Raw genomic sequence first — 111,118 nt, forward strand, 5'->3', positions numbered from 1 at the left:
CCGAGGGCTTCGGCCTGTTCGCGGTGGAGCTGCGGGCGAGCGGTGAACTCGTCGGGTTCACGGGCCTGGCCGTTCCGTCCTTCCTTCCCGAGGTGCTGCCCGCCGTCGAGATCGGCTGGCGGCTCGGCCGACCGTTCTGGGGTCGGGGCATTGCCACCGAGGCGGCGACGGCGGTGCTGCGATTCGGGTTCGAAGGGCGCGGCCTGGAGCGGATCATCAGCATCGCCCAGGTCGGCAACTCCGCCTCCGAGCGCGTCATGGCCAAACTCGGCCTGCGGCCCGAACGCGAGACGACCGTCCCGGGTAACGGCCGCGTCGTGCGGGTCCACGAACTGACCCGGGTGGGGTACCTGTCCCGCCGTCAGGGATGAGCGGGAAAACCGTTCGCCGCGGGTAGCGGCTCGGCCCTACGCTCGGCGCGCTGAAGGACCGAGCATGGGGGAGCGCATGAGCAGGGCCGAGGCCGTACGGGCAGCCAACGGGTTGGGTGAGCGCTGGCTGGAGCAGGTCGACCTGCGGGGCGGGACGGTGCTGATGCCGGCCGGGGTGTGGCCGCTGCTCGGATTGCTGGCGCCGGCCGGGAGTGTTCCCGTCCAGGGTGAGATGGTGGAGGCGCTCGGGTTGCCGCCGATGGCCGCCGCGGAGCGTGCCCGTGAGATGTTGGACCTGCTGCGGGGGATTCCGGCGGTCCGGACCGCGCTGGGGCTCTGGACCCATGACCGGCTGCGGTTGCACCCGGAGTGGCGGGCGGGGCTGCCGGCGAACGTGGTCGGGCGACTGACCGGCGATGCCGAGCAGGACCGCAAGGTGCTGGACGCCTGGGCGATGCGGGAGACCGACGGCCTGATCGACGAGATGCCGGTCGAGTTGGACCCGGCCACCCACCTGGTGCTGGCTGCCGCGCTCACCGTTCGGACCGACTGGATCCGGCCGTTCAGGGACTTCGGCGGGCCGCGCGGGGGTGAGCAGGAAGGCTGGGGGGAGCCTGTCCACTACCTGTCCCGCGCAACGTCGATGCTGGACCGGGCCGCCGTCCTGGAGACCCCGACCGGTCCGGTCACCGAGCTACAGGTGCACGGGTACGGGGACATCAGCGTTCACCTGCTGCTGGGCGAGCCCGACGCCGCGCCCGGCCGGGTGCTGGCTGCCGGGATCGGGGCGCTGTCGCAGCGGCACCGCCGGACCACCGTGAACCGGATGCCCGTCGGTACCCCCGGCCCGGGGTTAACGGTCGAATGGCTGCGGCGCCAAGAGCCGCGGGACGTCCTGGCCGTGAACGTCCCGAAGTTCACCGTCGAGGCGGACCACGATCTGCTGGCGCACCGTCGGCTCTTCGGCCTGAGGACGATGGCCACCGGCTCCGACACCGAGGACCGGTTGCCCGGGCTCTCGGACGGAGAGGACGGCGAACCGCTGTTCCTGAACAGCGCCCGGCAGCGGGCCGCCGCGACCTTCGGCCGCCGCGGGTTCCGGGCTTCCTCGGTGACGGCCTTGAGTGTCGCGGCCGGGAGTGCCGCAGGTGCCTACCGGCAGCCGCCGTACCTTCAGCGGCTCGCCGAGGTGAGCTTCGCCCGCCCCTTCGGGTTCCTCGCCGTCCACCGCCTCTCCGGGCTGGTCCTGGCGGCCGGCTGGGTGACCGAACCGGACCCGGCCGTCGACCCCTGGGCGGGCACGGTGGACGACTCCGAGGAGGACTGAGGAGGAGAACTGAGGAGGAGGGCCGAGGACGAGGGCTGAGGGCGGGTGACGGGCGGGTGTGACCTGAGGAGGTGATCCGGGTAACACACCGTAATCGGCCCCGCCGCCGCGAGTGCACTGCGAGACTGGGGCGAGCAGAGTCCGTCACGGAGAGAGGCCACACCCCGCATGCCCAGCAGCGCCGTCGTCGACAACCCGTGGTTCCGCCGGTTCAACCCGTCCGACTCCGCGCCCGCCCGGGTCGTGATCTTCCCGCATGCCGGTGGCTCGGCCAGCTACTACCTGGACCACGCCAACGCGCTCGCGCCGTACGCCGATGTGCTCGCCGTCCAGTATCCGGGGCGGCAGAACCGCTTCGCGGAACCCCCGATCGACTCGGTGCCGGAGCTCGCCGCGCAGGTCTACCGGGAGTTGCGGGACTGGGCGGACCGGCCGTTCGTCCTCTTCGGGCACAGCATGGGCGCGGCCGTCGCCTTCGAGGTGGCCCGGTGCTTCGCCCGGGACGGCCTGGCCGGGCCCGAGCGGCTGTTCGTGTCGGCGGGTCGCGCGCCCTCGCTGCCCCGGGACACCGAGGTGCACAAGCTGTCGGACGACGGCATGCTCCGCGAGATCGTGCGGCTCGGCGGGACGGACGAGCGGATCCTCACCATTCCGGCGTTCCGTGAGCTGGTCGTTCCGTCGCTGCGGGCCGACTACACCGCGATCGAGACCTACCGCGCGGCCCGGGACGCCGTCGTGTCGCAGCCGATCACCGGTCTGGTGGGGGAGAGCGACGGCAACGCGACGGTCGAGCAGGTCGGCCAGTGGGAGCGGCACACCACCGGCGGCTTCGACCTGCGGGTCTTCCCGGGCGGGCACTTCTACGTGGCGGACCAGGTCGAGGCCGTGGTGCGGCTGATCACTGCACATCTGGACGGTCGGAACCGCCCTTAGAACCGAGGTCGGAACCGCCGTCAGAACCCTGTCGGCGGCCTGACGGCTGGGCTAGGGTTCCTGCTGACGCCGCGTCAGCAGACCCTCGGGAGGCCCCATGCGCCGGATCGCCGTCGTCGGAGCGGGCCAGGCCGGCCTGCAACTCGCGCTCGGGCTGGTGGCCGACGGGTACGGGGTGACGCTGGTGGCCGAGCGCACCCCGGAGCAGGTGCGCGGCGGGCGGGTGCTGTCCACCCAGGCGATGTTCGGCCCGGCGCTGCGGATCGAGGCGGCGGCCGGGCTGGACCTGTGGGCGGACGAGGCGCCGGCGGTCTCGTCGGTGGAGGCGGTGCTCGCGGCGCCGCCGGCCACCCGGGCGCTGGAGTTCACCATGACGCTGGACGAGCCGGCCCAGTCGGTGGACCAGCGGATCAAGCTGGCCCGCTGGCTGGAACTGCTCGCGGAGCGCGGCGGCCGGGTCGAGTACCGCTCGCTGGACCGGGCCGGGCTGCACGAACTTGCCCGGGGGCACGAGCTGACCGTGGTCGCGGTCGGTCGCGGCGAGCTGGCCGGGATCTTCGAGCGCCACGCCGCCCGCTCGCCCTTTGACCGGCCGCAGCGCGCGCTGTCCTGCCTGTACGCGCACGGCGTCGGCGCGCCCGACCCGGCCGCCGGGCCCAGGGCGCGGATGCACGCCCTGCCCGGCCTCGGCGAGCTGTACCTGCAGCCGGCGCTGACGCTCTCCGGCCCCTGCGACATCCTGCTGTGGGAGGCGCTGCCCGGTGGGCCGCTGGACGCGTTCGGCGACGGTCCGACGCCCGACGTCCAACTGGCCCGGATCCGCGAGCTGCTGGCCGAGTACCTGCCCTGGGAGGCGGAGCTCTGGCGCGCGGCCGAGCCGACCGACGCCGGGGCCGGGCTGTGGGGCGCGGTGACCCCGACGGTGCGTCGCCCGGTGGCGGAGCTGGGTTCGGGCGTCGAGGCCGTTCACGTCCTCGGCCTCGGCGACGCCGTGGTGGTCAACGACCCGATCACCGGACAGGGCGCCAACGGCGCCGCCCGCGCGGCGGAGGCGTACCGGCGGGCCATCGTCGAGCACGGCGCGGCCCCGTTCACGGCGGACTGGATGTGCCGCACCGCCGAGCGGTTCTGGCAGCAACACGCCCGCCACACCGTGGAGTTCACGGCGTCGATGCTGACCATGCCGGACCATCTGCAAGGCGTCTTCGCGGCCGCCGCCGAGCACAAGCAGGTCGCCCGCCGGCTCGCCAACACCTACGCCGAGCCGAGCGACCACGCCGCCTGGCTGGCCACGCCGGGGCTGACCGCCGCGTACCTCTCGTCGGTCGGAGACCGGCCGCACCCGGCGGTCGGAGAATAGCCGCGGCCGTCGGTCGGAAGGTGGCCGCACCCGGCGGTCGGAGACCGGCCGCACTTGCCCCCGGACCGCCCCCGGGACGACGCTGGAGGAAAGACGGCAACGGGTGCGGGAGGCGTCGCTCGTGGACGGTCACGAGCCCGCGGGCCGGTCCGGCAGCGGCCACCGGAGCGTGCCGCACACGGCGGACCTGCGGGTCGAGGCATGGGCGCCGACGGCCGAGGGCTGCATCGGCGAGCTGGTGCACGCCGTCGTCGGCACCTTCGCCGACCTGTCCGGCGCGCGGATCGTCGGCGAGCGCGGCTGCACCGTGCTCGCGGCGAGCGACCCGGACCTGCTCGCGGGCGTCCTGGAGGAGGTCATCTACCGGATGGACGCCGACGGCGAACTGCCGGTCGCGCTCGGCTTCGGGCCGATCAAGGGCCTGGACGGCGCCCGGAGCGTCGAGGTCCGGTTCCGGATGGCCGACGCCGCCACCGCCGCGCTGGTCGGCGCGGTACCGAAGGCCGTCTCGTTGCAGGGCCTGGAGCTGAGCGCCGGGCCGGGCGGCTGGACCTGCGCGGCCACGGTGGACGTCTAGCCGCGGTGGACGGATGGCGCGCACTGCGGGAGCGGGGTGAGCGAGGTGGAGATCGCACTGGCCGAGGCGGGCCGCTGCCGCTGGCGGATCGAGCCGCGACCGCCGATGCGGGTGCCGGGCGTGGTGTTCGCGACCGACGCGCTGCTGCCGCAGGCCGCCGGGGACAAGGCGCTGGAGCAGGTAGCCAACGTGGCGACGCTACCCGGGATCGTCCGCGCATCTTACGCGATGCCCGATGTGCACTGGGGCTACGGCTTCCCGATCGGCGGGGTCGCCGCCACCGACGTCGAGCGGGGCGGGGTGGTCTCGCCCGGCGGGGTCGGCTTCGACATCTCCTGCGGGGTCCGGTTGCTCGCCGCCGGGGTCGCCCGGGAGGAGCTCGACGCCGAGCGGATCCGCCGTCTGATGGACCTACTGGACCGCAGCGTCCCGCGCGGACTCGGCCGCGGTGGCCTCTGGCACCTCGCCGGGCCGGAGGAACTGGACGACCTGCTGCTCGGCGGCGCCCGCTACGCCGTCGAGCACGGCCACGGCGTGCCGCGCGACCTGGAGCGCTGCGAGGACCGCGGCGTGCTGGCGGGCGCGGCCCCCGGCGAGGTGAGCACCCGGGCCGTCGAGCGCGGGCTGCAGCAGGTCGGCAGCCTCGGCTCGGCCAACCACTTCCTGGAGGTGCAGGCCGTCGACAGGGTGCACGACCCGGAGACGGCGGCCGCCTTCGGGCTGCGGCCCGGCCAGGTCTGCGTCATGATCCACTGCGGTTCGCGCGGCCTGGGCCACCAGATCTGCACCGACCACGTCCGCGCCATGGACCGCGAGCTGCACCGCTACCGGATCGAGCTCCCGGACCGTCAACTCGCCTGCACCCCGGTCGACTCCCCGCGCGGGCGCGCCTACCTGGGCGCCATGACCGCCGCCGCCAACTACGGGCGGGCCAACCGGCAGCTGCTCTCCGAGGCCGCCCGCCGCGCCTTCGCCACCGCGCTCGGGGTCGGGCTGGAGCTGGTCTACGACGTGTCGCACAACCTCGCCAAGCTGGAGACCCACGAGGTGGACGGCGCGCCGCGGAAGCTCTGCGTGCACCGCAAGGGCGCCACCAGGGCGCTGCCGCCCGGCGACCCCGAACTGCCCGCCGACCTGGCCGAGGCCGGGCAGCCGGTGCTGGTGCCGGGGACGATGGGCACCGCCTCGTACGTCATGGTCGGCCTGCCCGGCAACGAGGCCTTCCGTTCCGCCTGCCACGGCGCCGGGCGGGTGTGGAGCCGCCACCAGGCGCTGCGGATGGTGCGCGGCGAGCGGCTCAAGGGCGACCTGGAGGCGCGCGGCATCGCGGTGCGCCCCGCCTCGATGCGGGCGCTGGCCGAGGAGACGCCCGAGGCGTACAAGGACGTGGACGCGGTGGCCGCCGTCACCGAGGCCGCGGGGCTCGCCCGGCAGGTCGCCCGCCTGGTGCCGCTGGGCGTGTGCAAGGGGTGAGCGCGCGGAACGCGGTCCGGCCGTGTCTCTCGACCGGCCGGGGGCACCCACGCTTGGATGTTCGACACACATCCGAGGGGGTAGCCACAGGAGGTGGGCATGCCCGGGAGCGCAACCGCACCGGTGATCGAACTGACCGCGCTCACCAAGCGGTACGGCGCCACGGTCGGCATCGAGGACCTGGACGTCACGGTCGAGGCCGGTGAGGTGTTCGGGCTGCTCGGCCCCAACGGCGCCGGGAAGACCACCACCCTGCGCTGCCTGGTCGGCCTGCTCGGCCCCAGCGACGGCCGGGTGCGGGTGCTCGGCCTGGACCCGGTGGCCGACCACCGGCGGCTCGCCCCCGCGCTCGGCTACCTGCCCGGCGAACTGCGGCTCTACCCCGAGCTCACCGGGAAGCAGACGCTCGACCTGCTCGCCGCCCTCCAGGGCGCCCCGGTGCCCCGGCAGCGCGAGCTGTGCGAACGGCTGAAGCTCTCCCCGGCGGACCTCGCCCGGCCGGTGGGAGAGTACTCGCGCGGCATGAAGCAGAAACTCGGGCTGGTCCAGTCGCTCCAGCACACGCCCGCCGTGGTGGTGCTGGACGAACCCAGCGAGGGGCTGGACCCGCTGGTCCAGGAGACCTTCTTCGAACTGCTCGCCGAGGAGACCGCGGCCGGGCGCACCGTGCTGCTCTCCAGCCACGTGCTGCCCGAGGTGCAGCGGACCTGCGGCCGGGTCGCCATCGTGCGCCGGGGCCGGCTGGTGACCGTCCGCTCGGTGGCCGAGCTGCGCCGGGCCCGGGCGCGGCGGGTACGCCTGGTCTTCGCCGACGGGCAGGGCGCCCGGCCGCTCGGGGCCGCCGAACGGTGGTCCCCGCGCTGGGACGGCCGGCGGGTGGAGCTGCTGGTGCCGCCCGACGAGGTGGTCGCGGCCGTGGGAAGCCTGCTGGCCGAACTACCGGTCGCCGACCTAACCGTGGAGGAGGCGGGCCTGGACGAGGCCTTCCTCGATCTCTACCGCTCGACCGAGCTCCAGCAGCCGGAGACGGAGGACGGACGATGACCCCCGGCACCGTCAGCCGCCGCCTCCCGCTGGTCTGGCTCGCCCTGCACCGGCGGCGCCGGATGCTGACCACCCTGCTGCTCGGCATGGTCGTCTTCGAGACGCTGATCGTGGTGATCGCCGGCACCGTCCCGCCCACCGAGCTGTTCGGCGCCCGCCGCACCCCACCCGGCGCGTTCAAGGCCTTCAGCGGCTCCAACGGCGATGTCTCCATCGCCAGTTACCCCGGGCTGCTCGGCGCCGGGCTCACCCACCCGTTCTGGATCGCGCTCCAGCTCACCGTGATCGGCTCGCTCGGCGCCGCCGCCGTCGCGGCCGACGTCGAGTCCGGCACCATCGAGTTGCTGATGACCCGTCCGCTCTCCCGGCGCAGGCTGCTCGCCGAGCGGGCCGGCGCGCTGATCGCCGCCTCGGTGCTGCTCAACGCGGCCGCCACGCTGACCGTCGCGCTCGGGGTGGTCCTCTCGCCGAAGCTGCGCGACGCTGTCCCGGAGGGCGGGGTGTTCACCGCCGGACTGCTGGGCTGCGCCTTGGCGTTCTGTCTGACCGGGCCGGTGCTGGCGGTGTCCGCGCTCAGCCGGCGGCGGGCGTACGTGATCGGTGCGGCCGTGGCCTTCGGCGCGGCCGGCTTCGCGCTCAACTTCGTCGCCCTGGCCTGGTCCCCGGCCGAACCGCTGCGCTACCTCAGCCCGTTCCACTACTACGCGCCGGGGGACGTGCTCGCGCACGGCGGGGTGCCGTGGGCGGCGCTGGGGGTGCTGCTCGGGGTGGGGCTGCTCGGCTTGTCGGCGGCCTTCCGGCTGCTGGAGCGACGGGACCTGGCGATCTGACTTCGGCCCCCTGATGACGGCGGCCGCCCCGAAGGCGCGGCGGGAGCGGCGGGAGCGGCGCCATGGGCGCGGCTTCGCCGACTTCGGGTCGGACGTGCTGCGCCGCTGAACCTGACGTCCCCGGGCCGGGGCCGTTCCCGCCGCAACCGTCACCCGAGGTCGAAGGCGGTGGGGGTGTGCCCCGACCAGATGTCGCGGGAGGCCTGCTCGGGGTAGCGGACGGTCTCCGAGCGGGCGTCGAACACCCGGGTGAGCTGCCGATCCGGCTCGTAGCGGGCCCACCCGGGGTCGCCGGTGGAGACGAACCGGATCCAGGCCTGCTGCAGCTCGCAGGAGACCTCGGCCGCCGCCGGGCCGGGCGGGTCGCCGAGGAAGTGTCGGCCGATCGGGCTGTCCAGGGTGCCGAAGGCCAGCGGGACGTCCAGCCCGTGGCAGGCGCCGAACACCCCGCCCAGGGCGGGGGCGGGGAAGGCCAGTTCGAAGAGGTACGAGCTGCCGCCGGCCGCGGCGTTGCCTTCGGCCAGGTGGAGCGAGGGCATCCGGAACAGGGCGTCGGAGGTGACGGCTTCGAGCAGGTCCTCGGGCGTGGCGTCCGGGAGGGCGGTGCGGTAGGCGTCCGGACCGTCCGGGTGCGGGGCGAGCTGGGCCAGGGCGGTGCGGGCCTCCTCCTCGGTGAAGTTGCCGTGCCGGCCGGCCAGGACGCTGAACAGTCTGAACTCGTCGCGGGTGTGACCGACCAGCAGCTCGATCCCGGTGGCGCGTCCGGCGGCCAGGGCGGCCCAGGGCTCCTCGGTCAGGACCTCGCCGTCGACCACCGGGACGGTCGCGACGCCGGTCTGCGCGAGCCGCCCCCAGCGCGCGAGGTGTTCCGGCAGTGCGGTACCGAGGTCGGTGACCGCGGCGGCCAGGCGCCAGGGATCGACCTCGGCGAGGGCGGCGGCGGTGGGGGACGTGCCGAGTTGGTTCGCCAGGGCGGCGGTGACCTCGGCGGCCAGCGCGGGGGTGCAGAGGTTGCCGCCGACGGTGTGGGCGACGGCACGGCGGAACAGGCCGCGCGCCCGACCCATCGTGAGCAGCGCGGCGACCGACGCGGCACCGGCCGACTGGCCGGCGACGGTCACCCGGCCGGGGTCGCCGCCGAAGCCGGCGATGTTGCGCTGGACCCATTCCAGGGCCGCGATCTGGTCCAGGAAGGCCCGGTTGGCCGGGGCTCCCTCGAGGAGCGCGAAACCCTCCGCGCCCACCCGGTAGTTGACGCTCACCACGACCAGCCCGGCCCGGGCCAGCTCGGTCGGGTCGTACAGCGGGTCGCCCGAGGTCCCCGAGATGAAGCCGCCGCCGTGGATCCAGACCAGCACCGGCAGTCCGGCCGCGCCCGGGTCCGGGGTACAGACGTTGAGCGTCAGCCAGTCGGTGCCCCGGGTCGGCTCGGCCGGCAGCGGCCCGGACTGGGGGACGACGGGGCCGAACTCGCAGGCCTCGCGGAGGCCGTCCCAGCGCTCGGGTGGGGCGGGGGCGGCGAAGCGGAGCGGTCCGACCGGCGGCCGGGCGTAGGGGATGCCGCGGAAGACCGGGAGCCCCCGGTCCAGGAAGCCGCGGACGCTTCCCTCGGCGGTGTGGGCGACGGGCCGTGTGAGCACGTGGACACTCCTTCCTCGGAATGCCCTCAGCGTTATCGGTCAGGTGTATTATGTCAAGCGTATTGGAAAGGTCGGGGAGAGCGCGGAGATCGAAGGCCATGCCCAAGCAGGTGGACCACCAGGAGCGCCGCGAGACCATCGCCCGTGCGCTGTGGCGAGTGGTGGAGCAGCGCGGCGCCACGCACCTGACGCTGCGCGAGGTCGCCCAGGAGGCGGGCATCTCGCTCGGGCAGCTGCAGCACTACTTCGGCTCCCGGGCCGAGCTGCTCGCCTTCGCGGGAGACCTGGCCGGCGAGCAGAGCGGGCTGCGGGTCGGCCGGGCGCTGGCGGAGCTCGGCGAGCGGCCGCATCCGCGCGCGGTGCTGAGGGCGATGCTGGTCGAGCTGCTGCCGCTGCACGCGGACTCCCGGGTGACCAGCCGGATGAGCGCCGCCTACGTGCTGGAGGCGCTGCACGACGAGGACGTCCACGCGCGGGCTCGCGCCGGCCTGCTGCAGGGCCGGGGCATGGTGGAGCAGGTGGTCCGGCAGGCGATCGCCGACGGGCTGATCGCGGTGGACCGCGACCCGGCGGTGGAGACGGACCTGCTGCTCGCGCTGACCGGGTTCACCACGCTGCTGGAGCTGAACGTGATCGAGCCGCCCGCCGTGCTCGCCGCCGTCGACCGGCACCTGGACCGGCTGTTCACGGTCGGGGCGGGTCGGAGCGGCGCTGACGGCGTGGCAGGCTAGCCCGGAAGCACCGCAGCCCGCGACCAGGAGCACCACCATGGACCGACCCGCCGCCCTCCGCCTCGACGCCACCGCCTCCGGGCATCCGGCGGGCATCCTCGACGCCGCCGAGCAGGCCGAACGCCGGGGCATGGACCGGCTGGTGGTCGCCGAGACGGCGTACGACCCGTTCCTCCAGCTCGCCCGGGCCGCCGACCGCACCGAGTCGATCGAACTGGCCACCGGCATCGCGGTGGCCTTCGCCCGTACCCCGATGACGCTGGCGTACCAGGCCTGGGGGCTGCACGCGGCCTCCGGCGGGCGGGCCGTCATCGGGCTGGGCTCGCAGGTCAAGCCGCACATCGAGAAGCGCTTCGGGATGCCCTGGGACCGTCCGGCTGCCCGGATGCGCGAGTACGTACAGGCGGTGCGGGCGATCTGGCACAGCTGGCAGACCGGTGAACGGCTGCGCTTCCGGGGCGAGTTCTACACCCACACGGTGATGACGCCGGTGTTCTCGCCGGACCCGGTCCCGGCCGGGGTGCCCCGGATCCTGCTGGCGGGCGTCGGGCCGCTGATGACCCGCACCGCGGGGGCGGTGGCCGACGGCTTCCTCAGCCACCCGTTCTCCTCGACCGCCTACCTGGCCGAGCAGGTGCTGCCCGGCCTGACCGAGGAGCGCGAGCGGGCCGAGGCGGAAGGCGCCGCGTGGACGGGGCGGCCGTTCGAGATCGTCGGCAACGTGCTCACCGCCACCGGCCGCACCGAGGAGGAGCTCGCCGCCAACCGGGCCGGGGTGCGCGAGCGGCTCGCCTTCTACGCCTCCACCCCTGCCTACCGCCCGGTGCTGGCGCAGCACGGCTGGGAGGGGTTGCAGGAGGAGCTGCACACCCACTCGGTGCGCGGGCGCTGGTCGGAGATGGCCGCGCTGATCGACGACGAGGTGTTCGACACCTTCGCGGTGTCCGGCTCGGTGGAGGAAGCCGCGCGGGAGATCCACCGCCGCTACACGGGGCTGGTCACCCGGCTGTCCGTCAACCTGCCGGAGGACGCGGACCCGGGGCTCGGGCTGGACGTGCTGGAGGCGGTGCGGGCGCTGGGCTGAGCGGAAGCGTTCTGACTTCGGCCATGGAGGAGCGCTGATCGATCAGGCCGAGGCCAAGATCTGGCACATTCGGTCAAGTGCTTCCCGGTCGTCCGCCCGGGCGGCAGGATCTTGCTGAACGGGACGGTATTGTGCCGGCATCGGCGCGTGTCTGTCATGTCTTGGCCGTCCGCTGACGATCGTGGGGGTGCCCGCGTGTCCGTGTCCGACGATCGCACCGTTGATGACGACCCGTACGAGACCGAGTCGTACGCCGCCGAGTCGTACGCCGCCGGCTCCCGCCAGGCCGGCGCGTGCGGAAGCGGCCGACCCGAGACCGACCCGTACGGGATCGGGGAGTACGCCGAGGTCGACGAACTGGCCGACTTCGGGGAGTTCCTGCGCGTTTGCGCCGAGCTGACCGGCTTCGACGTGCCGGAGCTGCGCGCCACCGGCATGGCGCACGAGCACCACCGCACCGTCCTGGCCCACCGGGTCCGCGACGAGCACGCCCTCGTCCACCTCTGGTACGTCGGCTCCTGGCCCGGTGAGGCCCCCAGCTCCACCCGAGCCCACGACCAGGGCCTGCTCTGGCGGACCTTCCACACCAGCGCGCCCGGTGCCGCCGCCCCCGGCCACGGCAGCTGGGCCGAGACGCCCCGAGGAGGCGAGGAGCGGTGACCGCACGCTGGTCACCGGCGTTCGGACTGGTGCTGACGGGCATCGGCGCGGGGCTGACGGGCCCGGCGACGGGCGCCGCCGTGTTCGCGGCGCTGCCCCCGGACCGGGCGGGCATGGCCGCCGGGGCCATGACCACCTTCCGCCGGCTGGGGCAGACTCTTGGGGGCGCGGCCTTCGGCGTGCTGTTCCGGTGGGGCGGCGCCGCGCCGGTCGAGGGGCTGAACCGGGTGCTGCTCTCGGCGGCCGCCGTCGGGGTGTTCGGCGCGGTGCCGGCCTACGCCCGGGTGCCCCGGACGGCGGTGGTGGCAGCGGGCTGAGGGTCAGGCGTTCGGCGTCGGCCGGACGGCGCGACGCTCGCGCAGCGTCCGCAGCACCCGGCGGGTCGCGCGGGTGGCGACCGGGGGCAGCAGGTCCAGCGCGAGCCGGCGCGAGGCGGAGCGCTGAACCATCGCGTGCGTCTTGGCCTGGTAGTTGAGCCGAAGCACGCGCTGCCCGGCGATGGTGTCCTCGTCCGTGGTGTAGCCCTCGGCCCGCCAGTCGCGCTCCAGCAGGACCTGCCGGGCGGCCGCGGCGTCGCCCCAGGTGCCGTAGAACTTCATCGGGGTGAGCAGCACCGGGCGCAGGCCGCCGGTGAAGACCGCCTCCCAGACCGCCGCCGAGACGCCCGGGGTGTGCTCGGAGCGGTAGTCGTCCAGTGCGATCAGGCCGTTCTCGGCGAGGGCGGCCTTCGCCACCGTGATGTCCCCGGCGACGTGCTCGTACAGGTGGGAGGCGTCCACGTGGACGAACCGGCAGCTGCCCGCCGGGATCCGGCCGTCGGCCAGCACCGAGGTGGGCGCCTGGACGATCTCGGGCAGCTCGCTGTGGAAGGCGAGGTAGTTGGACTCGAAGGCGCTGCGGGTGAGCGTCTTGCGGTAGGACATCGCCATCTCGGCGGCGTTGTCGTCGTCGCCCGCCTCGGAGTCGAACAGGTCGCAGACGGTCAGCCGCTCGCCCGGCCGCAGGTGGTCGCCGAGCAGCACGGCGCTGCGGCCGAGGTAGCTGCCGAGCTCCAGGATGTCGCCCTTGACCCCGGCCCCGCTCTGCTGGGAGAGCAGGTGGGTGAAGGCGGCCCGGTCCAGACCGAAGAACCAACCGGGGATGTCGTCCGGCTTCAGCGGCACGGGACGGGCGGCTGCGGTCACTTCACTGGGCACGGCTGCCTCCAGGAGACGGGCGGAGCGCGGTGGTGGGTCACGCCGCGGAGGGGCGCCGTGGACGTGAGACGGGTCATCATAGCGACGCGCGGGCCGGGTGGGACCAGGTGTGGAAAGGCGTAATTCCGGTCCGTCGTCCTGCTGTTCGGCCGTGTGCGTACGGACTGCTCTAGCGTTCCAGCTCGGCGATGGTGTCGGTCAGCCAGGCCCGCTCGGCGGCGCCGGAGGCCCGGGCTACCAGCAGCATGCCTCGCCGGAACGGGTTCGGCTCGCGCTCGGCGGTGACCGGCTCGCCGTCCCCGTCGTAGAAGAAGCTGCTCGGGGCCTCCAGGAAGGCCAGCCGGCTCCGCAGGACGGCGGCCTGCCGGGGCGGGTCGGCGAGGTGATGGAGGAAGGCGGCGAGCGTGAAGAAGCGCATCTGGTCGGTGATCTCGGCCTGCTCGGGGCCGGCCAGTCGACGCAACAGTTCGGCCCGGCCCTCCTCGGTCAGCTCCAGGGTCTGGCGTGGCGCGGCCCCGCTGCCCGGCTCGGTGCGGCGGTGCAGCAGCCCGGCCTTCTCCAGTCGGGTGATCGCGGGGTAGAGCGCGCCGTCGCTGACCGGTCGGACGTGGCCGGTCAGGCCGGTGATCCGGGACTTGAGCTGGTAGCCGTGCAGCGGCTGGTCGTACAGGAAACCGAGGATCGCGAGGGTCAGCACGGTTGAGGCCCTTTCGTCGCAGTGCGCCCCGTGGAGGTGCCATGCTACCTCTTGTCGAGATACATCGTTTCGATGTATCTCTGTTCGGGATAGCTCGAATCGAGGCAGCCGTGTGGGGCTGAGCCTGGGCGTGGACTGGGTGGCGGAACGGAACAGGGGAAGAGGCATGCGCGGACAACTGTCCCGACTGGCCGCACTGGCGGGGCCGGTCTACGTCGAACTGCTGTCCGGTGTGATCGCCTCGGTGATCGGCACCCTCTGGGTGGCCGGCCTCGGCGGGACCGCCGTCGCCGCCGTCACCCTCGCCGGCACCGTCGAGAACCTGCTGCTCGGACTCGTCCTGGTGGTCTCCTCCGGCACCAGCGTCCGGCTCTCCCACGCCCTCGGCGCCGGCGACCACGACGAAGCCGCCCGCACCACCCGGGCCGCCTGGCGGCTCTGCCTCATCGGCAGCCTCGCCCTCGCGGTGCCCGGCTTCCTGCTGCGCGACCGGCTCGCGGCCGCCTTCCTCGACGGCGAGGCCGCCGCCCGGGCGGCCGAGTACCTCGCGGTCGCCTTCCCGGCCTTCGCCCTCTTCTCCGCCCAGCGCGTCGCCGACGAGCTCTTCAAGGGCACCGGCGACACCCGCACCCCGATGCGGATCGCCCTGCTCTCCAACGCCCTGCTGCTGGTGCTCGACCCCTTGCTGATCCTCGGCCCCGGGCCGCTGCCCGCCCTCGGTGTCACCGGCGCGGCCCTGGCCCTGGCGGCCTCCCGGGCGGTCGCCCTCGCCGTCACACTGCGGCTGCGGCTGCGGCTGCGGCTGCGGCTACGCGTGCGACCGTGGACCCCTGGCGCGGTACGGGGCGTCGGGGCGGCGGCGCTGCGGATCGTCCGCGCGGGTGCGCCCTTCGGCCTGGACTTCACCGCCCGGATGGCGGTCGGTACCGCCCAACTCGGCCTGGTGGCGGGCTTCGGGATGGCGGCGGTGGCGGGGTACGGGATCGGCTACCGGCTGCTGCTCGTCGTCACCATGGCCTTCTACGCCGTGCGTCAGGCCGCCGCGATCCGGGCCGCGCACCTCACCGGCGCCTGCCGCGACGAGAGCCTGCCCTCCCTCCGGCGCGCCGCCGTCCGGCTCGCCGCGCTGATCGGAGCGGGGGCGGCGGTGCTGTCCGCCCTCCTCGCCGATCCGCTGACCGCGCTCTTCACCGACGACCGCGCGGTCGCGGCCCAGTCCGTCGGCTTCCTGCGCGCGGCGGCGCTCTACCTGCTCCCGTACGCCCTGGTGGTCGCCCTCGGCGGCGTCCACCAGGCGACGGGCGGCGGGCGGCGCCTGGTGCTCTCGGTGGTGCTCGGCCTGGGCGCCCAACTCGCCTCCTCCGTCGGACTGTCGGGGCCGTTGGGGGTGAACGGCGTGTGGCTGGGCCAGGCCGTCGGGGCGGTGGTGCAGCTTGCGACGCTGCTGGTCCTCACCTGCCGCCCGCGTCGGTACGGCCCCGGCGTTGTCCCTCACCTGCCCGGTCGCGGCGCTGCGATCGGTGGCCAGGACTCGGCGCCTCCAGGGCAACGGGCCTGGTCAGCCGATGAGTCGGTGCAGGTGGAACTCCATGCCGGCGCCGTGCGGGAGGGTGGGCTCCGGGGGGACGGTCCGCAGGTGGCGGGCGCCGGCGCAGGACCGGTTGAGGGAGTCGTGGGCGGTGCGGTCGTTGGTCTTGGCCGCGATCAGGCAGGGCCGGCCGTCGCGGGAGCGTCGGATGTCTTCGAGGATCTCGGGTTCGGGGGGTGAGGTCCGTGGCCCCGGTCGCCGACACCCTCGCCGGCAACCGCGCGGTGCCGGACGTCGGGCGGGCCGCCGCCGAGACTGTGGTGATCTTCCCGGCAGGGTAACACTGTTGACGGAACGTCGGGCCGCTTCGGGGGCGCTACATGGCGGCGGGGGCCGGCGGGCTCACGGAGAACCGGATCGACGGCGGGGTGTTCCTCGGGACGGTCGTCCAAGGCCGTTACCTCACCGCGCAGTTGCCGCCGACCGTCGGCCCCGGCGCTGTCCGGGCTGCCCGCGCCCACTGGGGCGTTCGCCGGACGCGACGGGGAGGTCGAGGAACTGCTCGCCGACCTGGCCCCCGAATCGCACCGCGGCCGGGTCACGGCGGTCGCCGGGATGGTCGGGGTCGGTGACGACGACGCCGGAAGCGAGGCGCTGATCGATCTCGGTCAGCTGCTCGCCATGCGTGGCCGACTGGCTGGCTGGCCGACGGTACGGCGGTGTTGGAGCGGGCCGTCGAGCTCCGCCGCCGGGTGCTGGCAGGTCGGCCGGGGATCGACCTCGATCTTGCCCGGGTGCTGCTGATGATGGCGCCGGTCCGGACCGATCCGGGCGACCTTCGGGCGGCGTTGGGACCGGCCGTCGAGGTCGGGGAGCTCTTCCGCCGTCTCGCCGAGCGGATGCCGGAGCGTTTCGCCTCGAATGCGGAGTTCGCACGGCAGTTGGTCGGTCTGATCCGGGAGGGACTGGATCGGGCCGGTTAGATCCCCCGGCCGGCCTTCCGGGTGCGGCCGATGACGGTGGTCAGTGGCAGCTTGGCCGGCTCTCCGGACGTGAGGACGGTGTCACCGGTGTCTGACGGCCTCCCGGGCTCTGCCTCCCGAGTCCGGGAGCCGAAGGGCCAGCAGCGTTCCCGCCGCGGCCACGGCGGCTGTCGCCAGGGCGGCGGGGGTGAGCGCGGCGCCCGGTGCCGTTCGGCCGGAGAGGGCGGTGGCCAGGGCGACGCCCAGGGCCGGGCCGATGTTCATCGCGGTCTGCTGCAGGCCGCCCGCCACGCCCGCCTCGGCGGTGGCCGCGCCGCGGACGACCGCGGAGGTGGCGGTGGCCATCACCGTGCCGAAGCCGCTGCCGAGCAGCAGGAAGCAGCAGCCGATCGCGACGGCGCCCGGGGTCGGGCCGAGCCGTGCGGTGAGCAGCGCGCCCGAGGTGATCAGTGCCATCCCGAACAGCACGGTGTCGCGCGTGCCGTGACGCTTCGCCAGCCGGGCCGAGGCGGTCGCGGCCAGGATCATCGCCACCGCCAGCGGCGCCGCCCGCAGGGCGCTCCGCAACGGGTCGAGGCCGAGGACGTCCTGCAGGAAGTAGGTGGCCGGGAAGAGGGTCCCGAACACCGCCGCCGAGGCCGCGAGCAGGATGCCGAGCGCCGGTCCCACCGTCGGTGAGCGGAGCAGGGCGGCGGGCAGCAGCGGACGGGCGGTGCGGCGCTCGTGCCGGGCGAGGGCGAGGAAGGCAAGCGCGGCGGTGGTGAGGCCCAGTGCGGTGCCGGTCGACCAGCCGCCGGTCGGCAGGGTGACCAGGGTGTGCACCAGGCAGGCCAGGGCGAGCGCGAGCAGGGCGGCGCCGGGCAGGTCGAGGCCGCCGGTCACCCGCTCGGTGCGTACGGAGGGCGCGGCGAGGGCCGCGAGCAGCGCCGCCGCGGCGGGCAGGAGGCCGAGCAGGAAGACGGCCCGCCAGCCGAGGTGGGTGGTGAGCGCGCCGCCGACCAGCGGTCCGGCCGCCGCCGAGAGGCCGATGGCGGCGGTGCGTACGGCGATCGCGCCGGGTAGTCGGTCGGCGGGCCAGACGGCGCGCAGCATGCCGAGGGTGGCGGGCTGGAGCAGGGCGCCCGCGACGCCCTGGAGGACCCGCAGTGTGATCACCCAGCCGATGCCGGGCGCGACGGCGATCCCGGCGGAGGCGGCGGCGAAGCCCGCCACGCCGAGGGTGAAGACGCGTCGGTGCCCGTACCGGTCGCCGAGGCGGCCGGCGAAGACCAGCAGGGCGGCGACGGTGACCAGATAGCCGGTGCTGGTCCACTGCACGACGGCGAGGGAGGCGTGCAGGTCGCGCTGGAGGGTGGGCTGGGCGACGGTCAGCACGGTGCCGTCGAGGGCGACCAGGACGGCGCCGGTGATGCTCGCGGCCAGGGTGAGCCGTTGGCGGCGCTCCGGCGTCACCGGGTGGCCGTGCCGAGGTGGGCGTCCAGGGTGGCGCGCAGCAGCGGGTCGATGTCCGTACCGCCGGTGACGAGCCGCAGGCTGCCCCAGGCGCGCAGTTGGGCGAGGCCGTGCAGGTTGGCCCAGAGGGCGGCGGTGGCGGCGGTCGGGTCGTCGCACTGCGGGTGGCCTTCGGCGACCAGGCCGGCGAAGGTCAGGAACAGCGGCAGGGTGGTGCGGCGGAGTTCGGCGCCGCTGCCCTCCAGCAGGTCGTGACGGAACATCAGCTCGAACATGCCGGGGTTCGCCGCCGCGAAGCCGAGGTAGGCGCGGGCGAGGGCGTCGATGCGGGTGCGCGCGTCGGCGCCGCTGGTGGCGACGAGGGCGTCGGCGCCCGCGAGGGAGTCGGTGAGCTTCCCGAAGCCGTGCTGGGCGATGGCGGCGAGCAGTTCGCGGTGGGTGGCGAAGTAGCGGCGCGGCGCTCCGTGCGAGACCCCGGCGTGGCGGGCGATCTCGCGCAGGCCGAGCGCGTGGACGCCCTCCCGGGTCACCAGCTCGACGCCGGCGGCCACCAGCCGGGCACGCAGGTCCCTGTCCTGATCAGTCATAGACACTGTCTACCATTCGGTAGTAGACAGTGTCTACTCGCGCTCCTGCGGGTGCCCCGGGCAGAATCGGGGGCGTGGACGAAGGCGGTGAGTCGGCCTGTTGGCTGGACCGGGTGTGCCCGGAGTGCGGACGGCTGGGCGAGCGGCTCGGCCCCGGGCCGTGCGAGATCTGCGGCGCGGGCCACGAGAGTGAGCCGTTGTAGCCGGTTGGAGCCGTTGGAGGAGCCGTTGGAGCCGTCGGACCGGGGTGACGGCTGAGCACCGCCGCCCCCGGCCCGGCGGGCGCTCCTGACCTCGCGTGCTACTGCGGCGGCTCGTCGCGGAACTGTTCCTTCAGTTTGTCCTGAGCCACGTCGGTCTGGCTGCCGTACTTGCCCTCGGTGCGTTCGTCGAAGGTGTCTCCCGCCGTGTCGACGGCCTTCTCCGCCTGCTCCTCGTGGCCCTTCAGCAGGCTCTTGAGCTTATCCAGCATGGACATGTGGTCACCCTCCTGGATGAGACGCCCCCACCCCTCCAGGATCACCGTGCAGGCGGTCCTGCGCATGTCGCGGCCGCGCGGCGGCCTTGGCAAGGCGATCCCGGTCGGGTCAAATCGTGAGTTCACGGACCGTCGGAAGGAGTCGCCTTGAAGCTGCGCAGCCGTCGTCGGACCTCGCCGTTCGACCGTTCCACCCCGTTAGGCCGTTCGACCCCGCTGAACCACGCAACCCTGCTGAACCACGCAACCCTGCTGGACCACGCAACCCTGCTGGACCACGCAACCCTGCTGGACCACGCAACCCCGACACCGCGCCCGCGCACCGTCCGTCATCCCCTCAGCCGGAGCCGCGCGGGCGCCGTGCTGACCGCCGCCGCGCTGGTCACCCCGCTGTTGCTGGTCGGCGCCGGCACCGCGAACGCCGACCCGGACCCGGCCCGCCGGGGCGCGAAGCTCGCCGAGCGGCTGGTCGAGGCCAGCAGCGCCGAGGACGCGCGCGAGACGCTGGCCGCGCTGCAGCGCTTCGCGGACCGCAACGGCGGTACCAGAGTCGCCGGTTCGAAGGGGCACGAGGAGTCCGCGCGGTACATCTACGAGCAGGCGCGCCGGGCCGGGCTCAAGGTGTCCAAGCAGGAGTTCGAGTACACCTTCTTCCAGGCGCGTTCGGAGCGCCTGGACGTAGTGTCCCCGCAGGCCGAGTCGGTGCCGGTGATCGCCATGACCTACTCGGTGAGCGGCCCGGAGGCAGGCCTGACCGCCGACCTGGCCGTGGCGCCGGTCAGCGCCACCACCGGCTGCGCGCCCGCCGACTACCCGGCGGGCGCCTTCACCGGCCGGATCGCGCTGATCCGGCGCGGCGGGTGCAGCTTCGCCGAGAAGCAGGCCGCCGCGGCGGCGGCCGGTGCCGTCGGGGCGGTCGTCTACAACAACGCCGACGGCGACCTGAACGGGACCCTGGGCGAGCCGACCGCCGGGAAGGTGCCGACCGGCGGGATCACCAGGGCCGCCGGGGAGGCGCTGGCCGCGAAGGCCGCCGCCGGGCCGGTGCGGCTCAGGCTCGACATCCGGACCTCCATGGAGCCGCGCAAGACCTGGAACGTCATCGCCGAGACCCGCGGCGGCGACCCGGAGAACACCGTGATGATCGGCGCCCACCTCGACTCCGTCCCCGCCGGGCCCGGCGTCAACGACAACGGCTCCGGCTCGGCCGGCATCCTGGAGGTCGCCAGGAACCTCAGCGTCCGCCCGGTGAAGAACAAGGTCAGGTTCGCCTGGTGGTCCGCCGAGGAGTTCGGCCTCAAGGGTTCCGAGGCCTACGTGAAGTCACTCTCCGAGGCGGACCGGAAGAAGATCCGGCTCTACCTCAACTTCGACATGATCGCTTCCCCCAACTACGCGCAGTTCGTCTACAACGGCTCCGGCAGCGCGGGCGGCGGCGCGGGCCCCGAGGGCTCGGCGCAGATCGAGCGGGACCTGACCGAGTACCTGGAGGGCCGTGACCTCCCGCACGACCCCTCCGCCTTCAACGGCCGCTCCGACTACGGACCTTTCATCGACGCGGGCATCCCGGCCGGCGGCACCGACACCGGCGCCGAGGTGATCAAGTCCCCCGAGCAGGAGGCCCGTTACGGTGGCACGGCGGGCACCGCCTTCGACTCCTGCTACCACAAGGCCTGCGACGACCTGGACAACATCGACATGGGCGCCTTCGACGTCAACATCGACGTGATCGCGCACGCCGTCGGCACCTATGCCTGGGACCTCTCCTCGCTACAGCGGCCCGTACCGGCCCAGCGCCCGGCCGCTCAGACCACGGCCGGCGCGGGTATGAGCGATTCGGGCAGTGCCTCCGACGGAGCGACCGACGCCCGCGGGGTGACCGCCTGACGCCCGGGTGGGCCCGCTGCCGTCCTCGGGCGGCGGGCCCACCCGCCTGCCGTGCGCATACCGTCCATCCGGAGCCTCCCCTCCGACATCGCCCCTGATGGGGCCGGGTGCGAGTCACCGTAGCGGGCACCACTGACACTGACAGTGCCAACTGGGTCCTGTACGGTGCCGCGCGGAGCGCATCCGCCGAGACCCGGTGGGTGCGCCGAGCCCGGTCCTGACACCATGGGACCGAGATCACGACACCGTGACACCCTCGGAGGAGTCAGCAACATGAGCACGCACTACGACGTCGTCGTCCTCGGCGCGGGCCCCGGCGGCTACACCGCCGCCGTCCGCTCGGCCCAGCTGGGTCTGAAGGTCGCGGTCATCGAGGCCAAGTACTGGGGCGGCGTCTGCCTCAACGTCGGCTGCATCCCCTCCAAGGCCCTGCTGCGCAACGCCGAGCTCGCCCACATCTTCACCAAGGAGGCCAAGACCTTCGGCATCAAGGTCGAGGGCCAGGTGACCTTCGACTTCGGCGAGGCCTTCCGCCGCAGCCGCTCGGTGGCCGACGGCCGGGTCAAGGGCGTCCACTACCTGATGAAGAAGAACGGCATCACCGAGTACGACGGCTGGGGCACCTTCGTCGACGACCACACCCTCCAGGTCGCGCTGAGCGGCGGCGGCTTCGACGTCGTCACCTTCGACCACTGCATCATCGCGGCCGGCGCCACCACCCGCCTGCTGCCCGGCACCAGCCTGAGCGACCGCGTGGTCACCTACGAGGAGCAGATCCTCACCGAGCAGCTGCCGGAGAGCATCATCATCGCGGGCGCCGGCGCGATCGGCGTCGAGTTCGCCTACGTGCTGCACAACTACGGCGTGAAGGTCACCATCGTCGAGTTCCTGGACCGCGTGGTCCCGCTGGAGGACGTCGAGGTCTCCACCGAACTCGCCAAGCAGTACCGCAAGCTGGGCATCGAGGTGCTCACCTCCACCCGGGTCGAGTCGATCGACGACAGCGACCCGAACGCCAAGGTCCGCGTCACCGTCACCAAGGACGGCCAGCAGCAGGTGCTGGAGGCCGACAAGGTGCTCCAGGCGATCGGCTTCGCGCCGCGGGTCAACGGCTACGGCCTGGAGAACACCGGAGTCAAGCTCACCGACCGCAACGCCATCGCGGTGGACGGCCGCGGCCGCACCAGCGTCGACCACATCTTCGCGATCGGCGACGTCACCGCCAAGCTGATGCTCGCGCACGCCGCCGAGACGATGGCAGTGATCGCCGCCGAGACCATCGGCGGGGCGGAGACCCAGGAGGTCGACTTCGTCATGATCCCGCGCGCCACCTACTGCCAGCCGCAGATCGCCTCCTTCGGCTACACCGAGGCGCAGGCCCGCGAGCTGGGCTACGACGTCAAGGTCGCCAAGTTCCCGTTCACCGCGAACGGCAAGGCGCACGGCCTCGGCCACCCGATCGGCTTCGTCAAGGTCATCAGCGACAACAAGTACGGCGAACTGCTCGGCGCCCATCTGATCGGCCCCGAGGTCACCGAGCTGCTGCCCGAGCTGACCCTGGCCCAGCAGTGGGACCTCACCGTCCACGAGGTCGCCCGCAACGTGCACGCCCACCCGACCCTGGGCGAGGCGGTCAAGGAGGCCATCCACGGCCTGGCCGGCCACATGATCAACATGTGACGCACCACCGATCCGACACCGCGCCCCGCCGGGACCCCGGCGGGGCGCGGGCATGTCCCAGGCCCGGCCGGGAGCGGACGCGAGCCTGGCTGCGCACCGAGTCGAATTCCGGAGCCACAGCCACCGCCTGCACCCGGGTGCCACCGGCGGGCGTTGAACCGGGATGCGTGCCAGGAGCTCAAGGACGCAAGAGACACGCCTAGGCGCGCGAAGGCCCGGCCGGCTCCCGCAGCGCCCGGTGGGTGAGTGCCCAGCACCCCGAAGGCCAGCTGCCGGCGTCGTCCTGAGGTCGAGTCGGCCAGCACCGCCGCGCCCGCCGCCAGGACGGCCGCGGCCCCGCACCCCTGCACCGCGCGGGCCGCGTCGACCACCGCCATCGACGGCGCGAGCGCGACCAGCAGGGACAGCGCCCCGACCAGCGCGATCCCGGCCAGCAGCACCCGGCGTCGGCCGAGGCGGTCGGCGAGGCCGCCGGCGGCCAGCGGCAGGGCGGCGAAGGCGATGTTGAAGGCGTTCAGCATCCACTGGGCGGCGTCGGTCGAGGCGCCCAGCTGCGCGGCCATGCCGGGCAGTGCGACGGCGGCGCCGGTCACCGAGAACGGCAGCATCGCGCTGGCGCAGCCGACCGCGCCGACGGTGGCCCAGTAGCGGCCCCGGCCGAGGTCCGCAGTGGTCAGGAGGGGCGGAGAAGTGGTCATGCGCCGATGGTCCGCGGGCGGTGACGGCGGATGAAGGGAGTTTCGTTCCCTGGATCCGACAGGGCCACCCTCAGGCCCCCGCAGCCCCGTACCGCGCCGCCATACTGGAGCGCATGGCCGACCCGAACCCGCTCGCCGGCAGCCTTGGCGAGTACCTGCGCACCCGCCGGGCCCTGCTCACCCCGGAGGAGGCCGGGCTGCCGCCGACCGGGCGCCGCCGGGTGCCGGGGCTGCGGCGAGAGGAGGTCGCTGAACTGGTCGGCCTCAGCACCGACTACTACGTGCGCCTGGAGCAGGGCCGCGCCGACCGGCCCTCCGACGAGGTGCTGGACGCGATCGGCCGGGCGCTGCGGCTCGGCCCCGCCGAGCGCGCCCACCTGTACGACCTGGCCCGCCCGCCGCGCCGCTCGGCGGCGGGGCGGCCGGCGCCGGGGCGGCCGCAGGAACTGCGCCCGGCGCTGCGGCGGGTGGTCGAGGCGATGGCGGCCACCCCCGCCCTGGTCATGAACGACCGTAACGACGTGCTGGCCTGGAACCGGCTGGCGGCCGCGCTGATCGCGGACTTCCCCCGACTCCCGCCGCGCGAGCGGAACATGGCCCGCAGGATCTTCCTCGACCCGAACGCGCCCGAGGTCCACCTCGACTGGGCGGAGGCCGCCCGCACCACCGTCGGCATCCTGCGGATGGCCGCCGGTCGGCGGCCGCACGACCCCGAACTCGTCCGCCTGATCGGTGAACTCTCGCTCGGCAGCGCGGAGTTCCGCACCCTGTGGGCCGGCCGCGAGGTGCACGAGAAGAGCCACGGCCCCAAGCGCTTCCACCACCCGGCCGTCGGGGAGATCGCCCTCGACTACGAGAGCTTCCGCGCCCCCGGCGCCGCCCAGCACCTGCTGGTGGTCTACACGGCCGCGCCCGGGAGCCGCGCCGAGGAGGCGCTCAGCCTCCTCGGCGCGCTCACGGCGGAACCCGCCGGCCGGTGACCGCCGGGCCCTGGTGACCGCCGACCGCGGTTTGCCGTCAGTCAGCGCAGTCGGGTGCGCAGCCAGTCCGTGACCTCCGGGGCGACCGGGTCGGTGAGGTCGGCGAACTCGTCGTGCTTGGCGAGGAACGTGGCCACGTACGGGCAGACCGGCACGATCCGCTTCCCGGCGGCGCGGACGTCGGTCAGCGCCTCCTGGCCGAGCTGCCCGGCCAGGCCCCGTCCGGCGAAGGCCTCGTCGACCTCGGTTCCGGTGCGGGGCCAGCGTAGCCCCGGCCCCGCCCGGTTCACGGCAGGCCCGGCGCCGCCCGGTTCACGGCAGCAGGAGGATGCGCCCGAGGTGGGAGCGCTCCTCCAGCAGCAGGTGGGCGGTGGCCGCCTCGGCGAGCGGGAGGCGGGCGTGCACGGCGGTGCGCAGCCGTCCGGACGCGAAGTGCTCGGCGGACTCCTCGATGTCCCGGCGGGCGAGGTCCGGCCGGGCCGTGCGCCAGGCGATCAGGGAGAAGCCCACCACTGTGCGGAGGCCGAACAGCGGCATGACCGGCACGCTGCCCGGTTCGCCGTCGGCGGCGCCGTACACGACGACCCGGCCGAGCGGGGCGAGCACCTCCAGGCTGCGGTGCAGGACCGCGCCGCCGACCGAGTCGAGGACGAGGTCCACGCCCTGTGGCGCGGCCGCGCGCACCTGCTCGGGCCAGTCGGCGTCGGTGTAGTCGACGGCGACGTCCGCGCCGAGCTCCCGGACGAAGTCGAGCTTGGCCTTCGAACCGGCGGTGGCGATCACCGTTGCGGCGCCGAGCAGCTTGGCCGACTGGACGGCCAGGTGACCGATCCCGCCGGCGCCGGCGTGCACCAGCACGGTCTCGCCGGCGGCCAGCCGACCGGTGCGCAGAGCCCCGAGCGCCACCGGCGCGCCCATCGGCAGCATGCTGGCCGCGCCGAGGTCGAGCCCGTCCGGCACCGGGGCCAGCCAGGCGTCCTCGGCGAGCACGAACTCGGCGAAGGCGTCCTCGGCGAGCGCCCCGACCCGTCGCCCGAGCAGGTCCTCGGCCACGCCGGGGCCGACCGCCTCGACGGTCCCGACGACATCGCCGGTCAGGATGCCCGGCAGCGGCCGGTGGAAGATCGATCCGGCGGGCGCCCCGCGCCGGAACCTGGTGTCCACGAAGTTCGCCCCGATCGCCTCCGTGCGCAGCAGGACCTGGCCCTGCCCCGGGGTCGGGACGTCGGCCTCCTCGGTCGTCAGGACCTCGGGGCCGCCGTACTGGTGGTACCGGACTCGTCGCATGGTGCCCTCCCTGGATGGGGCCGGCCCGGGATAAACTGGACCAGCGGTCAGCTTATTGGCGACCGTACTGGACCGCTGGTCCAGTTGTCCACGGGTACGAGACGAACAGGGACGGGCAGCCCATGGCCGAGGGCCGACGCGAACGCGCCGACGCGATCCGGAACCGGCGCGCGATCCTGCGCGCCACCGAGGAACTCCTCGCCGGCCACCGGCCCGAGCAGATCTCGATGGAACAGGTCGCGGCCGCCGCCGGGGTCGGGAAGGGGACGGTCTTCCACCGCTTCGGCAGCCGGATGGGCCTGATGCTCGCGCTGATGAAGGAGCGGGCGCTCGGCCTGGACGAGGCCCTGCGTGACGGGCCGCCGCCGCTCGGCCCCGGCGCCCCGCCCCGCGAGCGCATGCTCGTCTTCCTGGACGCCGTGGTCGCGGTGGTCGCCCGCAACAAGAGCCTGCTCGCCGCGCTCGGCCACGCCGCCGCCACCACCCCGAAGGCGCCCGACCAGGACCCGCCCGGCGACCACCCGGTCTACCGCTCCTGGCACGGCCACCTGAGCGCGCTGATCGCCGAACAGCGCCCGGACCTGGACGCCGAGCTGCTCGCCCACCTCCTGCTCGGCTCCCTGCAGAGCGACGCGGTCCTGCGGCTGATGGAACAGGGCGAGGGGCAGCGGCTCGCCGACGGGCTGAGGGAGCTGGCCACCTCGCTGGTCGACCGCTGACGTCCGCCCGGTGATCGGGGCCCAGTGCTCCGGGCCCGGTGATCCGGCTCGGCGGTCCGGGCCCCGCGACTGGGCCGAACGTGCGACGGCCGAGGGCGCGAGGCCGTTGCGCGCCCTCCGGCCGGTTTCGCCCCCTTTAACGTTGGGCGCGACCTCCACGCCCCGGAGCCGCGCGCCCGGCGGGGACCGGGGCGGCTCGCGGGAGGCCGCACGGACCGTCACGACAACGGTCCGTCGCAACAAACGGAACGCCGGATCAGCGGATGAGTGGAGGGGCCGGTTGCGGGAGCGGTCCGCGGAGACGCAGCAGCTGCCGCTGGTGATCCAGTACGGCCACCATTCCTGGCTGGCGCCCGCGGCGCTGCTGGTGATGGTCGTGGTCGTGGACGGGCTCACGCCGCATTCCTTCGCTTCCGTCAGCTGGCTGGTGCTGGTCCCCGTGGTCGCCGCCGGGCTCTGCGGCCCGCTGCTCACCGCGGTCTTCTCCTGCCTCTCGATCGCCGCCTACCCGGCGCTGGACAGCATCTGGGCCAAGTCCCAGGGGATCGAGGACTTCCTGCTGGTGATCGCCGGGGCCGTCCTCGCGGTGCCGGTCAGCGTCTACCGTGCCCGGGCGGCCGCGTACGTCCGGCATCTGCAGGGCGCCGCCGAGACCACCCGACAGGTGGTGCTGCGCCCGGTGCCGCCTGGCTGGGGCGGAGTGGACTCGGCGGCCCGCTACCTGGCGGCGGACATCGAGGCCCGGGTGGGCGGAGACTTCTACGACGTCGTGGCCACCCCCTACGGCGCCAGGGTCATCCTCGGCGATGTCCAGGGCAAGGGACTGCCGGCCGTCTCCACGGCGGCCGCCCTGGTCGGCTGCTTCCGGGAGGCCGCCTTCCAGGAGGAGGACCTGGCGACCGTCGCCCTCCGGCTCGAAGAACGGCTGCTGCGGCAGAACTGGCTGTCGGCCCGGCTGGGCGGGCAGGAGGAACGGTTCGTCACGGCGGTCATCGTCTGGTTCCCCGATGACGCGCCGGGCGAGATCCGGATGGTCAACTTCGGCCACGACGGCCCCCACGTCCTGGGTCCGGCCGGCGTACGGCAGTTGCCGGCGGGAAGCGGCGCGCCGATCGGCCTCGCTCAACTGGCCGGCGGGCTCCCGGAGGTCCGGCGCCTGCGCCTGGGGGCGGACGAAACCGTACTGATCGTCTCCGACGGGGTCACCGAGGCCCGCGACCGACAGGGCGCGTTCTTCGGCCTCCGCGCGCACCTGGAACGCCTGGCCGGCCTGCCCGGGGCCGCCGAGCCCGAACGCCTGGTGGAGGACGTCGCCTCCGCCGTCGTACGGCACACCGGCGGCCGTCGGACCGACGACACCGCGCTGCTCGCCGTCCGGCGGTCCACCGGTGCGCCGATGGACCGGCTGCGGTAGAGCTGCCGGACGACCACCGGCGCGGCTTCCGCCCCGGCTCGGGGAACTCCGGAGAATGGTCGGACGCCCTCTCCCCGCTCCCCCTGAGAGTCCCCGTGGTCGCTCTGCTCGTCCTGGAGACCCACGCGTTCGAGCGGGCCGTCGAACTCGTGCTGGCCGTCGGTCTGTTCACGGACGCGACCGAGGCCTGGGGCTAGAGCCGATGGGCGAGTCGACCCGGTGATCCTCAGGCCCGCAGCTGCGCCACAGCGAGGGAGGGGCGCGGGATCCGGCTGATCACCGAGCCGATCAGGGTGCCGATCGACACCCCGAACACCGCCGACACGGCGGCCAACACCGACTGCGCCCCGTTGCCGACCTCGATCTGTGCGGTGTTCAGCAGACCGAAGGAGCCCGGCACCACGATCCAGAACGCGGGCAGGTAGAGCACCTGCCAGAGCGGGCCGCCCGGCAGCCAGTGCACGACGGTCGCGGCGACGGCGGCGCTGACCGCGCCGGCCAGGCCGCCGATCGCCGCGCCGTGGACCGAGCCCACCACCACCTGGACGGTGACGCTGACCGCGATCACCGCGACGATCCACGGGATGGCCGACGGCGGGGTGTTGACGTTGACCACCACGCCGGCCACCGCGAGCGCCAGGCCCAGCCCGATCACCCACCAACTCGGCTTGGCCACCTGGATGTTGGCGAGGGCGGAGGCGGGCATGCCGATCGCCGTCGTGGCGGCGGCCACCCCGGCGAGGAAGAGCGCCAGCTGCACCGCGCCGGACACCAGCCGGGCCGTCCCGGCACTGGCGGCGCCCGCCGCGATCTCCGACAGACCGGTGACCAGCAGTCCGCCCGGCAGCAGGATCGCCAGGGTGGCCACGATGGTGCGCAGCGGACCGTCCAGCAGCGAGGCCTGGGCGAGCGAGAGGACCAGCAGCGCGACCAGGAACCCGGCCGTGACGGGCAGCAGCGGCCGCAGCCGGGGCAGGCGGCGGGCCAGCATGGTCAGCCCGGCCACGATCAGCGAGCCGGCCCCGGCTGCCAGCACGTTCGCCGTCACCGGCTGGAGGAAGACGCAGACGCCCACCCCGACCGGCAGCGCCCCGAGGTCCGCCACCCAGGCGGGCCAGCGGGCCCGGGCCCGGCGGATCCGCTCCAGCTCGGCGAGCGCCTGGTGCCCGTCGACCTCGCCCGCGCGCAGCCGGTGCACCAGGTGGAGGACGTCCGCCGTCTGCTCGAACCGGAGCGCGGCACCGACCGGCTGGAACCGGGTGGCCTCGTCCGCGTCCAGGGCCACGAACAGGCCGTTGGTCAGGGCGGCGACCCGCACATCGGGAGCCCCCATCGCCGCTCCCAGACGGTGGAGCTCCTCCTCGACGTCGTGGACGGGAAGGCCGCCGCCCAGGAGGGCGTCGCCCAGTTCGAGCAGCAGGCGGCGGAGCGGCTCCGGTAGGGCCTCGGGGCCCCGGACCGATGGAGACTTGCTAGACATGGCAGGTATCGTCCCATCCCGCCCGGATCGGTCCGACTGTGCCCCGGTCTGTTCACGCTGGTCTGTTCGCGATCGGGTGCGTGGAAGCCCAGGAAGCGCCCGTCCGGTCGCGTGCGGCGGCCTCCCGGTCCGGGCCGACGAATCCCGCGAAGGACCAGCCGGTCGGCGTCGGTCAGTTGGTGAGTCGGACCCGGCGGAGAAGCCACCACAAATCTTCGCGGTCAGTTGACGTAGACCGCCGGGCCGCCGGCCTGGGTGGTGTCGGCGACCGGGCCGTAGCTTGCGGAGAAGTACCCGTCCGCGGGGCAGAGGCCGGAGCCGCCGCTCTTGGCGAAGTTGCTCGTTGGTGAAGGTCAGGTTGTGGGCGGTGTTGTCGGCGGTGCCGGTGAAGGCGCCGCTGAGCTGGTAGGTGCAGGTGATGGTGCCGAACCAGCTGTTCAGGACGGCGGTGGCCTGGATCGGGCCGGCGCTGCCGCCGGTGAGGGTGACCGGCAGGCCGGCGCCGTCGTCGACGGTGACGCCGTAGGGGCGGTCATGGCCTCCATCGTGGTGCGCGCGAGTGTCAGGTCACGCTCGAAGTCCACCCAGCCGACGATTCCGCACATGCGTGTTGTCCTCTCTGCAATGTGGTGGCGCCAGGGTGCGGCCCCGCTGGCCGCGGCGAGGGCGCCGGGATCTCATAGCGGATGGGATCCCGGGCGCCTCGGGGAAGGGCAGGAAGAACCGGGTCTGCGAGCGCTCAGGAGCGCTCGCCGCTCGGCCAGGTGAGGCCGCGGGCGAAGTGGACCGCCACGGCCACGACCATGAGGGCGGCCGTGATGCCGCCGAGGGTCATGACCGCGGACGGGGAGGTGCGGTCCACGATGCTCCCCCCGACCAGCGCGCCGAGCGAGATCGTCGCCTGGAAGGAGGCGGTGAACAGGACCGAGGCCGCCTCGGGTGCGTGCGGGGCGGCCTTGGCGAACCAGGTCTGGGACGACACGGGGACCGCCCCGTAGGCGATGCCCCAGACGATCAGCAGGGCCACCGCGCCGGCGTACGAGCCGCCCAGGACGGGCAGCAGCAGCGTGGCGCAGGCGAGCAGGGCGGCCGCGGCGCCGAAGCCGACGCGGGGGCGCCGGGCGACCAGGGAGCTGCCGAGGAAGTTGCCGGCGATCCCCGCGGCTCCGTAGACCAGCAGGAAGACGGTGATCAGCGTGGAGCTCGCGTGCGTGACCTGTTCGAGGAACGGGGTCACGTAGGTGTAGGCGCCGAAGTGGGCCAGCACGATGAGGAAGGTCAGCAGCAGGGCGAAGCGGGTGTTCACGCTGCGGAACATGCCGCCCAGCACGCTCAACCGGGTGGTCCCGGTCGGCGGCAGCGGCGGCACGACCAGCAGCAGCATGACGAGCACGCCGACGGTCAGGACGCCCATGACGACGAACGCGATCCGCCAGCCCGCCACGTCGCCGATGAACGTGCCGACCGGGACCCCGAGCACGGACCCCAGCGGGACGGCCGAGAAGATCACCGAGACGGCCCGGCCGACCTTCTCCGCCGGCACCAGGCGGTCGGCGAGCCCGGCTCCGATCGACCAGAAGCCGCCGATGGTGATGCCCACCATGACACGCGACACCAGGACCAGCCAGTAGTCCGGCGCCGCCGCGGCCAGGCCGTTCGCCAGGGCCAGCAGGAGCATGAACATGCACAGCATCAATCGGCGGTCGACGCGCGCGGTCGCCACCGTGACCAGTGGCGCCGAGATTGCCGCCAGGAATCCAGGCATGGTCATCATCAGCCCGGCCATCCCATCGGAGATGGTGAAGCTGGAACCAATCGAAGTCAGCAGGCCGATCGGCAGGATCTCGGTCGTGACGATCGAGAAAATCCCCAGCATTACCGATAGCACGGCCAGCCACTCGATCACGGGTGAGCGAGCCGGCAGGCCGGTTCCGCCGGGGTGCGTAGTGGCGGTAGTCGTCGAGGCCATGAATTCCATCCTGTGAAGGGCCCTTCGGTGCCCGGCCAGTTCAGCAGGTCTCCCGGCCGGAGGCTGGCAGCTTTCCGACATCACCCTTGCGAGTGGCCGCTTTCGGTTCAACCCCGTTGCCCCGCAACGCCTTTGTCTGCGTAGGTCATGAGTTTCGCACCGGCCCGGCCGGGCGGGCCGGTGCGCCTGCTCGAATAGGTGTCAAGTCGGTTACTACTTGGGAAGGTTGTCGGTGGAAACAGCGGTCTGAGGCGGCCTTGCGTCGATGCTGTGCTGAAGTCGTCGCGCCCCGGGCCATCCCCGGGATCGGGCCGTATCACGGTATTTGGCGGATACTTCGGCAAAACTGCATTGACCCGGAGGAAGCTTCATGACCACTCGACGCCCCCGCGACCTCGAAGCCGAGCGGGCGGCCTTGCGGGCTGCCGCCGATCGCCTGCTGGCCGGAACACCGCTTCGCTCGACCTCCGGGAAGCTCACCGCCACCGAGTTGCTGGCCGAGGCTCAGCTTCGCCGCGACGCGGTCTACCGCGACCACAAGGACCTCGTGGAAGAGTTCCAGGCCCGCGTCCTGGCACAGAGCTCCACCCCAACGGCCATCCAGAAAGTTACCGACGAGAACACCGAACTCAAGGGCAAGCTCACCGAGCTGAAGGAGGCACTCGGCAAGGAGCGCGAGATCTCCGCCGCCCTGCGGCGAATCATCTGCGAACTCGATCTGGAGCTCACCCAGGCCCGCGAAGAGCTCGGCAGCGCCGCATCAGTGACCCGGTTCCCAGCCCCGCGACGAAGTACCGCCGTGGCCACGTTCGCCGGCCCGATCGGCACCACAATCACGCTGTGGGCGATGGGCTGCGGCGGGAGATCCTGGCGGGAGGGAGCGCCCCTGCTGGAGAAGCGGATGTCCGTGTCCTCCGAAAGCACCCCCCTGCACCGCCGTGCCCGAGAAGTTGCCGAGGGTCCCCTGACCGGTCCCCAAGACACCGCGAGCGTTGTGGGTCTCGATGAGTTCCGACTCGGAGTGACTCCGGTTGGCCACCGCCCCCAGGTCTGACGCCAGAGCGACTCAGCTGCCCCAGGCGGGGCTGGTGTTGGGGGGGTAGGGAGAGCTGGAGGCGCCATTCACCCAGCCATTCACGTCCTGTCCGTCCCAATCCAGCAGTGTCTCGGCGTTCCGGATGCACTTGTCGTAGTCGAGGCTCCCGAAGAGGCGGCTGACGGTGATCTGCTGACTGAGCTGCTGGTACCCCTTGCCTGTCTTGTACTCCATTTGCACCGTGGTCCGGAGCAGCCCGAGGCGCAGATCCCCATTCACCACGGTCAGGACCCCCTGCTGCACATTGCTGTCCTTCTCCTGCTGCCCCTCGTTCTGGACCGCCAGCTGGCCGATCTTCTTGAGGGAGTTGATGACGCCGGTGAGCGTGTCCGACGTCACCAGCTCTCCGACCAGCTCGGTCACCGCCGAGATGGCTGGCGACAGGGAGAGGGACGAGATGGACACACCGCGGCTGTCACCAGTGATGTTGGTGAGGAACGGCATCGTTTCGAACTGGAGCCCGAAGATGATCCACCGAATGAGATCGAAAACCGTGGATGACTGATCGAAGCCGGCGGAGTCCTCGGTCTTGCGCAGGATGGTGGCGGCCACGGACTGCCATGAGCCGAAGGACGCCAGCGGCCCCAGGCTGGGCAGCCCACTGCTGTCCCCGCCATAGGCATTGCCAACCCCTGTCTCCTGGTTGCTGTCGTCGAGCTCGCTGCCGTCGGGGCCCAGCAGCCCGAGCTTCGCCAGCACCTCCCGTGGGGGCGCCTGCCGGCCCTCCGCCCACATGGCAATCTCCAACGCTTCCCGCCGCAACTGCTCTTGAATCAGAGTGCTCACGGTCGTCCTCCGGCACTCAGGATGCGCGCGCGGCGTACTGCTCGCGCGACTCGCAGATCAACCGCTCGATGTCCTGCACTGTCTGCACCTGGGGGATGGCCTTGAAGCCCAGGTTGACCTGGAAGCCCAGCTCGACCGCGCCCAGCAGGCGGAGGAGCTTCATGGAGTCAACCCCTGGCAGCTCTCTCACCATGGTGGTGTTCTTGATCTCCTCGGGACACTCCGCGTCGCTGAGGTCCAACTTCTCGCGGATCAGGGAGTACAGCTGCTCTCGCTCTTGGGGGGGCAGATGGGTGTTCATGGCTGCTCCTCATTTGGGGTGTACGGATGGTGTTCAGCTCGCCTGGAGAGCGCTCCACCGTCCCTCGAGATATTGCTGCCGTGTCTTGCTCCGCTTCACCTTGCCGCTGGAGGTCTTGGGCAGTTCCCCCGGCACCAGCAGGAGGATCTCCGCCACGGGCAGGGACAGCTTCGTCTGGATGTGGCCGCGGACCTGCCGCGCCACCGTGGCGGCGTCTCCGCTGCGGAGCTCGGCGACGATCACCACCTCCTCGGTAGCCCGGCCTGGCCGGGTGAAGGCCACGACGTTGCCCTTGCGCAGGCCGGGCACCTCGGCCGCGGCCCACTCCACCGTCTGGGGGTCGTGATTGCGCCCATTGATGATCAGCAGGTCCTTCTTGCGGCTCGTCACGTAGAGGATGCCTTCCGCCAGGTATCCACAATCCCCCGTACGCAGGCCGTGAGCCGTGAAGCTCCGTCGGGTCGCCTCCGCGTCACCGTGGTAGCCCGCAGCCACGCTCGGCCCCTGGAAGACCACCTCGCCGATGTGCCGCTCCGGGAGCGGGTTCCCCTTATCGTCCACGATGAGGATTCGGTGACCCGCGATGGGGCGTCCGCAGGGCACGAACGCCACCTGCGACCCGGGGACCTCCGCCTCCGAGGCGGGCCGCGCGAGGCCGCTCGCGTGGTAGGGCTCCTTCTGGATGACATCCAGGGCGAGCGGAACTCCGATCTCGCTGAACGAGATCGCGAGCGTCGCCTCCGCCATGCCATAACACGGCACCACTGCCCCCGGACGCAGCCCCGCCGCCGCGAAGTGCGCCGCGAAGGAGCGCAGCGTCTCCGGGTGGTTGGGCTCGGCGCCGCAGCCCACGATCCTCAAGCAGGACAGGTCCAGCCGCTGGAACTCCTCCGCCGAGGTGTGCTTGACGGCCAACGCCAGGCCGAAGTTGGGCGCGAAGGTCACGGTCGCGCGGTGGCGGCTCACCGTTTCCAGCCAGAGCCTCGGTGAGAGCGCGAAGCGCAGCGTCGGGAGGAAGCTCACCGGGCAGCGCGCGATCAGCGGCGCCAGCACGAAACCGACCAGCCCCATGTCGTGGTACATGGGCAACCAGCTCACGCCACGGTCTCGCCCGCGCTCGAGGCGAAGGGCGCTGATGATGGCCGCGCAGTTGGCGAGCACGCTGGCGTGCGTGACCCGCACTCCCTTGGGGGCCGCCGTGCTCCCCGAGGTGAACTGCAAGAACATCACGTCCTCCGGGAGGATCGCCTCGGACTGGGGCGCACTTCCCACCAGGGGCTCGGCGAAGAACTCCTCCGAGACGACGGCCTGCAGGCCCTCGACCGCCTGGAGGAGCGGGTCCAGCAGGTCCGCCAGGCTCCGGGGCATCAAGAGCGCGCGGGCTCCCGCCGCGCGGAGGATGTCGGCGGCGTCCTCGCAGTACGTCTCGAACTTGCTGAAGCTCATGGGCGGGTACATGGGGACCGGGATGACGCCCACCGAGACCGCGCCCAGGAAGGTGAGGACGAACTCCTGCTCCTCGGGGACGATGAGCGCGATGCGCTCTCCCTTGCGCCAGCCGCTCTGGAGCAGCTGGCGCCCCCGGCGCAGGGCCTCACGCGACAGCTCCGACCAGCTCACGAAGTGCTCGCGCCCGTCCTCTTGGATGAAGGTATAGCCACTGTCCGAGTGGCCGAGGTTCTCGGCAAGGACCTGGGTGAAGGTCGAGGCCGTCGCTCCCTCGGGAGGCAGCGCTTCTTCGGAGAACATGGGACCTGCCCCGGGAGTCCGGTGGATTGCAGAAAGGCCTTGAACCGACTTACTGGTTCCAGGCGGGGCTCTGGTTGGGCGGCAGCTTCGCGCTGGCCGTCCCGCCCTCCCACTGAGTCACGTCCTGGCTATCCCACGCGAGCAGTGTGCTGGCGTTGCGCTTGCACTTGTCGAAGTCGAGCACGCCGTAGCCGCGGTAGATGTCGAGGGTCTGCTGCAGTTGCTCGTACCCCTTGCCCGACTTGTACTCCATCGTCACCCCGGTCCGGACGGCTCCGAGGTAGAGCTGGCCGGCATTGCGCGACAGGACCCCGACCTGCTGGTTGTTATCCTTCTGCGTCTGCCCCTTGTTCTGGAGCGCCAGCGTGGCGATCTTCTTGATGGTCGTCACGATGCCTTCGAAGTTCTGCGGCGTCATGAAGTTCTGGATCAGGTCCGACACCGCATCGACGCCCTTCTCCAGGGAGAGCGAGGAGATGGACGCACTGCGGTTGTCGAATTGGTACATCAGGAAGAACGGAATCGTGGAGAACTTCTGGAGGAAGTTGTTCCAAGCGACCGGATCGAAATCCGCGCTCCCCGGGTTGAAGTTGCTGATGCTCTCGGCCTTGTGCACGATGGTGCTGGCGACGGACTCCCACGTGCTGAAGCTCGACAGAGGCCCCAGGTCGGGCAGCGAGCTGCCGTCTCCTACCGCATTGTTGCCCACCGCCTGGTCGTTGCTCCCAGATGGCAAGCGCTCGGGCATCGTGGCGGCGTCCGGCTTGGGGGAAGGTGTCTGCCACAGCGCGATCTCCACGGCCTCTCGGTGCAACTGGGACTGACTGATCTCGGACATGACTGCTCCTTGTCTGCGGGTGAGGTGCTACACAGCGAGATGAGACGACGTTTGAAAGAGGGGCTCAGCTGCTCCAGACAGGGCAGCCATGGGGCGACACGGCGTAGCTGTCCGTGCTGCTGACCCGGGCATTCACGTCCTGGGGACCCCACGCGAGCAGCGTGCTGGCGTTGCGAATGCACTTGTTGAAGTCGAGCACGCCGTAGCCGCGGTAGATGGAGAGGTCCTGCTGAAATGCCGCGTAGCCTAGTTTGATCATGCTGGCCGGTACTGTCTCTGATTTGTTGGGATTTGCTCGGAGTATCGTTAAGTTCGTGTTCTGACTTTAATGTGTGTCGGTGGTTTTCACCGGTTCGGACCAGTCGGCGTCGGGGTGCAGCCGCCCGTCGAAGGCGATCTCCGCTTGCTCGGCGGCGAGCAGATCCTCGCGGGGAATCCGCTTGACCACCGTGGCAATTGGCGTGAGGCCGTTCATTTCGAGGATCCGCAGCCACATCCACATCGCGTAGTCCGTCGAGTCGCTCAGGTGTCCGGCCAGCCGCTCGTGAACGGTCTTCTCCGTCTGGCCGACGTGGCGGACCACATCGTCGCGCGGGTCGGTGCGAAGTTCCCCGGGGAACTCACCTGCCTGTTCCTCCCCGCACCGGGCATCCGCCACAGCGGTCGCCACCGTCGATGAGGCGCGGCACCGGGTTCGGCGGGGAGCCGCACGGCGTCCGGGGCGGGCCGACCGAGGACGAACGTCGGGCCCGCTCGCCCGCGTGCCCGTCCTCGGCCGCACGGCGGCGTGCACCCGCCCGCGATCCACACCGGGGCCGGGCCGGGCCCTTTGCGTGGGAGCCGATGCGGCGGACAGCGATTCGCGGCAGGCCCGAGGGTTTGGCTTGCCCGTATGGCGGTACACGCGAATCCTGGAAGGACGGACGGCCCCGGCTTCGGCTTCCGGCCACCGGATCGTCTGGGCTGGCCCTTGTGACAACGGTACCGTCAACAATTTGGAGGACACCGTGATCGTCCTCGGCGTCATCTTGCTCATCGTTGGCTTCGTCACCGGGATCTCGATCCTGTGGACCATAGGCTTCGTCCTCGTCGTCATCGGTCTCGTCCTGTGGGTCGCGGGCGCCCTCGGGCACGCGGTCGGCGGGCGCCGCCACTACTACTGACCGGCTGGCCCACGCAGGCCCGCGTTGACACCATCCGTGCGGACGCGGACAGTTGAGGTTCCCCCACCTCGGGGGAACCTCGCTCCGCCTCGGCGCGGGTGGCGGCTACCTTGCAGGTCTTCGGGTCGGCGCAGGTCTTCGGGTCGGCGACGTCCGCCAGGAGAGTGCGGACCGGCGATCCGGCCGCGTCGGTCTCGACCGGCGCGGAGCACAGCCCGGCCCGCGGACGATCAGCACGAGACCCCCGGCGGCGAAGGCCCGGAGCAGGCGCGGCCGACGCCGGCGGTGGCGCCGGTGTTGACCATGGTGCGGGCCTCGGACGTGTGCGGATCCTCATGACAGCGTCTTGCCAACAGGGCGCGGCCGAGACGTCACGGGCGGGGGCCCGGAGACGTCACGGGCGGGGGCCCGGATCGGAGCCGTCCGGCGTCCGGGTGCACTTGCCGCGGTGCTGGTGTAGATGCAGGACCGGCAGCAGAAGCCAGCAGGACGCGAACCACAGCATGACGGCCCCGGTGATCCAGCCGGAGAGCGTCGATCCTGTCGCCACCCGCAGCAGGAGGAGCAGGGCGGAGCCGATGGTCAACGCCAGCAGGACCAGGCCGGTCGCCACCAACCGCGCTGCGGCGTCCACCAGCTGGGGCTTGAGGCGGTGCCCGGAGAACACCCGGTGGTAGGCGACCGGGGCGGTCAGCGCGCCGGTGGAGAGGGCCCCGAGGACGACCGTGGCCACGTACAGGTTCCGGTCGAAGGAGCCGAGGCCGGCGAAGCGGGGCATGAAGACCACGCTCAGCAGGAAGCCGAAGAGGATCTGGGAGCCGGTCTGGGCGACCCGTACTTCCTGGAGCAGGTCGCTCCAACGCCGGTCCGCCCGCTCCTCGGGCGACTCTCGTCGGCCGCTACGGGGCACCGCCTCGCGGCGGGTGTCCTGCCTCGTCATCGTGATCGCCGCCTTCTCCTCATCGGTGCGTGTAGCCGCGGCAGGGTCGGGCAAACGCGGAGCACGGACGAGGACCGGGTGGTATGCCCGGCCGCACCGGGGACGGAGCTGCCGACAGCCGTCCGTGCGAGCCGCTGGAGCGACGCGTTGGCACAAATGGCCGGAGCACGTCACCGTTGCGGTTGGGCCGGGAGCCCGCCATGCCTCGGCCAGCCGACGGCCCTGCTGTGGCCGACGGGGTGGACGGACCTGTTCGGCACCGTCCACGGGGCCCCGCCCCGAACCCGTCCGACAAACCCCTCGAACCCCCGCCCACCAGGGCCCGACCGGAACCAAAGCGTCGAAAAGCTGGGCAGGTTAGTGGCTCCAACCTGCCCCAGAACAACCACCGCCCACCCGCTCGCCCTCTGGCCGCGCAACCTCCAGGTCCTGGGCGAGGTCGCCGCGGAGCACAACTCCACCATCGTCTTCCCGACGCCGACGCCGACGCCGACGCCGACGCCGACGCCGACGACGCCGTTGCCGAGCACCGCGAACTCACCTCCCGCAACTCCTCCGAGGCCCCGGCGGAGCCCGACACGCGCCTGCCCGGCCCGGGCCAGATCCAGCGGACGGTGTGGGATCCGCCTGTTTATCCGGGTGCCGGTGGGTAGACGCTGGTAGGACAAACACGCCGGTAGACCTCCGGGGCCGGCCAGTGCGTTCGAGCGCTGATCGGAAACGACCATGAACGAGCACACATCCACCTCAGCCGGATCATCCGCCTCTTCGCCGGGTACGGCGTTGTTGCTTCGGCCGGTCGACACGGTCGCGTCCGCCGTGCGCCGCGTTCCGGGTGTCGAGACCGTCGGCGGAATGGTCGGAGGTGTGCTCGACACCGTCGGACTCGTGTCGCCACGGGCGCGCCGTATCGCCGCCTACACCGGCGCCGGGTTGCTCGGTGCGCTGGGGGCGGTCGACTGGCCGGTGGTGGCGGCCGGCGCGGCGGCCGTGTGGCTGACCCAGTCGCGACCGCCGCGCACCGCGGCTCCGACGCGGGCGCCGAAGGCCGCGCGGCGTAAGCCGGCCGGCAACCCGAGCGCCGGTACGAGTCGCAAGACGTCGAGCAGACGCGGTACGACGGCCTCCGCCAAGTCTCCGAAGCGGAAGGCCGCGTGACGCGGCCGCCCGAGGGTGAGCCATGGTCCCCCTGCGCACCCTGGCCAGGCTGCCGGCGGCCGGTCTCGGACTGGCCTTGGCCGTGTCGGTGGCCGTTGCGCGCTCGACGGTTCCCACGGCCCGTGCCGCCGCCCGGGTGGCGGTCGGGGCCGCCGGGGCCAGCGTCCGTACAACCGCGCACACCGCCACCGCAGCCGCTGCCACAGCGCGCCGCGTGGGGCGGGTGACCCGTAACGCGGCTGAGGCGGGCCGCGGCTACTGGCAGGCCGGCTCCCGGATCCAGCTGCCGCTGCGCCCGCGCCCGGGCACCGCCGCCGGCAAAGCGCGGAACCCGGAGGCAGCGGCGCGGAAGGTGGCGCTGGGGCTGGCCAAGCGGCCGGACGTGGTCGCCGCCTACTGGGACGGCGGGCTCGCCCGGCTGGTGGTGCAGCTGACCCAGGACGCCGTCACCGAACGCGTGGTGGAGCGCGCCACCGAACTCGCCGCCGATCAGCGCCTGGAGCGGGTGGACGAGGAGGTCCTGGAAACCGCGCACCCCGGTCGGACCGGCAGCGTGCGTACACAGGCGATCGCCCTCGGCTGCGACGCGGTGGGTCTCGCGACCGCCCTGGGCGCGAGGGCGATTCCGCGGGCACCGTCCTGGTCGGCCGGGAGATCGCCCCGCTCGCCGAGGCCGCGCTGGACGCAGCCCGTCACGCTGGGCTGCACGTCGTGGTTGCCGACGACGGTACGCTCGGCGACTTCGGCGCTCTCGCCGATCAACTGGTTGGTGCGGAGCAGCCGTTGATCGATGTTGTGCGTCAACTCCAGCGCGGCGGACGGGTGGTGCTGACGGTGGCGCGCGTTCCGGCCGTCGGTGATTCCGAGTTGACGGATGGTGCCCGGGAATTGCTCGCCGGATTGCTGCGCAGCGACCTCGCGGTCGCGGTCACCGACGACGACAGTGCGGTGGTGTGGGGCGCGGACCTCCTCCTGCTGAACGGTCTCGAAGCAGAAGGTGCTGGTCGTCGAGGCGCTGCGGGAGGCCGGACGGGTCGTGGCGATGGTGGGGGACGGGGCCAACGACGCCGCCGCCATCCGCTCCGCCGACATCGGGATCGGCATCGCCGCCCGCGGCTCGGCGGCGGCCCGCAACGCCGCGGACCTGGTGATCACCGACGACGAGCTGACCGTCCTGACCGACGCCGTCGACGAGGGCCGCGCGCTGTGGCGCAGCGTGGCGGACGCGATCACCATCCTGATCGGCGGCAACGCCGGCGAGATCGGTTTCTCCCTGCTCGGCACCCTGCTGCCGGGACGCGCCCCGATGTCCACCCGGCAGATCCTGCTCGTCAACCTGCTCACCGACATGTTCCCGGCGATGGCCGTCGCCGTCACGCCACGGGACGATCAGTCGGCCGGGGAGAGCGCCCCGCGCGCGGGCACCGCGGCCCTCGACGCGCCGCTGGCCCGCCAGATCCGGCACCGGGGCCTGGTGACCGCCATCGGCGCGACCACCGCCTGGCTCATCGCCACCGCCACCCCCGGCTCCGCCCGGCGCACCAGCACCATGGCCCTGTGCGGCGTCGTCGGCGCCCAGCTGGCCCAGACCCTGACCGGGCGGCGCCGCAGCCCCCTGGTCCTCGCGACCGTCCTGGGCTCCGCCGCCGCGCTCGCGGCCGTCATCCAGACGCCGGGTGTCAGCCGGTTCTTCGGGTGCACCCCGCTCGGCCCGGTGGCGTGGGCAGGCGTCGCCCTGTCGATCGCCGTCGCCGTGGCGGCGCCGCCGCTGATCCCGCAGATCGAGCGCCTGCTGCTGGCCCTCGCCCGGGCCGTGGCAGGCGTGCGGACGGCCGGTCGAAGGAGCACGCCATGAAGAGCGCCCTTGCCGAGTACCACAGGCGGCGGGACTTCTCGAAGACCGCCGAGCCCGAGGGAAGCCGGACCGATCCCGGTACGCGGCCCTCGTTCGTCGTGCAGATCCACGATGCGACGGCGATGCACTTCGACGTCCGCCTGGAGGTCGACGGCGTCCTCAGGTCCTGGGCCGTCCCCAAGGGCCCGTCCCGTGACCCGCACGACAAGCGCCTCGCCATGCCCACCGAGGACCACCCGCTGGAGTACCGCGAGTTCGAGGGCGTCATCGCCGAGGGCGAGTACGGCGCGGGCACCGTGATCGTCTGGGACGAGGGCACCTACCGCAACCTCTCCACCGACCGCGCCGGCCACGACCTGCCGCTCGCTGACGCACTGGAGCGTGGACATGCCTCCTTTCGCCTCTACGGGCACAAGCTCCACGGCGGCTACTCCCTCACCCGCATCCACACGAAGCGTTCGGACGGCCGGGAGGCCTGGCTCCTGGTCAAACACGCGGACCGCAGCGCCTCCACCGACGGCACTCCCGACCCACACCGGGCACGCTCGGCGCGCACCGGGCACACCCTGAGGCAGGTCGCCGAGACGGGCGGCGGAGCGTCATGACGGTCCTCCTCGACCGCCCGCCGGACCGGGGGCAGCGCCTGCTCCGCCGGGCCCCGGCCTCGCCCGGCACTCCCATGCTCGCCGTGCTCACCGACCGTCGGGACTTCGACGACGGCTGGCTCTACCGCCACCACCGCTCCGGCGACCGGCTGAAACTCAAGTGCGACGCCGGCCAGGAGCTCGTGATCGGCGGCTTCACCGAACCCGCCGGCAGCCGCGTCGGCTTCGGCGCCCTGCTGCTCGGCTATCACCAGGACGGCTCGAACGGCCGTCTCCGCTACGCCGGAAAGGTCGGCACCGGCTACGACACCGCCACCCTGCGCCGCCTGCGCGAGCGGCTCGACGGGCTCGAACGGCGCCGTTCGCCGTTCGCCGACGAGGTGCGCGAACGCGCCGCCCACTGGGTGCGCCCCGAACTGGTCGCCCAGATCGGCTTCACCGAATGGACCCGCGCGGGCAGGCTGCGCCATCCCCGCTACCTCGGGCTGCGCGACGACAAGCCCGCCCGCGAGGTGATCCGCGAGCAGCCCTCCGGGGAGGAACGATGACCACCAGGAAACTGCGCGTCGGCGGCCGGACCGTCGAACTCAGCCGCCCCGACAAGGTGCTGTTCCCCGAGGACGGCATCACCAAGGCCGAACTGGCCGACTACTACCGGGCCGTCGCCCGCCGGATGCTTCCGCAGCTGCGCGGCCGTCCGCTGATGCTGGAGCGCCACCCGGACGGCATCGACGACCACGGCTTCATGCAGAAGGACGTCCCCGACCACTTCCCGGACTGGATCCACCGGGCCGAACTGCCCAAGGAGGACGGCACGGTGACGTACACCGTCTGCGACGACACCGCCACCCTGCTCTACCTGGCCGACCAGGCGTGCATCACCCCGCACCGGTTCCTCTCCCGCGCCGACGAGCCGGACCATCCCGACCGGCTGGTCTTCGACCTGGACCCTCCCGGCGAGGACTTCGCCCCGGTCCGCGAGGCCGCCCGCCTGCTCCACGAACTCCTCGACGAGCTCCGGCTGCCGTCCACCGTCATGACCACCGGATCCCGTGGCCTACACGTCCTCGTGCCCCTGGACCGCCGCGCCGCCTTCGACGACGTCCGCGCCTTCGCCCGCGACCTGGCCGATCTCCTGGTCGCCCGCCACCCCGACCGGCTCACCACCGAAACCAGGAAGCAGGCCCGCAGAGGCCGGCTCTACCTGGACGTCCAGCGCAACGCCTACGCGCAGACCGCCGTCACGCCCTACGCCGTACGGGCCCGGCCGGGCGCCGCCGTCGCAGCGCCGGTGGCCTGGGCCGATGTGGACGACCCGGACCTCACCGCGCAGCGCTGGACCCTCGCCACTGTCGACGGGCTCCTCAAGGACGACCCCTGGCGGGACGCTCCGCGCCGGGGCCGCTCCCTCAACCCCGCCCGCCGCCGCCTCGACGCCCTTCGGGCGTGACGTGCCCCCGGCCCGCCCGCGCGGCCACCCCCGGCTCGGCTGGGGCACGCCCGAGCCGCAGGCGTATCGCGAGTTGCGGACCTTGCTCCTCCCGGCTCCCCTCGTGCAACGGGCAGAGGCCGGTGTGCTGGTCCTCACCGCCGAGCCGACCGACGAGGTGGTCCACCGGCGTGCGGTCGGCCGCCGGCCGGACGAGGCGGGTGCGACGGCCGGTGTTCACCGGATCGGCGACACCGCGTTGCTGCGGACCATGTTGCTGCGGACCGTAGAGTGCGGCCTGGTCAGCAGCGTGCTGCGGCAGGACCGCGACGTGGCGCGGGGGGCACAAGCCGTTCTGGACAGCAACGTCGACCGGGCGCAGCTGCCCGGCGACCTGGTTCGGCAGCCGCCCGAGGCACTGCGCGCCGGGCCGCGATGACCGGCAGTTCGAGCCGGGTGGAGCACGGTGACGACCAGATACGCGGCCACGCCGAGCAGGGCCAGTCGCCAGGCGTATCCGGCGGCGGTCCGCGGCCCGGACGGGACCTGGTCCCGGAACGCGACGGGGCGGGCCGTGGAGGGGCCACCCGGGGCCGGCGGCTGCCGAGCGGTACGGGACGCCGGACCGGTCCGGTGCCGTTCAGGCGCACGGGCCGCCTCCTCGGGGTCGGCCGGACTCCCGTCCGGCCTCGTGCGACCACCCGGGCGGGCGGACCGGAAACGGATGAGCTCACAGCTGCGCTGCCACCGCCACCAGCAGCGCGGCCAGTCCCACGGCCAGCCACGCCACGTAGTCGCCGAGCAGCCCGGAGTGGAGGCGGCGCAGCGGCAGGACAGCCGCCCGGTACAGCCCGCCGGTGCCGCGCCCGGGGGTGCGGCGGACGGCGACGGTGGCGAAGCCGACGGCCAGCAGGGCGGACAGCAGGCCAAGGGCGATCCCGGAGGCGGTCCACGACGCGTCGGGGGCGGAAGCGACGGGTGCTCCCGGCTGTCCGAGGACATCGGCGAGGTAGCCGGCGCGGTCGGCGAAGGCCGACGCTCCCGCTGCGAGCGCCCGTCCGACATCGGGCAGGATGCCGACGGCCAGGCAGCCGGCCAGCAGCAGCCCCGGCACGACGAGCATCGGCGGGGGCAGTCGGCGGCCGGGGAGACGGATCTCGGGCTCCTCGCCCTCGCCGGTGGTCGCGGCCACCTCCGGGTGTTCGGAGGGCGGGGCGCCGACGCCGCCGAAAACCCGCAGGCCCGCGCGCAGCACCGCACCGCCGGTGAGTGCGGACACGAGGACGAACACGGCCGGCAGCCAGCCGAGTTCTCGTCCGGCGGCCTCCTCGGTGATGGCCTTGCCGAGTCCGGTGCCGAACGGTGGTAGCCCGGCCAGGGCAAGGCCACCGAGGACGAACAACGCGCCGGACAGCTTGAGTTCGCGGGCCCGGCCGTGCAGACCGTGTTCGTCCACGGAGCCGTAGCGGTCGAGCAGGACGCCGGTGAGGCCGAACAGGGCGGCCTTGGCGCCTGCATGGCCGGCCACGTACACCGCTGCTCCGGCCAGTCCGGCCGGGGTCAGCAGCGCCGCGCCGACCAGGAACAGGCCGACGTGCCCGACCGTGGAGAAGGCCAGCATCCGCTTCAGGTGCCGCTGCTGCCAGCACATGACGGAGCCGACCAGAGCGGTCAGCACACCGGCGGCGAGCAGCGTGTCCCGGACGACGGCCTCCGGCAGCCCGCCGGCGCCGGCGAAGACCACCCGGTGGATCCTCGCGACGCCGTAGACGCCGAGTTCGACCATCACCCCGGACAGCAGCATGCACACCGGGCTCGGCGCCACCGCGTGGGCGTCCGGCAGCCAGAAGTGGAAGGGCGCCGTCGCGGCCTTCACCAGCGGGCCGGCCAGGACCAGGACGAACGCGACGACGACCAGGGAGTCCCGGCCGTGCCCCGCCGCAGCCCGTTCGTCCAGGGCGGCCCCGATCTGCGCCAGGCCGAGCTCCCCGGTGCGGGCGTAGAGCAGGCCGATGCCGAGCAAGGAGAGGTAGGCGGCGGCCGAGTTGACCAGGCCGAAGGCGAGGGCGCCGTGCAGCGGGCGCGGGTCCTCGATCCGGTAGCCGGTCAGCGCGTAGGCGACGGCGCCCATCAGCTCGAAGAACACGAAGGCGTCGAAGAGGTCGCCGGTGAGCGCGAAGCCGCACATCCCGGCCTCGAAGAGCAGCAGCAGGGCGGGGAACATCCCGCCGTGCTCGCCGGAGGGTTCGTCGAAGTACCGCCAGGCGTAGCAGATCACGGCCAGCACCAGGACGGCGGCGAGCAGGGCGAGGCCGCTGCCGAGGCGGTCGGCGACCAGGACGATGCCGACGCTGTGGCCGCCGCGCGGGCTCCAGCCCCCGAGCCAGGACACCTCCCGGCCGTCCGGGTTCGTCCGGGCCCACAGCAGCGCCAGGCAAACGACGTCGGCGGCGGCCCAGACCGTGGCGAGTACGTCGCGGCCCAGGCGCGGCAGCCACCGGCCGGCCACGGCGAGGACGGCTGCGCCCAGCAGCGGGATGGCGACCGCCAGCGGCAGCAGGTCGGAGACGTTCAGGCCTGTCACCCCCGCAGCCCGGTCAGTTCCTCCGGATCCACCGTGCCGTGCCGCTTGCGCAGTTGGATCACCAGGGCCAGCAGCAGCGCGGTGACCGTCGCGCCGACCACGATGTCGGTCAGCGCCAGCGCCTGGACCACCGGGTCCACCACCGGGGCGTCGGTCGGCAGGTCGGAGAAGACGGGGGCGGTGGCGCCCCGGCGGTAACCGACCGCGAGCAGAAGCACGTACGTCGAGGACTGCGCGACGGCCAGGCAGCCGACCGCCTGCACCAGGTTGCGGCTGGTGACGAGGCCGTACAGCCCTGCGAGCAGGATCCACCCGGCGACCAGATAGGGGAAGACGCTCATGAGAGGACCATCCCTTCTGCAGCCCTCTTCATGGTTCGCTCGCTCCGCTCGCTCACAGGCCCCTCCTCGAGGTCCGAGGGGCGACCTCCACCGCCTGGTCCAGGAAGTGCGCCAGCAGCACGACCACGCCCGAGCCGACCTCCACGCCGACGACGGCGTTCACCACGGCCACCAGCCCGCCGGAGGAGAGCTGGTTGAAGGTCCCGAGCGGCAGGGTGTTGGTGAGGTAGCCGACACCCTTCGCCAGGCCGATCAGACCGAGCGCGGCGAAGGCCCCGGCGGCCAGCGCGTCCGCCACGTCCAGCACGGCCAGCGGGCGGACCCGCTTGAGCACCAGGTAGTCGGCGGCGACGTAGGCGAGGTGCAGCGCGGTGGCCAGTACGACGCCGCCCTGGAAGCCGCCGCCGGGGCTCAACTGGCCGTGGGCGACGAGGTATCCGCCGGTCAGCAGGGTGACCGGAAGCAGGGTGGCCCCGAACAGCCGGGTGCTGGGCAGGACGGGTTCGGCGGCTGCCCGGCGCTTGCGCTCGTCCCGGGCGAGACGCAGCAGTATGCCCGCGCCGAGCACCGAGCCGAACAGGATCGACTCCTCGCCCAGGGTGTCGAAGGCCCGCTGGTCGAAGTTGACCGAGGAGACGATGTTGGCCGTGCGCTGGGCCAGTCCAGCCGCCACCGCCCGCTCACCGTACGGGTGTCGGACACCGCCGAAGCCTGGCAGCTCGGTCGCGGCGGCGGTCAGGGCGGCGGCGAGGACGGCGGCGGCGGTCAGGAAGAGTCGCAGTCGGGCGGTGCGGCTCACTCGGTGCGGTCCGGACGGTCGTCGGGGTGTTCCCCGCGGCGCACCCGGCGGACGGTCAGCAGGATCAGCAGCGGGGTGATGGCGCTGCCCACACCGAGCTGGGAGAGCGCGACGTCCGGGGCTTGGAGGACGGTGAACAGCAGCGCGAGGCAGAGCCCGAGCAGGGCGAGGACGGCGGCCTGCCGGACCGGGTCGCGGGTGAGCGCGGCGGCGGTCGCGGTGACGGCGGTGAGCAGCAACGTGATCACGATCAGGGCGTTGTTCACCGCTTGGCCTCCTGCTCGGCGAGGACGGTCGTCCGGGCGACGGCCATCGTGGTGACGGTGCCGCCGACCGACAGCATCAGGCCGATCACCAGCAGCTTGGCGGCCGCCCGGCCCGGGCCGGTGTCCACCGCGAGGGCGAGGGCGACCAGCGGCGCACCCAGGGCGGCGGCGGGGGAGAGGGCGTGCAGCCGCAGGTACGGGCCCGGCAGCACGATGAGGGCGAGGGCGGAGAGCAGCAGGGCGGCGGTGCCCGCGCACAGCAAGACCAGCGAGACGCCGTGGCGGCCCGTCACCGCTGCCTCCCGGCCAGGAAGCGGGTGAACACCAGTGTCCCGGCGGGCGCGAGCACGGCGAGGTCCAGCGCCAGGTCGGTGTACGAGGTGCGGCTGAACCCCTGGGCGAGCAGCAGCAGGACGACGGACGTCACCGTCGCGGCGAGGTTGAGCGCGGCCAGCCGCTGCTGCGGTGTGCCGAGCAGCCCGAGCGAGAGGCAGGGGCCGATCCCGCCGACGGCGAGGAGAGCTGCCGCCAGCAGCCAGGCGTTCACCGGGCGTCTCCGGTCAACGCCCGCTCCAGCGCGGAGACTTCACCGCCGAGCGCGTGCACGGTCAGGCTGCCGGCCTCACCCCTCTCGCCTTTCTCGGTGTCCACGACGTCCACGCCCACGTCCACGACGTACGCGCCGGGCGTCGCGGACAGCAGCGCCGCGGCCCAGGCCGGTCCAGCGCCGGGAGCGAGCCGGACGCTCCGGAACCCGCCCCGCCGGTGCCGCGGCGAGAGCACGGCGAGAGCGAGCCGGCCGGTGTCGGCCAGCAGCGTCCAGGGGAACGCCCAGAGCGCCCGGGCCAGCCGTGCCGGCCCGCCCGCGGTCGCCCCCGAGGCGTGCCGGACGGCGACGGCGCCGACCGCGCCGAGGGCGGCGATGCCGCCGCCGACCGCCACCTCCAGGGGTGCCACCGAGCTGACCAGCACGGTGTTCAGCAACAGCAACACCCCCCACCAGATCAGGAGTTCGACCGCCGTCCGCATCGCACCACCCTTGTGTCGGCCGCTTGGGACAGGTCCTGGGCACCCGCCGCCGTGGCGGGCGCCCCAGGTCTACCGCCCGGTCGGCGGACGCGTACCGCGCGCAACGCCGCCGCACGCGCGATCGCCGTACCGGACCACCCGTTCGCCGGATGGCGGAGCCGAAACCTCCGATGATCGGCCCGGCCGGTTCAGTCGTGCGGCTCGTGCGGCTCCAGCTCCTGGGCCGGCTCCGTCGCCTCCTGCGGCTCCAGTCGATGGGCTGTCTCCGTGGCGTCGTACTCAGGGCGTCCGTGCCAGGTCACTGGCTTCACGGTGGCTCTCCGTCCGGCCGGGCCGGCGGCCGCGTGGGGCGGCCGCCGGCCGCCGGTTCAGTCCTTCCCGGCGTCCTTGACCTTCTCGGCGGCTTGCTTCAGGTCGCTCTTGATCTGCTTGCCACGGCCCTCGGCCTCGACGACCCGGTCGCCCATGGCCTTCCCGGCGGCCTCCTTGGCCTTGCCGTGGGCCTTCTCCGCGGCGTTGCGCAGCTTGTCCTCGGTACCCATGGGGTGTACTCCTCTCGTGCGAGGGGGCGGGCTCCGCCCCGCGCCGCGTCTGCCCGGGAAGGGCGGTTTCACACCAGGCACGTCCGTCAGGACACCGTGGGCTCGTTGTGGGCCTGGCCCGCTCGGCGCCCGAGCCCGTTAGGCGGGGGCCCGGCCCGGGGCCGGCAGGCGGCTGGGTGGTTCGCCCGTCGTACCGGCGCAGGTGCTGGACCGGCAGGAGCAGCCAGCAGGACACGAACCAGAACATGACGGCGTCGGCAATCCAGCCCGAGACCGCCGATCCCGTCGCGACCTGGAGCAGGAGCAGCAGGGCGGAGCCGATCGCCAGCGCCGGAAGGACCAACCCGGTGGACACCAACCGCGCTGCGGAGTCCACCAACGAGAACCCGGGAGCCGGTCTGTGCGACGCCTTCCGCTCCGTCCGTGCGTGTAGCCGCACTGGGGGTGGGCAAACGCGCGTTATGGACGACCAGCAGACGGAGTGCCCTGCCGCACCCGGGACAGCGCCGCAGGCTCCGGTCGTCCGCGCGGTCCGCGGTGCCGCGCGGGATGATGGCCGGATGGCCGCCCGCCGTCCCGATCGGACCGGGCGCGTGCCATGCCGCGGCCAACCGAGCAGCCCCATCCGGACGAGCGGCACAGCGGGGCCAGCGGTCTGCGTGTCGCCGTGGCGGACGAAGGGGTGGTGCGGATCGTCACCGTGGCGGGCGAGCTGGAGCACGACACGGCGGACGGACTGCGCACCGCGCTCAGCCGGTTCGTGGAAGAAGGCGCCGAGCGGATCGTGGCCGATCTCGCGGAGCTGCGGTTCTGCGACTCGACGGGACGGGACCTCCTCCTGCACGCCCGCCTGGACGCCGAGACGGCCGGGATCCGGCTGGAACCCGTGGATCTGCGACCGATCGTGGCCCAGCTGCTCGCGATCACCGGGGCCGACAGCCTGCTGCGGAGCCACCCCGATCTCGAATCGGCGCTGAAGTCGCACGGCCTCGCGCCCGACTCTGGGGGACGGGAAGCTGGTCTGGCTGGAGGTTCCGTCCCCACTGGACTGTCCCGTCCGCCGGGTCTGACGGCCGGCCGGGTCACTGCTGTCCGGGGCGCGGCTCCGGAGGCGGCGCCGGATCGGGATCCGGGTACGGCTCCGGAGACGGGAACGGAGGAATGGGCGGCGGTGCCGGGTTGGGTTCGCCCGGCCGCGGTGCGGGATTCGGGTGCGGGATCGGCCCGGTGTCCGGGGCGGGGGGTGTCGGAATCGTCATGGTGGCACCTTCATCGGAGGCGCGGAGAGCACGCTCAGCGACCGAGCGCATTCGCCAGCTCGCGCTTGTTCATCTTCGAACGGCCCTTGATATTGCGGTGCTTGGCCTCGTTGTACAGCTGGTCAGGGGTCGGTCCCTGGGAGCGCCCTGGTACGGGCAGCGCTGCCCGCCGCGCCGACCAGAGGACACCCTGTCCTTCATCGACGTCTGGCTCGTGGTGTTCGACTCGCCGTTCCGGGTGCTTGATGTGCTCGTACTGGCGCTCCCGCTTGGGGCTGGACCCCACCGCTCCTCCCTTCTCCCACGGCGGTCGTTGCACGGGCGCGTGTACCCGGAGAAAACCCCAAATCACCTGAAATCTGATTCATGTATCGGATGACGGGTAAACCCCCGATGGAGCGGCCGCTTTCGACAGGCTGCTTCCGCATTCATCGAGTGCCACCGGGACCGTCGCTTGAAGAAGCCGGGCACAGGTCCCAGGGGAAGAAGCCGGCGACGCACGATGACGCCGGGCGTTCACCCGAGCCCAGGAGAAGCAAGTGTCCACCCCACTCGAAACCGTCGGCCGTGCCGAGTGGACGGTCGGCCCGCCCTCCGGCCTCCCGTCCGATCTCCCGCCGCGCCTCACCGAGGCCGAACTGCGGGCGATGGGCAAGGCCGAGGCACGCGAACTCAGCGACGCGCTGTTCGAGCGCCTGGCCGGCCTCGCCCGCGAGACCTACGCCTACAGCTACGTCCGCAGCAGGATCATCGAACTCAACATGCCGCTGGTCCGCTTCATCGCGGCCCGCTTCCGGCACCGCGCCGAGGACATGGACGACATCCTCCAGGTCGGTACCATCGGCCTGATCAAGGCCGTCGACGGCTACGACCCGGACTGCGGCGTCGAGTTCGTCACCTGCGCCATCCCCATCATCGCCGGCGAGATCAAGCGGTTCTTCCGCGACACCTCGTGGCCCGTCCGCGTCCCGCGCACCATGTAGGAGAGCTCTACCTGACGGTGGCCTGCGGCTCCGACCGGCTGGAACAAGAACTCGGCCGCCTCCCACACCCCGAGGAGGTGGCCGAGGACCCCACCTCACCCGTCGTGCAGGCCACCGGGGGACTGGTCGCCAGCCGCGTCTACCGGCCCAACCCGCTGGACGCGCTGCGCGACCAGAACACCGGCGGGACCGGCAGCGCGATGCTCGACCGCCTCGGCGGCTGCGATCCCGGAATCGAGCTGGCCGACTTCCGCACCGCCGTCCGCCCGCTGCTGGCGGAACTGCCGGAGCGCGAACAGACGGTGCTCAAGCTCCGCTTCTGGGACGGCTGGACACAAACGGAGATCGCCGCGCGGACCGGCGTCTCCCAGATGCACGTTTCCCGCCTGCTCAGAGCCGTTCTGGCCCGGCTGCGCGAGCGAGTGGAGGATCGCGAGGCCGGACGAGCGTTCCGGCGAGCGACAGCGTTAGGGGCGGACCGGTCCGGGTACGCGCGAGACGGCGGGGGGTGACCGAACCGGGACAGAAAGGACTCCACCATGTTGCTGCTAGGACTCCTGCTGATGGCGGCATCCGGGGCCTTCGTCGGGCTGCTGATCGCGGACAACCTCGCCGGCGGGCCCGAGTACCAGGTGACGATCCTGGGCAACCACCTGGTGACGCTCAACACCTTGGGCGTCTTCCTGTCCGGTGTGGCGCTCGCGCTGATCTTTTGCCTGGGCGTGGCCCTGATATCGCTGGCCCGGCGGGCCCGGCTCGTGGGCACGCGACCGACGGCCTTCCGCAAGACCGGAACCATGCCGCCGCCGGTGTCCGCACGACCCGCGGCGCCGGAGGCCAGCGAGACGGCGCGGCCGGAGGAACGGGCCGCCCAACAAGGCGACCGGGCCGTTGGTGCACCGGTCCAGCCCTCGCGGAGCGGCCGGATCCGGCACCTGTTCGGACACTGACGCTGCCATGCGCGAGCCATAGGACGATCATGAACGCCCAAGAGGGGAGAGAGACGCGAACACATGGCCAGGGCACGGAGCTCGTCGGTACAGCCGCCTCCGCTCTACGGCTGGCGCCCGCTGGGGCCGGGTAAGACGGTCTCGTGCGACGTGCGGCTGCCCGTCAGCTGAGGCGGCGCTGGTGGTCCCGGCCGCCTCCGTCACCGCCATGCTGCGCGGCATCGCCGCGATGTGGCAGACCTGGCGACGCAACGGCGCGCCCCTGGACCCGGAGACCACCGCGACACTCTGCACCGCCCTGGACACCTTCGCCGACCCCGAAGCGGGTCGCGGTCGGAGTCCCAAGCGGCGGCGGCCTGTTCGACCCGGTGGCCCGCGCGGTGCGTCCGCTGCCGTGGATAACCGGCCGCCGTCCGCACGCTCCGGCTCCGGATCGGGTTCAGTCCGGGGGCTCCGGCGGCCGGGGCCGCCCAGGCTCGGGCGGGCCGGGCGGCTCGACGGGCTCCGGCGGCCCCGGGGGCGTGGGTGGTTCGGGCGTGGGGACGGGGGTGACGTCGGGGTCGGGCGGCACGGGAACGGTGCCCACGGTTTGGCCTCCTATCGACCGAGTGCGTGTTCGAGTTCCTTCTTGTTCATCTTCGAGCGGCCGTGAATGTCGCGCTTCTTGCTTCGCTGTAGAGCTGCTCCTTGGTGGGGCCCCGGGAGCCGCTGTGGGAGCGCTGCCCGCCGCGCTTGGAAGAGGAGATGTCCTTGACCGAGCTGCGGCTTGCGGTCTTCGACTCCCCGTGCCGGGCCCGTTCCTTGTTCACCGTGCGGGCGGCGATCTCCTTGGCCCGCTTCTCGCTCTCACCGCGATCCAGCGCGCTGTCCTTGATGTGCTCGTACTGCCGTTCCCGCTTCGGGCTCGATCCGCGAGGCATGGTCATCACTCCTGTCGCTGTGATCGCGCGGCGCGTGTACCCCGCATCCGTGAAACGAACCCAGCCGAGGCCGTGGGCGAACCCGCCCTCACCCGTCCGGTTGCCCGCCGCATTCCGATCGCGAGGACGCCGAGGCCGTGGGCGGCCTGCTGCTGGAGACTGCGGGCACGGGCCCGATCGTCGAACCGGCCGTGTGCCCCGAAGTCCTGCCAGGAGTCCACCGGTTGGAACAGGTTGTCCGGGGCACTGGCACGCCGCCGCTCATCGGTCTGCTGGGAGGCGAAGCCGGTACGGGCCAGGTACCAGTCCAGCAGGCCCGGGGCGATCGCGTTGGCGATCAGGGTCGCCACCGTGCTGGCGCCGACCCAATACTCCCGGCGGCGAGGGTGATCGGCCGCGTACAGCACGGCGCGGGCGGCGACCTCTGGCTGATAGATCGGCGGCACCGGCTGCGCCCGTTTCGGAAGGCGGGAGCGAACCCAGTCGAACTGCGGCGTGTTCACGGCCGGCATCTGCACCATCGTGGTGCGCACCCGGCAGCCGGAGGCCAGCAGCTCGCAGCGCAGCGCCTCGTTGAAGCCCTGGATGGCGTGCTTGGCGCCGCTGTAGGCGCTCTGCAGCGGGATGCCGCGGTAGGCGATCGCGGAGCCGACCTGCACGATCACGCCTCGGTCGCGCGGGAGCATGCGGCGCAGTGCTGTCTGGGTGGCGTGGACGTAGCCGAGGTAGCTGACCTCGGTGACGCGCCGGAACTCCTCAGGGGTGATCTCGGTGAACGGGGCGAAGACGGAGGTGAAGGCGTCGTTGACCCATACGTCGATCGGCCCGAGCTCGTCCTCGACCCGCTGGGCGGCGGCCTCCACCGCGTCCGGGTCGGCGACGTCCGCCTGGATGGCGATCGCTTTGGCGGCGCCGGCCTGCTCCACGTCATGCACCGCCGCATCGAGGCCGGCGCGGCCGCGGGCGATCAGCGCGAGGTTCTCTCCGCGGGCGGCGAACGCCACCGCGCAGGCGCGTCCGATGCCGCCGCTGGCCCCGGTGACCACCACGGTCCGGGCAGCGGGTTTGTGAAGTGTCACAGCGGGTTTGTGAAGTGTCATACGGTGCGGGTTTCCCCGATGGGCGGTGGCAAACGGGGCCGATCGGGCCCGGCCATCCGTGCAGGCCCGGGTGCCGGGCTGTAGCGTCGAAGACTGGTGGATGATGCGGGCCTGAGCGAGGGAGGCGGTTGATGCCGGTCGGGGCGCTGTTCGATGTCGACGGGACCCTGCTGGATACCAGCTACTGGCACACCGTCGCGTGGACCGAGGCGCTGGCCCAGTTCGGCCACACCCCGGCGATGGCGCGCATCCACGACGGGATCGGCATGGGTGGCGACCAGCTCCTGGACCACGTGCTCGGTGACGACCGCGACCGTAGTGAGGACGAGGCGATCAGGGCGGCGCACCAGGCGCTGTTCGCTCGGCTGTGGCCCGGTCTGCGGGCCTTCGACGGTGCGGCCGATCTACTGCGGGAGCTGAAGCGGCGCGGCTGGAGCATCGTCCTGGCCTCCTCCGCCTCCGCGCGGGACCTGGCGGTGATGCGCCGCGTCCTGGACGCCGACGACGTGATCGACGCCGCGACCAGCGCCGACGACGTGGACGCCAGCAAGCCCGCCCCCGACCTCGTCCACGCCGCCCTCGACAAGGCCGGCGTCGGACCGCAGCAGGCGCTGTTCGTCGGCGACACCCCCTGGGACGTGGAAGCCGCGACCCAGGCCAAGGTTCCCTGTATCGCGGTGCTCTCCGGCGGCTTCGGCGAGCGGGTGCTGCGCGCGGCCGGCGCCCTCGAGGTGCACACCACGGTGGCCGAGCTTCTCGCTGGCCTGGACGGCAGTGCACTCGCCGACCCGGCCCGCTACGCGTCCGGCCCCAGATAGCCGCGGCGGCGTGGACGACGCGCCCGGCGCAGGCGCGGTCACCGTCGAGTTCTACGGCCTGCTACGGGCCGCGACCGACCGCCGCCAGGCCAAGCGGCGCTTCATCGAGCGGCCCGCCGCGCCTGGCACGGGATTCCGGATGTCGGCGCGGGCATCGGCATCGTCACCTCGCCGCGGGTGCCGCGCTGGTTCGCGCCGTCGGACCGTCGGGCGCGATGCGCGCGGCTCCGCTGACGCCCCTGGCGGGTCTGGGCGCCGATCGGCGTGCCCTGCTCACCCTCCATCCCGGGCCCGTCGAGGCGGCGGGCGTGGAGGAGGTGGCGGACCTGGCTGTCGCCTCCACTCCAACGTCACGCCTGCCTCGGCCGCGAGACGGTCGGGGTGGCTCGGCCCCGCCTGGGCGGCACCCCCGTCAGCGTTGGAGGGCGGGCAGCACGAGCTCGCGGTAGGCGTCGAAGAAGACCTCCTGATCCGGACCGATCTGCCCGACGTACACCTCGTCGAAGCCCGCCCGCGCATAGGCGTGCACCGTCTCCACGTGCTCCTCCACGTCGTCGCCGCACGTGACCGTGTCGGCCACCATGTCGCGGGTGACCAGCTCGCTGGCCTGCTCGAAATGCGCCGGGGTGGGCAGGACCTGGGCGAGCTCACCGGGCAGCAGCTCGGTCGGCCACAGCCGGTGCACCACGTCGACGGCCTTCTCCCTGTTGCTGCTCCAGCACACCTTCACCCCGCCCACCACCTTCTTGCCCTCCCCGCCGCCGTGACGGAAGGCGCCCACCAGGTCCGCATCAGGGGTCATGGTGACGAACCCGTCCCCGATCCGGCCGGCCAGCCTGGCGGCCTTCGGACCGAAGGCGGAGACGAGGATCGGCAGGGGACCGTCGGGTGCGGTGTAGAGGCGGGCGTTGTCGACGGTGTAGTGCCGTCCGCGGTGCCTGAGCAGGTCGCCGGTGAACAACTTGCGCATCACGTCGACCGTCTCCTCCAGCATGTCGGCGCGTTCCTCGAAGGACGGCCACCGGTCGCCGTGGATGTGCTCGTTCAGCGCCTCACCCGTGCCGACCCCGAGCGCGAAGCGCCCGCCGAGCAGCACGCTGGAGGTGGCGGCGGCCTGCGCGGTGACCGCGGGGTGCAGGCGCATCGTGGGACAGGTCACCAGCGTGGTAACCGGCAGGTCGACGGCCTGCGACAGCGCGCCGATCATCGACCACACGAACGCGCTGTTGCCCTGCGCGTCGTTCCACGGATGGAAGTGGTCCGAGATCGCGAGCCGGGTGAACCCGGCCTGCTGAGCCCGCCGGGCCTGGTCGATCAGCTCGGCCGGAGTGAACTCCTCACACGACAGGAAGTAGCCGTACTCGGTCACCGGATCCCGCTCCTCTCCGAAGTCTGTCGCTCTTCCAGCGGCCGCCCGGCGCGGCCGGAGTCCGAACGGCCGCGCCGGGCGCGCGCAGCACCGGACCACCACGCTAGGCCGCGAGCGTGCCACCGAGGCCCTGGCCGCACCGGGCCACCACCGACACCAACGCGATCGGCTGACGAGGGCAGCGGCCAGCAGGCCCCAGATCAGCTGCCGGCCGTAGCCGTCGCGCTCCCCGTCCCGGGACCGGCTTCCGGCGGCCGAGAACTGTTCGCCCGGCGGGGGACGCCGGAGCGGCTGCCCGCCGGGCGAAAGGGCAAACCGGCACGGCCACCCGGCTCGGAGCCCAGGTGGGTCCTGCCGGGGCCCGCAGCCCCGGACCGCCGACCCCGTGGATCCCGCCCCGGACCGGACACTGCGGGCCCGCCGAAGGCGGCGGACACAGGGCTCCGACGCACACACTGCCGCTGTGCCGTGCGCGGCGGGGCCGATCGGGTGAGGCCACAGCGGGCTCAGCAGGCGCCGTGCGCCGGACAGGGATATCTCTGGGGTGGGCGGGATGGACCCGACCCGACAGGACGAGAGGCGGATGTGCGATGGGCCACGGCCGGAACGTGATCGACGAGCTGATGACCGACCACCGCGAGGTCGAGGAGATGTTCGCCCGTATCCAGGCGATGACCGCAGGCGGCCAGCAGCTGCGTGACATGGTGGACGAGGTCACCATCGAGCTGGTGCGGCACTCGGTCGCCGAGGAGCAGTACCTGTACCCGGCGGTGCGCGAGCATATCCAGGGCGGTGACCGGCTCGCGGACAAGGAGATCGCCGACCACGGCCGGATCGAGAAGATCCTCAAGCAGCTGGAGAAGACGGACACCGACACCGCGCAGATGAGCCCGCTGCTGCAGCAGCTCATGGACGAGGTCGCCGCCCACGTCCAGGACGAGGAGAACAACCTCTTCCCCATGCTGCGCCGCACCTGCACCCCGCAACAGCTGGACGACCTCGGCGATAAGATCCGCCGCGCCAAGTCCATGGCCCCCACCCGCCCGCACCCCTCCGCGCCCAGCACTCCGACGGTCAGCAAGCTCCTCGCTCCGGGCGTCGGCCTGGTCGACCGGGCCCGCGACTTCGTCACCGGCCGCGGCAAGTCCTGAACCTTCTCACCGAGCGGTACCAGGCAGGGCCGCAGTCCTGCCTGGTACCGCTCGGCCACGGAGCGTGCGGCCCGATCGGAGGCCCCGGACGGCCCGGCCCCGCCCGCACGGACCGGGCGTGACGCCGGTCATGCCGACCCCTGCCGGGCCCGGCCTACACTGGTCGCCTACGAAGCGGTGGCAGTGTCGCCCCCGCGCACCAGCTCGCGCACCCGATCACCGGGCAGGCGAGCACGCTTCCGAGGGACCGACCGCCGTGCCCGCCGATCTGACACCCGTCATAGCCGCCTGCACCCGCTGGCTTCTGGCCGCCTACCCGCCGCCCCCGGGCGCACTCAACTACGCTCTGGCCGAAGCCCAGGCCCGCCAGGCCGCCACCCTCGCCGCCCACCTGCGCCACCCCACCGCCCTGGACGTGCAGCTGCTCCACCTCCTCGGCCCGGGCGGCACCGGCCGGCTCGACTGGCTCACCGCGGCCGACCTCGGTGACGACGAGGGCATGGCGTGGCGTACCTGGGTCGACGAGACCGTGGTCAGCTGGGCGACGTGCCTCCTGGCCGACCCCTCGCTGAGCGGTCGCGCCCGCCAGGCGCTCGAGCGCACCGAGCACCGCGACGAGGCCGGCGGCCTACGCCGCCTGACCGTCCCCGGCCCCCGCGACAGCGAAGCCGCAGCCCTGCTGCGCCATCCCGACCTCCTCGAAGGCATCGCCTGCCTCCACCGGGACACACTCCTCGCGCTCCTGGACGCCGACAGCGCCGCGCTGCCCTGACACACACCTGCCGTCCGCGATACGTCATCCATCTGGCCGGGACTGCCGCGCCCTGGTTCGCCGACGGACTCGGGTACGGCTCCGGCTCGGCGGGCGCTCAGGGCTCGCGGAAAATCCAGGCGGGTGCCGCTGGCCGGTGGCATCAGCTGCTGCCGACGCCCCCAGGTGCCCGGTCGCCGGACAGCAGACGACGGGTGCGGGTCAGGGTGAGGAGCCGGGCGACACGCGGCACGGCGGTGTCGGTACGGACCGCCAGGCCGGGCGCGTCGCGGCGGGTCCGCTTGCAGGCATGGATCAGCGCGGCCAGGCCGGTGCAGTCGCAGAACGCCACCTCGGACAGGTCGACCTCCACCCCGGCCGGGAAGCCACGGGCGGTGCGTACGAGGGCGTCCATCAGTTCGGCGGCCACGTTCACGTCGATCTCCCCGGCCAGGTGGACCGTGGCGTGTCCGTCCGGCCGCGGCTCGCAGTGGACCGTGAGCTGGCCGGCCGCCAGGGACATGCCGCCCACGGCCGCGGACGTGCGGCGCTGTCGATTCGTTCGCCGATGTCGTCGCATCACAGGGCCCCTCCCAGCACCAGTCGAGGAAGGTCATCTCATCGTCGTCTGGCGACACCGGCAGCGCAACACCCGATCACGACATGCCGTCGCCGACCCGCCACGGCGTTCGCCGCCGTTTCCGGCCAGAGGCTCGGGGCGGGCACCGTCGCCCTGGGGCGTCGGGCGCGAGCGCCGAGCCCCCATCGCGGGTGAGTCGGCGAGTGGCGGTGCACGATGATCACGGTGCCGCCGGCACCGACAGCGCGCTCACCGCACGCCTGGCAGCAGGGCATTCGCCGCGTCGGCGCGGGTGGGTCGACCCCAGCCGCACTCACCGAAGTGGCGGCACGGCGCCGCTCCTCCGCTTCCCGCCCGGCTGCATCGAGCCCGTTCGCCTCGGGAGCGGCTGCGGCTGCGCCGCGGTCGTCGTGGTGTCATGCCGCCGTGGTGGTCTGCCAGCGGGCGACACAGCCGGGCGGTAGCGCGGCGCCTTGGTTACCGGGCGCGGGCCAGCGCGGTGGCGGCTTCCAAAAGAAGGGCGTGGACGAAGGCCTGGGGCAGGTTGCCGCGCAGCTGGCGCTGGGCGACGTCGAACTCCTCGGCGTACAGGCCCGGCGGTCCGCAGGCGGCGCGGTTGCGCTCGAACCAGCGCACCGCCTCGAGGTGGTTGCCCTGCTGGTGGTGGGCGAGGGCGACCAGGAATCCGCACAGCAGGAACGCGCCCTCGGCGTCCTGCAGGGGGCGGCGGTCGTGGCGGAAGCGGTAGCAGTAGTGGTCCTGGGCGAGGTCGGTCAGGACGGCGTCCAGGGTGGCGCGGGTGCGCGGGTCGTCTGCGGGCAGGGCGCCGCGTACGGCGGGCAGCAGTAGTGCGGCGTCCACTCCCGGATCGGTGGGTGAGCGTTGCCAGCGGCCGCTGGGGTGCAGGCAGTCGGCGGCGGTGTCGGCGATGAGTCGGTCGGCGAGGGCCTCCCAGCGGGCCACGATGCCTCGGCCGGTCGCGGGGTGGGCGATGGCGATGGCGCGTAGCCCAGCCGCGCAGGTCAGCCGGCTGTGCGCCCACCGGTCCGGATGGAGTTCCCAGATCCCGGCGTCGTTGTCGCAGTGGCGGGTGGTGATCGCGTCGGCGGCGATCTGGGCGGCACGCCAGCCGTCCGCGTCCAGCATGTCGTGGCGGGCGCCGGCGGCGAGCAGCAGCAGGCTCTCGCCGAACACGTCGAGCTGGAACTGGCGGTTGACTCGGTTGCCGATGACGTCGAAGCCGCCCGGGTAGCCGGGAAGGTCCAGCGTCCGCGGGTCGGGAATCGGGCCGCCCGCGGTGGTGTAGGCGGGGGCGAGGTCGGGGCCGTGGTCGAGGAGGCGGGCGGTGACGAACCGCAGCGAGTCCGCGAGCAGCGGGCGCAGGCCGTTCGCGGCGGCGGCCTGGCCGATGTAGGCCTGATCGCGGATCCACACGTACCGGTAGTCGTAGTTGCGGCCCTGCTCCGCTCGCTCCGGAAGGCTGGTGGTGGCCGCGGCGACCGTCCCGCCGCCAAGGCCGGTCAGGCCCGTGAGGACCGCGTAGGCGTGCCGGGCGTCCCGCTGCCCCAGCACGCCGTGCAGGCCGGGGACACGCGCCTCCCACTCGGCCTCGGTGGACCGCCACAGCGCTCCGGCCGGCTCGGGGCTCGGCAGCGGCCGGTCGGAGACCTCCAGCACCAGGTCGCGAGACCTGCCAGCCTCCACACGCACACGGCTGCGCAACAGCGAGCCGTCGGCCCGGGCGTCGGGGCAACCCCGCAGGCGCACGTGCAGATCGTTGGCCCGCGCCGTCCAGTCGCCGGCCTCGTCGCGCCTGATCTTCCGCAGCGGGTGCGCGCCGAAGCCTGCGGCGGGGTTCAGCTGCACGTCGAGGTCGGCGTCGCCGTCGACGGCCGTGATCCTGCGCAGCACCACCGCCCGGTGCGCGTCCCCGGGGTAGGCGAGGGCCTCGCGGCACTCGACGATGCCGCCGGTGGTAGTCCACCGGCTGCGCCAGATCAGGCTGCCCGGTTCGTAGTAGCCGCCCCACACGTACGACTGGGTGGGGGCGACGGTGTACCAGCCGTCACCGCCGATCAGGGCGGCGAAGACGGCGTCGCCGTCCCAGCCGGGTGCGCACATCCACGCGATGTCGCCCCGCGGCCCCACCAGGGCTCCGCGCTAGCCGTCGGCGAGCAGCGCGTAGTCGCGCAGGACATGGGGAGCGGGCGGGCCTGTGGTGGGGGCGGTCAACGGCTCATCTCCCGTGAAGGCGACGGACGGTCGGTGGCAGGCGTGGAAGCGGTCCCGGGCGGGCACACGCCCGGTGGTCAGGGAGGTGCCGGAGATGACCGGGATCAGGGTGGTCAAGCGTCCCGCCCCGCAGCGCCCGCGGCCTCGGTACGACCTACGGACCCCTTCGGGTCGTCCGTTGCCGTACGGCGCGAGCCCGCTCCAGGACACGCCGGTCCGCGTCAGCCCGGGGCACGGAATCGCTCGGCAACCTTGCTGCGCAGGCTCAGCCCGAGGCCGGGCCGGCCTTCCTGTCCCGGGCGCAGGATGCCTCCGTCGGGGCTGAGGGCGCCGTCGAACAGCAGGTGCTCGATGCGGACGTGGTCGTGGAACCACTCCAGGTGGCGCAGGTTCGGCACCGCGGCGGCGGCATGGGCGTGGGCGTGCGGGGCGCAGTGCCCCGACAGCTGGAGATTGTGGGCCTGGGCGAGGGCGGCGGCGCGCAGCCACACGGTGATGCCGCCGCAGCGGGTGGCATCGGCCTGCAGGCAGTCCACGACTGGGACCATGCGGGCGAAGTAGGGCAGGTCGTAGCCGTACTCGCCGGCCGCGACGTCGGCAGTGACCGCGTCGCGGACGAGGGCGAGACCGGCCAGGTCGTCGGAGGAGACGGGCTCCTCGAACCAGCTCACCCCCCACCTGGCGAGCGAGCGTGCGAGGCGGACGGCCTGCCTACGGGTGTAGGCGCCGTTGGCGTCCACGTAGAGATCGGCGTCGTCGCCGATCAGCTGTCGGGCCTGCTCGGTACGCTCCAGGTCCCGCCGTTCCCGGGTGCCCCACCCCTCACCGATCTTGATCTTGAAGCGGGTGAAACCCTGCCCGGCCCAGCCCCGCAGCTGGTCGGCCAGCTGGCGGTGGTCGTAGGTGGTGAAACCGCCGCTACCGTAGACGGGCACCTCGCGCCGGGCGGCGCCGAGCAGGTCGATCAGCGGCATGTCGAGGAGGCGGGCCTTGAGGTCCCACAGGGCGATGTCGACGGCGGAGATGGCGCCGGCGACCAGGCCGGGGCGGCCGGTGTTGCGCACGGCGCGGCTCATCGCCTCGTTGGCGGCCGGGATGTCGAAGGCCGGACGGCCGACGACGAGATCGCGCAGCTGACCGGTGATCACCTGGGCGGTGGCGGGAGCTCCGTAGGTCCAGCCCAGGCCGGCGGTGTCCCCGCTGCGGGCGTGGACCAGGACCATGGTGGTCGATTCCCAGGCGAGTGTGCCGTCGGCCTCCGGGGCGTCGGTGGGGAATTCGAGGACCTGCGCGCGCAGGTCCTCGACGGTCACGGCGGCATCGGCTGTCATGACGCGTCGTCAGCTGCGTGTTGGGCCGCCGTGCGGGCGAACTGCAGGAAGTCGGCCGCCGCCAGGGCGGCGAGTGTGGCGGTGACGAGTCTGGTGGCGCGCGGCGCGAAGACCGACCCGGCGGTGCAGGCGGTGGCGACCCACAGGCCGGTGCAGAACGGGCAGGTCACCAGCTCGCCGACCGCTTTGCGGGCGCCGGTGCCGCGTACGTCCTCCGCCAGTTCGGCTGGCCCGGTGGTGCCTTCGAAACGGGTGAACGGTGCGCGCAGCGGACTGGTGACCGGATCCTTGGCGATCAGGCGGGACAGCTGGTGCGTGGCCAGCGCGGTGAGCGTGACGTCCCACGGGGTCGGATCGGGCAGTGCACGGCCGGTGGCCCGGGCGGCAGCGGCGACGCCGGCGGTGGCGGTGGCGTAGAGGCCCATGAGACCGGCGTAGGAGGCGAGGGGGCGGTCGTCATCGCCGCTGTAGGCGCGGGCCTCGCGGTGCAGTCGCTTGTGCAGGGATCTCATCGTGTCGCCCTCCGGGTGTGGCGGCGGTGGCGGGCCGCGAGCACTCCTCCCGCGGCCAGGCCTGCCGCGGCGCCGGCGACGCCTGCGCTCAGCAGGCGGGCTGCTGCGGGATGAGGCTGCGGGCGGGGGACCGTTTGCTCGGGGTGGTCGCCGGGCAGCTCTCCGGCCAGGGCCAGGGCGAGGGCCTCGGCCAGATGCAGGGCCTGCCGTCCGGTGTCGGCCTGGTCGATCTGGGTGCGGCAGCTGAAGCCGTCGGCCAGGACGAGGGCGTCGGGGGCGGTGTCGCGTACTGCGGGCAGGACGCCCTGTTCGGCGATGGCCTGGGAGAGGTCGTAGTGTCCTTGTTCGAAGCCGAAGTTCCCGGCCAGGCCGCAGCAGCCCTCGTCGAGGACGGTGGAGTCGATGCCGGCGCGGCGCATCAGTTCGCGGTCCGCACCGGTGCCGAGGACGGCGTGCTGGTGGCAGTGCGTTTGCACGGTCGCCGCCCGGCCGGCTTGCGGGGGATGCCAGCCGTCCGGGGCGTGGTGGACGAGCTGCTCGGCGAAGGTACGCATCTGTGTGGCCAGGCGCCGGATGTCCTGGTCGCCGACGAGCAGGTCGGGGGCGTCGTCGCGGAAGACCGCGGTGCAGGAGGGTTCGAGGCCGATGATCGGCGTGCCGGCCTCCAGCCACGGTCGCAGGATCCGGGCGCTCCGCTGCACGACGCGGCGGGCGGTGACGAGCTGGCCGGTGGAGATCCAGGTCAGGCCGCAGCACACCGGCCCGTCAGGGACGGCGACCTGGAAGCCGGCGTCCTCGAGGACCTGGACGGCCGCCTGGGCGATGTGCGGGTGGAAGTTGTTGGTGAAGGTGTCCGGCCACAGCAGCACGGTGCGCGGATCGCGCGGATCCGGCTGCGGCCTGCCCGAGCGGCGCCAGTCCTGCTGGAACGACCGGTCGGCGAACAGCGGTGCGGTGCGGCGCGGGTCGACGCCGGCGAGCATCTTCCCGACACGCCCCAGGCCGGGGGCCTGTAGGGCGGCATTCGCCAGGCCCGGCGCCGTGCGCGCCAGTCGGGCCCACAGGGGAAGCCAGCCCATCGCGTAGTGAGCGGCCGGGCGCAGCCGGCCCTCGTAGTGGTGGGCGAGGAACTCGGCCTTGTAAGCGGCCATGTCGACGCCGACCGGGCAGTCGGACTTGCAGCCCTTGCAGGCCAGGCACAGGTCGAGGGCGTCACGGACCTCGGGGGAGCGCCACCCGGCGGTGACCGGGGAGTCATCGTGGCCGCCGAGCATCTCGAACAGCAGCCGGGCCCGGCCGCGGGTGGAGTGTTCCTCCTCCCCGGTGGCGCGGTAGGAGGGACACATCACTCCGCCCCGGCGGGTGCGGCAGTTGCCGATGCCCACACAGCGCAGCACCGCCTGGGAGAAGTCGTGCCGGTCGTCGACGAAGGCGAAGTGCGTCCGCTGGGGTGCGGGGCGCCAGTCGGCGCCCAGGCGCAGATCGGAATCGACGCGGTGGGGGTGGACGACCTTGCCGGGGTTCATCCGGTTGCCCGGGTCGAACAGTGCCTTGACCTCGACCATCGCCTCGACGAGCTGGGGGGTGAACATGCGGGGCAGCAGTTCGCCGCGGGCCTGCCCGTCGCCGTGCTCGCCCGACAGCGAGCCGCCGTAGGAGGCGACCAGGTCGGCGGCGTCGAACAGGAACGCCCTGAACGCCTCGATGCCCTTGCCCTCGCGCAGGGCGAACGGGATGCGGGTGTGCACGCAGCCCTGCCCGAAGTGCCCGTACAGGGAAGCCTGCTGGTAGCCGTAGCGGTCGAGCAGCCGCTCCAGGTCGCGCAGGTAGGCACCCAGCTTCTCCGGGGCCACCGCGGAGTCCTCCCAGCCCTCCCACGTCTCGGACCCGTCCGGCGGCCGCGCGGTCACCCCCAGGCCCGCCTCGCGGGCCTTGAGCATCTCGTGCTCGCGCGCGGGATCGTCGGACAGCGCCACCGACGCATCGTCCTCGTCCCGGCCGATCGCCCGCAGCAGCTCGTACGCCTGGGCGTCGGCCTGCTCCTTCGTGTCGCCGGTGAACTGCACCATCAGCCAGCTGTCGCCCGCGGGCAGGCGTTCCAGGGATTCCAGGTAGGCGTGCTCCTCGCGCATCAGCTGCGCCATGCGCCCGTCGACGGCCTCCAGCTGTGTGGGGCTGCTGTGTTCGAGCAGGGCGGGGACGGCGTCGGCGGCGGCGTAGATGTCGTCGAAGCCGAGGACGAGCAGCGCCTCGGCGGCGGGCACGTCGACCAGTTCCAGTTCGGCGTGCAGGACGGTCACCAGGGTGCCTTCGCTGCCGACGAGGGCGCGGGCCAGGTTGAAGCCGTTCTCGGGCAGCAGGGCGTCGAGGTTGTAGCCGGAGACGCGGCGCGGGATCTTGGGATAGCCACGGCGGATCTCCGCCAGGTGGCGGGCGGTGAGGTCGCGCAGCCCCTGGTACAGGCGTGCCTGCGGCCCGCCGGCGGCCACGATCCGCGCGTACTCCTCCTCGCTCGTGGGACCGGCCCAGAACCGGGCGCCCTCGTAGGTGAGGACCTCCAGGCGGCGGACGTTGTCGGCGGTCTTGCCGTAGGCCTGGGCGGAGGCGCCGCAGCTGTTGTTGCCGATCATCCCGCCCAACGCGCAGTGGCTGTGTGTGGAGGGCTTCGGCCCGAACTTGAGGCTGTGCGGGGCGAGCCGGCGGTTGAGCTCGTCGAGGACGATGCCCGGTTCGACCACGCAGGTCCGTGCCTGCGAGTCGACCGAGACCAGCCGGTTGCAGTACTTGGTCCAGTCGATGACCACCGCGGTGTTGGTGCACTGCCCGCCGAGGCTGGTGCCCCCGCCGCGCGAGAGCACCGGGGCGGCGAACCGGGCGCACACGGCGACCGCGACGGCTCCGGCCTCCACCGTGCGGGGCACGACTACGCCGAGCGGGACCTGGCGGTAGTTCGAGCCGTCGGTCGCGTACGCGCCGCGGCTGCCCGCGTCGAACCGGACCTCGCCGTCCACCTCCGCGCGCAGCGCGCGCTCCAGTGCGGCGAGGTTCACCTCCTGACCGGCGAGGTTTCCCTTCCGACGGTCGGGCATCGGTCAGCTCCGCCCGCTGCCGGGCAGGAAATCCTGGATCTTGGCTTTCGCACCCTGCTGGACCACGGAGGCCCGGTCGCTGTCGCCGTGCAGAACGGCTGAGGCGGCGGCCTTGATCTGGTCCCAGGTGGCGTGGGGCGGGATGGGCGGCACCGCGGGGTCGGTGCGGAAGTCGATGACGAACGGCCGGTCCGCGGCGAGCGCCTGACGCCACGCCGCCTCCACCTGGTCGGGCGTCTCGACCCGGACCCCGCCCAAGCCGAACGTGCGGGCGATGTCGGCATAGCGCACGTCGGGCAGGCTCTGCGAGGGCTCGAACTGCGGTGCGCCCTGCATGGCGCGCATCTCCCAGGTGACCTGGTTCAGGTCGTGGTTGTTCAGCACCGCCACGACCATGCGTGGGTCGGACCACTCCTGGTAGTACTTGGCGGCGGTGATCAGTTCGGCGAGGCCGTTCATCTGCATGGCGCCGTCGCCGACGATCGCGATCGCCGGCCGGTCAGGGTGGGCGAACTTCGCGCCGATCACGTACGGCACCCCTGGCCCCATGGTCGCGAGGGTGCCGGAGAGGGAGCCGCGCATGCCGTCGCGCAAGCGCAGGTGGCGGGCATACCAGTTGGCGGCCGAGCCGGAGTCCGCGGCCACGATCGCGTTCTCGGGGAGCAGCGCGTCCAGCGCGTGGACGACGTACTCCGGATTGACCGGGTCCGCGGTGACCTCGGCGCGGCGCTGCATGACCTCCCACCAGCGCGCCGAGTTGTCCTCCACCGTCTTGCGCCAGCTGCCGTCCGCCTTGCGCTCCAGCAGCCGGATCAGACGGCGCAGCGCCTCGGCGGCGTCGCCGACGAGGTTGACCTCGAACGGGTAGCGCAGGCCCACCATGGACGGGTCGAGGTCGATCTGCACCGCCCGCGCCTGGTCGAACTCGGGCAGGAACTGGGTGTAGGGGAAGCTGGAGCCCACCACGAGGAGGGTGTCGCAGTCGCGCATCATCTCGTAGGAGGCCCGGGTGCCGAGTAGGCCGATCGAGCCGGTCACGTACGGCAGGGTGTCGGGCAGCGCGTCCTTGCCGAGCAGTGCCTTCGCCACGCCGGCGCCGAGCAGGTCGGCGACCTGCTCGACCTCGGCGCGGGCGTGCCGGGCGCCCTGCCCGATCAGCATCGCCACCTTCTCGCCGGCGTTCAGGATCTCCGCCGCCTTCGCCAGATCCTCGTCGGTGGGGACGGGGGCGTAGTGCGGGATGCCGAGGCTGGAGGGGACCTGCTTGAAGGCGTGCGTCGGCGGCTCGTAGTCGAGTTCCTGTACGTCGGCAGGGATGATCACCGCAGTGACCGTGTGCCGGGTCGCGGCGATGCGCATGGCCCGGTCGAGGACATTGGGCAGCTGGGCGGGGACGGTGACCATCTCGCAGAACTCCGAGGCCACGTCCTTGTACAGGGTCACGAGGTCGACTTCCTGCTGGTAGGAGCCGCCCATGGCACTGCGGTCGGTCTGCCCGACGATCGCGACCACCGGGACGTGGTCGAGCTTGGCGTCGTACAGGCCATTGAGGAGGTGGATCGCGCCCGGGCCGGAGGTGGCGGCGCACACTCCGGTGCGCCCGGAGAACTTGGCGTACCCGACGGCCTGGAAGGCGGCCATCTCCTCGTGCCTCGCCTGGATGAACCGGGGCCGGTCCTCGGCACGACCCCAGGCGGCCAGCAGCCCGTTGATGCCGTCACCGGGGTAGGCGAAGACGTACTCGACCTCCCAGTCACGCAGCCGCTCGAGCACATAGTCGGAAACCTGCATCACCCAACTCCTCCACAGCGCGGTTCTGGCCCGGGGGCACCGGGGTGGGACCCGTGTGCGCGGGTAACCCGCCAGTGCCGGTGTGAAACCCGTCCGGTGCGAAGCGGGGTGGCAGAGCGTCAGGGTTGCCCAGGTCCTGGGCAGTATCACCGCAGCGGGCACTCGACCCGGACAGACTTGCCGAACGACCGCGGGTCGGTGCCCCACCCGGTGGAAAGGCGTGAGCGTCGAGGAGGTCACGCGGCTCGACGGCTGGCACCACACCGAGATCGTCGACCAGCTCCCGGACGAGCGGATCGCCCGGCGCGCGATGGAGGGCGAGACGTGTCAGCGCGGCGTGGTGACCCGCGCCCGGCTGGACGGCAGTCGCACCCTCGTCCACCTGGTTGGTCGTCCCGGGCCCTCCGAGCGAGGTCGCTGACGGTCCCCAGCCCGATAGGGCCCGGCTCGTGTCGGGTGCCCTCCGTTGGTCAGGGCAGGGGCTGGGCGTGCAGGCAGGTGTGCTGGCCGGGATCTGCGGGGGTGGCGAGCGGGCGGGCGACTCCGGCCACGATTTCGACGCGGAAGGTGCCGGCGGCGTCCGCGAACACCGGCTGGCCGTCTCGGGTGGTCTCGCCGGTGGCGTGGACGATGACGACTTCCGGCGGGGCGTGACCGCCGGGGACCCCAGGCAGGGTGATCGCGTAGCGTGACGGCATGTTCATGGCCAGCTCCGCTGATGCGGGCGGCTGGTGTGGAGTGCCGCGTGGACGCTGTCACGGATGGTGAACAGTTCGTCGGTGCTGGTGATCTCCAGTAGTCGGCGGATCTGCGGCGAGAGGGCTGCCAGGACGAGTCGGGTGCCGGCCAGCGTGGTGTCCTGGAGGGTCTGGAGAAGGGTGTTCAGGCCGGAGGAGTCACAGAAGGTGACACCGGCCAGATCGACGACCAGCTGGGGCGGGCGGTCCCTGACGGCGCGCGCGAGGGCGTTCTCCAGCTTCGCTTGCTGGGCCTGGTCGATCTTGCCTTCCACGCGGCAGACGACGGCCTCGTCGGTCGCCAGCGTGGTGATCCGCAGGACGGGCCCGATGACGTCGCCGGTGTTCGTCGGGCTGTGCTCGGACATGAGCGGGCTCCCTCCCAGTGAGGAAAGGCTGTCCGCCTTCGAGCTTGCCCCGCCGCCCGCGTCGAAACCACCCCCTTCGCTGCCGCGGCGCACGCCGTAGCCCGCGGTCATGACCGGTGGTCGAATGACCGGTCCCCGCCGCCTTGGAGACGCTCCTGGCGGGCAACCACTGCTTCATTGCCGGCACCCCCGAGCACCCGAAACCAGGACGCCGTCCGCCGCGCGGCCACGGCCCCCTCCCAGAGCCCACGCGCCCTGATGCCACCGCTGCGACTTCGACAGAACGGCGGAGCAGGCAGTCTTGACACCGTGACCGAGTTTTGAGTTGCCGATTCCGGGCACCCGCTGGCCATCAAGCCCCTCAGGGAGGACCCGATGTCCACAGGAACGCTTATTGCGATTATCGTTCCCATCGCGGTTGTTCTCATTCTGTTGGCCATTGCAACGTGGTACCTCATCCAGCGCCGCCGGCTCCAGGAACGCTTCGGACCCGAATACGACCGGACCGTCCAGCGCTCAAAGAGCAGGTTCGCCGCTGAGCGGGAGCTGCATGCCCGCGAGCAGCGCCACGACCAACTTGATATCAAGCCGCTTCCGGACGCGATGCGGGACCGGTATGCCGAGGACTGGACACAGGTCCAGCGGCAGTTCGTGGACCGGCCAGGCGAGGCGGTGCAGCAGGCCGACCGGCTCGTCACCGTGCTCATGCATGAGCGCGGATACCCAACGGAGGGCTACGAGCAGAAGGTCCGGGACCTGTCCGTGGAGCATGGACGCACGCTGGAGCACTTCCGGGCCGCCCACGCGGTGAACGAGCACCTCCGTGACCACGACGTGACCACCGAGGAGCTCCGCGGCGCGATGGTGCATTATCGCGCGCTCTTCGATGACTTGCTCGGTGACGGTCATCGCGGGTCGGCCAGCGGCCGGAGGTGAGACAGCGTCCGAAGCGCGTAAGAGCGACGATGGCTACCAATACCATGAAAGCGAACGAAGCAGATGAAGTACGAAGGCAGCGCCGGGAATGACGAAGAGCGCCTGACCACCGAGGATCTGGCCCGTTCCCCCGAGGCGCAAAAGGAACCTGTGGGCCAGGACCGCGAGGAGACGGAAACGGCGGAGGACAGGCCGGTGTACCCGGGCGAGGCCACCGGTGGACTTGCCGATGTGGGCACCGAGGAGGAAGCCGGACCGGCGGAGACGGGGGAGCCCGGCGGTCGGGAGACCGCCGACGAGGGCGGAACCCTTGGGGAAGGAGAGACCGCAGAACAGCCGAGCGAGCGCACCCAGGGCGCTGGTGAGGAGCCGCTGTTCGCCCCAGAGGACGAGAATGAGCTCAGGTCCCGCTGGCAGGAGATCCAGAGTAAGTTCGTCGACGATCCCCAGGAAGCGGTGCGCTCGGCGGATGTATTGGTCGCTGACCTCATGCAGCGCCTGGCTGCCTCTTTCTCGGACCACAAGCGAGGCCTGGAGCAGCAGTGGAACAGTGGGGGTGAGGTGCAGACCGAGGACCTGCGGCTGGCACTCCAGCAGTATCGCTCCTTCTTCAACCGGTTGCTCAGCAGCTGAGCCCGATCGCCGTGCCTGGGACGAAAGCCCGCAACGTGCGTCCCTGATTTTGTTGTCGTGCTTTGCGGGCCCGCGCGGAGTGCGGGGTCGATCCAGCGGCTGCTTGCGCCACCGCGCGCAGGTGACGGTGAGCCGGGCCCAGCCGATGGCGAAGTCGGGAGATCCCCACATGCAACCGGCGGCACCCCGCTGCTGCCCTGACCGACATCGGTCAGGGCAGCGGTTTGCGACCAGTGGATAGGGTGCCGTCCGGCTGGCGGTCACGGTGCCCGGGTGTCGGCTGGCGGCGGCTCGGGGGTCTCGTCGTCCTCGGCCTTGGCCCGGACGTCCTGCGGTCCCGGACGTCCTTCGGTCCCGGACGTCCTTCGGTGTGGGGGCGACGATGTGGTGTTCCGCCGCGGACCGCTCCCGTGTCCCCTCGGCGGCCGGCTCCTGCCCCGGGCGAGGGCGGTCAGCGGGCGTCCGGGCCCCGAGAGCAGGCGGCTTCCGTGAGCGTCCAAGCGGCTTCCTTAGCGGAATGTTAGATCTGCGCGGTGGTCCTTGCCGCCGCCCGGCCGGCGGCTGCACGCTCTGGGGCACCCACCCACCGCAGCAGATCCGGGAGCCGCCATGTCCCCGTCCAGCACCGTCCGTCCGCAGCCGCCCGGCGAGGAGCGCGCCCGGCGGCGGCTCGCCCTGATCGGCGGGTCGCTGGGGAACCTGGTGGAGTGGTACGACTGGTTCGTCTACGCCAGCTTCGCGGTCTACTTCGCCGACGACTTCTTCCCCGGCTCCAACTCCACCGCGAAACTGATGAACACCGCCGGGATCTTCGCCGTCGGCTTCCTGATGCGCCCCGTCGGCGGCTGGCTGCTCGGCCGGGCCGCCGACCGGCACGGGCGCAAGAGCGCGCTCACCCTGACCGTCACCATGATGTCCGCGGCGGCCGTACTCATCGCCGTTGCCCCGACCTACGACCGGGCCGGCTACCTCGGCGCGGTCGTCCTGCTGCTCGCCCGGCTGCTCCAGGGCATGAGCATCGGCGGCGAGTACGCCGCCAGCGCCACCTACCTGACCGAGGCCTCGGCGCCCGACCGGCGCGGGCTCGGCTCCTCCTTCCAGTACGTTTCCATGACCTGCGGCCAACTCCTCGGCCTCGGCATCCTCATCGTCCTGCAGCACACCCTCACCAACGCCCAACTGCACTCCTGGGGCTGGCGGATGCCCTTCCTGCTCGGCGCCGTCCTCGCCGCCGTGGTGCTCTGGCTGCGCCGCCGACTGCCGGAGACCGAGGCCTTCGCCGCCGAGACCGCCGGCGGCGAGCAGGCCGGCGCCCGCGGCACCCTGCGCAGCCTCTGGGAGCACCGGCGCCAGGCTGGCCTGGTGATGGCCCTCACCCTCGGCGGCACCGTCGCCTACTACACCTTCACCACCTATCTGACCAAGTACCTGATCGGCAGCGCCGGGCTGTCCAAGAACACCGCGACCCTGGTCAGCTTCACCGCACTCGCCGTCTTCGCCGCCGTCCAGCCGCTGGCCGGCCTGCTCTCCGACCGGATCGGCCGCCGCCCGCTGCTGATCACCTTCGCGCTCGGCTGCACCGTCGGCACCTATCCGCTGATGACCGCGCTCGGCTCCGCCTCCGACTTCTGGTCCGCGCTCGGGCTCTCGCTGGTCGCGCTGCTGATCGTCACCGGCTACACCTCGATCAACGCGGCCGTGAAGGCCGAACTGTTCCCCACCCGCATCCGCGCCCTCGGCGTCGCCCTCCCGTACGCCCTCGCCAACGCGCTGTTCGGCGGCACCGCCGAGTACATCGCGCTCTGGTTCAAGAACAGCGGGCACGAGTCCGGCTTCTTCTGGTACGTCTCCGGCTGCGCCCTGGTCTCCCTGGTCACCTACGTGCTGATGCCGGACACCCGGCAGGCCGTGCTCAGCCCCGAGCAGGCCCCGGCGGCGCCCGCCCCGGCCGAGGCCGTACGGTAGGCACCGCACAGAGGTTCCACGGTGGGGAGGTTCCATGCACATGCTGCTCGTCGAGGACGACGACCGCATGGCCCAGGCCCTCGCCACCGCCCTCGCCCGGCGCGGGCACACCGTGCGCCGGGTGGTCCGCGCCACCGAGGCGCTCCGGCACGCCCGGGAGGCCGAGTTCGTCCTGCTCGACCTCGGCCTGCCCGACCTGGACGGCCTCGACCTGCTGCGCAAGCTCCGCACCGTCTGCTCCCTGCCGCTCATCGTGGTCACCGCCCGCAGCGAGGAGCGCGACATCGTGCAGGGCCTGCGGGCCGGCGCCGACGACTACGTGATCAAGCCGTTCCGGATGGCCGAACTCATCGCACGGATCGACACCGTGCGCCGCCGCACCGGCTCCGCTCCCGGCCAGGGCGGGCCGGGCGGCCCGGACGGCGGCGAGCGGCGGGTGCGCACCGGCGACGTGGCGATCGACCTGGCCGGGCGCACCGTGACCGTCGACGGCGCCCGGATCCGGCTCACCCGCCGCGAGTTCGACGTCCTCGCGCTGCTCGCCGCCCAACCCGGCGACGTCCGCTCCCGCGAGGAGATCCTCGACCGGATCTGGGGCGACGCCTTCCTCGCCTCCTCGCGCTCGCTGGACGTGCACGTGGCCGGCATCCGGGCCAAGACCGGGCGGGCCGGCCTGGTCCGCACCATCCGCGGCTACGGGTACCAGCTCGGCGAACTCGACAGCCCATGAGGCGCCGCCTGCTGGCCGTGCTGACCGCCCTGATCGGCACGGCCGTCCTGCTGCTCTCGCTGCCGCTGGCCGACTCCTACGCCCGCGGCCGCACCGAGCACCTGCTGCTCCAGCGGCGGGCCGACGGCGTGCGCTTCGCCGACCTCGCCGACCGGATCCGCACCGACGCCGACCGCCGCGAACTCGACGCCGAACTCACCCGCTACGCCCAGCTCTACGGCGCCGCGGTGACGGTGGTCGACACCACCGGACATACCGTCGGCCGGGCCGGCCCGGCCCCGGGCGACGCGGCCGCGCTGGCGGCCCAGGACCGGGCCCGTGACCGCGCCCTGACCGGCCGCTCCACCGAGGAACTGCCCACCGTCCGCCCCTGGGGACCGGACACCGTGGTGCTCGCCGAACCGGTCGGCCAGGACGAACGGGTGGGCGGAGCCGTCCTGTTGACCGTCCCCACCGACGCCGCGCGCCATGACGTGCTGGTGCGCTGGGTGCTGATCGCCGCCGGCGCCGTCACCGCCTTCGGCGCCGCCGCCCTGGTCGCGGCCGGGATCGCCCGCTGGCTGCTGCGGCCCGTCGACGAACTGGACCGGGCGGTGGCCACGGTGACGGGCGGCCGCTTCGAGGTCCGTGTCGCCGCCGACACCGGCCCGCCCGAACTGCGGCGGCTGCGGCGGCACTTCGCCGGCATGGCGCAGACCGTGGCCGACTCGTTGCGCCGCCAGCGCGACTTCGTCGCCGACGCGTCCCACCAGCTGCGCAACCCGCTGGCCACCCTGGTGCTGCAACTGGAGAACACCGAACCGCACGTCCGGCCCGGCCCCGGGCGGCAGGCGCACGCGCTGGCCCTGGACGAGGCGGACCGGCTGGGGGAGTTGCTGGACGGGCTGCTGGCGCTGGCCCGGATGGAGTCGGCCATCGCGCCGGTCGAGGAGCACGACGTCTCCGCGGCGGTGACCGGGCGGGTGGCGGTGTGGGCGCCGGTGTTCGAGGCGGGCGGGCTGGAGCTGACGGCGGAGGTCGCACCCGGGCTGCGGGCCCTCGGGCTCCCGGACGCGACCGGGCGGATCCTGGACGCGCTGCTGGACAACGCGAGCAAGTTCGTTCCGGAGGGCGAGCGCGTCCGGGTGGTGGCCGCAGCCACGCCCGAGGGGGGTTCGGTGGTCCGGGTCGCCGACAGCGGCCCGGGCGTTCCGGCGAGCCAACTTCCCCTGCTGCTGAGGCGGTTCGCCCGGGCGCCGGAGCACCAGAACGTTCCCGGCACCGGACTCGGCCTGGCCATCGCGGACGAGCTGGCGCGCGCCTGCGGCGGCTCGCTCACCGTTGCGCCGGCGCTGCCGCGCGGACTGACCGTCGAGTTCCGGCTGCCCGGAGTCTGAGCACAGCCCCGGCTCCAGCCGGGAGAGGACGTCAACCGTACACCGAGCGGTAGTAGGCCGCCGCCCCCGGGTGGAGCGGGACGGCCCCGGTGGAGACGGCGAACCGGGGCTCCAGCCGGGCGCCCGCCGTGACGGCCCGCAGCAGGGTGGCCCACTGGTCGAAGAGGATCTCCAGCAGCCGCCGGACGGCGTCCTCGGGCACCTCCGGCCGGGCGGTCAGGTAGTTGCCGACGCCGAGGGTGGCGACCGGGCCGCGCAGGCCGTACGCGCCGGTGGGCAGGGTGACCGCCGTGTAGACCGGGCCGTAGCGCTCGCGCAGCAGCGCGGCGACCGCGTCCAGCGGGACGAACCGTAGCGGCAGTTCCCGGGCGAGCGCGGACACCGCGGGCGTCGGCACCCCGCCGGACCAGAACACCGCGTCCAGCGCGCCGGTGCGCAGCGCGGCCAGGGACTGGGCCAGCCCGAGCGAGCGCTGCCGCACGCCGATCCCCGCCTCCCGCAGCAGCCGCCCGGCCGTCACCTGGAGTCCGGAGCCCACGGCGCCGGTCGCCACCGGGCGGTCGGCGAGGTCGGCGAGCTCGTGCACCGGGCCGTCGGCGGGGGCCAGCAGGTGGAGGTAGTTGACGTAGACCCGGGCCAGCGCCGTCAGCCCGAGCGGGCGGGCGAAGGTGTCCCGGCCGAGCACCGCGTCCTCGGCCACGTCGGCGGTGGTCAGTGCGAGGTCCACGGTGCCGTCGTCGAGCTGCTGGAGGTTGTCCACGCTGGCCGCGCTGCCCACCGGGGTGAGGATCAGCCGCCCGCCTGCTGTCACGGCCTCGGTGAAGGAGCGCCCGAAGGCGTTGTACGGGCCGCCCTCGGGCCCGGTGGCGAGCCGCAGCGAGCGCACCGGCCCGTCTCCGGCCGAGCACCCGGCGGTGACGGCGGCTGCCAGGGCTCCAGCCAGCAGGGTGCGGCGGCGTGGGGCGGTGGCGGTCATGGCGGGAAGGGTAGCCCGCCCCGGTCCTCGGTTGAACGCGGACACCGCCGGGCCCACGGTGAAGAGGACCCGGCGGTGTCGGGGTGGTGCAGGGTACGGTCGTGCGTCAGGCGCGGCGGCCGCGCTTGCGGCGGGCGAGGAAGACCGCGCCGCCACCGAGCGCCAGCAGGGCCACGGCCGCGGCCGCGATCGGCCCGGTGTTGGAGTCGGCACCGGTCGCGGCCAGCGCCGGGCCGCTCGCGCTGCTGGTGGCGCCCGCGACCGTGGTGGTGCCGGAGCCGCTGCCGGAGGTGGCGCCGGCGCCGTCGGTCGAGGTCGCCGTGCCGGCCGGGGTGGTGGCCGAGGAGCCGCCGGTGGGCCGGCCGGACGGGGTCGCGTCGCCGCCGGTCGGCTGGCCGGTGGCCGGGTCCAGGATCAGGGTGGCCGACTGGGCGTTCTTGAAGTCGAACATGCCCTCGATGGAGCCGGCGTGCTCGTCGAAGGAGGAGTCGCCGATCCGGCCGGTCTTCCAGTTGTCCTCGACGAAGCGCAGGATCGAGGTCTGGTCGGTCTGGGTGTGGTCGACGAAGTTGGACTTGGCGTAGGGGGACGCGACCAGCAGCGGCAGGCGCGGGCCGAAGCCGCAGCGGTCGGCGTAGCCGCCCCAGCCGGCGTCCTTGCCGCACTGGCCGGCGCCGTTCAGGCCGTCGTTGGCGGCGTCGCGCGAGCCGTTGACCGGCTCGGCGAACTTGTGGTCGTACCAGCCGTCCGAGTCGTCGTAGGCGATGACGACGGCGGTGGAGGCCCAGTCCTTGGACTTCTGCAGCTTGTTCATGGTGTCGACGACGAAGTGCTGCTCGTCCAGCGGGTCGGAGTAACCCGCGTGGCCGTCCTGGTAGTTGGCGGCCTTCAGGTAGCTGACGGCCGGCAGGTTGCCGTGCTGCAGGGCGGCGTCGAAGTCGGTCAGGTCGTACTGGTGGTTCGCCTGGCCGTCGTGGCCGATCTCGTCCACGTCCTTCGGCGCCAGGTGCTTCGGGTTCGCCGTGGACTTGTAGTACTGGAACGGCTCGTGGTGCGGGTTGTAGTCGGTCTGCGAGGCGCCGACGATGTTGTTGTGCGCGGCGTCGCAGACGGCCTTGCCGTCCTTGGTGCCGGTCGGCTTGAAGCCGCCCTGGAACCAACCCCAGCTGACGCCCTTGTCGTTGAGCAGGTCACCGACGTTCTTGCCGGTCATCACCAGCTGGTTGTGCGCGGGGTTGGAGCACTCGTCGTAGCCCGGGTCGGGGTCGTTGATGACGGTGCCGATGCCCTTGGCGTCCGGGGAGGCGACCACGTAGGCGTCGGTGGTCTGCTGACCGGTCTTCGGGTCGACCGGGTAGCCGCCGTGCAGCTGGCCGGAGACCAGGTTGATCGCGCCGGGCGTCGAAGGGCCGTAGTTGGTGCCGAAGGAGTTGTCGCTCATCGCGAAGCGCTGGGCGTAGTTCCAGTAGCCGGTGACGGTGTTGCCGTCGTAGTAGTCCATCACCAGGCCGGGCGCGGTGTACATCGGGGCCTTGCAGCTCTCGATGTCGGTGTGCTCGACGAACTTGTCCATCTTGCCGCCGTCGAAGGCGAGCTGCTCGTCCTTGTAGGTGTGGTCCTGGTCGCAGGTGACGGCCTGCGCCGGGCCCAGCCGCTGCGGGTTGTTCCGGTTCGGGTTCTTGTGAAGCAGGTCGTCGCTGAGGCCGTCCACCTCGGGGGTGCCGGGCTTGGCGGTGAACTTCACCTTGTCGTCGGCGGTGTTGGCCGCGTTCGGGTAGGTGCCGAAGTAGTGGTCGAAGGAGACGTTCTCCTGGAATATGACCACCAGGTGCTTGATCGGCGTGGCGGTCTGCGGGCCGTCGGCCGCGAAGGCGGCGGGCGTGCCGCCGAACGCGGTCAGCGAGGCCGCACCGATCAGGCCGGCACCGTACCGGAGCCACCGCTTGCGGGTGGGGACTGCGTGCATGGTTGGGTCCTCGACGTCATCGTCATCTGTGTCAGAAGTTGGGGCCGTGACGCGCGTAGCACGACAGCGGCGGCTCGAAACTAGACACTGGAGGTGAACGCGGTCAACAAGGGTATGTAAACGGGAGGTTAACCGCGCGGGTACGGAACGATGCGTCAGGGGCGGCGGTTTGGCAGACAAGTCCGTCGAATGCATCGATTACGGGACACCGGCCGGCGATTTCAGGCCCGACAGGCTGGGGGCGACGGCTGTTTGACAACGTTGAAGGGGGTGGCCGTGACCACCCACGGCAGGTCCGTCCACGCGACGGACACCGAGGTCCTGATCGTCGGCGCCGGCCCCACCGGCCTCGCCCTCGCCCTGGACCTCGCCCGGCACGGCGTCGCCGCGCTGCCGGTCGAGCGCGGTACGGAGCTCTTCCCCGGCTCGCGCGGCAAGGGCCTCCAGCCGCGCACCCTGAAGGTCCTGGACGACCTCGGCGTGCTCGCCGAGATCCGCGCGGCGGCCGGCCACTACCCGCCGAACCTGTTCTGGCGGGACGGCGAACCGCAGGGTGAGCGCTCGATGTTCGACCCGGCCGAGCCCTCCGAGGCCGAGCCGTACGCCGAGACGCTGATGCTCCCCCAGTGGCGCACCCAGCAGGTGCTGTACCGGAGGCTGCGGGAGCTGGGCGGCGAGGTCGCCTTCGGACGCGAGCTGGTCGGCCTGACCCAGGACGAGCGGGGCGTGACCGCCGAGTTCGCCTCCGGCGGCCCGGTCCGGGCGCGCTACGCGGTCGCCGCCGACGGCGGGCGCTCGACGGTGCGCCGGCTGCTCGGCATCGGCATGACCGGGGAGACCGTCGACCCGGACCCGATGCTGGTCGCGGACATCCGGCTCACCGGGCTCGGCCGCGAGCACTGGCACATCTTCCAGGCCGAGCAGGGCCTGCTGGCGCTCTGCCCGCTGGCCGACACCGAGGAGTTCCAGCTGATCGCCCGGCTCCCGGAGGGGGCGAGCGTCGACCTCTCGCTCGACGGCATCCGCACGCTCGTCGCCGAGCGCTCGCATCTGAGTGCCGAGCAGGTCGCCGGGGTGGGCTGGGCGTCCGAGTTCCGGCCGCGCGCGGCGCTCGCCGACCGCTTCCGGTCCGGCCGGGTTTGTTCCTCGCGGGCGACGCGGCCCACGTGCACTCCCCGGCGGGCGGGCAGGGCCTGAACACCAGCATCCAGGACGCCTACAACCTCGGCTGGAAGCTCGCCGCGGTGCTCACCGGCCGGGCGGACGCCGCGCTGCTCGACAGCTACCAGGAGGAGCGCCGGGCCAACGCCGCGGCGATGCTGGAGCTGTCGACCAGGGTCCACCGCGGCGAGGTCCGTCGGGGCCGGGCCACCCGGCAACTCGGTCTCGGCTACCGGGAGTCAACGCTCGCCGTGGACACCCGCCCGGGCCTGGGGGCGGAGGCGCTGCGGGCCGGGGACCGCGCGCCGGACGGCAGGCGCGGCGGCATCCGGTTGTTCGACGCCTTCCGGGGGCCGCACTGGACGCTGCTGACGGTCGGCCCGGCGGTCGGCCCGGCGGTCGGCCCGGCGGTCGGCGCGCCGGTCGAACTGCCCGCGCTGGACGTGCCGGTGGTCCGCATCCCGGCCTATGAGGCGTACGGTTCCGGCGTGTTCCTCGTCCGCCCGGACGGCTACGTCGGCTGGGCGGGGGCCACCGCCGAGGGCCTGGCGGAGTACGCGGCCCGCTGCGGGGCCGCCGCCTCGGTCGGCTCGGTCGCCTCGGTCGGCTCGGTCGCCTCGGTCGGGGAGTAGCCGCAGGGGGTCTCGGGGGCGGGCACCCGATCCGGTGCCGCCCCCGAGACGGGTTACGAGGCGGCGGCCTCCGCCTGGATGCCCTGGAGGGCGGTCACCAGGGCATCGACGTCCTGCACGGTGTTGTACAGGGCGAGCGAGGCCCGGGCCGCGCTCTGCAACCCGTAGGCGGCGAGAGCGGGTTGGGCGCAGTGGTGACCGGCGCGGATCGCGATGCCCTGCTGGTCGAGCGCCCCGGCGAGGGCGATCGGGTCGGTCCCGGCGAGCAGGAAGGTCAGCACCCCGATCTTGCCCGGCGCGCTGCCGATCAGCCGGAGCCCGGGTACGGTCGCCAGCGCGGCGGTGGCGTACGCGGTGAGCTGCTCCTCGTGCGCGGTGGCGGCCTGCCGGTCCAGCCCGGACAGGTACCGCAGGGCCGCCCGCAGCCCGGCGACCCCGCCGATGTGGCCGGTGCCGGCCTCCAGGCGGTGCGGAACGGGGGCGTAGGTCGTCTCCGTGAAGCTCACCGAGTCGATCATGTTGCCGCCGCCCTGCCACGGGGGCATGGCCTCCAGCAGCTCCCGTTTGCCGTACAGCGCGCCGATCCCGGTCGGGGCGAAGACCTTGTGCCCCGAGAAGGTGTAGAAGTCGGCGTCCAGGGCGGTGACGTCCACCGGGAAGTGGCTCACCGCCTGGGCGCCGTCGACGAGCACCTTGGCGCCGTACCGGTGGGCGAGCGCGGTCATCTCGGCCACCGGCGGGACCGTCCCCAGCACGTTGGACGCGTGGGTGAGCGCCACCAGTTTGGTGCGGAAGCCGAGCAGGTCCCGGTACGCGTCCTGGTCCAGCTGCCCGTCGGGGAGCAGCGGGATGGGCACGACCCGGGCCCGGCGCTCCTTGGCGATCAGCTGCCAGGGCACCAGGTTGGAGTGGTGCTCGGCGGCGGAGACCAGGATCTCGTCGCCGACGCCCAGGTTGGCCCGGCCCCAGGTCTGCGCGACCAGGTTGACGGCCTCGGTGGTGCCCCGGACGAAGACGATCTCGTCCGGGTCCGGGGTGCCGAGCAGCTTGGCGGCCTCGGCGCGGCCCTCCTCGTAGATCTGGGTGGCCTGTTTGGCGAGGGTGTGCGCGCCGCGGTGGACGTTGGAGGTGCCGGTGGCGTAGTGCTCGCCGACGGCCTCGACCACCTGGCGGGGCTTGAGGGTGGTGGCGCCGTTGTCCAGCCAGACCAGCGGGCGGCCGTTGACCTCGCGGTGCAGCTGCGGGAAGTCGCGGCGGACGGCCTCGACGTCGAATCCGCCGGTGGGTGCGGTGGGCGGCGTGCTCGGGGTGGCCTGGGCGGGCAGCCAGTAGCGGGGGCCGCCGGCGGCGTGGGCGAGCGCGTCGGGGAGCGGGTTCGGGGGCGCGGCGGACAGGGCCGCCGCCGTCGGGACCGTGGCCGTCGGGGCTGCCGCCGTCGGGGTCGTTGCCGTCGCGAGGCCGCCCGGTGCCCCGTGGATCCCCGTACCGCGCCCGAATCCGTCAGGAGTAGTCATGGTAGTTCGACACCTCGACGTTCTGGAGCACCGCGATGGCGTCGTCCACGAGCGCGGCGGTCGAGAAGTAGCCGGTCACCAGGTAGGAGGTGATGGCCTGCCGGTCCACGCCCATCGGGCGCACCGCCAGGCCGGGCTCGACCTCGTCCGGGACCTTCGCCGGTCGCAGGCCCACCACGCCCTGGCGCTCCTCGCCGACGCGCATCAGCAGGATGTTGGTGGTGCCGGGCGCCGAGTTCGCCGAGCCCTTGAGGTCCAGCTTGTCGGACGGCAGCAGCGGCACGCCGCGCCAGGTCAGGAACGGGCTGCCGAACAGCTCGACGATCTGCGGCGGCACCCCGCGCCGGGTGCACTCGCGCCCGAACGCGGCGATCGCCCGCGGATGGGCCAGGAAGAACGCGGGCTGCTTCCAGACCCGGGCGAGCAGTTCGTCCAGGTCGTCGGGGGTGGGCGCGCCCTTGCGGGTGCGCACGCGCTGGGTCGCGGCGACGTTGTTGAGCAGACCGTACTCGGGGTGGTTGAGCATCTCCCACTCCTGACGCTCGCGCAGCGCCTCGACGGTCAGGCGGAGTTGGGCCTGGACCTGGTCGATGTCGGAGTTGTAGATGTCCGCGACGCGGGTGTGCACCTTGAGGACGGTCTGCGCGATGCTCAGCTCGTACTCGCGCGGGCTCTCGTCGTAGTCGACGAAGGTCTCCGGCAGGTACGGCTCGCCGGAGTGACCCGAGTGGAGGTCGATCGGGTGCTCGGGGTCGGTCGGGGTCTGGCCGGCCGTGAACTCGGTCAGCCGGGCGCGCAACGACGGTTCCCGGTCGGCGAGTTCGACGAGTACGCGGCGATCGAGGGAGAGCACGGTACAGCTGGTGACGGCCTTGACCTGGTACGTCGTCGCGGTGCCGTCGGCCCAGGCGGCGGCGTCGAAGAAGTCGCCCTCGCCGAGGACGGCCAGCAGGGCGTCCGAGCCGTACGCGCCGGTGGCGCGCTTCTCGGCGCGGCCGAAGGCGATGATGTGCAGCTGGTCGGCCGGGGCGTCGGCGTCGACGATCAGCTCGCCGGGCGCGACCTCGCGCTCGACGAACCCGCTCGCCAGCGCGGCGAGCACCGGGCTGTCCACCTGGCTGAGGAAGGCCAGCTCGCGCAGGTCCTCGGCGATGACCCGGGTGGCGCCGGCGCCGTCGACGTACGTGCTGACCAGCCCGTCGCCGAGGATGAAGCCCCGGCGGCGGTTGACCCGGTAGACACCCGCCTCCAGGTCGACCCAGGGGAGCGCGCGCAGCAGGTACCGGGGGGTGATCCCGAGCATCTGCGGCACGGTCTTGGTGGTGGTGGCGAGGTTCCGGGCTGCGGAGGTACTGAGGCTCTGCTGGTTGGGCTGGCTCTGCGGAACGGCCTCGGTGGTCACGACTGGTCCTCTCTCCGGTATTTGAACAACCGACGTGTCGTCAGGTGCCGTCAGGTCGACCCGGTGATTGTTGCCCCTGGATTTGATGGGTGTGACCATGTTTGAACTCGCCGGATAGCGGACACTTGCTGCGCGAATGCGGGACGCGAGGTCGCCAAACTCACTCTAACGAGTGACTACTCCTATAAGTGGCGGCGATGCTTTCCCAAGTGGAACTTGGAAGCACGGGGGGCGAGTTGGGGCGCGGCGTGCGCTTCCGATGAGCGCCCCGACGGCCCGCCGCCGCACGGCGACGGGCCGTCGGGGCTGGCCGGCGCAAGCGCTAGTCGCAAGCGCACGCCGGTGTGGTCGGCAACGCCCGGAGGCGGCTGACCGGGGAGAGCCGCAGCGCCATGACGACAGTGGCGGAGCCGGTCGCGGCCACGGTCAGAGCGCACCGGGCACCCAGTTGCCCGGTGAGCAGGCCGGAGGACAGGCCGCCCCTGCACCTGTGGGTGCGGCTACCGTCCGGCCGCACCGAGGCGGCCGTCGCGCAGGCGGCACCGGCGCACGGGGTGTCGGTCAACCTCGGCCACCACCACTTCCCGGCCGAGCCGCCCGCCGGCCACCTGCGCCTGGGCTTCGCCGCTGCCGCCGAACCCGCCGAACTCGCCGAAGCTGCCGCCCGCTTGGGCGCCCTCGTGGCTGCGGGGGCGGACCGGACCTGACCAGGATCAGGCGTAGATCGCCACCCGGGGCTCGACCGAGCCCTGGGCGGGCCCCTTGAGGACCGTCACCCGGTAGTGCTCGGTGAGCGTGTGGTGGCCGTGCAGGACGGTCTTCGCCGGGATGAGGTCGGTGAACAGGGTGCCGGTCTGGCTGCCGAGCGACACGGTGTGCCAGCGCCTGTCCGTCCCCAGCAGTTCGAGTCTGATCTGCGCCGCGTCGAGGAACGGGCCGTTGTCGGGCGACTCGATGAGGATCTGCGGGGCGACCGTCTGGTCCGTCGACGCGGGGTTGCGGTAGGTGACGGTGATCGCGTGCGGCGCGTGGTCGCTGGGGAGCTGGCTGTCGGGCAGGTCGACGAAGCTGACCGGGGCGGCGTTGGTGGTCGGTGTGGGCGCAGGCGTGGAGGCCGCGTGCGAGGACGCCGCGAGCACGGCGGTCGGCAGGACGGCGAGGGCGGCGGCGGTCAGCGCCAGAGCCCGACGGGGGATCGTCCTGGTCGGCATGGCGCCTCCTTCGGTCGTAGGGCGGCGGCTGGGGTTGCCCGGCGGACGGCGTGCGCAGTGTTACGGACAGTCGCCGCCCGGGCGGTTCGTACCCCTCCACCCTGCACGCGCCCGGCGAATGCCGCATCCGCCCGGACCGGTGGAGCCCTTATGACAACGGCATTGACGTGCGAGGGCGCCGCCGGTTTCATGGCTCGCACTTCCCCCACCCCCACCCCCACGACCAAGGCGGTGATCCGTTGGCATCCACGGTGAAGGACACGGGCAGCGGTCCGAGAACGGGCGCCGGCCACGGCGCCATGCACAAGTCCATCGGCCTCCTCGACGGCGCGGTGATCGCCGCCTCCAGTACGGCCGCCACCAGCAGCATCGGCATCGGCCTGGGCCTGATGGCCGGGGTGGTCGGCCTCCACCTGCCCGCGATCATGCTGCTGGCCTTCCTCCCGGTGCTCGCCATCGCGGGCGGCTACGGGCGGCTGAACGCCGTCGAGCCCGACGCCGGCAGCAGCTACCGCTGGGTGGGCCGGACCCTCAGCCCCTGGCTGGGCTTCCTCACCGGCTGGGTGAACACCGTCGGCACGGTGGTCTTCATGGCCTACACCACCACCGTCACCGGCTCGGCGGTCATCCAACTCCTGGACGAAGCGCACCTGCGCAGCATCGCCGGCCTGCGCCTGGACGCCGACTCCACCGTCCAGTGCACCCTGCTCGGCCTCGTCGTCCTGATCGGCGCCGCACTCGTCGCGGTGCGCGGGCTCGATCTCGCCGCCCGGCTGCAGAAGGCGCTGCTGGTCTTCGAGTACCTGGTGCTGCTCGGCTTCTGCGGGTACGGGCTCCTCGCGGGTGACCAACCGTTCTCCCTCCAGTGGTACAACCCCTTCGACATCCCCTCCTTCGGCGCGGTGGCCCAGGGCATGGTGCTGGCGGTGTTCTGCTACTGGGGCTTCGAGTCGGTGTTCAGCGTCGGCGAGGAGGTGCGCGACCCGCGCGACGCCTCCCGGGGCGGCTTCCTCGCCCTGGTGGTGATGATGCTGCTCTTCCTGCTGGCCGGCACCGCCTTCCAACGGGTCCTCCCGCTCGACGAGTTGGCCGACAACGGCGCGCACGGACTGACCTACTTCGGCACCAGGCTCGCCCACCAACCGCTGGCCGCACTGCCGTTGATCGCGCTGACGTTCTCCGCCGTGGCCTCGCTGCAGTCCTCGGTGATCCCGACCGCGCGCGGGATGTACGCGATGGGCCGCGACGGCGTGCTCGGCCCGGTCTGGACCCGGCTGCACCGCAAGCACGCCACCCCCGCCGTCGGCACCCTGCTGATCACCGGCGTCGCCGTCCTGCTGGCCCTCGCCTCGATCGCCATCCCCACCGTCAACGACCTGATCTCGGCCGCCGTCAACGCGATCGGCGTCATCGTCGCGCTCTACTACGCGCTCACCGCCGTCGCGGCCGCCGTCCGCTTCCGCCACCTGCTGCGCACCGACCCGTTGCAGGGGCTGCGCGCCGTGGTCGGCCCGCTGCTCGGCGCCGCCGCGCTGCTCGCCGTCGGCGGCTACCTCGCCTGGACCTTCTACGACTCCGCCGACCACTTCGAACTCTCCGCCGACAACGGCTGGTTCGAGCTGACCGTGGTGGCACTGATGGTCGTCACCGGACTCCCGTCGGCGGCCTGGGCCCGCTGGCGGCGCCGCTCACCGTACTTCCTCCACCCCGCCGACTGAGCGACTCCCGCACGACCGACGCGCAACGCGCAACGCGCAACCCGAGAACGGAGCACCCATGACCCAGGCCGATCTGGTCCTCACCCACGGCCCCATCCACACCGGCGACGCCGCCCGCACCCGGGCGACCAGCCTGGCCGTCACCGGCGAGCGGATCACCGCCGTCGGGCACGACGAGGTCCGCGAGCTGATCGGGCCGAAGACCGAGGTCGTGGACCTCACCGGCAAGCTGCTGCTGCCGGGCTTCCAGGACGCCCACATCCACGCGGTGTACGGCGGAACCGAGTTGGCCGCCTGTGACCTCACCGGCACGGTCGGCGTGGCCGAGTACCTGGGGCGGATCCGCGCCTACGCCGAGGCCAACCCCGGGCAGGCGTGGATCATCGGCAGCGGCTGGTCGCTGGAGAGCTTCGACGGTGGGCTGCCGACCCGGCAGCTGCTCGACTCCGTCGTCCCGGACCGCCCGGTCTACCTCACCAACCGCGACCACCACGGCGCCTGGGTCAACACCCGGGCCCTGGAACTGGCCGGCCTCACCCGCGACACCCCCGACCCGGCCGACGGCCGGATCGAGCGCGAGGGCGACGGCACGCCCAGCGGCACGCTCCAGGAAGGCGCCACCGCCCTGGTCGCCCGGCTGGTGCCGGCCACCACCACCGCCGAGCGGGTGGACGGCCTGCTGCGGGCGCAGCGCCTGCTGCACTCGCTCGGCATCACCGGCTGGCAGGACGCCCTGCTCGGCGAGTTCAACGGCCAGCCGGACCCCTCCGACGCCTACCTGGCCGCCGCCCGCTCCGGCGCCCTGACCGCCCGGGTGACCGGCGCGCTCTGGTGGGACCGCGACCGGGGCGCCGAACAGATCCCCGAACTGCTGGCGCGCCGAACCGAGTTGAGCCAGGGCCGGTTCCGGGCCGGCTCGGTGAAGATCATGCAGGACGGCATCGCGGAGAACTTCACCGCCGCGATGACCAGCCCCTACCTGGACGGCTGCGGCTGCGCCACCGCCAACTCGGGCCTCAGCTTCGTCGATCCGGTCGCACTGCGCGGGTACGTCACCGCACTGGACGCGCTCGGCTTCCAGGTGCACTTCCACGCCCTCGGCGACCGCGCGGTCCGCGAGGCCCTGGACGCCGTCGAGGCCGCCCGCACCGCCAACGGGTGGCGCGACACCCGCCACCACCTCGCCCACCTCCAGGTGGTCCACCCGGACGACGTCCCCCGCTTCGCCCGGCTCGGCGCGATCGCCAACATCCAGCCGCTGTGGGCCGCCCACGAACCGCAGATGGACGAGCTGACCATTCCCTTCCTCGGCCCCGAACGCGCCGCCTGGCAGTACCCGTTCGGCGCGCTCCAGCGCGCGGGCGCCACCCTGGCGGCGGGCAGCGACTGGCCGGTGAGCAGCCCGGATCCGCTGGCCGGCCTGCACGTGGCGGTCAACCGGATGGAGCCGGAGGCCGTCGACGGCCGGGTCTTCCTGCCCGAGCAGCGCCTGGACCTCGGCGCCGCCCTCGCCGCCTACACGGCCGGCTCCGCCCATCTGAACGGCCACGACGACGCGGGCACGCTGGCCGTCGGGCAGCTCGCCGACCTGGTCGTCCTCGACCGGGACATCCTGACCGGACCCGCCGAGGAGATCGCGGCGGCCCGGGTGCTGCGGACGTACGTCGGCGGCGAGTTGGTCCACGCCGCCGACTGACCGTGCCCGCCCCGTCGCACCGTTCGCCGTCGCCGGGCCGACCGGGCCCGGCGACGGTCGGCCTTCGGAGCCGTGCCCTCGCCGAGCCCCGCGCCCGGCCCCATGCTCAGCCCGTCGCCGCCAGCCGGGCCGCGGCCGCGTCCAGGAGCAGGTCGAGGGCGTACGGGTAGCCGCTGCGCCGCATGTCGCCGGTGAGCAGGTGGGCGGTGGCCGCGATGTTCGGGTGGGTGGCGGCGTCGAGGCGCGCGTAGGACGCCTGCCAGACCTCCAGGTCCGCGCGGGCCGCCGGAGCGGGCAGGGCGAGGGCGGCGGCGTCCAGCGCGGCGAACCCCAGGCTCTGGTCCACGAAGGCGTGGTAGATCCGCACCGCCTCCGGGTTCGGGAAGCCCGCCCTGCGCAGGACCCCGAGGATCGCCTCGACGGCGGCGGTCTCGTGGGTGCGGCCGGTGGTGCGGTGGGCGGCCAGTACGGCGGCCTGCGGGTGGGCCTGGTAGGCGGAGTGGATCCGCAGGCCGATGGCCCTCAGATCGGCCCGCCAGTCGCCGGTCGGCTGCCAGCCCGCCTGCGCGCGCCCGATCAGCTCGTCGGCGATGGCCAGCAGCAGGTCGTCGGTGCTGTGGAAGTAGCGGTAGACCGCGCTGGGGTCGGCGCCGAGGGCGGTGCCGAGCCGTCGGACGGTGAGGGCGTCGGCCCCGTGCTGTCCTATCAGCCGCAGCGCGGTGTCGACGATCAGCTCCCGGGAGAGCACCACGCCCTGCTTGGTGGGCCGGCGGCGTCGGCGTTCGGGTTCGGGCACCACGCGTTCGCTCATGCCCGACAGGTTATGTCAACGGCCTTGATGTAGGACAGGGGCCGGTCGGATCCCGGACCGGAGCACGGCTCGGTCCGGCGGTCGGGCTTCGGTGGAAGGGTGTTCCTGGGGCTGGTGGGCCGGAATGAATCGTGGGCAATTCTGTGCGAGCTGTGCCGAAATTCCGAGGCATCCGTAGTGCTGTTCGAGTGGTCGTTCACTCTGCGCGGTCGAACAGCTTTGTCGACATGGCGCTCGTTCTGCGCCGAGCGGCCGCCTGGAGCCGGATCCGCGCTGGTCAGACCGGTCGTGCCGTGGGCGGACGTCGAGCGGCGGCTTGGTGGATACGTCTGACGGTTCATCAAAGTTCCACGTTTTGCCACCCGGTTGGGTGAAGCCGCTTTAAGCTCATGTTAATCATGGCGGTTTCAGGCCGCGCTGTGGACTCCCTCATGAAGTCGGGCCCGCAAGGCCCTTCTCGACGATGAGAGCAGGGATGAGAACAACGACAGAACAGACGAACGGCGTTGCCCGCGGCCCGAACCGGCGACGGTCCGGTATGCCCGGCCGCCGCGCCGTCGGCCGCCTCGCGGCGCTCGCCATCGCAGTCGGCAGCAGCTCGCTGGCCGCCGTCCCGGCGGCGGTCTCGCAGACCGGGGACGGCACGGTGACGGTCCGGGTGATCCGGGCCGTCGACACCAGCGGGGTGTGGTCGGGGCCCGCGCTGGAGCCGGGGATGGCGGGCGTGAAGGTCACGCTCACCGATGACTCCGGTGTCGGGATCGACGGCGTCACGGCGGCGGACGGCACGGTGACGCTGGCCCCGGCGTCGACCAAGGTGACCGGCGGCAAGTACCGGGTGCAGGTGGTGAACCCGAAGCCGGGCGTGCTCTTCCCGGCCTTCGCCTCGCGGCAGGGGCTGGACGGCGCGCCCAACCAGCTCAGCAGCAACGAGGAGTTCGTCGACCTCTCCGGAGGCAAGAAGGTCTCCTACACCACCGGGCTCTGGTACCCGGGGGACTACTGCCAGAAGAACGCCACCCTGGTGACCACCTGCCAGACCGCCACCTACCAGGGCGGGGCCCAGCGCACGCTGGTCTCCTTCCCGTACAGCGCGCGCGGCCAGGACGGCGTCACCGCCAACGCCACCAACATCGCCACCGACGCCGAGACCGGCACGCTGTACGGCATCGCGTGGAACAAGGCCGACAAGCGGGTCTTCTCGGCGGCGACGGCCAAGCGAACCACCGACTACGGCCCCGGCGGCCCCGGCGGGATCTACGTCACCGACCTGGCGCAGAAGAAGACGACGGTCTTCACCACCGTTCCGAACGCCGGAAGTACGGCGCACGGGCCGGGGACGGACAACGCCTTCCTCGACGTGCCCGGCAAGGAGAGCCTGGGCGGCATCAAGATCACCGACGACGGCAAGGACCTCTTCGTCGTCAACTTGAACGACCGTCAGCTGTACCGCTACGACGCCACGGCGGCGACGGCGTCGGCGCCGAAGGCCGTCTACGCGATCCCGGACCCGGGCTGCCCGTCGGTCGGGGACTGGCGGCCGTTCGGCCTCGGTCTGCAGGACGGCACGGGTTACCTCGGCGGGGTGTGCTCCGGCCAGTCCACGGGCAAGCTCGCGGACGTGCGCGCCGTGGTCCTGCCGTTCGACCTCGGCACCGGGGCGTTCGGCAAGGCGGTGCTGAACCAGCCGCTGGACTACCCGCGCCAGTCCACCGTCGGTTCGGGCCCGTGCGACGGCGCGGGCTGGTTCCCGTGGACCAACACCTTCCCGGGCTCGCAGAACGGCAAGGCGTGCGGCAACACCACCATCGCCTTCCCCGAACCGGAGCTGGGCGAGATCCTGTTCGAGACCGACGGTTCGATGCTGCTGGCCTTCCGCGACCGATTCGCCGACCGCGGGCCGGGCGCCCCGGCGCCGAACTCGGCCACCGTCATGTCCGGCGGCGATCTGAACAAGGCCTGCCTGTCGAACGGCATGTACGTGATGGACACCAACCTCGGCTGCGGGAAGACCGTCCGGGGCGCCCGGTTCTTCGCCACCGGCTGGGATGAGGTGGGTCACCACAACTCGGTGTTCGCCGGCATGGCGCTCTCCAAGGTCGAGAGCACCATCGCCGCCTCCGCTTTCGACCCGGACCACACCCCGGTCGGCTACGGCACGTCGTTCATGGAGCGTGCGGACGGCGCGCACGACCCGAAGTTCGGTTTGCGGTTGACCCCGGCGACGACCAGCTCCCCCTTCGGCAAGGGCGCCGCGATGGGTGACCTCGAAGTGCTCTGCGACCAGGCACCGCTGCAGATCGGCAACCGGGTCTGGTACGACCCCGAGCGCAAGGGCATCCAGAACCCGGGTCAGCTCCCGGTGAAGGGCGCCACCGTGAACCTCTACGACGAGTCGGGCAAGGTGGTCGGCACCACCAAGACGACGGCGCGCGGCGAGTACTACTTCGACGACAGCAACGTCACCGGCGGCCTCAAGCCGCACACCAAGTACACCATCCGCATCGACAACCCGGCCGACTACGCCAAGGGCGGCCCCCTGTACCAGTGGGTGCCCACCGACCACGACGTCGGCGACAACCACTTCATCGACTCCAAGGGCGTCGTCCCCGACAACGCCAAGTTCCCCGAACGGGCGCTGACCACCGGCGGACCGGGCGAGAACGACCACACCTACGACTTCGGCTACCGCCAGCAGGAGGGCGCGCTGAAGCTGGTCAAGCACGACCAGGACGGCAAGCCGCTGGCCGGGGCCAAGTTCCAGCTGTGGCACGAGACCAACGGCACCGGCGGCCTCCAGACCACGGGCACCAAGCCGGACACGCCCGTCGGTGGCCCCTGCACGACCGGCGCCGACGGCATCTGCCGGGGCAGCGGCACGGTCGGGACGTACTACTGGCAGGAACTGAGCCCGCCGGACGGCTACTCGGCCCCGGACACCACGGTCTTCGGCCCGCTGGTGCTCACCGCCGACAACCTCGACGCGGGCGTCTCGGTGACGGCCGTCAACAAGCTGATCCCCACCCCGACACCCACCCCGACACCCACCCCGACACCCACCCCGACCCCGACCGGGTCGCCGACGCCCATCCCGGCGCCGACGACCCCGACCACACCCGGTACCCCGGCCCCGCCGGCCCCGGCACCGGGCGGGCAACTGCCCCACACCGGCGCGAGTGACGCAACGCCGCTGCTGGTGACCGGCGCCGTGGCGCTCGTCATCCTCGGTGCGGCGCTGTTCGTGCTGGCGCGCCGACGCAGGGCCCAGCACCGATAGTCGTTCCGTCATGACGGGGTGACAGCCAGGCTCGGGCGGGTTCGCGGACCATGGGTCCGGGGCCCGCCCGAGTCCTGTGACGGAACAGTCCTGTGACAGAACAGATGGGAGAAGGCAACCGCATGGCCCGCAAGACGAAGACCGCCGCCCGTCCGCCCCGCCGGAGGGCCCGCTGGCTGGGGGCACTGATCGCGATCGCGGTCTGCGGCGCCGTGGCGGGCGGTGTCGTCGCCTACGAGACCGTCTCCGACGAGGACTCGGAGCGCCCGGTCACGACGGACGAGGCGTCTCGGCTGGCGCTGTCCCGGCTGAACCTCTACCAGGCGAGCCCGGTGGGGGTGGTGCTCACCGCGTCCGAGGGCGGGGGAGTGCGGGTCCGGGTCGAGGGCGTGGTCGACTACCGCACCCACCGGGGTGCCGGGCGCTACCGGACCACCGGCGCGAGCGGGCCGCTCGACCACGGCCTGGTCGTCTGGGACACCGGTGGCCTCGGCCTGGCCCCCGAGCCGGAGGGCGACCCGGCCCCGCCCTGGCAGCAGGCCGAACGCGTCCCCCGGGCCGGCTGGTCCCCGCGCTCGTACACCGCGGACCCGTTGGACGCCGGCCTCCAACTGCTCATCCAGGTCGGCGCCGACCGCCCGGACAACCCGCTGCTGCTCGCCCAGTCCGGCGCCCGCTGGCTGGGCCGCGACCGGATCGGAGACCGCGGCTACGACCGCTTCGCGGGCCCCCGCGCCCAGGGCTCCGCCCCGGACGGCGCGCGCTCGCCGCTGACGTACTGGGTGGACGGCGACGGCACGCTGGGGCGGGTGACCATGCAGATCGCGGGCCTGGGCACCCCGACCACCGTGGACTTCGCCGGGCGCAACGCCGACGCCAAGCTCCCCGAGGCGCCCTGGCTCGCCGGCTGAGGTCAACCGCCGGGTGTCGTACCGGGGTTACGGTCGGCTCCGGTCCACCGGGGCCACGTCCGAGGCGAGCGTGTGGCCGCCGCCCGGCGGGCAGTCGGTGACGAAGCAGTCGCCGTCGGCGGCCAGCGCGGCCTGGGCGGCGGAGTGGACGCCGTTGCCGAACACCACGGCCAGGTGGCCACCGGGCCCGAGGCCCGCCGGGACGCCGACCTCGGCGATGCCGTCGCCGTCGGTGACGGTGGCGCCCAGGAAGCGGCCCGCCGCCGAATAGAACCTGACGGTCAACCCGGCCAGCGGCTCGCCCGTCCGGGCATGGACGGCGGCCGCGCTCAGACTCGTGGGCCGCGGCCGGCTGACGCCCAGGGCGACGGGCACCGCATCGGGCCGGTCCACCCGCTCGGGCACCGGCGGCGCCGCGACGGCGGACGCCACCGCGCGGGCCCCGGCCCCGAGGCCCAGCGCGGCGAGGACGACGGCGACGGCCGTGGGGGTGTGGCGTCGGGACAACCTCATGGCGGAACGGCCGGGAAGCCCCATCTGCCCTCCAGCGAATCGAAACGGTGCACGGTCGGGCACCATACGTACCAGAATGCACACACACCGTAGCCGGACAGCCTCGGGCCGGGCTCCCCGCAGCCCCCGTACGGATGACGGAGCCGCTCCACCCGGCCGGGTGTCCACCGGCCGCAGCCGGGTAGGCGTTCCAGTAGCCCACCGATTTCGGGAGGCCGCCATGGACCTCGCGTTCCTCACCCCGCTGCTCGACCGGCCCGGCCCCTGGGCCTCCGTCTACCTCGACACCTCCCGTGCCACCGAGGACGCCGCCCAGCGCCGGGCGCTTCTCGACCGCGCGGCCGTCCACCGGCTGGCCGGGCAGGGCGCCGACGAGCGCACCCGCGCCGCCGTCCGGGAGCGGCTGGCCGCCGAGCCGGCCGAAGGCTCCCCGCCGGGGCGGGCGCTGTTCGCCGCCGACGGCGCGGTCGCGGTCGACGCCCCGCTCGCCGACTCGCCGCCCGACGTCGCCACCAGCTGGGCGGCACTGCCGCACACCGCCCCGCTGCTCGATCTGCTCGACGACGCCGTCCCGCGCTGCCTGGTGGTGGCCGTCGACCGCACCGGCGCCGAACTGGAACGCCGTGAGCTCGGCGGCGCCGCGCGGATGGGCACCGTCGAGGGGCGGCAGTTGCAGGGCCGCGGCCACCGCGCGCCACCCGCCGACCGGTACGAATGGCACTATCGGCACCGGGTCGAGGACGCCTGGGACCGCACCGCCGGGATCATCGCCGACCACCTGGCCCGGATCTGGCCGGGCAGCGGCGCCGACCTGCTCGTCCTTACCGGCGACGTGCGCGAGCGCCGGGCCGTCCGCGAGCTGCTGCCCCGGCAGCTGCGGCCGGACACCGTCGAGGTGGAGGGCGGCGGCCGGGCCGACGGCACCGCCCGGGAGGCCTTCGACCAGCGGATCACGGCCGCCTGGAACAGCCATCGGACCCGCCACCTGGACACCGTGCTGGACGCCTTCCGCACCGGCATCGGCCGCCCGGGCGAGCACGGCACCGACGCCGCCGGCACCGAGACCGCACCCGGCGCCGCCGCCCAGGGCGTGCCCGCCGTGGTGACCGCCGCCCGGCAGCACCAGCTCGCCGCGCTGCTGCTCCAGTCGGGCGGCCACGACCCGGAGCGCCCGGTGTGGACCGGCCCGCGGCCCGAGCACATCGGCGTCCAGCGGGCCGACCTGCGGGCCATGGGCGTCGCCGAGCCGCGGCAGGCCCCGGCCGCCGACGCGCTGTTGCGCTGTGCGACGGCCGTCGGGGCCGAGGCGCTGCTGGTGCCGGAGGCCGTCCCGGGCCCGCCCGGTGGCCTCGGCGCCGTCCTGCGCTGGTCCGCCTGAACCCGGGCACGACGCCGGGGCGGTCACAGTTCGTGTACAACCGCACCGGCGTGGAGGAGAATCGACTACGCGAGTGGGGGAGCCACTGGAGGAGGCCGACGATGAAACGCCTTGAGCGCCGCTATGCGGTGACCCTGCCCGGACCGATCCGCGGGCACGCCCCACCGGCCGTCGTGGTGGTCCATGCCACCGAGGCCGTGGGCCCCGGCGGATCCCTGGTCTGGGAGAGCGCGGACGGCGACCTCCGGGTGGAGATCACGGGCGAGGTGGCCACCGTCCTGGCCGCGCCCGCCGGGACGCCGCGGCACCCCTGCCTGCACGCCGTGTCACTGCCGCCGCGCGCCCCGGAGGTCCGGCGCGCCCCGGGCACCCGGGGCACCCGGTCCGTGGCGCACTCCGGCGGCTGACCGTCCGCACGGATCAGCCCTCGCCGCCCCGCTCGGCCTCACCCCCGTCGCCGTCCACCGGGGCCCCGGGCCCGTCCGGCTCCAGCACGAAGGGCCCGCGCGGGCGAGCCCCTTCGTCACTCCCGGTGGGCGGCTACAGGGTCGCCCGTTGGTGCCGGCACCAGCACCGGGCCGACGGCCAGACACAGCGCGAGGGCCGCGCTGGGCGGCCCTCGGAGCGGGTTGGATCTGAGCGGGGGTTGTGGGGGTTCGAAGGCCAAGGGCCTACGCGGGCCTGGAGGAGGTGCTGGAGACCAAGGACGGCGGCGCCAACCGGAGGAGCGTCCACGGCCCGTACTGGAACTTCCCGTTCCCGTGCTGGAGCATCGACCCCGGCAAGCAGACCGGCGACTGCTCGCCGACCGTCCACTCCGAGGCGACGACAACAAGACGACAACAACCAGAACTGACCCGTCCACGCCCGACCGGTGCCCGGCCCGCTCACCCCGAGCAGGCCGGGCACCGGCCTGTCGGAACCGGATCAGCCCCGCGCACGTCCAACCCCGGAAATTTCGAAACCCGGAAACCCGGAAACCCCCTGGGCACCACGAGACCGGAGAAGCCCTCCCGTGAAGAGACACCTCGCCGTTCCGGCGGCCACCCTGCTCCTGGTCCTGACCGCGGGTGCCTGCTCCTCCGGCGGCGGCTCCGCGCCGACTCCGACCGACCCTTCCACGCAGAGCACAGCCCCGCCGTCGGTCGGCCCCGCCGACCCCACGCTGACCCCCACCACCGCACCGGGCGCGCCGACGGCCGGTGGGGGAGCGGCCACCCCGTCGGCCCCCGCCGGCCACACCGCCGCCCCGAGCGGGGCGCCGTCCAAGGGGCCCGCGGTCACGGAGAGCCGGCCGCCCGCGACCACGGCGCCGAGCCCGGCCACCACCGTGCCCCCGGGCGACGGGGACAACCCGATCGACCTCCAGCACCGGCCCGGCGCCTCGCCGCCCCGCCCGGCGGGCTGACCCGACGGGCGACTGGAGGGCCGGATCGTCTCAACAGCCGTAGTCGGTCGGGTCCTTGTCGAGGGACAGCACGGGGGCCGGGTCGGGCGCCTCCGCCGGGTCCGGGTCGCTCCGCTCGATCCGGGCCAGCAGCCGGGCGACGGAGTCGGTGCGCTCGCGCAGCACCGCGACGTGTGCCGCCTGGTCGGGAGGGACGGCCTGCTCGGCGGGCAGGACCGGGATGCCGCGCTGCCGGGCGGTGGCGATCAGGCTCTCGCCGACCCGGCCGACCACGACGAGGGTGGCGGCGGCGAAGGAGCCCGCGTCCACGGTGCGCTGGCGGCCGAGCAGGCCGCGGTACACGAGCCGGGTCGGGACGGTCAGCTCGTCCAGCCGCTGGTCGACCGAGCCGCGTTCGAGCGCCGCGAGGACGACGGTGGCCAGCGCCTCGCCGGCCTTGGTGACGGCCCACTTGCGGCCGGGCACGGGCGGCAGGAACTCGCGGATCCGGTCCACGTCCTGCTCCAGCGCGGTGGTGGTCAGCACCTCGAAGGCGTTGCGGGTGCGGATCTCGACGACCTTGTCCCACTCGACCTCCTCGCCGTCGAAGCCGACCTTCGTCGACCCCAGGTGCACGGCTCCGAAGCCGTCGAGGAGCCCGAGCAGCTTGTGCGCCACGGCGGGGGTCCGGGGGTGACGGCCGATTAAGGTGCCCACCGACAGCTTCCACGGCTCGGTGGCGGGAACCGGCGGTGGAGCGACCGAGCCGAGGGCCGTCAGCGCCCACCGCCCGCCCGCCGCCGACCTGCCGCCCCGCAGCACCGCCTGCCGCCCGGCCTCGCCCAACTCGGCCGCCGCCCCGATCAGGCGCCCCAGACCGCCCGCCCGCTCACCCGTACCCAACCGCCCGCCCCTCTCCTGAACCTCTGAACCTCATCTGCACCTCATCTGCACCTCATCGCCAACGCGCAGACGCGCCATCGTACGGTCGGCGCACTCGCTCCGGCGCAGGTGGAGGCCGCCCGGCGGGTCGGGCGGATGACGGCGGTCGGGGCGATGCGGGCGGCGTAGCGGAGGGCATCGTCAACGCGGCTGTGCGGACGGTTACTTGCTGACGACTACTCGCTGACGAGTACGTGCTGACGGGTACGTGCGGACGAGTGCTCGGTGCGCCTCACCCGGGCGTCCTCAGTGGGCCGAGCGGCCCGCGCCACCGGCCACCGTGACCTCGGCGCCGCTGATGTAGGAGGCCAGCGGGGAGCCGAGGAGGGCGATCACGGGGGCGACCTCCTCGGGGCGGCCCATCCGGCCGAGCGGGACGCCCCGGCGGCGCACCCACTCGGTGGCCCACTGCTCGTAGGGCCGGCCGGTGTCGCTGGCGGCGTGGACGGCCCTCTGCCGTGCGGTGTCGATGATCCCGAGGCTGACGGTGTTGACCAGGATGCCGTCGTCGGCGAGTTCGGTGGCCATCGAGCGGGCCAGGCTGGCGAGCGCGGCGCGGGCCGCGCTCGCCGTGACCAGGGCGGGTTCGGGTTCGCGGCCGATCAGGGCGCCGATCAGGACGACCCGCGCGGCGTCCGAGCGGCGCAGCCAGGGCAGGGCGGCCCGGACGGGGTGCACGGCGCCCAGGACCGTGCTCTCCAGGACGGCCTGCCACTGCTCCGGTGCGGCCTCGGCGAAGCTGTCCGGCGCGCCCTCGCCCGCGTTCGCCACCACAGCGTCGATCCGGCCCAGGTGCTGTGCGGCCGCCTGGATGAATCCGGTCACCGCGGTCGCGTCGCGGACTTCGACCTCACCACGGACGGCGCCCTCCTGGTCCGTCCCGGCGGCCACCTCGCCCGGCGGGCCCCGCACCCGTCGGCCGACGGCGCCGGACTGCGCGAGGTCCTGCGCCGGATCCTCTCCGCCTGAGCCGCCGCCCGGCCGGGCCCGGAGAGCGTTGCAGGGCTGTTGCAGTGGAAGTGGCGCCGCTCACAGCCGTCCGGGTTTGGTTCGTGATCGCATCGTCCGATGCACCGGTTCGAGAAGTCCACCCTGTTGACGGGCCGTCGATCGGTCGCGGTCGTCGCGGTCGCCGGCGCCGCCGCCCTGCTCGTCGGTTGCGGCTCCCGACTCGGCGAGGCCCCGGCGGCGTCCGGCGTCGGCGGGCCGTGCGGGGCGCCGTTGGCCTCGGCGTCCGGCAGCGCGCCGGAGACGAGCGGGCTCGCCCAGGGCGGGGTGCGGATCACCGCCGTCAGCTCGAAGTGCGCGGAGTACGAGGTGACCAACCGGGGCGGCGAACCGTCCGATGTCACCGTGGAGTTCAGTCGGCTCTCGGCGGCCGGGGCGGCGCTGGACAGCGTGACCGACACCGTCGCCGGGCTCGCCCCGGGCGCCACCGAGAAGAAGCGGATCGACCTGCAGGGGCGCGGCCCGGAACGGCCGGGCGCCGGGCCGAGGGTGAAGATCGCCAAGGTCCGCAGCGTGCCCGGCGCCGAGGCCCCGAAGCCCGGCGGCCCCTGTCCGGCGTCGGGGCTGCGGCTGTACGCCGACCAGGGCGACGCCGCGATGGGCCTGCGGGTGGTCGGCCTGCTGCTGCGCAACTGCGGCACGTCCACGGTGACGGTCAACGGTTACCCGCAGCTGCAGCTGCTCGACCTGGAGCACCGGCCGGTCGACGGGGTGCGCATCCAGCCCGGCGGCGCCGGGATCGCCACCGGCACCGGCGCGGACACCCCGCCGCGGGAGATCGAGCTGCGCCCGGGGGAGGGCGCCCGCGCCACCCTGGTGTGGCGCAACACCACCGAGGCCGGCGAGCCGGTGAACGCCCCCTACGTCCGGGTCCGCGCCACCCCGGACGGGGCCCCCGTGATGGTCACCCCGGAGCTCGACCTCGGCACCACCGGGCGCCTCGGCGTCGGCGCCTGGTCCCGGGACGACGGCACGGAGCCGGCGACCGGGCCGCGGGCGGGGTGACGGGGCGTCACGGCGGTGGGCGGGTGAACCCGTCCGCCGCCCTCAGCCGGCCAGGCCCGGCAGGACCTCGGCGCCCGGCAGCTGGGCCAGCGTCCGGCCGGGGAGGATGAGCTTGCCCCGGCGCCGGCCGCTGCCGATCAGGACGTACGGGGCCTCGGCCACCGCGGTGTCGATGAGCAGCGGCCAGTCACCGGGCAGGCCGACGGGGGTGATGCCGCCGTACTCCATGCCGGTGAGCTCGACCGCGGTGTCCATCGGGGCGAAGGACGCCTTCCGCGCCCCCAGGTGTGTGCGGACGGCCTTGTTGACGTCCACCCGGGTGGTGGCGAGGGCGAGGCACGCGGCCATGGTGACCTCCCCGGCGCGTTTGGCCGCGACCACCACGCAGTTCGCGGACAGCTCCAGCGGCGCGTCGTACGCCGCGCAGAAGACGGCGGTGTCGGCCTTCTCCGGGTCGGTGTCCACGTAGAGCACGGAGGCGGCCGCCTCGCGCGCGTCCCAGTTCTTCAGGGCGTCGGCCACGGGGGCGGCGAGGTCCTCGCACGCCTGCAGCGCGGGGACGACGGTCGGGAAGTTGCCGAAGGGCGCGCGCACGGGCTCACTCATGGCAGGGACTGTAGCGCGGCCCGGAGCCCACGCCGGACGGCGGCCCTGCGACGGGGGCTGGCATTGTCGGATGATCCTCCGACCGGTGCGGCAAGGCGCGCGAGATCCTCATACGGTCTAAACCTCGGACGACCCGTCCGGCTCCCCGGCGCCCGGCGGCAGTGCGGTGCGTCGCACCGGGGGCAGCACCGCCGTGCCCACGGCGAGCCAGGCGCAGCCGAGCAGCCAGCCGCCGAGGACGTCCAGCGGCCAGTGCACCCCGAGGTAGATCCGGCTGAGGCCGACCAGGGCCGCGAACACGGCGGCGCCCGCGGCGGCGGCCCGGGCCGCCGCCGGGTGGGCCCGGACGACGGCCATGGCCAGCAGCCCGGCGCAGACCGCCGAGGTGAAGGAGTGTCCGGAGGGGAAGGAGTAGCCGGAGGCGTCGGCGGCCCAGTTCGCCCGTGGCGGCCGGGGCCGTTCGAAGGCGTACATCAGGCCCAGCCGGACGAACTGGCCCGCGACCAGCCAGAGCACCGGGGCCAGGAAAGCGGGGAGGGCCCGGCGCGGAGGTCGGGGTGCAGGCATGGCCCGGACGGTGACGGCCCCGGCGGCCAGGGCGAGGAGGTACGGAACCACGCCGGAGCCGAGGCCGGTGATCACGACGGCCACCGCCCTGGCGGCGCCGGGCCGGTGGGTCGCGCTCCAGGAGTCGGCGCTGCGCTCGAAGTCGAACGGCGCCCAGTCCTGGCCGGCCAGCAGTGCCGCCAGGGCCGCGAACAGCAGCACCGCGGCGCCGGCGACCAGTGGCCACCGGCGCCGGGCGGCGCGGGTCACGCCGCGGTCCGCCAGCGCCACGGGACGCAGCGGGCCCGGCCCGCCGACCGTCATCGCGCACCCACCGGGATCGGCTCCGGCACGACCGTGCTCGCCCCAGGGAGTGGTCCGGCATCCGGCCGGTCGACGGCCGGAGGGCCCGACGGAAGGCTCATCGCGTGCTGCGCCCTTCTCGGAGCCGGGCCCGCGCGGGCCCGACGGCTGATCGGAGGTCAGGCCAATGCTCGGTCCTCGCGGCGTCCGGTCGCGCTCAGCCACGCCACGGCCGCCACGATGATCACCGCGAGCACCAGGCTGACCGGTCCGGTGCCCAGGTCCAGGCCCCCGCGCTCGTGGCTGACGCCGGCCCAGTCGGCGAAGCAGGCGCCCAGCGGCCGGGTGAGCACGTAGGCCCACCAGAAGGTCAGGACCGGCGACAGGCCGGAGAGCCGGTGGGCGAGCGCCGGCACCGCGATCAGGGCGGCGAACAGCAGTCCGGAGGGCAGGTAGCCCCAGCCCAGGGTGGCCGCGGTCAGATCGCCGACGGCCGTACCGAGCGCGAAGGTGGCCATCACCGCGCACCAGTAGAAGACCTCGCGGCGGCCGCCCGCGACCGTCTCCACCGCGAGCGTCCCCTCGGTGCGCCGCCACAGCGCGAACACCAGGGTGAGGACCACGGCGAAGGCGAGCGCCGATGCGACGTACGGCACCCCGAGGGCGACGTGCGCGACGTCGGCCGCCATGGTGCCGAACACGCTCACCATGATCACCGCCGCCCAGTACACCGCCGGGACGTAGCGGCGGGCCCGCGCCTGGGCGAACAGGGCGACGGCCAGCAGCAGCCCGGCCGAACCGACCGCCGGGACGGGCCCGAGCACCCGGGCCAGGTAGTCGGAGGTGGTCTCGCCCATGCCGGTGGTGAGGATCTTGACGACCCAGAACACCGCCGTCACCTGCGGGACCTTGCTCAGGACCGGCCCCGCGGGCACGGTCCGGCGGCGCTGGGCCGCCCGGGGGGTTGTCACGGCGCCCAAGACGACGGCGCTCCCTTCTGTACGGCGCGGCCGGGACGCGCCCAGCCGATGGTCGGGGGACGGTCAGTCGCCGAGGACGGTGTTGCCGGTGACCGTGCCGGTGGCGCCGTCCACGGTCACCGCGTGCCGCACGCCGTCGGGGCCGAGGACCACGGCCTTCCAGGCCCGGCCGCCGCCCTGCTCGCCGACCGGGGTCAGCGACTCGACCTTGCCGCCGGAGACCGCGGCCGAGGCCTTGGCCACGGCGTCGGCCGCGTCGGTGGCGGGCAGCGGCGCCGGTGCGCCCGCGCCGGCCCGGCCGTCGGCCTCGTCACCGCCCCGGGCTTCGCGGCCCTGGTGGCCCTGCCGGTCGCCGTGCCGTCCCTGGCCCTCGTGCCGTCCCTGGCCCTCGTTCTGCTCCTGGTCGCCCGCCGCCCACCTGCGGCCGTCGCCGTGGCCCTCGTGCTCGTGGTGGACCGCCACCGCGGCCGCCGCGCCGCCCAGCACGACCGCCGCCGCGCCGACCACGACCCAGCGCTTCGACCGGCCGCGCACCCAGCGGCCGGCCCGGCCCAGGCCCGTACGCGTCCTGCCCGCGCTCTTGCGCGGCTCCGCGCCTTCCATGGGCTCGCTCACAGCACCCACCCCGCTCCTCGACCAGGCCCGGGCCTTCCCCGGGCGAGACGCACAGGATGTCCGGGCGTTGCTGAAGATCAGCTGAAGACCTGAGGACCTCTTCAGCCTCCCGCCGGGACGACCTGCGACCCTGGTGGGCATGCGCGTACTGGTGGTGGAGGACGAACGTCGGCTGGCCCTGGCCCTGCAGCACGGGCTGGCCGCCGAGGGGTTCACCGTCGACGTCGCCCACGACGGCCTGTCCGGGCTCGCCCAGGCCATGGAGCACGCCTACGACGTGGTCGTGCTCGACATCATGCTGCCCGGCCTCAACGGCTACCGGGTGTGCTCGCGGCTGCGGGCCTCCGGCAGCGACGTCGGCATCCTGATGCTCACCGCGAAGGACGGCGAGTGGGACGAGGCCGAGGCACTGGACACCGGCGCCGACGACTACCTGTCCAAGCCGTTCTCCTTCGTCGTGCTCGTCGCCCGGCTGAAGGCGCTCGCCCGCCGGATCGGCAGCCGGGCGCCCCGGCGCACCGTGCTGGGCGACCTCGTGGTGGACTCCGCCGCCCGCACCTGCACCCGGGGCGGCGCGGCCATCGCCCTCACTCCGCGCGAGTTCGCCATCCTCGACCACCTCGCCCGCCGGGCCGGCGAGGCCGTCTCCAAGCGGGAGATCCTCGAAGCGGTCTGGGACAGCGGCCCGGACAGCGACCCCAACACCGTCGAGGTCCACGTCAGCGCCCTGCGGCGCAAGATCGACACCCCGTACGGTCGGGCCGCGGTGCAGACCGTGCGCGGCGCCGGCTACCGACTGGCGGCCGACGGTGGCTGACCCGACCAACGGAGCCGCTCCCCGGTCCGCGATGCCGCACCGAGCACGCACCGCCGTCACACGCCTCGCCCGGCACCCCCGCGTCACGGCCCTCGCCGCCCGGCTGACGCCGCGCTCCGTCCGCGCCCGCACCACCCTCGCCGCCTGCCTCAGCGTCGCCGTCGTCCTCGCCGTCGCCTCGGGCGCCGTCGTCCTGCTGCTGGGCGCCAACCTGGCCCGCATCGTGGAGGACGGTGCCCGCGAGCAGGCCCAGGCCGTCGCCCGGCAGGCCGAGGACGGACGGCTGGGCAGCCAGCTCCCGCTCGACCACGGCACCGACTTCATCCAGGTGGTCGACGCGAGCGGCCGGGTGGTCGCCGCCAGCCAGAACCTCACCGGCCACCCCGCGGTCGCCCCCAGCGGCCACCCGGACGGCCGCAGCACCTTCAACCTGCGCGCCCTGGGAGACGAACACCACCAGCGCGTCACCACGCTGACCGCCACCACCCCCACCGGCCCGGTCACCATCCACGTCGGCGCCTCGCTGCGCACCATCGACGCCGCCGAGGACCTCACCGCCGCCGCCCTCGCCGGCCTGAGCACCGTCCTGCTGCTCACCGTCGGCGCCCTGACCTGGCGGGCCACCGGCCGCGCCCTGCGGCCGGTGGAGGCCATCCGCGCCGAGGTCGCCGCGATCGGCGACCGCGATCTGGACCGCCGGGTGCCCGAACCGCGCAGCGACGACGAGATCGCCCGGCTGGCGGGCACCATGAACGCGATGCTCGGCCGCCTCGAAGCCGCCGGGCACCGACAGCGCCGCTTCATCGCCGATGCCTCCCACGAACTGCGCAGCCCTCTCACCGTGCTGCGCACCCAGCTCGAAGTAGCCATCGCCCACCCCGACCCCGAGGTCCGCGCCGACCTGGTGGCCGGCGCCCTGGAGGACACCGGGCGCCTTCAGGCCCTCGCCGCCGACCTCCTGCTGCTCGCCCGGTTGGACGCGACCGGCCACGACTGGCCGGGTGAACCCGTCGACCTGGTGGAGCTGGTGGGGACGACGCTCGCGGCCCGCGGCACCGAACCCCACCCCGTCACCGTCCACCTGCCCGCCGCCGTCACCGTGCCCGGCAACCCGCTGTGGCTCGGACGGCTGCTCACCAACCTGCTCGACAACGCCCAGCGGCATGCCCGAAACCGCGTCACCGTGCGCCTCGCCGCCGACCCCGTCTCGGGCCAGGCCGTGCTGGACGTGGCGAACGACGGGCCGGCGATCGACGCCGCCGACCGGGAGAAGATCTTCGAACGCTTCGCCCGCCTGGACGACGCCCGCAGCCGGGACGACGGCGGTACCGGCCTCGGCCTCCCGATCGCCCGGGACATCGCCGCCATCCACGGGGGGACGCTCGCCGTGCTGGACACACCCGGGGCGACCACCTTCCGGACTCGCCTGCCCGGCATAGTGCGTCACGCAGGGTGACCGGCAGTTTGGCGGACGTCGTCGGGCGGTCCGCGCCGGCTTGTGCCTAACGTGGCGTCCTGGGGGCCATGTTGAGCAATTCCGCGGGTCGGGGCGCCGGGAGAAATCCCGGTGGGCCGGTCCGCCCTCCAGAAGGCAGTACACATGAAGCTTCGGGCATGTTCCAGCGCGCTGGTGACCGCCGCGCTGACCCTCGGTCTGACCGCCGTCGCGTCCCCGGCCGGGGCGGCGGACCCGCCGCCGTTCCTGGACCGGCTGCACACCGTGTCCGCCGTCGCGTCCACCGTCCCCGCGAACGGCGACGAGAACCCGTACGGCACGTTCACCATCCGGGAGAGCATCGGTGACCTGCACCGGGGCAACGTCCTGGTCAGCAACTTCAACAACGCGGGCAACCTGCAGGGCCTCGGCACCACGCTGGTGCAGATCACCCCGGGCGGCACCAGGACCACCTTCGCCACGATCGACCCGAGCCACCTGCCCGGGCCGTGCCCGGGCGGGGTCGGCCTCACCACGGCGCTGACCGTGCTGCCCGGCGGCTGGGTCGTGGTCGGCAGCCTGCCCACCGCGGACGGCACGGCGGCCACCGCGCGGGCCGGCTGCCTGCTGGTGCTCGACAAGCACGGCACGGTGCGCGAGACGATCTCGGGCAACGGCATCAACGGGCCGTGGGACATGACCGCAGTCAGCACCGACAAGCGAGGCGGGGGGAGCGAGCGGACCGAGCTGTTCGTCACCAACGTGCTCAACGGGACGGTCGCGGCCGGGGGCCAGCAGGTCAACCAGGGCACGGTCCTGCGGATCACCCTGTGCGCCGAAGGCGACCAGCCGCCGCAGCCGGTGGCCACCACGGTGGTCGGCTCCGGCTTCCCCGAGCGGACCGACCCGGTGGCGCTGGTGGTCGGCCCGACCGGCGTCGGCCTCGGCCACGACGGCACCCTCTTCGTCGCCGACACGCTGCTGAACCGGATCACCGCGATCCCGAACGCGCTGACCCGGAACGACAGCGCGGGCATCGGGCGGGTCATCACCTCGGGCGGCAGCCTCAACGGCCCGCTGGGGATGGCGATCACGCCCAAGGGCGACATCCTCACCGTCAACGGCGGCGACGGCAACATCGTCGAGACCACCGAGCGCGGCCGGCAGGTGGCGACCAAGCAGATCAACAACGAGGGCACCCCGCCCGGCGCCGGCGCGCTGTTCGGCCTCGCCCTGGACCTGGACCACGACGCGGTCTACTTCGTCAACAACGTGGACAACGCCCTCGACGTCCTGCACTGAGCGGGCCGGGAGCGCGGCGCCCGGGTGTCAACGGGCGCTGCGGGCAGGCCGGTTGCACCCATCGGGGCGGCCCTCGACCGTGACGGCGGTCGAGGGCCGCCCCTGCCGGTGGGGCGGTGCCGGTCCGGCCCGGGGCGATGACGGCGACGGCGAAGCCGTCCGCGGCCAGCCGCTTGGTGACGCCGACTCCGATGCCATGGGCCGCATCCGTGACGACGGCAGTGCGGGGTGCTCATGGCCAACTTCTCGGTGGTGGCGGTGGATTGTGGTTCAGGGGCGGGGGCGCAGGCCGGGGACCAGCTCGGCCAGCGCGGCCCGGGTGGTGGCGGCGTCGGTGTGCAGCAGGGCACGCATGCCGACCGCGCGGGCGCCCAGCACGTTCGGTTCGGCGTCGTCCACGAACAGGACCCGCCCGGCGGGGAGGCCGAGCAGCTCCAGGGTGAGCCGGTAGATCGGCGCCAGTGGCTTGCGCAGGCCGACCTCGCCGGAGATCACGACGGGCTCCAGGAGCCCGTCGATCAGCGCGCGCGGGTAGGTGTTGCCCCAGCTGTTGGACAGCAGGGCCACCCGGATCCCGAGCCCGCGCAGTTCGCCGGCCAGCTCGAACATCGCGGGGTCGGGCCGCATCCCGGCGAACAGCCGCTCCAGCACGCCGACCGGGTCGACCGGTCGGCCGTCGACCGTGGTCAGCTCGGCGGCGAGCAGGGCGTCGAACCGCTCGACCGTCAACTCGCCGGTCTCCAGCCGGTGGACGGGCGTGCCCTGCTCGGCGTCGCGGGACAGCCAGGCCTTGAGCGCGCGGGAGAACGAGGCCGGCTCGATGCCGTCGGCTTTGAGCCAGGCCGCGATCGACTCGCGGACCGGCCCGGTGAGGACGCCGCCGTAGTCGAACACCACGGCGTCCACGGCGGCGGTGGCGGCTCCGGCCATGAGCTCCCCCTTTGATGTGACTAAGCGCTTGCTTAGATCCAAAGGGTGGTGCAGGATGGCCCGGGCGTCAACCGGTTCGGGCTCGCCGGTCGGTGTGTACCGGATCACACCTTCGCGCGCCGAGCGGACCCGCCCCGGACCATCCGTCCCCGGGAAGGCGACAGCCCCCGCTCCGGCGGTGCGGCGTTTCCTGACGCATCTCGACAGCGACCGGGGTGTGGTGGTGGCATGGCGGGCGGCAGGGGAACACCCCCGCTGCCCGGCCCTGCTCCTGCCGGCTCTCCCGCACTGCTCCGCCCGTTCCTGTTGCCCTCCCCGATCGGACGCCTCACCTTGGACTCCCTGCTGCTCTCCCGCCGCGACCTCGAATTCCTGCTGCACGACTGGCTGAACGTCACGGCCCTCACCCGCCGCCCCCGTTACGCCGACCACGACCGGGACACCTTCGACGCCGTTCTGGAGCTCAGCGAGGCCATCGCGACCCGGCACTTCGCCACCCACAACAAGAAGAACGACGCCGAGGAGCCCCGCTTCGACGGCGAGCGGGTGCACGTCATCCCGGAGGTCAAGGAGGCGCTGCGGGTGTTCGCCGAGGCCGGACTGGTCGGCGCCACCATGGACTACGAGGTCGGCGGCCAGCAGTTGCCCGTGGTGGTCGCCAACGCCTGCCGGGCCTGGTTCCAGGCCGCCAACATCGCCACCGCCTCCTACCCGCTGCTCACCGTCGGCAACGCGAACCTGCTGCTGGCGCACGGCAGTCCGGAGCAGGTCGACACCTACGTCCGCCCCATGGTCGAGGGCCGCTTCTTCGGCACCATGTGCCTGTCGGAGCCCCAGGCCGGCTCCTCGCTCGCCGACATCACCACCAAGGCGGTGCCGCAGGACGACGGCACGTACCGGATCAGCGGCACCAAGATGTGGATCTCCGGCGGCGACCACGAGCTGAGCGAGAACATCGTCCACCTGGTGCTGGCCAAGATCCCCGGCGGCCCGGCGGGCGTGAAGGGCATCTCGCTGTTCATCGTGCCCAAGTTCCTGGTCCGGCCGGACGGCACCCTCGGCGAGCGCAACGACGTGGTGCTGGCCGGCCTCAACCACAAGATGGGCTACCGCGGCACCACCAACACGATGCTCAACTTCGGCGAGGGCAAGAACACCCCGGGCGGCGCCCCGGGCGCGGTGGGCTACCTGGTCGGCGAGGCCCACCACGGCCTCGCCTACATGTTCCACATGATGAACGAGGCCCGGATCGGGGTCGGCCAGGGCGCCACCGCGCTCGGCTACACCGGTTACCTGCACGCCCTCGACTACGCCCGCACCCGCCCCCAGGGCCGTCCCCTCGCGGCCAAGGACCCGAACGCCCCGCAGGTGCCGATCATCGAGCACGCCGACGTGCGCCGGATGCTGCTGGCGCAGAAGAGCTACGTGGAGGGCGCCCTCGCCCTCGGCCTGTACTGCAGCCGTCTGCTGGACGAGGAGGTCACGGCCGAGCAGGAGCCCGCCCGGGCCCGGGCGAAGTTGCTGCTGGACGTCCTCACCCCGATCGCCAAGAGCTGGCCCTCGCAGTGGTGCCTGGCCGCCAACGACCTCGCCATCCAGGTGCACGGCGGCTACGGCTACACCCGCGAGTACAACGTCGAGCAGTTCTACCGCGACAACCGCCTCAACCCCATCCATGAGGGTACCCACGGCATCCACGGCCTGGACCTGCTCGGCCGCAAGGTCGTGATGGACGGCGGCGCGGGGCTGAAGCTGCTCCTGGACACCCTCACGGCGACCGCCGTGCGGGCCGCGCGGCTCGGCGGCGAGGCGGCCGAGCTGGCCGCCGCGTTGCAGCGGGCCGCCGCCCGGATCGGGCGGACCACCGCCGTGCTCTGGTCGACCGGGGACCCGGCGACCGCGCTGGCCAACGCCTCCACCTACCTGGAGGCCGTCGGCCATGTGGTGCTGGCCTGGATCTGGCTGGAGCAGTACCTCGCTCTGGGCGGCGGCACGAACGCCTTCCACGAGGGCAAGCGGCAGGCCGCCCGGCACTTCTTCCGGGTGGAACTCCCCAAGACCGGCCCGCAGTTCGACCTGCTCGACAGCCTGGACCGGACGGCGGGGGACTGCCGGCCCGAGTGGTTCTGATCCGGGCCCCGGAGTCCGGCAACGAGCACTTCGCCGCCGTGCTCGCCGCCTCCTACCTCAGCGCCTCCGGCTCAGCTCCTCCGGCGTCATCGTCACCGCCGAACCCGAACAGGCCGCCGCCCTCGCCACCCGCATCCGCGCCGGGCACGCCGACGTCCGCGAGACCGCGGCGGCGATCCGCACCTGGTACCGCTGAGCCGTCCGGCCCGTCAGCGGTGGGTCGTCAAGTGTGCCTCATGACCGTTCACGGCCTCGTGGCCCAGATATTTCCTCGACTTCGGCTACGGCTTCGCCTTCGTCAGCCCGGACCACCGGGAGGCTGCTGCTCCTGGGAGTGCTCGTGAGCGCGGCCCACCCCGGTGCTCGGGCTGTCGAAGACCACGGCCCGTCACTGCGGGCGCAGGTTCAGGACGAGGTCGCGCGGCAGGCCGTGGGTGTCGTGGAGGTAGTGGAGGTCGTCCTCGCTGAGCGGGCCGCGGAACCGGGGCCGGGACAGCACCTGCCGGCCGCGTTCCAGGAGGCGGCCGAACCGGCGCTCCTCGTCGAGCAGCACCTGGCGGACCACGTCCGGGCCCACGTCCTGGCGGAAGTGGTCCAGGGTGTGCCGCACCAGTTCGTCCGGCAGGTCTCCGAGCCCGCGCCGCGGGTCGTCCCGGCGGAGTACGGTGAGCACCCGGCGCACCAGGCGGCGCAGCACGTAGCCGCGGCCGGTGCTGGACGGGCGCACGCCGTCGCCGATGACGACGACGGCCGAGCGCAGGTGGTCGCAGACCAGGCGCAGTGACGGTTCGTCCAGCCGCCACAGGAGCGGTACGAGGCGGCGCCAGGGGTCGAAGACGTCGCACTCGAAGACGGACGGCCGGCCCTGCAGCAGCGAGGAGAGCCGTTCCAGGCCGAGGCCGGTGTCGATGTTGCGCTGGGGGAGCGGGACGAGCGAACCGTCGTCGAGCCGCCGGTGGCGCATCATCACGTGGTTCCACACCTCGACCCAGCGGTCGTCCCGCGTGGGCGTCGACTCCGGCGGGGTGTCGCCCGTCCACAGGAAGATCTCCGAGTCGGGGCCGCACGGGCCGGTCGGTCCGTTGGACCACCAGTTGTCCTCGACGGTGAGCTCGACCGGGACCCCGCGGTCCTGCCACAGCTCCAGGGAGGCGGTGTCCGGGCCGACCCGGTCGTCTCCGCCGAAGACGGTGACGTGGAGCAGGCCGGGATCGACACCGAACCCGTCGGTGAGCAGTCCGTAGCCCCAGTCGAGGCTCTGCGGGCCCTCGTAGTCGCCGAGCGACCAGGTGCCGAGCATCTCGAAGACGGTGAGGTGGGTGCGGTCGCCGACCTCGTCGAGGTCCGTGGTGCGCAGGCAACGCTGCACGTTGACCAGCCTCCTGCCGAGCGGGTGCGGGCGCCCCTCCAGGTAGGGCGTGAGGGGGTGCATGCCCGAGGTGGTGAACAGCACCGGGTCGCCGGGCGGGGGCAGCAGGGTCGAGCCGGTGATCCGGCGGTGGCCGCGCTCCTCGAAGTACTCGATGAAGGTGCGGACGAGCTGGTCGGTGTTCATGGGGTGGCTCCTTCGCGTGTGTGCCAGGGGAGGAGGCACCGGACGACGAGTCCACGCGATCAACGGAACCGAGGAGGGAACGCCTCGAAACCACCACCGGCGGACCGTTTCCGGTCGCCGAGGGGAAGGGAGGTACGTCAGGCGGCGGCAACCGGCGAGCTGGTCGCTCGCGCGGCTGCGGTGATGCTTCGGTCCATGACGTCCATGCCTTTGAGGCTAACGCCGTGGGCGCACCCCGGGCCACTCGATTTGTGAACGGGTGGGCTGACGGCGAAGGGGTGTTCGGCCGTCGGGCGCCCGGATCCGGATAATTCGGGACCGCCGTAGGGGGAGTTCGCCGGGATCACGGGCGGCCGGGTGGCGGTGGCTTCTACGCTCGCACGAACACCGTGGCGCGAGGGGGAATGCCGTGGCTCGCAGGCCGGTCCGACGACGTCGGTCGAACGCCGCCCGCCTGGCTCGGCAGGCCTGGGACAACGCGCTGCTGGTGGGTGTGGTGGCGGTGGTCGGGCTCATTCTGCTCTCGCTGCTGGTGCGGTGGTTGGCCCATCACCTGGTGCCGGTCGTCGTGGTGCTGGCCGTGGGCGCGGCGGTGGGCGTTGCCGTGCTGCGCGCCCGAGTGCTCTCCAGGCAGCGGGAGTTGGCGGCGCGGGCGGCGCAGTTGCGGCACATCGGACCGTTTCTGACGATGACCCCGAAGGCCTTCGAGCACGCGCTGGCGGACCTGTGCCGGCGGGACGGCTGTACGAAGGTGACGGTGGTCGGTGGAGCCGGGGACCTCGCGGCGGACGTGCTGGCGACCACGCCCACCGGGCAGCGGATCCTGATCCAGGCGAAGCGGTACGGGCCACGGACCATCGTCGGCTCCGATGACGTCCAGAAGGTCAACGGCACCTACCGCGACGTGCACCGCTGCGACCTGGCCGCCGTGGTGACGACGAACTCGTTCACCAAGGCCGCCGCCGCGTTCTGCGCGCAGGTCGGCATCCGCGCCGTCGACCGGCGGGCGCTCGCGCTGTGGGCGGAGGGGACGGGCAGGCCGCCCTGGGGCTGAGCAGCCGCCAGTGGGCCCAGTGGCTCCCCGCAGACCATGCCGGTCTCGGTGACGTTGACGGACGAATGCACGCTGTCGACCCATGTCGACGGTGAGTGCGTCTACTGCCTACGGCTCAAGATCGCGAGCTCATCCGAGCAGGTCCTGTTGTCCTACTCGGTCTCGTGCGACCGACCGGCTGTCGCCCGGAGGGCCAGCCGGCCGCCTCGGCTGACGACCTGACAGCCGGGGCCAGCTGGACCAGCACCATCTACCTCCAGGGCCCGGCCTGGCTCGACGGCGTCCCGTCCTGCTCCGCCCACCTCCCGGGCGAACCACCGCACACCGCCTGACCACCACCCCGCAGCCGCCCCAAGGGGCACCCGGCCGGGTCCGCACAGGGGGGCGGACCCGGCCTGCGGCGTGCCCTGCCGCACCGGGTCGCCGAGACTTCCGTCCGGGCTCTTCCGCAACCGCCGCCGGGGCGGCTCGATAAATGGGTTGGGCGGGCCTGCCGGTGGCTGTTACTGTCTGCGCAGCCGTGAGACAACGCGAGGAGGTGAGACCCATGAAGGCTGTATCCGTGTGGGTGCTCCCCCTTTCCGTCACGGCGGGCGACTGACCTCAGGTGTCGCCCGGGAGCGCCTCGAACAGGCACTCTCGAAAGGCAACGCCATGAACGTTTCTGATTCCATCCCGGGCACCGGCAACCACGAGATCGCGGTCATGCGGGTGTCGGACACGGAGTGGCACGCCGTGGAAGGCGACCAGGTGGTCGGCCGCGGTGATGCTTCCCTCCGGCCCGACGGCCGGCTCTTCGTCAGCATCGACGCGTGGCACGGCGCCGTGTTCGGCCGCATCGCCGAGGCGATGCCGGCGGACCTGCCGGCGCCGCTGCACGCCGTGGCGGACGAAGCAGACCACGACTCGGTGTCCGCCTGGCAGCGGGCCGGCTTCACGACCGTGCGTCGCGAGTGGGGCTATCTCATACCCACCGATCCGCAGGTCACCGGGCTCGGCGCGGTGCGGCCTCCGGCGGGCGTGGTGATCGTGCCCGTCGGGCAGGCGGAGGAGGCGCCGCTGCGCGCCCTGGACCAGGTCCTGCACACCGAGATCGAGGCCGGCGTCGGCTGGGCGGCGATGCCGGCCCAGGTGCTGCCGCGCCCGGCGGGGACCACGGTGGTCGACCCGTCGAAGTACGCGGTGGCCCGGCAGGCCGGCCGGTACGTCG

105 protein-coding genes and 9 pseudogenes (2 of these 114 running past the window's edge) are annotated in these 111,118 nt (G+C 73.1%); 58 read left to right on the plus strand and 56 right to left on the minus strand.

What is annotated here, in order from left to right; genetic code table 11:
- The 8 genes from ACZ3UD_RS13955 to ACZ3UD_RS13990 form a co-directional block, all read left to right on the plus strand.
- Positions 1-371: the 3' portion of a GNAT family N-acetyltransferase gene (locus ACZ3UD_RS13955; protein ID WP_465586320.1), read on the plus strand. 175 nt of this gene lie to the left of the window's left edge; 371 of the gene's 546 nt are visible here — the last part of the coding sequence; its start codon lies beyond the left edge, outside the window; it ends in the stop codon at positions 369-371.
- Between the two features lie 64 nt (positions 372-435).
- A complete protein-coding gene (locus ACZ3UD_RS13960; protein ID WP_465586060.1) occupies positions 436-1,698 on the plus strand; it encodes a serpin family protein in 1,263 nt (420 codons plus the stop codon).
- 168 nt (positions 1,699-1,866) lie between these two features.
- Positions 1,867-2,631, plus strand: coding sequence for a thioesterase II family protein (locus ACZ3UD_RS13965; RefSeq protein ID WP_465586062.1), 765 nt, complete (start codon positions 1,867-1,869; stop codon positions 2,629-2,631).
- Between the two features lie 97 nt (positions 2,632-2,728).
- Positions 2,729-3,991 carry a styrene monooxygenase/indole monooxygenase family protein gene (locus ACZ3UD_RS13970; protein ID WP_465586064.1) on the plus strand — a complete coding sequence of 421 codons (1,263 nt, stop codon included), beginning with the start codon at positions 2,729-2,731 and terminating at the stop codon, positions 3,989-3,991.
- Between the two features lie 121 nt (positions 3,992-4,112).
- Entirely contained in the window at positions 4,113-4,568 is a 456-nt protein-coding gene (locus ACZ3UD_RS13975) for an archease (RefSeq protein WP_465586066.1), read from the plus strand.
- A 45-nt stretch (positions 4,569-4,613) separates the two neighbouring features.
- A complete protein-coding gene (locus tag ACZ3UD_RS13980; RefSeq protein WP_465586068.1) occupies positions 4,614-6,041 on the plus strand; it encodes an RtcB family protein in 1,428 nt (475 codons plus the stop codon).
- A 99-nt stretch (positions 6,042-6,140) separates the two neighbouring features.
- The gene (locus tag ACZ3UD_RS13985) at positions 6,141-7,085 is read left to right on the plus strand and encodes an ABC transporter ATP-binding protein (protein WP_465586070.1); all 945 of its coding nucleotides are present in this window, start codon (positions 6,141-6,143) and stop codon (positions 7,083-7,085) included.
- A complete protein-coding gene (locus ACZ3UD_RS13990) occupies positions 7,082-7,915 on the plus strand; it encodes an ABC transporter permease subunit (RefSeq protein WP_465586071.1) in 834 nt (277 codons plus the stop codon). Before ACZ3UD_RS13985 ends, ACZ3UD_RS13990 begins: the two co-directional genes overlap by 4 nt.
- A gap of 149 nt (positions 7,916-8,064) precedes the next feature.
- Here the strand turns inward: ACZ3UD_RS13990 and ACZ3UD_RS13995 are convergent, their stop codons facing one another.
- Positions 8,065-9,555 (minus strand): carboxylesterase/lipase family protein, encoded by a 1,491-nt coding sequence (locus ACZ3UD_RS13995; RefSeq protein ID WP_465586073.1) that lies wholly within the window; start codon positions 9,553-9,555, stop codon positions 8,065-8,067.
- Between the two features lie 98 nt (positions 9,556-9,653).
- Between ACZ3UD_RS13995 and ACZ3UD_RS14000 the strand changes: the two genes are divergently transcribed.
- The 4 genes from ACZ3UD_RS14000 to ACZ3UD_RS14015 all read left to right on the plus strand — a co-directional run bounded on the left by ACZ3UD_RS14000 (position 9,654) and on the right by ACZ3UD_RS14015 (position 12,347).
- Positions 9,654-10,286: a TetR/AcrR family transcriptional regulator gene (locus ACZ3UD_RS14000; RefSeq protein WP_465586075.1), complete on the plus strand. Its 633-nt coding sequence runs from the start codon at positions 9,654-9,656 to the stop codon at positions 10,284-10,286.
- A gap of 37 nt (positions 10,287-10,323) precedes the next feature.
- A complete protein-coding gene (locus tag ACZ3UD_RS14005; RefSeq protein WP_465586077.1) occupies positions 10,324-11,370 on the plus strand; it encodes a TIGR03617 family F420-dependent LLM class oxidoreductase in 1,047 nt (348 codons plus the stop codon).
- Positions 11,371-11,571: 201 nt separating this feature from the next.
- On the plus strand, positions 11,572-12,030 hold the full coding sequence (locus ACZ3UD_RS14010) for a hypothetical protein (protein WP_465586079.1): 459 nt from the start codon (positions 11,572-11,574) through the stop codon (positions 12,028-12,030).
- On the plus strand, positions 12,027-12,347 hold the full coding sequence (locus ACZ3UD_RS14015; RefSeq protein WP_465586081.1) for a hypothetical protein: 321 nt from the start codon (positions 12,027-12,029) through the stop codon (positions 12,345-12,347). The genes ACZ3UD_RS14010 and ACZ3UD_RS14015 overlap by 4 nt, the downstream gene beginning before the upstream one ends.
- Positions 12,348-12,350: 3 nt before the next feature.
- Here the strand turns inward: ACZ3UD_RS14015 and ACZ3UD_RS14020 are convergent, their stop codons facing one another.
- Both ACZ3UD_RS14020 and ACZ3UD_RS14025 read right to left on the minus strand, forming a co-directional pair.
- The gene (locus ACZ3UD_RS14020) at positions 12,351-13,226 is read right to left on the minus strand and encodes a class I SAM-dependent methyltransferase (RefSeq protein WP_465586083.1); all 876 of its coding nucleotides are present in this window, start codon (positions 13,224-13,226) and stop codon (positions 12,351-12,353) included.
- 169 nt (positions 13,227-13,395) lie between these two features.
- Positions 13,396-13,923 (minus strand): PadR family transcriptional regulator, encoded by a 528-nt coding sequence (locus ACZ3UD_RS14025; protein WP_465586085.1) that lies wholly within the window; start codon positions 13,921-13,923, stop codon positions 13,396-13,398.
- Between the two features lie 166 nt (positions 13,924-14,089).
- Between ACZ3UD_RS14025 and ACZ3UD_RS14030 the strand changes: the two genes are divergently transcribed.
- Both ACZ3UD_RS14030 and ACZ3UD_RS14035 read left to right on the plus strand, forming a co-directional pair.
- Positions 14,090-15,691: an MATE family efflux transporter gene (locus ACZ3UD_RS14030; protein WP_465586087.1), complete on the plus strand. Its 1,602-nt coding sequence runs from the start codon at positions 14,090-14,092 to the stop codon at positions 15,689-15,691.
- A gap of 479 nt (positions 15,692-16,170) precedes the next feature.
- On the plus strand, positions 16,171-16,434 hold the full coding sequence (locus ACZ3UD_RS14035) for a hypothetical protein (RefSeq protein ID WP_465586089.1): 264 nt from the start codon (positions 16,171-16,173) through the stop codon (positions 16,432-16,434).
- Positions 16,435-16,515: 81 nt separating this feature from the next.
- On the opposite strand, the gene ACZ3UD_RS14040 is transcribed toward ACZ3UD_RS14035, so the two are convergent.
- The 3 genes from ACZ3UD_RS14040 to ACZ3UD_RS14050 all read right to left on the minus strand — a co-directional run bounded on the left by ACZ3UD_RS14040 (position 16,516) and on the right by ACZ3UD_RS14050 (position 18,951).
- Complete coding sequence (locus ACZ3UD_RS14040; protein ID WP_465586091.1) at positions 16,516-17,886, minus strand: MFS transporter; 1,371 nt, start codon at positions 17,884-17,886, stop codon at positions 16,516-16,518.
- Complete coding sequence (locus ACZ3UD_RS14045; protein WP_465586092.1) at positions 17,883-18,473, minus strand: TetR/AcrR family transcriptional regulator; 591 nt, start codon at positions 18,471-18,473, stop codon at positions 17,883-17,885. Before ACZ3UD_RS14045 ends, ACZ3UD_RS14040 begins: the two co-directional genes overlap by 4 nt.
- 301 nt (positions 18,474-18,774) lie before the next feature.
- Positions 18,775-18,951: an antitoxin gene (locus tag ACZ3UD_RS14050; protein WP_465586094.1), complete on the minus strand. Its 177-nt coding sequence runs from the start codon at positions 18,949-18,951 to the stop codon at positions 18,775-18,777.
- Between the two features lie 363 nt (positions 18,952-19,314).
- Between ACZ3UD_RS14050 and ACZ3UD_RS14055 the strand changes: the two genes are divergently transcribed.
- Positions 19,315-20,838, plus strand: a complete 1,524-nt coding sequence (locus ACZ3UD_RS14055) for a M28 family peptidase (protein WP_465586322.1) — start codon at positions 19,315-19,317, stop codon at positions 20,836-20,838.
- A 273-nt stretch (positions 20,839-21,111) separates the two neighbouring features.
- Positions 21,112-22,518: a dihydrolipoyl dehydrogenase gene (lpdA, locus tag ACZ3UD_RS14060; protein ID WP_465586096.1), complete on the plus strand. Its 1,407-nt coding sequence runs from the start codon at positions 21,112-21,114 to the stop codon at positions 22,516-22,518.
- A 224-nt stretch (positions 22,519-22,742) separates the two neighbouring features.
- Here the strand turns inward: lpdA and ACZ3UD_RS14065 are convergent.
- Positions 22,743-23,216 (minus strand): annotated as a pseudogene (locus ACZ3UD_RS14065) (MFS transporter); the annotation flags it as partial.
- Positions 23,217-23,329: 113 nt separating this feature from the next.
- Here ACZ3UD_RS14065 and ACZ3UD_RS14070 point away from each other — a divergent pair.
- Entirely contained in the window at positions 23,330-24,196 is an 867-nt protein-coding gene (locus ACZ3UD_RS14070) for a helix-turn-helix transcriptional regulator (protein ID WP_465586097.1), read from the plus strand.
- 41 nt (positions 24,197-24,237) lie between these two features.
- Here ACZ3UD_RS14070 and ACZ3UD_RS14075 read toward each other — a convergent pair.
- Together ACZ3UD_RS14075 and ACZ3UD_RS14080 are read right to left on the minus strand one after the other, a co-directional pair.
- Positions 24,238-24,444, minus strand: a pseudogene (locus ACZ3UD_RS14075) (GNAT family N-acetyltransferase); the annotation flags it as partial.
- A 64-nt stretch (positions 24,445-24,508) separates the two neighbouring features.
- A complete protein-coding gene (locus ACZ3UD_RS14080) occupies positions 24,509-25,483 on the minus strand; it encodes a quinone oxidoreductase family protein (protein ID WP_465586099.1) in 975 nt (324 codons plus the stop codon).
- A gap of 122 nt (positions 25,484-25,605) precedes the next feature.
- Between ACZ3UD_RS14080 and ACZ3UD_RS14085 the strand changes: the two genes are divergently transcribed.
- Positions 25,606-26,202, plus strand: a complete 597-nt coding sequence (locus ACZ3UD_RS14085) for a TetR/AcrR family transcriptional regulator (protein WP_465586101.1) — start codon at positions 25,606-25,608, stop codon at positions 26,200-26,202.
- A 280-nt stretch (positions 26,203-26,482) separates the two neighbouring features.
- Entirely contained in the window at positions 26,483-27,616 is a 1,134-nt protein-coding gene (locus tag ACZ3UD_RS14090; protein WP_465586103.1) for a PP2C family protein-serine/threonine phosphatase, read from the plus strand.
- Between the two features lie 226 nt (positions 27,617-27,842).
- Here the strand turns inward: ACZ3UD_RS14090 and ACZ3UD_RS14095 are convergent, their stop codons facing one another.
- Both ACZ3UD_RS14095 and ACZ3UD_RS14100 read right to left on the minus strand, forming a co-directional pair.
- On the minus strand, positions 27,843-29,096 hold the full coding sequence (locus ACZ3UD_RS14095) for a threonine/serine exporter family protein (RefSeq protein WP_465586105.1): 1,254 nt from the start codon (positions 29,094-29,096) through the stop codon (positions 27,843-27,845).
- Between the two features lie 739 nt (positions 29,097-29,835).
- Positions 29,836-31,065 (minus strand): MFS transporter, encoded by a 1,230-nt coding sequence (locus ACZ3UD_RS14100; RefSeq protein WP_465586107.1) that lies wholly within the window; start codon positions 31,063-31,065, stop codon positions 29,836-29,838.
- A gap of 370 nt (positions 31,066-31,435) precedes the next feature.
- Between ACZ3UD_RS14100 and ACZ3UD_RS14105 the strand changes: the two genes are divergently transcribed.
- A complete protein-coding gene (locus ACZ3UD_RS14105) occupies positions 31,436-32,119 on the plus strand; it encodes a hypothetical protein (RefSeq protein ID WP_465586109.1) in 684 nt (227 codons plus the stop codon).
- Between the two features lie 12 nt (positions 32,120-32,131).
- Here ACZ3UD_RS14105 and ACZ3UD_RS14110 read toward each other — a convergent pair whose 3' ends face one another.
- From ACZ3UD_RS14110 to ACZ3UD_RS14135, 6 genes are all read right to left on the minus strand, one after another.
- Positions 32,132-32,947: a hypothetical protein gene (locus ACZ3UD_RS14110; RefSeq protein WP_465586110.1), complete on the minus strand. Its 816-nt coding sequence runs from the start codon at positions 32,945-32,947 to the stop codon at positions 32,132-32,134.
- Between the two features lie 16 nt (positions 32,948-32,963).
- Positions 32,964-33,248 (minus strand): acyl carrier protein, encoded by a 285-nt coding sequence (locus ACZ3UD_RS14115; protein ID WP_465586112.1) that lies wholly within the window; start codon positions 33,246-33,248, stop codon positions 32,964-32,966.
- A gap of 33 nt (positions 33,249-33,281) precedes the next feature.
- On the minus strand, positions 33,282-34,997 hold the full coding sequence (locus tag ACZ3UD_RS14120) for a fatty acyl-AMP ligase (protein ID WP_465586114.1): 1,716 nt from the start codon (positions 34,995-34,997) through the stop codon (positions 33,282-33,284).
- A 49-nt stretch (positions 34,998-35,046) separates the two neighbouring features.
- The gene (locus tag ACZ3UD_RS14125) at positions 35,047-35,835 is read right to left on the minus strand and encodes a hypothetical protein (RefSeq protein ID WP_465586116.1); all 789 of its coding nucleotides are present in this window, start codon (positions 35,833-35,835) and stop codon (positions 35,047-35,049) included.
- A gap of 64 nt (positions 35,836-35,899) precedes the next feature.
- Complete coding sequence (locus ACZ3UD_RS14130) at positions 35,900-36,094, minus strand: hypothetical protein (protein WP_465586118.1); 195 nt, start codon at positions 36,092-36,094, stop codon at positions 35,900-35,902.
- A gap of 66 nt (positions 36,095-36,160) precedes the next feature.
- Complete coding sequence (locus ACZ3UD_RS14135; protein ID WP_465586120.1) at positions 36,161-36,493, minus strand: hypothetical protein; 333 nt, start codon at positions 36,491-36,493, stop codon at positions 36,161-36,163.
- A 349-nt stretch (positions 36,494-36,842) separates the two neighbouring features.
- Here ACZ3UD_RS14135 and ACZ3UD_RS14140 point away from each other — a divergent pair, with 349 nt between their 5' ends.
- Positions 36,843-36,998 carry a DUF6131 family protein gene (locus ACZ3UD_RS14140; protein WP_465586323.1) on the plus strand — a complete coding sequence of 52 codons (156 nt, stop codon included), beginning with the start codon at positions 36,843-36,845 and terminating at the stop codon, positions 36,996-36,998.
- Positions 36,999-37,392: 394 nt separating this feature from the next.
- Here ACZ3UD_RS14140 and ACZ3UD_RS14145 read toward each other — a convergent pair whose 3' ends face one another.
- Positions 37,393-37,938, minus strand: coding sequence for a DUF6328 family protein (locus ACZ3UD_RS14145; RefSeq protein WP_465586122.1), 546 nt, complete (start codon positions 37,936-37,938; stop codon positions 37,393-37,395).
- A gap of 726 nt (positions 37,939-38,664) precedes the next feature.
- Between ACZ3UD_RS14145 and ACZ3UD_RS14150 the strand changes: the two genes are divergently transcribed.
- From ACZ3UD_RS14150 to ACZ3UD_RS14180, 7 genes and pseudogenes are all read left to right on the plus strand, one after another.
- Complete coding sequence (locus ACZ3UD_RS14150) at positions 38,665-39,096, plus strand: hypothetical protein (RefSeq protein WP_465586123.1); 432 nt, start codon at positions 38,665-38,667, stop codon at positions 39,094-39,096.
- 223 nt (positions 39,097-39,319) lie between these two features.
- A complete protein-coding gene (locus ACZ3UD_RS14155) occupies positions 39,320-39,883 on the plus strand; it encodes a hypothetical protein (RefSeq protein WP_465586125.1) in 564 nt (187 codons plus the stop codon).
- 201 nt (positions 39,884-40,084) lie between these two features.
- Positions 40,085-40,951 (plus strand): annotated as a pseudogene (locus tag ACZ3UD_RS14160) (HAD-IC family P-type ATPase); the annotation flags it as partial.
- On the plus strand, positions 40,948-41,556 hold the full coding sequence (locus ACZ3UD_RS14165) for a DNA polymerase ligase N-terminal domain-containing protein (RefSeq protein ID WP_465586126.1): 609 nt from the start codon (positions 40,948-40,950) through the stop codon (positions 41,554-41,556). The pseudogene ACZ3UD_RS14160 and the gene ACZ3UD_RS14165, both read left to right, overlap by 4 nt.
- A 122-nt stretch (positions 41,557-41,678) precedes the next feature.
- Positions 41,679-42,104, plus strand: a pseudogene (locus ACZ3UD_RS14170) (ATP dependent DNA ligase); the annotation flags it as partial.
- Positions 42,101-43,006, plus strand: coding sequence for a non-homologous end-joining DNA ligase (ligD, locus tag ACZ3UD_RS14175; RefSeq protein ID WP_465586128.1), 906 nt, complete (start codon positions 42,101-42,103; stop codon positions 43,004-43,006). The pseudogene ACZ3UD_RS14170 and the gene ligD, both read left to right, overlap by 4 nt.
- Positions 43,007-43,109: 103 nt before the next feature.
- Complete coding sequence (locus tag ACZ3UD_RS14180; RefSeq protein WP_465586130.1) at positions 43,110-43,424, plus strand: hypothetical protein; 315 nt, start codon at positions 43,110-43,112, stop codon at positions 43,422-43,424.
- A 291-nt stretch (positions 43,425-43,715) separates the two neighbouring features.
- Here the strand turns inward: ACZ3UD_RS14180 and ACZ3UD_RS14185 are convergent, their stop codons facing one another.
- From ACZ3UD_RS14185 to ACZ3UD_RS14230, 10 genes and pseudogenes are all read right to left on the minus strand, one after another.
- A complete protein-coding gene (locus ACZ3UD_RS14185; RefSeq protein ID WP_465586325.1) occupies positions 43,716-45,560 on the minus strand; it encodes a complex I subunit 5 family protein in 1,845 nt (614 codons plus the stop codon).
- Positions 45,561-45,565: 5 nt separating this feature from the next.
- Entirely contained in the window at positions 45,566-45,910 is a 345-nt protein-coding gene (locus ACZ3UD_RS14190; protein ID WP_465586132.1) for a sodium:proton antiporter, read from the minus strand.
- A gap of 52 nt (positions 45,911-45,962) precedes the next feature.
- Positions 45,963-46,709 (minus strand): MnhB domain-containing protein, encoded by a 747-nt coding sequence (locus ACZ3UD_RS14195; protein ID WP_465586134.1) that lies wholly within the window; start codon positions 46,707-46,709, stop codon positions 45,963-45,965.
- Positions 46,706-46,975, minus strand: a complete 270-nt coding sequence (locus ACZ3UD_RS14200) for a Na(+)/H(+) antiporter subunit B (protein ID WP_465586135.1) — start codon at positions 46,973-46,975, stop codon at positions 46,706-46,708. Before ACZ3UD_RS14200 ends, ACZ3UD_RS14195 begins: the two co-directional genes overlap by 4 nt.
- Positions 46,972-47,268, minus strand: coding sequence for a monovalent cation/H(+) antiporter subunit G (locus ACZ3UD_RS14205; protein WP_465586136.1), 297 nt, complete (start codon positions 47,266-47,268; stop codon positions 46,972-46,974). Before ACZ3UD_RS14205 ends, ACZ3UD_RS14200 begins: the two co-directional genes overlap by 4 nt.
- On the minus strand, positions 47,265-47,522 hold the full coding sequence (locus tag ACZ3UD_RS14210; protein ID WP_465586137.1) for a monovalent cation/H+ antiporter complex subunit F: 258 nt from the start codon (positions 47,520-47,522) through the stop codon (positions 47,265-47,267). The genes ACZ3UD_RS14205 and ACZ3UD_RS14210 overlap by 4 nt, the downstream gene beginning before the upstream one ends.
- Positions 47,519-48,004, minus strand: a complete 486-nt coding sequence (locus tag ACZ3UD_RS14215) for a hypothetical protein (RefSeq protein ID WP_465586138.1) — start codon at positions 48,002-48,004, stop codon at positions 47,519-47,521. Before ACZ3UD_RS14215 ends, ACZ3UD_RS14210 begins: the two co-directional genes overlap by 4 nt.
- A 188-nt stretch (positions 48,005-48,192) precedes the next feature.
- Positions 48,193-48,315 carry a hypothetical protein gene (locus ACZ3UD_RS14220; protein ID WP_465586139.1) on the minus strand — a complete coding sequence of 41 codons (123 nt, stop codon included), beginning with the start codon at positions 48,313-48,315 and terminating at the stop codon, positions 48,193-48,195.
- Between the two features lie 57 nt (positions 48,316-48,372).
- Positions 48,373-48,546 (minus strand): CsbD family protein, encoded by a 174-nt coding sequence (locus ACZ3UD_RS14225; RefSeq protein WP_465586140.1) that lies wholly within the window; start codon positions 48,544-48,546, stop codon positions 48,373-48,375.
- Between the two features lie 223 nt (positions 48,547-48,769).
- Positions 48,770-49,171, minus strand: a pseudogene (locus ACZ3UD_RS14230) (DUF6328 family protein); the annotation flags it as partial.
- Here ACZ3UD_RS14230 and ACZ3UD_RS14235 point away from each other — a divergent pair.
- Positions 49,145-49,507, plus strand: a pseudogene (locus ACZ3UD_RS14235) (STAS domain-containing protein); the annotation flags it as partial. The pseudogenes ACZ3UD_RS14230 and ACZ3UD_RS14235 overlap by 27 nt on opposite strands.
- A gap of 332 nt (positions 49,508-49,839) precedes the next feature.
- Here the strand turns inward: ACZ3UD_RS14235 and ACZ3UD_RS14240 are convergent.
- Positions 49,840-50,091, minus strand: a pseudogene (locus tag ACZ3UD_RS14240) (plasmid stabilization protein).
- 253 nt (positions 50,092-50,344) lie between these two features.
- Here ACZ3UD_RS14240 and ACZ3UD_RS14245 point away from each other — a divergent pair.
- The 3 genes from ACZ3UD_RS14245 (at position 50,345) to ACZ3UD_RS14255 (ending at position 51,738) form a co-directional block, all read left to right on the plus strand.
- A complete protein-coding gene (locus ACZ3UD_RS14245) occupies positions 50,345-50,788 on the plus strand; it encodes a sigma-70 family RNA polymerase sigma factor (protein ID WP_465586141.1) in 444 nt (147 codons plus the stop codon).
- A gap of 77 nt (positions 50,789-50,865) precedes the next feature.
- Positions 50,866-51,300: a sigma-70 family RNA polymerase sigma factor gene (locus ACZ3UD_RS14250; protein ID WP_465586143.1), complete on the plus strand. Its 435-nt coding sequence runs from the start codon at positions 50,866-50,868 to the stop codon at positions 51,298-51,300.
- A gap of 27 nt (positions 51,301-51,327) precedes the next feature.
- A complete protein-coding gene (locus ACZ3UD_RS14255) occupies positions 51,328-51,738 on the plus strand; it encodes a hypothetical protein (protein WP_465586145.1) in 411 nt (136 codons plus the stop codon).
- Between the two features lie 597 nt (positions 51,739-52,335).
- Here ACZ3UD_RS14255 and ACZ3UD_RS14260 read toward each other — a convergent pair.
- Positions 52,336-52,658: pseudogene (locus tag ACZ3UD_RS14260) on the minus strand (plasmid stabilization protein).
- Between the two features lie 5 nt (positions 52,659-52,663).
- Positions 52,664-53,737, minus strand: a complete 1,074-nt coding sequence (locus ACZ3UD_RS14265; protein WP_465586146.1) for an SDR family oxidoreductase — start codon at positions 53,735-53,737, stop codon at positions 52,664-52,666.
- Positions 53,738-53,889: 152 nt separating this feature from the next.
- Between ACZ3UD_RS14265 and ACZ3UD_RS14270 the strand changes: the two genes are divergently transcribed.
- Complete coding sequence (locus ACZ3UD_RS14270; RefSeq protein WP_465586148.1) at positions 53,890-54,576, plus strand: HAD family hydrolase; 687 nt, start codon at positions 53,890-53,892, stop codon at positions 54,574-54,576.
- Positions 54,577-54,988: 412 nt separating this feature from the next.
- On the opposite strand, the gene ACZ3UD_RS14275 is transcribed toward ACZ3UD_RS14270, so the two are convergent.
- Positions 54,989-55,945 carry a TIGR03557 family F420-dependent LLM class oxidoreductase gene (locus ACZ3UD_RS14275; RefSeq protein WP_465586150.1) on the minus strand — a complete coding sequence of 319 codons (957 nt, stop codon included), beginning with the start codon at positions 55,943-55,945 and terminating at the stop codon, positions 54,989-54,991.
- 590 nt (positions 55,946-56,535) lie between these two features.
- Between ACZ3UD_RS14275 and ACZ3UD_RS14280 the strand changes: the two genes are divergently transcribed.
- On the plus strand, positions 56,536-57,096 hold the full coding sequence (locus ACZ3UD_RS14280) for a hemerythrin domain-containing protein (protein WP_465586151.1): 561 nt from the start codon (positions 56,536-56,538) through the stop codon (positions 57,094-57,096).
- 256 nt (positions 57,097-57,352) lie between these two features.
- The gene (locus ACZ3UD_RS14285) at positions 57,353-57,868 is read left to right on the plus strand and encodes a hypothetical protein (protein WP_465586152.1); all 516 of its coding nucleotides are present in this window, start codon (positions 57,353-57,355) and stop codon (positions 57,866-57,868) included.
- A gap of 142 nt (positions 57,869-58,010) precedes the next feature.
- On the opposite strand, the gene ACZ3UD_RS14290 is transcribed toward ACZ3UD_RS14285, so the two are convergent.
- The 7 genes from ACZ3UD_RS14290 to ACZ3UD_RS14320 all read right to left on the minus strand — a co-directional run bounded on the left by ACZ3UD_RS14290 (position 58,011) and on the right by ACZ3UD_RS14320 (position 67,382).
- Positions 58,011-58,370, minus strand: coding sequence for an STAS domain-containing protein (locus ACZ3UD_RS14290; protein ID WP_465586328.1), 360 nt, complete (start codon positions 58,368-58,370; stop codon positions 58,011-58,013).
- Positions 58,371-58,904: 534 nt separating this feature from the next.
- Entirely contained in the window at positions 58,905-60,548 is a 1,644-nt protein-coding gene (locus ACZ3UD_RS14295) for a glycoside hydrolase family 15 protein (RefSeq protein ID WP_465586154.1), read from the minus strand.
- Between the two features lie 39 nt (positions 60,549-60,587).
- Entirely contained in the window at positions 60,588-60,776 is a 189-nt protein-coding gene (locus ACZ3UD_RS14300; protein WP_465586155.1) for a hypothetical protein, read from the minus strand.
- Positions 60,777-60,880: 104 nt separating this feature from the next.
- Positions 60,881-61,990 carry an enolase C-terminal domain-like protein gene (locus tag ACZ3UD_RS14305; RefSeq protein WP_465586157.1) on the minus strand — a complete coding sequence of 370 codons (1,110 nt, stop codon included), beginning with the start codon at positions 61,988-61,990 and terminating at the stop codon, positions 60,881-60,883.
- Positions 61,987-62,502: a DUF1360 domain-containing protein gene (locus ACZ3UD_RS14310; RefSeq protein WP_465586159.1), complete on the minus strand. Its 516-nt coding sequence runs from the start codon at positions 62,500-62,502 to the stop codon at positions 61,987-61,989. The genes ACZ3UD_RS14305 and ACZ3UD_RS14310 overlap by 4 nt, the downstream gene beginning before the upstream one ends.
- A complete protein-coding gene (locus ACZ3UD_RS14315) occupies positions 62,499-65,591 on the minus strand; it encodes an FAD-binding and (Fe-S)-binding domain-containing protein (RefSeq protein ID WP_465586161.1) in 3,093 nt (1,030 codons plus the stop codon). Before ACZ3UD_RS14315 ends, ACZ3UD_RS14310 begins: the two co-directional genes overlap by 4 nt.
- Positions 65,592-65,594: 3 nt before the next feature.
- Positions 65,595-67,382 (minus strand): thiamine pyrophosphate-requiring protein, encoded by a 1,788-nt coding sequence (locus ACZ3UD_RS14320; RefSeq protein WP_465586163.1) that lies wholly within the window; start codon positions 67,380-67,382, stop codon positions 65,595-65,597.
- A gap of 220 nt (positions 67,383-67,602) precedes the next feature.
- Here ACZ3UD_RS14320 and ACZ3UD_RS14325 point away from each other — a divergent pair, with 220 nt between their 5' ends.
- Entirely contained in the window at positions 67,603-67,803 is a 201-nt protein-coding gene (locus tag ACZ3UD_RS14325) for a hypothetical protein (protein WP_465586165.1), read from the plus strand.
- Between the two features lie 49 nt (positions 67,804-67,852).
- Here ACZ3UD_RS14325 and ACZ3UD_RS14330 read toward each other — a convergent pair whose 3' ends face one another.
- Together ACZ3UD_RS14330 and ACZ3UD_RS14335 are read right to left on the minus strand one after the other, a co-directional pair.
- Positions 67,853-68,086 (minus strand): DUF6296 family protein, encoded by a 234-nt coding sequence (locus ACZ3UD_RS14330; protein ID WP_465586167.1) that lies wholly within the window; start codon positions 68,084-68,086, stop codon positions 67,853-67,855.
- Entirely contained in the window at positions 68,083-68,487 is a 405-nt protein-coding gene (locus tag ACZ3UD_RS14335) for an STAS domain-containing protein (RefSeq protein WP_465586168.1), read from the minus strand. Before ACZ3UD_RS14335 ends, ACZ3UD_RS14330 begins: the two co-directional genes overlap by 4 nt.
- 375 nt (positions 68,488-68,862) lie before the next feature.
- On the opposite strand from ACZ3UD_RS14335, the gene ACZ3UD_RS14340 reads away from it, so the two are divergent.
- The 5 genes from ACZ3UD_RS14340 to ACZ3UD_RS14360 all read left to right on the plus strand — a co-directional run bounded on the left by ACZ3UD_RS14340 (position 68,863) and on the right by ACZ3UD_RS14360 (position 74,127).
- Positions 68,863-69,423 (plus strand): hypothetical protein, encoded by a 561-nt coding sequence (locus ACZ3UD_RS14340; RefSeq protein ID WP_465586170.1) that lies wholly within the window; start codon positions 68,863-68,865, stop codon positions 69,421-69,423.
- Between the two features lie 63 nt (positions 69,424-69,486).
- Positions 69,487-70,056: a hypothetical protein gene (locus ACZ3UD_RS14345; protein ID WP_465586171.1), complete on the plus strand. Its 570-nt coding sequence runs from the start codon at positions 69,487-69,489 to the stop codon at positions 70,054-70,056.
- 609 nt (positions 70,057-70,665) lie between these two features.
- On the plus strand, positions 70,666-72,021 hold the full coding sequence (locus tag ACZ3UD_RS14350) for an MFS transporter (protein WP_465586173.1): 1,356 nt from the start codon (positions 70,666-70,668) through the stop codon (positions 72,019-72,021).
- A gap of 34 nt (positions 72,022-72,055) precedes the next feature.
- Positions 72,056-72,751 (plus strand): response regulator transcription factor, encoded by a 696-nt coding sequence (locus tag ACZ3UD_RS14355; RefSeq protein WP_465586174.1) that lies wholly within the window; start codon positions 72,056-72,058, stop codon positions 72,749-72,751.
- On the plus strand, positions 72,748-74,127 hold the full coding sequence (locus tag ACZ3UD_RS14360) for a sensor histidine kinase (protein WP_465586176.1): 1,380 nt from the start codon (positions 72,748-72,750) through the stop codon (positions 74,125-74,127). Before ACZ3UD_RS14355 ends, ACZ3UD_RS14360 begins: the two co-directional genes overlap by 4 nt.
- 31 nt (positions 74,128-74,158) lie before the next feature.
- Here the strand turns inward: ACZ3UD_RS14360 and ACZ3UD_RS14365 are convergent, their stop codons facing one another.
- On the minus strand, positions 74,159-75,103 hold the full coding sequence (locus ACZ3UD_RS14365) for a TAXI family TRAP transporter solute-binding subunit (protein ID WP_465586177.1): 945 nt from the start codon (positions 75,101-75,103) through the stop codon (positions 74,159-74,161).
- Between the two features lie 106 nt (positions 75,104-75,209).
- On the minus strand, positions 75,210-77,069 hold the full coding sequence (locus ACZ3UD_RS14370) for a phospholipase C (protein ID WP_465586179.1): 1,860 nt from the start codon (positions 77,067-77,069) through the stop codon (positions 75,210-75,212).
- 270 nt (positions 77,070-77,339) lie between these two features.
- Between ACZ3UD_RS14370 and ACZ3UD_RS14375 the strand changes: the two are divergent.
- A pseudogene (locus ACZ3UD_RS14375) lies at positions 77,340-78,862 on the plus strand (FAD-dependent monooxygenase).
- Between the two features lie 53 nt (positions 78,863-78,915).
- Here the strand turns inward: ACZ3UD_RS14375 and ACZ3UD_RS14380 are convergent.
- Positions 78,916-80,376 carry a SufS family cysteine desulfurase gene (locus ACZ3UD_RS14380; RefSeq protein WP_465586180.1) on the minus strand — a complete coding sequence of 487 codons (1,461 nt, stop codon included), beginning with the start codon at positions 80,374-80,376 and terminating at the stop codon, positions 78,916-78,918.
- A complete protein-coding gene (locus ACZ3UD_RS14385; RefSeq protein WP_465586181.1) occupies positions 80,363-81,778 on the minus strand; it encodes a family 2B encapsulin nanocompartment shell protein in 1,416 nt (471 codons plus the stop codon). The genes ACZ3UD_RS14380 and ACZ3UD_RS14385 overlap by 14 nt, the downstream gene beginning before the upstream one ends.
- A 455-nt stretch (positions 81,779-82,233) precedes the next feature.
- Between ACZ3UD_RS14385 and ACZ3UD_RS14390 the strand changes: the two genes are divergently transcribed.
- Positions 82,234-82,485: a hypothetical protein gene (locus tag ACZ3UD_RS14390; protein WP_465586183.1), complete on the plus strand. Its 252-nt coding sequence runs from the start codon at positions 82,234-82,236 to the stop codon at positions 82,483-82,485.
- A 6-nt stretch (positions 82,486-82,491) separates the two neighbouring features.
- On the opposite strand, the gene ACZ3UD_RS14395 is transcribed toward ACZ3UD_RS14390, so the two are convergent.
- Entirely contained in the window at positions 82,492-82,989 is a 498-nt protein-coding gene (locus tag ACZ3UD_RS14395) for a signal peptide protein (protein ID WP_465586185.1), read from the minus strand.
- Positions 82,990-83,288: 299 nt separating this feature from the next.
- Here ACZ3UD_RS14395 and ACZ3UD_RS14400 point away from each other — a divergent pair, with 299 nt between their 5' ends.
- Positions 83,289-84,707, plus strand: a complete 1,419-nt coding sequence (locus ACZ3UD_RS14400; RefSeq protein ID WP_465586331.1) for an APC family permease — start codon at positions 83,289-83,291, stop codon at positions 84,705-84,707.
- Between the two features lie 58 nt (positions 84,708-84,765).
- Entirely contained in the window at positions 84,766-86,403 is a 1,638-nt protein-coding gene (locus ACZ3UD_RS14405; RefSeq protein WP_465586187.1) for an amidohydrolase, read from the plus strand.
- 106 nt (positions 86,404-86,509) lie between these two features.
- On the opposite strand, the gene ACZ3UD_RS14410 is transcribed toward ACZ3UD_RS14405, so the two are convergent.
- Positions 86,510-87,214 carry a TetR/AcrR family transcriptional regulator gene (locus tag ACZ3UD_RS14410; protein WP_465586189.1) on the minus strand — a complete coding sequence of 235 codons (705 nt, stop codon included), beginning with the start codon at positions 87,212-87,214 and terminating at the stop codon, positions 86,510-86,512.
- A 538-nt stretch (positions 87,215-87,752) separates the two neighbouring features.
- Here ACZ3UD_RS14410 and ACZ3UD_RS14415 point away from each other — a divergent pair.
- Together ACZ3UD_RS14415 and ACZ3UD_RS14420 are read left to right on the plus strand one after the other, a co-directional pair.
- Positions 87,753-90,491 (plus strand): SdrD B-like domain-containing protein, encoded by a 2,739-nt coding sequence (locus ACZ3UD_RS14415; RefSeq protein WP_465586191.1) that lies wholly within the window; start codon positions 87,753-87,755, stop codon positions 90,489-90,491.
- 122 nt (positions 90,492-90,613) lie between these two features.
- Positions 90,614-91,402, plus strand: a complete 789-nt coding sequence (locus ACZ3UD_RS14420) for a hypothetical protein (protein ID WP_465586193.1) — start codon at positions 90,614-90,616, stop codon at positions 91,400-91,402.
- Between the two features lie 27 nt (positions 91,403-91,429).
- On the opposite strand, the gene ACZ3UD_RS14425 is transcribed toward ACZ3UD_RS14420, so the two are convergent.
- On the minus strand, positions 91,430-91,915 hold the full coding sequence (locus ACZ3UD_RS14425) for a hypothetical protein (RefSeq protein ID WP_465586195.1): 486 nt from the start codon (positions 91,913-91,915) through the stop codon (positions 91,430-91,432).
- 220 nt (positions 91,916-92,135) lie between these two features.
- Here ACZ3UD_RS14425 and ACZ3UD_RS14430 point away from each other — a divergent pair, with 220 nt between their 5' ends.
- The 3 genes from ACZ3UD_RS14430 to ACZ3UD_RS14440 all read left to right on the plus strand — a co-directional run bounded on the left by ACZ3UD_RS14430 (position 92,136) and on the right by ACZ3UD_RS14440 (position 94,701).
- On the plus strand, positions 92,136-93,293 hold the full coding sequence (locus ACZ3UD_RS14430; RefSeq protein WP_465586197.1) for a baeRF2 domain-containing protein: 1,158 nt from the start codon (positions 92,136-92,138) through the stop codon (positions 93,291-93,293).
- Between the two features lie 101 nt (positions 93,294-93,394).
- Entirely contained in the window at positions 93,395-93,700 is a 306-nt protein-coding gene (locus ACZ3UD_RS14435) for a DUF6296 family protein (protein WP_465586199.1), read from the plus strand.
- Positions 93,701-94,308: 608 nt separating this feature from the next.
- Positions 94,309-94,701 carry a hypothetical protein gene (locus tag ACZ3UD_RS14440; RefSeq protein WP_465586201.1) on the plus strand — a complete coding sequence of 131 codons (393 nt, stop codon included), beginning with the start codon at positions 94,309-94,311 and terminating at the stop codon, positions 94,699-94,701.
- A 30-nt stretch (positions 94,702-94,731) separates the two neighbouring features.
- On the opposite strand, the gene ACZ3UD_RS14445 is transcribed toward ACZ3UD_RS14440, so the two are convergent.
- Together ACZ3UD_RS14445 and ACZ3UD_RS14450 are read right to left on the minus strand one after the other, a co-directional pair.
- The gene (locus tag ACZ3UD_RS14445) at positions 94,732-95,583 is read right to left on the minus strand and encodes a hypothetical protein (RefSeq protein ID WP_465586203.1); all 852 of its coding nucleotides are present in this window, start codon (positions 95,581-95,583) and stop codon (positions 94,732-94,734) included.
- A gap of 285 nt (positions 95,584-95,868) precedes the next feature.
- Positions 95,869-96,513: an SDR family oxidoreductase gene (locus tag ACZ3UD_RS14450; RefSeq protein WP_465586205.1), complete on the minus strand. Its 645-nt coding sequence runs from the start codon at positions 96,511-96,513 to the stop codon at positions 95,869-95,871.
- A gap of 177 nt (positions 96,514-96,690) precedes the next feature.
- Between ACZ3UD_RS14450 and ACZ3UD_RS14455 the strand changes: the two genes are divergently transcribed.
- Positions 96,691-97,635 carry a DUF4232 domain-containing protein gene (locus ACZ3UD_RS14455; RefSeq protein ID WP_465586206.1) on the plus strand — a complete coding sequence of 315 codons (945 nt, stop codon included), beginning with the start codon at positions 96,691-96,693 and terminating at the stop codon, positions 97,633-97,635.
- A 42-nt stretch (positions 97,636-97,677) separates the two neighbouring features.
- On the opposite strand, the gene ACZ3UD_RS14460 is transcribed toward ACZ3UD_RS14455, so the two are convergent.
- From ACZ3UD_RS14460 to ACZ3UD_RS14475, 4 genes are all read right to left on the minus strand, one after another.
- A complete protein-coding gene (locus ACZ3UD_RS14460) occupies positions 97,678-98,241 on the minus strand; it encodes a YbaK/EbsC family protein (RefSeq protein ID WP_465586208.1) in 564 nt (187 codons plus the stop codon).
- Between the two features lie 117 nt (positions 98,242-98,358).
- Entirely contained in the window at positions 98,359-99,111 is a 753-nt protein-coding gene (locus ACZ3UD_RS14465) for a phosphatase PAP2 family protein (protein ID WP_465586209.1), read from the minus strand.
- 158 nt (positions 99,112-99,269) lie between these two features.
- Positions 99,270-100,061, minus strand: a complete 792-nt coding sequence (locus ACZ3UD_RS14470; RefSeq protein WP_465586334.1) for a COG4705 family protein — start codon at positions 100,059-100,061, stop codon at positions 99,270-99,272.
- Positions 100,062-100,133: 72 nt separating this feature from the next.
- The gene (locus ACZ3UD_RS14475) at positions 100,134-100,685 is read right to left on the minus strand and encodes a hypothetical protein (RefSeq protein WP_465586211.1); all 552 of its coding nucleotides are present in this window, start codon (positions 100,683-100,685) and stop codon (positions 100,134-100,136) included.
- A gap of 139 nt (positions 100,686-100,824) precedes the next feature.
- Between ACZ3UD_RS14475 and ACZ3UD_RS14480 the strand changes: the two genes are divergently transcribed.
- From ACZ3UD_RS14480 to ACZ3UD_RS14490, 3 genes are all read left to right on the plus strand, one after another.
- Positions 100,825-101,502 carry a response regulator transcription factor gene (locus tag ACZ3UD_RS14480; RefSeq protein WP_465586212.1) on the plus strand — a complete coding sequence of 226 codons (678 nt, stop codon included), beginning with the start codon at positions 100,825-100,827 and terminating at the stop codon, positions 101,500-101,502.
- Positions 101,503-101,533: 31 nt separating this feature from the next.
- The gene (locus ACZ3UD_RS14485; protein ID WP_465586214.1) at positions 101,534-102,958 is read left to right on the plus strand and encodes a sensor histidine kinase; all 1,425 of its coding nucleotides are present in this window, start codon (positions 101,534-101,536) and stop codon (positions 102,956-102,958) included.
- A gap of 144 nt (positions 102,959-103,102) precedes the next feature.
- A complete protein-coding gene (locus ACZ3UD_RS14490; protein ID WP_465586216.1) occupies positions 103,103-104,239 on the plus strand; it encodes an NHL repeat-containing protein in 1,137 nt (378 codons plus the stop codon).
- A gap of 270 nt (positions 104,240-104,509) precedes the next feature.
- Here the strand turns inward: ACZ3UD_RS14490 and ACZ3UD_RS14495 are convergent, their stop codons facing one another.
- Positions 104,510-105,169, minus strand: a complete 660-nt coding sequence (locus tag ACZ3UD_RS14495; protein ID WP_465586217.1) for an HAD family hydrolase — start codon at positions 105,167-105,169, stop codon at positions 104,510-104,512.
- Between the two features lie 333 nt (positions 105,170-105,502).
- Between ACZ3UD_RS14495 and ACZ3UD_RS14500 the strand changes: the two genes are divergently transcribed.
- Entirely contained in the window at positions 105,503-107,299 is a 1,797-nt protein-coding gene (locus ACZ3UD_RS14500; protein WP_465586337.1) for an acyl-CoA dehydrogenase, read from the plus strand.
- 388 nt (positions 107,300-107,687) lie between these two features.
- Here the strand turns inward: ACZ3UD_RS14500 and ACZ3UD_RS14505 are convergent, their stop codons facing one another.
- The gene (locus ACZ3UD_RS14505; RefSeq protein ID WP_465586218.1) at positions 107,688-108,854 is read right to left on the minus strand and encodes an alanine--tRNA ligase-related protein; all 1,167 of its coding nucleotides are present in this window, start codon (positions 108,852-108,854) and stop codon (positions 107,688-107,690) included.
- A gap of 409 nt (positions 108,855-109,263) precedes the next feature.
- Here ACZ3UD_RS14505 and ACZ3UD_RS14510 point away from each other — a divergent pair, with 409 nt between their 5' ends.
- The 3 genes from ACZ3UD_RS14510 to ACZ3UD_RS14520 form a co-directional block, all read left to right on the plus strand.
- Positions 109,264-109,908 carry a restriction endonuclease gene (locus ACZ3UD_RS14510; RefSeq protein WP_465586219.1) on the plus strand — a complete coding sequence of 215 codons (645 nt, stop codon included), beginning with the start codon at positions 109,264-109,266 and terminating at the stop codon, positions 109,906-109,908.
- 164 nt (positions 109,909-110,072) lie between these two features.
- Positions 110,073-110,240: a hypothetical protein gene (locus ACZ3UD_RS14515; protein ID WP_465586220.1), complete on the plus strand. Its 168-nt coding sequence runs from the start codon at positions 110,073-110,075 to the stop codon at positions 110,238-110,240.
- 322 nt (positions 110,241-110,562) lie between these two features.
- Positions 110,563-111,118, plus strand: the 5' portion of a protein-coding gene (locus tag ACZ3UD_RS14520; protein WP_465586222.1) for a GNAT family N-acetyltransferase. Its footprint extends 242 nt past the window's final position; the window shows 556 of its 798 coding nt (coding positions 1-556); it begins with the start codon at positions 110,563-110,565; the stop codon falls past the right edge of the window.

This window comes from Kitasatospora sp. NPDC023118, assembly GCF_055560875.1.

Coding starts and splice junctions, on each gene's coding strand:
- ACZ3UD_RS13960 (WP_465586060.1), top strand. CDS start 436: ATGGGGGAGCGCATGAGCAGGGCCGAGGCCGTACGGGCAGCCAACGGG.
- ACZ3UD_RS13965 (WP_465586062.1), top strand. CDS start 1,867: ATGCCCAGCAGCGCCGTCGTCGACAACCCGTGGTTCCGCCGGTTCAAC.
- ACZ3UD_RS13970 (WP_465586064.1), top strand. CDS start 2,729: ATGCGCCGGATCGCCGTCGTCGGAGCGGGCCAGGCCGGCCTGCAACTC.
- ACZ3UD_RS13985 (WP_465586070.1), top strand. CDS start 6,141: ATGCCCGGGAGCGCAACCGCACCGGTGATCGAACTGACCGCGCTCACC.
- ACZ3UD_RS13990 (WP_465586071.1), top strand. CDS start 7,082: ATGACCCCCGGCACCGTCAGCCGCCGCCTCCCGCTGGTCTGGCTCGCC.
- ACZ3UD_RS14000 (WP_465586075.1), top strand. CDS start 9,654: ATGCCCAAGCAGGTGGACCACCAGGAGCGCCGCGAGACCATCGCCCGT.
- ACZ3UD_RS14005 (WP_465586077.1), top strand. CDS start 10,324: ATGGACCGACCCGCCGCCCTCCGCCTCGACGCCACCGCCTCCGGGCAT.
- ACZ3UD_RS14030 (WP_465586087.1), top strand. CDS start 14,090: ATGCGCGGACAACTGTCCCGACTGGCCGCACTGGCGGGGCCGGTCTAC.
- ACZ3UD_RS14045 (WP_465586092.1), bottom strand. CDS start 18,473: ATGACTGATCAGGACAGGGACCTGCGTGCCCGGCTGGTGGCCGCCGGC.
- ACZ3UD_RS14050 (WP_465586094.1), bottom strand. CDS start 18,951: ATGTCCATGCTGGATAAGCTCAAGAGCCTGCTGAAGGGCCACGAGGAG.
- lpdA (WP_465586096.1), top strand. CDS start 21,112: ATGAGCACGCACTACGACGTCGTCGTCCTCGGCGCGGGCCCCGGCGGC.
- ACZ3UD_RS14070 (WP_465586097.1), top strand. CDS start 23,330: ATGGCCGACCCGAACCCGCTCGCCGGCAGCCTTGGCGAGTACCTGCGC.
- ACZ3UD_RS14080 (WP_465586099.1), bottom strand. CDS start 25,483: ATGCGACGAGTCCGGTACCACCAGTACGGCGGCCCCGAGGTCCTGACG.
- ACZ3UD_RS14085 (WP_465586101.1), top strand. CDS start 25,606: ATGGCCGAGGGCCGACGCGAACGCGCCGACGCGATCCGGAACCGGCGC.
- ACZ3UD_RS14095 (WP_465586105.1), bottom strand. CDS start 29,096: ATGTCTAGCAAGTCTCCATCGGTCCGGGGCCCCGAGGCCCTACCGGAG.
- ACZ3UD_RS14100 (WP_465586107.1), bottom strand. CDS start 31,065: ATGGCCTCGACGACTACCGCCACTACGCACCCCGGCGGAACCGGCCTG.
- ACZ3UD_RS14105 (WP_465586109.1), top strand. CDS start 31,436: ATGACCACTCGACGCCCCCGCGACCTCGAAGCCGAGCGGGCGGCCTTG.
- ACZ3UD_RS14115 (WP_465586112.1), bottom strand. CDS start 33,248: ATGAACACCCATCTGCCCCCCCAAGAGCGAGAGCAGCTGTACTCCCTG.
- ACZ3UD_RS14120 (WP_465586114.1), bottom strand. CDS start 34,997: ATGTTCTCCGAAGAAGCGCTGCCTCCCGAGGGAGCGACGGCCTCGACC.
- ACZ3UD_RS14125 (WP_465586116.1), bottom strand. CDS start 35,835: ATGTCCGAGATCAGTCAGTCCCAGTTGCACCGAGAGGCCGTGGAGATC.
- ACZ3UD_RS14130 (WP_465586118.1), bottom strand. CDS start 36,094: ATGATCAAACTAGGCTACGCGGCATTTCAGCAGGACCTCTCCATCTAC.
- ACZ3UD_RS14145 (WP_465586122.1), bottom strand. CDS start 37,938: ATGACGAGGCAGGACACCCGCCGCGAGGCGGTGCCCCGTAGCGGCCGA.
- ACZ3UD_RS14150 (WP_465586123.1), top strand. CDS start 38,665: ATGAACGAGCACACATCCACCTCAGCCGGATCATCCGCCTCTTCGCCG.
- ACZ3UD_RS14165 (WP_465586126.1), top strand. CDS start 40,948: ATGAAGAGCGCCCTTGCCGAGTACCACAGGCGGCGGGACTTCTCGAAG.
- ligD (WP_465586128.1), top strand. CDS start 42,101: ATGACCACCAGGAAACTGCGCGTCGGCGGCCGGACCGTCGAACTCAGC.
- ACZ3UD_RS14190 (WP_465586132.1), bottom strand. CDS start 45,910: ATGAGCGTCTTCCCCTATCTGGTCGCCGGGTGGATCCTGCTCGCAGGG.
- ACZ3UD_RS14215 (WP_465586138.1), bottom strand. CDS start 48,004: ATGCGGACGGCGGTCGAACTCCTGATCTGGTGGGGGGTGTTGCTGTTG.
- ACZ3UD_RS14225 (WP_465586140.1), bottom strand. CDS start 48,546: ATGGGTACCGAGGACAAGCTGCGCAACGCCGCGGAGAAGGCCCACGGC.
- ACZ3UD_RS14255 (WP_465586145.1), top strand. CDS start 51,328: ATGTTGCTGCTAGGACTCCTGCTGATGGCGGCATCCGGGGCCTTCGTC.
- ACZ3UD_RS14270 (WP_465586148.1), top strand. CDS start 53,890: ATGCCGGTCGGGGCGCTGTTCGATGTCGACGGGACCCTGCTGGATACC.
- ACZ3UD_RS14280 (WP_465586151.1), top strand. CDS start 56,536: ATGGGCCACGGCCGGAACGTGATCGACGAGCTGATGACCGACCACCGC.
- ACZ3UD_RS14290 (WP_465586328.1), bottom strand. CDS start 58,370: ATGTCCCTGGCGGCCGGCCAGCTCACGGTCCACTGCGAGCCGCGGCCG.
- ACZ3UD_RS14295 (WP_465586154.1), bottom strand. CDS start 60,548: ATGTGCGCACCCGGCTGGGACGGCGACGCCGTCTTCGCCGCCCTGATC.
- ACZ3UD_RS14305 (WP_465586157.1), bottom strand. CDS start 61,990: ATGACAGCCGATGCCGCCGTGACCGTCGAGGACCTGCGCGCGCAGGTC.
- ACZ3UD_RS14310 (WP_465586159.1), bottom strand. CDS start 62,502: ATGAGATCCCTGCACAAGCGACTGCACCGCGAGGCCCGCGCCTACAGC.
- ACZ3UD_RS14315 (WP_465586161.1), bottom strand. CDS start 65,591: ATGCCCGACCGTCGGAAGGGAAACCTCGCCGGTCAGGAGGTGAACCTC.
- ACZ3UD_RS14320 (WP_465586163.1), bottom strand. CDS start 67,382: ATGCAGGTTTCCGACTATGTGCTCGAGCGGCTGCGTGACTGGGAGGTC.
- ACZ3UD_RS14330 (WP_465586167.1), bottom strand. CDS start 68,086: ATGAACATGCCGTCACGCTACGCGATCACCCTGCCTGGGGTCCCCGGC.
- ACZ3UD_RS14335 (WP_465586168.1), bottom strand. CDS start 68,487: ATGTCCGAGCACAGCCCGACGAACACCGGCGACGTCATCGGGCCCGTC.
- ACZ3UD_RS14340 (WP_465586170.1), top strand. CDS start 68,863: ATGTCCACAGGAACGCTTATTGCGATTATCGTTCCCATCGCGGTTGTT.
- ACZ3UD_RS14345 (WP_465586171.1), top strand. CDS start 69,487: ATGAAGTACGAAGGCAGCGCCGGGAATGACGAAGAGCGCCTGACCACC.
- ACZ3UD_RS14350 (WP_465586173.1), top strand. CDS start 70,666: ATGTCCCCGTCCAGCACCGTCCGTCCGCAGCCGCCCGGCGAGGAGCGC.
- ACZ3UD_RS14355 (WP_465586174.1), top strand. CDS start 72,056: ATGCACATGCTGCTCGTCGAGGACGACGACCGCATGGCCCAGGCCCTC.
- ACZ3UD_RS14360 (WP_465586176.1), top strand. CDS start 72,748: ATGAGGCGCCGCCTGCTGGCCGTGCTGACCGCCCTGATCGGCACGGCC.
- ACZ3UD_RS14365 (WP_465586177.1), bottom strand. CDS start 75,103: ATGACCGCCACCGCCCCACGCCGCCGCACCCTGCTGGCTGGAGCCCTG.
- ACZ3UD_RS14370 (WP_465586179.1), bottom strand. CDS start 77,069: ATGCACGCAGTCCCCACCCGCAAGCGGTGGCTCCGGTACGGTGCCGGC.
- ACZ3UD_RS14380 (WP_465586180.1), bottom strand. CDS start 80,376: ATGACTACTCCTGACGGATTCGGGCGCGGTACGGGGATCCACGGGGCA.
- ACZ3UD_RS14395 (WP_465586185.1), bottom strand. CDS start 82,989: ATGCCGACCAGGACGATCCCCCGTCGGGCTCTGGCGCTGACCGCCGCC.
- ACZ3UD_RS14400 (WP_465586331.1), top strand. CDS start 83,289: ATGCACAAGTCCATCGGCCTCCTCGACGGCGCGGTGATCGCCGCCTCC.
- ACZ3UD_RS14405 (WP_465586187.1), top strand. CDS start 84,766: ATGACCCAGGCCGATCTGGTCCTCACCCACGGCCCCATCCACACCGGC.
- ACZ3UD_RS14410 (WP_465586189.1), bottom strand. CDS start 87,214: ATGAGCGAACGCGTGGTGCCCGAACCCGAACGCCGACGCCGCCGGCCC.
- ACZ3UD_RS14415 (WP_465586191.1), top strand. CDS start 87,753: ATGCCCGGCCGCCGCGCCGTCGGCCGCCTCGCGGCGCTCGCCATCGCA.
- ACZ3UD_RS14420 (WP_465586193.1), top strand. CDS start 90,614: ATGGCCCGCAAGACGAAGACCGCCGCCCGTCCGCCCCGCCGGAGGGCC.
- ACZ3UD_RS14425 (WP_465586195.1), bottom strand. CDS start 91,915: ATGAGGTTGTCCCGACGCCACACCCCCACGGCCGTCGCCGTCGTCCTC.
- ACZ3UD_RS14430 (WP_465586197.1), top strand. CDS start 92,136: ATGGACCTCGCGTTCCTCACCCCGCTGCTCGACCGGCCCGGCCCCTGG.
- ACZ3UD_RS14435 (WP_465586199.1), top strand. CDS start 93,395: ATGAAACGCCTTGAGCGCCGCTATGCGGTGACCCTGCCCGGACCGATC.
- ACZ3UD_RS14455 (WP_465586206.1), top strand. CDS start 96,691: ATGCACCGGTTCGAGAAGTCCACCCTGTTGACGGGCCGTCGATCGGTC.
- ACZ3UD_RS14460 (WP_465586208.1), bottom strand. CDS start 98,241: ATGAGTGAGCCCGTGCGCGCGCCCTTCGGCAACTTCCCGACCGTCGTC.
- ACZ3UD_RS14465 (WP_465586209.1), bottom strand. CDS start 99,111: ATGACGGTCGGCGGGCCGGGCCCGCTGCGTCCCGTGGCGCTGGCGGAC.
- ACZ3UD_RS14480 (WP_465586212.1), top strand. CDS start 100,825: ATGCGCGTACTGGTGGTGGAGGACGAACGTCGGCTGGCCCTGGCCCTG.
- ACZ3UD_RS14485 (WP_465586214.1), top strand. CDS start 101,534: ATGCCGCACCGAGCACGCACCGCCGTCACACGCCTCGCCCGGCACCCC.
- ACZ3UD_RS14490 (WP_465586216.1), top strand. CDS start 103,103: ATGAAGCTTCGGGCATGTTCCAGCGCGCTGGTGACCGCCGCGCTGACC.
- ACZ3UD_RS14495 (WP_465586217.1), bottom strand. CDS start 105,169: ATGGCCGGAGCCGCCACCGCCGCCGTGGACGCCGTGGTGTTCGACTAC.
- ACZ3UD_RS14505 (WP_465586218.1), bottom strand. CDS start 108,854: ATGAACACCGACCAGCTCGTCCGCACCTTCATCGAGTACTTCGAGGAG.